We start from the raw sequence: 112768 nt of genomic DNA on the forward strand, positions 1-112768 counted from the left end.
GAGACCGCCGCGTGAAAGATGCTCTCGAAGAAGGCTTTCTGCTTGTCTTCCATCCAAAGTCCCCTTCAGATATTCCGGCCTTTTCCGCGATGAGCAGCTTTCCAGGCGGTTTCAACTTTCCGCTGTTTTCAAGGGCAGGTCTAGTCTAGACGGGCGGAAGCGCGCTCTTCATCCGTTTGCCCGCGACAAAGGTCTCCACGACGGCGCGGTCATCACCCAGGGTCTGTAGAACGAACAGCTCTTCCTGCAGGCTCTCCGCCCGCTCCATCCGCAGGCGCATTGCGGGCGTGGCGGAGGAGTTAAGCACCACGAGGTCGGCATCGGTACCCGGCTCCAGCGTGCCGATGCGGCCGGAAAGGGACAGCGCCTCTGCATTGCCACGCGTGATCTGCCAGAATGAAAGGAGGGGATTCAGCTTCTCGCCCTGGAGGGCTACGACCTTGTAGCCCTCGTCCATTGTGCGCAGCATGGAGTAATTCGTCCCCCCGCCGATATCGGTCGCCGTGGCAATACGCAGCGGCTTGTCCCTGCGGCGGAAACGTTGGTAGCCGAACAGGCCCGAGCCGAGGAACAGGTTGGAAGTGGGGCAGAAGACGGCCACCGAACCGGAATCCGCCAACGCGTCCGTCTCCCTTTCGGAAAGATGGATGCAGTGGCCGAAGAGGCTCTTGTTCCCGAGGAGGCCGTAACGTTCGTAGATGCCTGCATAGTCGGCGCGGTCCGGAAAAAGCTCGCGCGCAAGCGCGACCTCCGCACGGTTTTCCGAAAGATGGGTCTGCATGTGCAGGCCGGGATGCTCCGCCATCAGGGAGCCTGCGGCTTCCATCTGCTCCAGGCTAGACGTAATGGCGAAGCGGGGGGTTACGGCATAGCGAAGCCTTCCCTTGGCGTGCCACTTGGCAATTAGCCTCTTGGTCTCGTCATAGCCGGTTCTTGCCGTATCCGTGAGCGCGGCCGGAGCGTTCCGGTCCATCATCATCTTGCCAGCGATCATGCACATATTGCGTTTTGCGGCCTCGGCGAAGAAGGCGTCGGCGGAGGCCGGGTGCACCGTGCAATAGACAGCCGCCGACGTGGTGCCGTGGCGGACGAGCTCATCGAGAAAACATCCAGCGATGCGGGCTGCATGGACCGCGTCGCCGAACTCGCTTTCTGCGGGAAATGTGTATGTGTTGAGCCAATCGAGCAGTTCCGCGCCGAAGCTTGCAATCACCTGCATCTGCGGAAAATGCGCATGCGCGTCGATAAAGCCCGGCAGTAGCAGATGCGGCCGGTGGTCGATGGTCTCCATAGAGGAGCCTGCCGTGCCGGCGATATCCGCATACGAGCCGGCAGCCCGGATGGTGCCATTCTCCACAAGTACCGCTCCGTCCTCCTCGTACAGGTAGGATGTGTCGTCCGTTGCGGATTGCGGCTCGGAAAGAAAGGAAAGCAGGCGTGCTCGGATGAGTGTGGATGTCATCAGGTTCTCGCTCGCCGCTCAGCGCGCCTCTTTGAACCAGGTGACGAGCAGACGGCGCTCGTCCTCTGTCATGGCAGTAAGATTGCCGGGTGGCATTGCATGACTCAAGCCCGCCTGAAGGTAAATCTCACGCGCATGCGCCGCGATATCTGCGTCCGTCTCCAATTCCACTCCCTTGGGAGCTGTGCCAATGCCCTCGAAACCGGGCTCTGCCGCATGGCACATCGCGCAGCGGCCAAGTACGGTGTTCCGCACCGCAGGGAAATGGGCGGAGGCGACAAAACGTTCCTCGGCAGCAGAAGCGCGGCGCTCGCCGGTCAAAACTTGAGGCGCGGTAGACAGCCACATGATGACGACGAAAAGGATAGCCGAGACCGCCCAGGTCCAGTGAGGATTGCCCTGACGCGCATGAACCGTATTGAAATAGTGCCGGATCAGCATGCCGATGAGGAACACGAGGGATGCGATCACCCAGTTGAACTGCGTGCCGAAGGCCAGAGGATAGTGGTTCGACAGCATCAGGAAGATCACTGGCAAGGTGAGATAGTTGTTGTGCAGCGAGCGTTGCTTGGCCTGTTGCCCGAGCCTTGGATCGGGTTTGCGGCCGGCCTTCAGATCCGCCACAACGATCTTCTGGTTGGGGATGATAATGAGAAAGACATTCGCCGTCATGATGGTGGCGGTGAACGCACCCATATGCAGAAAGGCGGCCCGGCCCGTGAAAAGCTGTGTATAGCCCCAACTCATCGCCACCAGCACAAGGTAGAGCACCAGCATGAGAGCCGTGTCGCTCTTGCCAAGTGACGATCGGCACAGGGCATCGTAAAGAAGCCATCCAAGGCCAATGGAAGCAATGGAAATTAGAATCGCAGCCGGAGCAGAAACATCGAGCACGTTACGATCGATCAGATAGAGATCGGCGCCAGCATAGTAGACGATGGCAAGCAATGCGAAGCCTGACAGCCAGGTGGAATAGGACTCCCACTTGAACCAGGTGAGATGCTCGGGAAGCGATGCGGGCGCCACCAAATATTTCTGGATATGGTAGAATCCTCCGCCGTGGACCTGCCACTCCTCGCCGTGTGCCCCTTTAGGCAGGCCAGGCCGCTGCACAAGGCCTAAGTCGAGCGCGATGAAATAGAAGGATGAACCGATCCAGGCAATGGCTGTTACGACGTGGACCCACCTTACGGCAAAGCTCAGCCACTCCCAAATAAGGGCGAAATCATTCATCCCCGCTCCCCGCTTTTATCCGGTTCGTTCAATCGCTGCCCGCGTCGCGGGCCTCATCTAGCTATCGGCAAAGTGCCGGCCCGCATTTGCACCCTTAGCCGACGTCCCATGCCGAAGTGATGGTATTACGGTTTCCACTTCAAACAAAAAGGAATAGAAGCGCGATGACTTTCAAAAAAATATGGAAAATTACGGCCGCTTTAGGCTTCAGGAAGCATGGCATATCTCGATAATATTGCCGTCTTTGTGCGGGTGGTGGAACTGGGAAGCTTTTCGGCGGCGGGCCGTGACATGCGTATTTCGCCGGCGGTCGCTTCGAGCCGCATCAAGGAGCTGGAGAAGCGGCTTGGCGTGCGGCTGCTAAACCGCACCACACGGCAGTTGGCGCCAACCGAGCATGGCCGCGTCTTCTACAAGGGCGCAAAAAAGGTGCTGGAGGCGCTGGAGGAGGCGGAAGCCGCAGTGGCCTCGCTTTCCGGCCAGCCGCGCGGCACGATCCGTGTCACTGCGCCTCTCGGCTTTGGCCGGCGCTTCATTGCCAGCGGAATTCCGGATTTTCGAGCACAGTATCCTGATATCGAGGTCCGTCTCAGACTTTCAGATCACGACGTGGACATGATGCGCGAGAGCATCGATGTCGCCTTCAAGCTCGGCGTACTGGAGAATTCCAGCTTGCGAATGCGCGGGATCATGGATTGCGAACGTGTGCTTGCAGCCTCGCCAGAATATCTTGCCCGCCGCGGTGAACCCCAGCGCCCGGAAGACCTTGTGAATGACGGCCATGACTGCCTGATGCTGCGGTTCCCCGGCGTGCGGGAGCACTTCTGGGTGCTGGTCACAGAAGCCGGGCCGCAGAAATTCGAAGTGCGCGGACCCTTTGATACTGATGATGGGGACGTCATTACCGGCTGGGCGTTGGACGGTCACGGCATCATCAACAAACCACGCTTCGAGATTGAGCCTTACCTGCGCGATGGTCGCTTGAAGATCATTCTTCCAGATACTCCACCCCTGCCGGTGAAGCTCGCCGCGATTTATCCGCACCGGAATCTGCAGGATCCCAAGTTGCGCCTCATTGTGGACTTTATGGCCAAGCGCTGCCAGCGCATGATTAACGACATCCTGACCGGGAATTGATCAGGTCGGCATTTATCATACAGCCGCCAGGGCGCGCTCTATATCGGCCAGAAGGTCGGCGGCATCCTCCAGCCCCAGCGAGAGGCGCAACGTTCCGGGGTTGATGCCCGCCTCCGCACGTGCTTCTTCGGAAAGGTTCTTGTGGGTGGTGGTACCCGGATGCGTGATCAGACTCTTGGCGTCGCCCAGATTGTTGGAGATCCGGATGATCTTCAAGGCATTGGAGAAGTCAAAAGCCGCCTGCTTGCCGCCCTTTAGGTCCAGGCAGACGAGCGTAGAGCCACCCTTCATTTGCCTTGCCACGATGTCGGCCTGCGGATGATCAGCCCGGCCCGGATAGATGACGCGCGCGATCTTCGGATGATCGGCAAGATAGTCAGCGACGCGCGCGGCGCTTTCCGTCTGCTGGCGTACGCGCAGCGGCAGCGTTTCCAGCCCTTTGAGCAGAGTCCACGCATTGAAGGGAGAAAGGCTTGGCCCTGTATGGCGGAAATAATCGTGCAGGTGCTCGTCGATCCATGCCTTATCCGAGAGGATGATGCCGCCTAAGCATCTTCCTTGGCCGTCAATATGTTTGGTGGCTGAATAGACGACAACATGCGCGCCCAGCTCCAGCGGCTTCTGAAGGAGCGGCGTAGCGAAGACATTGTCCACGACAAGGCGCGCGCCGATACCGTCGGCAAGCTTGGCTATCGCGCTGATGTCGCAGACCTGTAGTGTAGGGTTTGTAGGGCTTTCCAGGAAAAAGAGCTTGGTGTTGCTGCGGATCGCGCTCTCCCAGGCTTCTAGGTTCGAGCCGTCGACCAGTGTGGATTCGATACCATAGCGAGGCATAAGCGTTTCGACGATCCAGCGGCAGGACCCGAAAAGCGCACGGGCGGCCACCACATGATCACCCGCCTTGAGTGAGCAGAGGAGTGCTGTGGCGACTGCCGCCATGCCGGAGGCCGTTGCCCGCGCATCTTCGGCCCCTTCCAGCGCACACATGCGCTGCTCGAACATGTCGATTGTGGGATTTGCGTAGCGTGAATAGATAAAGCCGGGCTCCTCGCCCTTGAAGCGCGCTTCCGCAGCTTCTGAGCTTTCATAGACAAAGCCCTGTGTAAGATAAAGTGCCTCGGACGTCTCGCCGAAGGAGGAGCGCAAGGTTCCTCCGTGCACGAGGCGCGTTTTAAGCTGCCATTCGTCATCGAATCTTTGTGTCATCGCTGTGCCCAACAAAAAACCGGCCGCGTAAGCCGGATCGAGCATCGAGCGCGGCCTTTTAGCGAGTTCTTTAACGTGGCTGCAAGCCGACCGGCCAAATCACCACGGGATAAGATTTTTTAGCCCTCGGTTTTGCTTGCGTCAATCGCCACGCACGTTAAACGTCCGTGGAAAGCAGGAAAAGAGGAAAATCTTGGCGAATAAAGGTATCCTGCCTGATAGCGAGATTGCCGCCTTGTTCGGGAGCGGCGCGCTCACGGCCGAGCGCGCGCCCGATAAGGACCAGATCCAGCCGGCTAGCCTCGATCTGAGGCTGGGGAAGGTGGCCTACCGCGTGCGTGCCAGTTTCCTTCCAGGTCCCCGGCATCGGGTCGCCGATAAGCTGGACCGGCTGAAGCTGCATGAGATCCGGCTTGAAGAAGGAGCAGTGCTGGAGACGGGATGCGTCTACATCGTGCCATTGATGGAAAGCCTGGCGCTCCCCGAAGAGATTTCCGCTTCTGCCAACCCGAAAAGCTCGACAGGCCGGCTCGACATCTTCACGCGGGTCATGACCGATTACGGGCAGGAGTTCGACAAGATCGCAGCCGGATATTCCGGTCCCATCTATCTGGAAGTAAGCCCGCGCACCTTTCCCATAGTCGTTCGCCCGGGATCCCGGCTTTCACAGATCCGCTTTCGCAGCGGCGATACGCTGTTATCTGAGAGCGAACTTGCCGAGTTGCACGAGCGGGATACCCTGGTTGCGACGGAAATGCCGAGTATCTCCGATGGCGGCATCGCGCTTTCCATCGATCTGGAGGGCGGCCCGAAAGGGCTTATCGGTTATCGTGCAAAGCACCACACGGGACTCATCGATGTCGACCGCAAGGCCGCTTATGATGTGAACGATTTCTGGGATCCGCTCTACAACCACGGATCACGGGACCTGGTCCTCGATCCGGATGAGTTCTACATCCTCGTCTCGCGCGAAGCGGTGCACGTGCCGCCGGCCTATGCCGCGGAGATGACGCCCTTCGATCCGCTGGTAGGCGAATTCCGCGTGCACTATGCCGGGTTCTTCGATCCGGGTTTCGGTCATTCGGCCGCCGGGGGCATGGGAAGCCGCGCTGTTCTGGAGGTGCGCAGCCACGAAGTGCCCTTCATCCTGGAGCACGGGCAGATTGTCGGGCGCCTGTTGTACGAGCGCATGAGCACGCTGCCGCGCATGCTTTATGGCGCAGACCTCAAGTCCCATTATCAGGGACAGTCGCTGAAACTCTCCAAGCATTTCCGCCAGGGCTGACCCCACCTGAATGCGATTGGTCGTCTCGACCGCCGTGTCACTTCCTTGGAAATAACGGCCCGCATGCCCGACAATCACGAACTGCATATCACCAACGTAGAGAAGCCAGGCGTCCGATGCTGCGACAGCCATGCGAGCCGTAGATGAGGTCTTGAACGCCTTAGCCGCTAACATGAAGGTGACGAGGGAAATATTGCAGCGGATCGAGGCGGCGCAGAGTGGGCGAAGGCCACCATAGTGAGCCCCGTCCCATTTCCTCGCGGAGCCTACTCAGGCATCAGTACGTAACGTGCTCCCCGATGATGTGAGTGGAGCCGAACACTGCTGCAGCAATTTCAACTCTACCGCAATTTCTTCGATCTGCGCCTGTATCTGCCGATTACTTTTGTGCAGGGCGTCCGCCAAAGCTTCCAAGCCAATTGATACGGCGCAAAGCAGTTCATCGGCATCGCCTTCAGCGATGTGCTTTCGTCGCATATCAGAAAGTTTTTTCTTTGCATTCAGGAACATGAAGCCCTCCGTTGAATAACGGCGGCATGTTCCCCCGACGTGGTTAACCATGAATTAAAAAACAACGGTGGGTACTTCCGTCATCACAATTTCGACTTATTGTTTAGTCGGGGGCTGCGGGGCTCCGAGCTTGTTCAGACTTAATTAGCCTGTCGTTCGATCCGAACGCATTTTGGGTTAATTCCTCGTTTCGGAAAGGGGGGAGAGATGGGAGAACACTCATCGGTAAGTTTTGCTGAATCTAATCTTGTTTATCAGAGCGCAGATCCAAATCTATTATTTCTAAGCTCTACTTTGCTTTTTACCGGGCGACGTCTGGTGCGTGAATCTACTAGCTATTTTCCCGTCAGGGGCTGGAGGAAGGAGTTGAAGCCCCTCCAAATTGCCGCTGTTCGCAACATCAAAGTAAATCCGACTGAGGCAGCCTTAAGCACGATAGCGAAAGAAATAGCGGATTACGCGGCTACTGTCACGAATGGCTCGCCATACGACTTTGTGTGCGGTGTGCCGCCGGGTACTTCGCGGTCGAAGGAAAATTTTGCGATGCTCATTGCTCGCGCAGTGGCGGATCGGATGAATATCGATTTTTCCGCTGCTTTGCGAACAACTTCCACCGGCAAAGGAAGATCGAGTCACCCGCAGGAGAGCGTTCGGTTTCGAGTTCGCCTCGAAGACGATGTGCCAGATGGGAAAATTGCGCTTCTCGTTGATGATGTTACGACCACAGGGAGTCATTTTCGTCGGTGCGTCGATCAATTCCGCCGGAAGGGAATGTCTGTAGTGTGTGTGTCATGGATAGGGTAATGGGGGCAGCCTAGATCGTCGCCCCGGTTGACCCGTCATCAACCTTAGAGAACCCCTCTGGCTCCGGCTGGCGGGGCTTTTCGCTTTTGTGAAACAGTGAACATTAACGGAACATCACGTGGGAAATGCGTGGGACTTTTTACTACGCCTCCTGCCTCCGTGCGCCGTTCGTTCCAATTTGGCAATCTTGGATTACAAGACCACTTGCACGAAAAATGGTGTTTCGCTAAGGGTTTGAAGCTCGGACGCGGGCGTAGTTCAGTGGTAGAACGCAAGCTTCCCAAGCTTGATGTCGTGGGTTCGATCCCCATCGCCCGCTCCAATCGTTTCCGGCAAATGGCCTGCATCCGTGAGTTTCCCTAGAAAGCCGCCGACGTTTTGCGAAGTCACGCAATCAAGACTCATTAGGCAAGCAATTGACACTTTGCCGCAGGTGGCAGTGGCGGGGAAACATACTCGTTCTTGTTTGCTTAATCACAAAGATGATCTTGCGGATTCCTTTATTGGTCGGTCATCAACAACCGGTCAAAAGGACGATGTCATGACCATCCGCAATCACTTGATGACGACAACCGCAGCGGCAGTTATGGCGTTCGGCTGTCTTGCCACACAGCCGGGCTATGCGGATGAGGCAACCGGCACGGGTTTGGCACCAGTCGACATCGTCCGTTCCGCGACAGATCTGCCCGGAGCGCTTGGCGAACGGGGGCCCCAGACCGTTCGGGTCAATCTGGAGACCGTCGAGGTCGTCGGTGCGCTGGCAGATGGCACCACCTACAATTACTGGACTTTCAACGGAAAGGTGCCTGGCCCCTTTGTCAGGGTGCGCGTCGGGGACACGGTAGAGGTGCTGCTGGAGAACCATGAGCACAGCATGGCCATGCACAACGTGGATTTTCACGCAGTGACAGGTCTTCATGGCGGCGGGCAAGCAACTCTCGCAGCCCCCGGAGAGGAGAAGGGGTTCACCTTCAAGGCGCTCCAGCCCGGCCTCTACGTCTATCACTGCGCCGTCGGCCCCGCCGCCCAGCATATCACCAATGGCATGTATGGCATGATCCTGGTCGAACCGGAGGGCGGTCTGCCGCCGGTGGACCGCGAGTTCTATGTCATGCAGGGGGAACTCTACACCGAGGAGGCTTTCGGCACGAGCGGCATGCTGACGGAAAGCTATGACAAGTTGATGAATGAGCAGCCGGAATATTACGTTTTCAACGGTGCTGCCGAGGCGTTGACCGGTGACAATGCGCTCAAGGCAAAGGTGGGCGAGACCATCCGCATCTATTTCGGCGTGGGCGGGCCCAACAAGACCTCCAGCTTCCATATGATTGGCGAAATCTTTGATACCGTCTACAATCTCGGCTCGCTCACTGGCGACCCGCTGCCCGATGTGCAGACCATCACCGTACCGCCGGGAGGTGCTGCCGCCGTAGACATCAAGCTCGACGTGCCGGGTGAATATCTGCTGGTCGACCACGCCCTGTCGCGCGTCATGCGCGGACTCGTCGGGACGCTGATCGTCGAGGGCGAGGAACAGCCCGAGATTTTCCGCGAAGGGGTTGAGGAGAGACTTGGGCAAGCGGTCTACTGACCTTTCGCAGATATCTGACAGGCCCGCCCTTGCCGGCGGGCCTCAAGCTTTTGGAGATATCCATGGACCCTGTCGTCTCGCCCGAAGATCGTTCGGTTCCCAGGCGCCGGATTCGGGAGGGTGATCATTCCCGTGACGGCCGCGGCCGCATTCGCAACGGGCTGCCCGTTCTGCATTACGGCTTCCGCCCGTTTTTCCTGCTCGCCGGTCTTCATGCCGGCACCATGATCGGTCTGTGGCTGTGGCTGTACTTGACTGGTGCGGCGCTGCCCGGTCCGTTCTCACCGCTTGCCTGGCATGTGCATGAGATGCTCTTCGGCTATCTCGCAGCGACGATTGCGGGGTTTATCCTCACCGCCGTGCCGAACTGGACTGGGCGCCTGCCACTCAGCGGCCTGCCGCTTGCGAGCCTCGTCCTTTTATGGCTTGCCGGCCGAGCCGCAACGAGCCTCGTTCCGAGCCCGCTTCTAGCTGCAATCATCGATCTGGCCTTTCCTGTCGTGCTGGCTGCCGCGATCTGGCAGGAGATCGTTGCTGGACGAAACTGGCGCAACGCGCCGGTCGCGGTGATGCTTACCCTGTTCGGGGTCGCAAACGGCCTGCATCATGCAGAGGCCGCAGGGCTGGTGCCGGATGGATGGGCGACGCGTCTGGCGCTTGCTGTCTCGGCAATGCTGATTGCGCTCATCGGCGGACGCATCGTGCCAAGCTTCACGCGAAACTGGATGGTCAAGCGCCGCGAGACGGCTCTTCCGGCCTCATTCGGGCTCCTCGACAAAGCGGCGCTCGTGGCAAGTGCGCTCGCCCTCACCGCCTGGCTCTTCGCCCCCGCTCAGCTTCTGACCGGCGGCGGTCTCATTGTCGCTGGAACGCTCCTGTTCCTGCGGCTGATCCGGTGGCGTGGCTGGCGAACCCGCAGGGAAGCGATCCTCTTCGTTCTCCACGTCGGATATGCGTGGCTGGCCATCTCCCTGATCATGTTGGGCGTGAGCATCTTCTTGCCCGAAGCCGTGCCTCCAAGCGCCGCAATACACGCACTGACCGCCGGCGCGATTGCAACGATGACTCTGGCCGTCATGACCCGCGCAAGCCTCGGCCATACGGGCCGCACAATCCAGGCCGATGGCTGGATCGTGTCCATCTATCTGCTGGTCAATTTTGGTGCGGCACTGCGTGTTCTTGCACCATTCAGTGCGGAGGACTACGTCATGCTGCTCGCCGCCGGGGGCGTGTTATGGAGTGGCGCGTTTGTGCTGTTTGTGCTGCGCTTCTGGCGCGTCTTGACAGGTCCGCGCGTTTGAAAGGCTTATGCGCCACTGGACGGAAAATGCAGTGGCGCCTCGTTATCGAGGTTTATTCCCCAAGGTGCCGGCGCGCGGCGGCCAACCAGTCTTCCATTAGCCGCCTGTCCTCCTTTGAGAAGGATGCCCGGCGGGCAAGGTCGGCAAAACTGTCATCCGGGTGGGTACGATTGTAGTGCTTTTCTGCCCACTCCCGCAGGGCATCGTCACGGACGGCCCTTTCTCCAGGGCGCTCCTCGATCTGCCCGCCAGCGTAGGTTTCCAGAAACATGCCTGCCTCCGACAAACGTTAGCGCGCCGTACGTCTTTCCGGACGCACAGGGGCGCGCCATCTCATTCAATCTACGCATCGTGCTATCCGGAAATCGATTCAGATTTTCGGGGCCGATGCTGTCGAGCGGCCAGAGATCAGCCGCCCTGTTGCTCGCGTCCGATATATCTAGTTGGCCGCGACGGCGTGCCCAATGAGCTCTTCAAAAACGCCCTTCGCCTTGCCAGGATGTTTTACGGCTTGCGCCGCAGCGGCATTGACGGGCGCGCCAACGCTGATGACCGCTACCATACCCATTCCGTAATGTGGCGCACATTTGATGCCGTAAACGCCTTCCATCTCAACGGTATAGGCAATCTCCTCGTTGATCTTGCCCTTGAATGCTTCCGCACCGTCGGGAAGCATGCCCTTGATCGTTTCGGCATTGTGGCCCTTGTCGGCGGCGATGAAGCGGATCGTGTCGCCCGGCTGAGCTGCGATGAAGGCCGGCTCGAACACCATCATCCCCTTCTCGCCCTTGTTGAGCATCCGAATCTCGTGATCGGCTGCCTGTGCGGCACCGGCGGTCCCGGCCGCCATTAGGGCGGCGATGGCCATTCTTGCAAAGATCAGTTTCATTCATCCAGTCCTTTTCTGCGTGCGGCGTCGAATGCCGCTGCAGATGAACTAGAATCAAAAGGACCTGCGCTCTTTGCGCCAACTCAAACAACAGATAGAACGTTTCAGATCGTGCCGACAGGAAGACAGGAGCATAGCGTGCCTGAACTTGATGGTTCCTTGATTGCTGGTCTGCCCCTCTTTTCCGGCATGAGCAAAAAGGAACTCGATTTCCTACTCTGCCGTGCCCGCTCTGCGCGCTATCCGAAAGATCTGGCGATATTCGAACAGGACGGCAATGCTGATGCTTTCTTTCTCCTGCTGGACGGCCATATCCGGGTCGTCCGCCTCAACGAGGATGGGGAGCAGGTGATTGCGCGTTATATCAACCCGGGGGAGTTGTTCGGCATTGCGGTTGCGATGGGACGTGCCACCTATCCGGCAAGCGCAATCGCCGCTGTGGACTGTGTCGCACTTGCCTGGCCCAACGAAGCATGGCCCGATCTGACAGCCCGCGTTCCACAATTTGCCTCCGGCGCCTATCGGACTATCGGCGAAAGGCTGCAGGAGACGCAGGACCAGGTCATGCAAATGTCCACCGAACAGGTGGAACAGCGCGTTGCACACACGCTGTTGCGGCTCGTCCAGCAATCAGGGCGCAAGACGGCGGAAGGCATCGAGATCGACTTTCCGATTACGCGCCAGGACATCGCCGAGATGACCGGTACCACGCTTCACACGGTCAGCCGACTTCTCAGCGCATGGGAGGATATGGGGTTGGTGCGTGGGGGACGGCAAAGGGTGATCGTGACCGATGCGCACAATCTGATGCTGATAGCGGAGCACCGTCGCAAACGATAATTACGGATCTCCCGATACCTTCTCGACGAGGTCCCGCAACACCTCTTCTTCGCATATTTCGTGGGCCTGACAGGCTTCGCGCAAGGTGTGAAACCTTCCGATCGGGCAGCCGACGCACAGCATACCGTGGCCGATCACGACAGGGATCGTGGACGGCCATCGGCGCATGATTGCGTCGATCGTCATGTCCGGTTCCAGCTTGGCATGCATCGTCTTTATCTCCGGCGGCAATGACAAACTGTCGCACCCTCCCGGGGAACTTTCCTTGCTGCTGCGCAAACAGGTCGCACCTTTTCGTACCAGGTGCGACATCTCTTCCATTGCCGCTTCAAAACGGCAAATCTAAAGTGGCATATAGTTTACCACTTTGGGATCGCTATGAGCAATTTCCGCATCGAAGCGGCGCGGCCAAAGCCTGAGAAGCCTCTTGCCGATAAGAACGTCGACCGGGCTTTCATCGGGGGAATCGTGCGTGATTTCTATGGCCGTGTGCGAAAAGACGAGCGGCTTGGCCCGATCTTCGCCCGTCACATTGCCGGGGACTGGGAGCCGCATCTGGAAAAGATGACCGACTTTTGGTGTTCAGTGATTCTGAAGACCGGAGAATATCGGGGACGCCCCGTACCGGCGCATATGAAACTCAAGGAGGTGCGGGAAGAGGATTTTGCCATCTGGCTCGGCCTTTTCCGTCAGACGGTGGAAGAGCGCTGTTCGCCGGAGACAGCTGCGGTCTTTGTCGAGCGCTCCGAGCGCATTGCAAAGAGCTTGCAGCTGGCGATGTTTTTCACGCTCGGCACGGCGGCAAAGGAGAATCCCGATCATGGTCGGAAATAAGCGTTTCCTTTATACCGCGACCGCTTTCGTTGCCATTTTCTGGCTCGGCATGCTTGTCGGCGTTTCCTTCCTCGCCACGCCGGTGAAGTTTCAGGCGCCGTCCCTCGACCTGCCCGTGGCGCTTGATGTCGGCCGCGTCACCTTTGCACTTTTCTCGCACATCGAATGGATTCCGGCGGTGCTTCTGCTCGCGCTCGTCGTGCCGCTGCGTCTGGACACCTGGATTGTCGCGGCGGCGGCGGCCGCTTCCGTATTGCTTGCAGCCGAGTTTTTCTGGCTGCTGCCGGTGCTCGATGTGCGTGTGGCGGCGATCATCGCCGGTGAGGCGGTGCAGCCCAGCCCGCATCATTTCCTCTACGCCCTGGCCGAAGTGGCGAAGGCCGTGCTCCTCCTGGTTATAGGGTTTGCCTGCCTTCTGCGGCTGGCAAGCTCCTCCGCCCCTGCGGCAGCAGCGGAGTAGGCCGGTGCGGATGACGCTCCACACCGATTATGCGATGCGCATGCTGATCATGCTCGGCGCACATAACCGTGAGCCGGTGACGGTGCAGCAGGTGGCCGATACCTATGGGCTCTCGCGCAATCACCTTCTGAAGGTGGCTCGCAAGCTGCGACAGATGGGAATTATTGACACGACACGCGGTCGCGCCGGCGGCATTCAACTCGCCAAAGAGCCCGCCGACATCAATATCGGTACGATCGTGCGCGCGACGGAAGATGACCTGGCGCTCGTGGAATGCATGAAGACGGGCGGCAGGTGCCTGCTTTCTCCATCGTGCCGTCTCAAGGGCATCGTGCGGGAGGCGCTGGACGCCTATCTTGCTGTTTTCGATAAGTATTCGCTGGCAGACCTGATCCAGAACAAGGACATGCTCGGCCTGCTGCTTCATAAGGAAGGGGTATGAGATTGATCGCGGGGTTGACCACTACAGAACGGCAGACAGGCCTTTTGCTTGCCGGCATCGTCACCTTGATGGGCGCGGCACTCGGCATCGCCGGTCGCAACGACCTGTTGGGCTATCACGGATTGCTCATCGTCGTTTTCGGCGCGGTCGTCATGATCGCGCTGCTGCGCAATCTGGATGCACCCGAGCCAGAGGAAAGCCGGCTCTCCGAATATTATGACGATCCAATCCGCTTTGGCATCGTGCTGACAATGGTCTGGGCCGTCTTCGCCATGTTCATCGGTGTGTGGGTGTCGGCGCTCCTGGCTAGGCCTGAACTAACCTTCGATGCGGGCTGGGCAAGTTTCGGCCGTTTACGTCCTGTCCACACCACCGGCGTCATTTTCGGCTTCGGCGGCAATGCCTTGATTGCCACATCGCTGCATGTCGTCCAGCGCACCTCGCGCGCGCGCCTTCCCGATCAGGTGAGCCCCTGGTTCGTCCTGCTCGGTTACAATCTCTTCTGCCTGTTGGCCGTCACCGGCTACTTCCTCGGCATCACCCAGTCGAAGGAATATGCCGAGCCGGAATGGTATGCCGATATCTGGCTGGTCATCATCTGGGTCACTTATTTCGTGCTCTATATCCGAACGCTGGCGCGCCGGAAGGAGCCGCACATTTACGTAGCAAACTGGTATTTTATGGCATTTATCCTCGTAGTGGCGGTGCTGCACATCATCAATAATCTTGCAGTGCCGGTCTCCCTCGGCAGCGCCAAGGCCTATTCCGCTTTCTCGGGCGTGCAGGATGCGATGACGCAATGGTGGTACGGCCACAATGCTGTCGCCTTCTTTCTCACGGCCGGATTCCTCGGCATGATGTACTACTATCTGCCAAAGCGGGCAGAACGGCCCATCTATTCCTACCGGCTGTCGATCATCAGCTTCTGGGGCATTACTTTCCTGTATCTCTGGGCGGGCTCGCACCATCTTCACTACACCGCCCTGCCTCACTGGGTGCAGACACTGGGCATGACCTTCTCCATCGTGCTGCTGGTGCCCTCCTGGGCGTCGGCCGGCAATGCGTTGCTGACCCTCAATGGCGCCTGGCACAAGGTGCGTGACGACGCGACGCTCCGCTTCATGATGGTGGCGGCCGTCTTCTATGGCCTGACGACGTTCGAAGGTTCCTTCCTGGCGATCCGCGCCGTCAACTCCCTGTCCCATTATACGGACTGGACCGTCGGTCACGTCCATGCCGGCGCGCTTGGCTGGGTGGCGATGATCACCTTCGGCGCGCTCTACACGCTGACCCCTTCCATGTGGAAGCGCGAGCGCATGTACTCCAACACGCTGGTGGAGGTGCATTTCTGGTGCGCAGTGATCGGGACGTTCATTTACGTCTTCGCCATGTGGAACTCCGGCATCATCCAGGGACTGATGTGGCGCACCTATAATGACAGCGGCACGTTGACCTACTCCTTCATCGAGTCGCTCGTCGCGATGCACCCCTACTACATTGCGCGTACCGTCGGCGGCCTCTTCTTCCTCACTGGCGCAGTGGTCGGCACCTACAACATCTTGATGACGATCCGGCATGAGCCGCAGCCCTTGCGCGAGCGCGCGGAAACGCTCGGCGCAGACCAGCCGCTCGTGCCGGGGGAGTAAAAAATGCCCGAATTTCACAGGAAACTTGAACGCACCGCCATCGGGTTCGCACTGGCCATCATCGTCGTATCGAGCATCGGCGGCCTGGTCGAGATCGCACCCCTTTTCACCATCGACGAGACCGTCGAGAAGGTGGAGGACATGCGGGTATACACCCCGCTAGAGCTGGCCGGCCGCAACATATACATGCGTGAGGGGTGCTACGCCTGCCATAGCCAGATGATCCGTACCCTCCGCGACGAGGTTGAGCGTTACGGACCGTACTCGCTGGCGGTGGAGTCGCAATACGACCACCCGATGCTATGGGGCTCGAAACGCACTGGGCCCGACCTTGCGCGCGTGGGCGGCAAATATTCGGACGAATGGCACGCCGCTCACCTTGTCGACCCGCGCGCCGTCGTGCCCGAATCCAAGATGCCGGCCTATGCATGGCTTCAGCGCAATACGCTGCGGATAGACGATCTGCCGGGGCATCTGAAGGCGCTGCGGCGCGTCGGCGTCCCGTACACGGACGAGATGGTGGCGAACGCCGCGCGCGACGCCTTCGCCCAGGCCTTTCCGGACAGCCCGCTGACCGAAGGCGTCGTCGAGCGCTACGGCGAGGATACGAATATCCGTGCCTTTGACGGCGAGCCAGGCCGGCTTACCGAGATGGATGCGCTGATCGCCTATCTGCAGATTCTCGGCAAGCTGACCGATGCTCCCCATAAGCAGGGCAGCGGGGAACAGGTTGTCCAGGCAGAGGAGACGGAATGATGGAAATCAGCCACGAAACCCTCGTCGGAATCGCCAAAAGCTGGGGGCTCTTCTACTTCATCGCAATGTCCATCGGGGTGCTTATCTACACTTTCTGGCCGCGCAACCGTGAGCGTTTCGCCCGTGCCAAGCTGATCGTGCTCGACAAGGAGGACCGGCCATGCAGATAGGGGAACGCGATCCGGTCACCGGCCAATACACGACCGGGCATGACTGGAACGGCATCAAGGAACTGGACAACCGCGTCCCCCGTGTCGTCAAGTTCTTCCTCTACGCTACGATCCTGTGGTCGATCGTCTATTGGATACTGATGCCAGCTTGGCCGTTGGGCGTCAGCTATACAAAGGGCCTGCTGGGCATCGACCAGCGTCAGACGGTGGGGAAAGCCGTCGCCCGCGGCGCGGCCCAGCGGTCGGTCTGGGTAGACCAGATTGCACAACTTGATTTTGAAGCGATCAGGCAGGATCCTGCACTGATGGCGATCGTGCGGGAGACCGGCAGCACGCTGTTCGGCGATAATTGCGCCGTCTGTCATGGCACAGACGCGAGGGGCAACCCGGGTTATCCGAGCCTTGCAAGCAATGCCTGGTTGTGGGGCGGCGATGCGGAAACAATTGCGGAAACGCTGCGCGTCGGAATCAATTCGAGCCACCCGGAAAGCCGCTATGGGCAAATGCCCGCTTTCGGACGTGACGGCATTCTTGACCAGGCTGCCATTTCCTCGATCGTCTCGTTCATCCGCAACAATGCCGAGGGTATCGATGATCTCGGCCCGCTGGACACGAAGGGCGTGGAGGAAGGCCGGGAACTGTTCGTCGAGAATTGCGCCGCCTGCCATGGGGAAAGCGGACGCGGCGATCCGAGCATGGGCGTTCCCGATCTGATGGACGATGTGTGGATCACCGGCAGTAACCGACAGACGCTGTTCCGTACCATATGGCGGGGCCGGCAGGGGCACATGCCCCACTGGGAAGGGCGGCTCAGCGAGATAGACCGCAAGATCTTGACGCTTTACGTCACCAACATCGCCAGCGGGCAGACGGAGGGCGTCGATGAGCGCTAGCGCAGGCCGCCGCCGGACCAGACTGTGGGTCTTCGCAGGAGTTACCGGCGGGCTTCTCCTCTTCTTCGGCGCGAATGCGCATCTTCTTTATGTCGCGCTCGACGCGCAGCCTGAATGCGTCGAACATATCAAGATGCCGAATGAGGGGCAGCCCGCGCAATTCAGGGCGGCAAAGTCCGCGTGCTGAGGGGATCAGAGCAAGACCATGGCGAATGACATTCACGCAAACGATATCGAACCCTTCGTGCCGGCCATCCGCGACCATGGACTGCCGCCTGCTGAAGCTTTCCGCTGGCTTGGAGCAGGGTGGCGGGATTTCTGCACCCGCCCCGGCTTGAGCCTTTTTCACGGGGTGGGTGTGCTTGCCCTTTCAATGCTCACGGTAGCGGTCATGTTCGCGGCAGGCTGGGACCACATCCTGTTTCCCGCCCTGTCGGGCTTTATGATCATCGGGCCGCTTATCGCCCTCGGGACCTATGAAAAAAGCCGCAGGCTGGCGGAAGGCGAGCCCTTGAGCCTTCGCCACGTCATCTTCGTTCCCATTCGCTCCGGGAGCCAGATCTTCTTTGTCGGGCTTATTCTCGCGCTGCTGATGATCTTTTGGATGCGGTCGGCTGTGCTGGTCTATGCTCTCTTCTTCGGCCTGCGGCCGTTTCCTGGCCTTGACCAGATCGTGCCCATGCTCTTCACCGCGCCCATCGGCTGGGCGATGCTTGTTACGGGCACGATCATTGGCGGCATATTTGCGGCATTTTCCTTTTCGATCAGTGTTTTTGCCATCCCCATGCTCATCGACAGGCGCACCGATGCGATGTCGGCCATGGGCGCGAGCATGGCACTGGTCTGGAACAATTTGCCGGTGATGCTGACATGGGGCGGCATTCTGCTCGCGTGGTTCGTATTTGCTGTTGCCACGGGGCTTCTGGGCCTCGTCCTCATTTTCCCGCTATTGGGCCATGCCACATGGCACGCGTATGCGACGGTCGCACGGAGTTGAGATCATGGCGGGCTGTTGCGCCCCCGGCGCGGACATGATCATGAATGAACAGGGTGGTGCCTGGCCGGTCGACGATGAAATACGCGTCGCAAGCCGCGACCTTTCGCCAACCCTAATGCAAACGGATCTGTCGGTGCCCGGCGCGCATTGCGCGGCCTGTATCAAGGCCATCGAGAAAGCGCTCGTGACGCTCCCGGGCGTAGAAGCAGCAAGACTCAACCTCTCGACCCGCCGCGTCTCGGTTCAGTGGCGCAAGGATGGCCCGGTGCCGCCCTTCTTCAAGGCGCTTTCCAAGGCCGGCTACGAGTCGACGCTCTTTTCCGAGGATCCCGAACGGGAGGATCCGGAATTTACACGCCTGATACGCGCGACGGCCGTGGCGGGTTTTGCTTCCATGAACATCATGCTCCTGTCTGTCTCCGTCTGGTCGGGGGCGGACGCCGGAGTTCGCCATGCGTTCCATCTGATCTCGGCACTGCTTGCCGTACCCGCAATCGCCTATTCGGGCCGCGTCTTCTTCGCCTCTGCCTGGTCGGCGTTGAAAGCGCGCAGGACCAATATGGATGTGCCGATTTCCGTCGGGATCCTGCTGACGCTGGGGCTCAGCCTTCATGACACCCTCTTGAACGAACCGCACGCCTATTTCGATGCGGTAACGTCGCTTACCTTCTTCCTGCTCATCGGCCGCACGCTGGACCACATGATGCGCCGCAGGGCCAGGGTAGCCGTGATGGGGCTGGCGCGCATGATGCCGCGCGGAGCGGTGACGGTGGCGGCGGACGGAACCCGCGACTACAAGGATGTGCGCACCATCGAGCCCGGGGAGATGCTGCTCGTCTCGCCGGGAGAACGCATTCCGCTCGATGGCACGGTGGTGGAGGGCAGCGGCGAGATCGATGCCCACGTCGTTACCGGCGAGTCGCAGCCCGTCGAGGCCGAAGCAGGCAGCAAGGTCAGCGCGGGCATGCTGAACCTGACCGGCGCCCTGAAGGTCCAGGTCGAGAAAAGGGCCGACGACTCCTTCCTTTCCGAAATGATTCGGATGATGGAGGCGGCGGAAGCCGGCCGCTCGCGCTACCGCCGCATTGCCGACCGTGCAGCAAGCCTTTACTCGCCCGTCATCCACACCCTGGCGCTTGCCGCCTTTACCGGCTGGATGCTGGCGACGGGAGACTGGCACCGCGCGCTTACAATCGCCGTTTCGGTACTGATCATAACCTGCCCGTGCGCGCTCGGCCTCGCCGTTCCGATGGTCCAGGTGATGGCAGCGCGCCGGCTGTTCGAAGGTGGGATCGCGCTCAAGGATGGAAGCGCGCTGGAACGCCTCGTTCAGGTCGGTGCGGTTGTGTTCGACAAGACCGGAACGCTGACATTGGGGCGTCTGCGCGTCAGCGGCTCGACGGCCGCAGGGGATGATCTTGAAGCTGCTGCTACCCTGGCGTCCCGTTCGCTCCATCCTGCGGCAAGGGCCGTAGCAGCGATCCATCCCGGCGCGGCAGATCATCCGGTTGAAAACTTCGCGGAGCATCCCGGCTTTGGCATCGAGGGGGAAATCGGCGGCGCCCAATATCGGCTCGGGCGCCCGTCATGGGCGCATGACACCGGGGCATCGGAAAGCGCGCAGACCGTCAGCGTGCTTTCCCGCGATGGCGCTCCGGTGGGGACTTTTGCATTTACCGACACATTGCGCGGCGAAGCAAAAAACGCAGTCCGCGCGCTTCAGGAGAACGGCTTGGCGGTTGAGATCATTTCCGGCGACACGGAACAGGCCGTGGCTGCCGTGGCAGAGGAGCTTGGCGTAAAAAACTACCAGGCGGCCATGCTGCCTGCGGACAAGGTCGCGCGGCTTGCCAAACTGCGCAGCGAAGGCACGAAGGTGCTGATGGTGGGAGACGGGCTGAATGACGCACCCGCCTTGGCGGCCGCCGACGTATCCATGGCCCCCGGCAGCGCGGCGGAGGTGGGACGCAACGCCGCTGACCTCGTCTTCTTCAGCGGCACACTCGACTCGGTACCGGCGGCCCTGTCGATCGCCCGGCGCGCGGCAGCGCTTGTGCGCCAGAATCTGGGGCTTGCCGTTATCTACAATATACTGGTGCTGCCGCTGGCACTCGCCGGCTATGTCACGCCCCTCGTCGCTGCCATCGCCATGTCGCTGTCTTCGATCCTTGTCGTGGCCAATGCGCTCAGATTACGAGGTGCGGAAAAATTGGCGATACGCGAGGCCCGTATAGCTAAACCGGCGGAGGCTCCCGCATGAGCTATCTCGTCTGGCTCGTTCCCATCGGACTTGTCATGGGCGCTTCCGCCCTTTTCATCTTCTTGTGGTCGCTGCGCCAGGGGCAGTACGAGGATCTGGACGGAGCGGCAGCGCGCATCCTCGTCGATGAAGACGACAGGCCCATTGTGGACTGCGCGGCAAAGCCCGTTTCTGTCCACCTTCGGGAGTTCGATTCTGCATCCGTGAAATAACGGCCTGAAACAGCACGCCGGATCAAGCACGCGCCGCATCAGCGGGTAGCAGGACGCTCCTTTGAAGCGCATTCCCTCGGCGTATTGCCATGTTTATTTCCCGAGTTCGTTTGCATAGCGGCGCGTATTCGTACCCTGCCGCTCCTCCCCACGCGAATAGCGGACTGCACAAAATTCCGCCTAAGCAAATCTGCGATTGACGTTGATAACAGGATTCCGCACCCTAGTTCCTGTCGGAGCTACTGAAATGCATACGGGTGCCCAAGCCCATTTGGGGGGAGTAACCATGAGCCATTTCCTCGACCGGCTGACATTTTTCCGGAGGGACCGGGAAACCTTCGCGGACGGCCACGGCATCACGACAAGAGAAAGCCGCAAGTGGGAAGACGCTTATCGAAAGCGTTGGGCATCCGACAAGATCGTCCGCTCCACTCACGGCGTGAACTGCACCGGATCGTGCTCGTGGAAGATCTATGTCAAGGGCGGGATCGTCACCTGGGAGACGCAGCAGACCGACTATCCAAGAACACGGCCCGACCTGCCAAACCACGAGCCTCGGGGCTGCCCGAGGGGAGCAAGCTACTCCTGGTATTTGTATTCCGGCACCCGCATCAAATATCCTCTGGTACGCGCACGTCTGATCAGGCATTGGCGTGAAGCCAGGAAGACCATGAGTCCGGTCGCTGCATGGCGGGCAATCGTCCAGGACAAGAAAAAGCGCCGCGACTGGGTTTCCAGGCGGGGCCGGGGCGGCTTCGTCCGCGCCGGCTGGGACGAGATCATGGAACTGATTGCCGCGGCCAACGCCTATACGATCCGTGAATACGGGCCGGACCGGGTCGCCGGCTTCTCACCCATTCCGGCCATGTCCATGATCTCCTATGCAGCCGGCTCGCGATATTTGTCGCTGCTTGGGGGCACGGTTCTTTCCTTTTACGACTGGTATTGCGATTTGCCGCCATCCTCGCCCCAGGTCTGGGGTGAGCAGACCGACGTACCCGAGAGCGCCGACTGGTACAATGCGGGTTTCCTCCTTGTCTGGGGCTCGAATGTGCCGATGACACGGGCGCCCGATGCCCATTTCTACGCGGAGGTGCGCTATCGGGGCGCCAAGAGCGTCGTCATCGCTCCCGACTATAACGAGGCGGCAAAGTTCTCCGATATGTGGCTGCATCCGAAACAGGGCACGGATGCAGCGCTTGCATTGGCGCTCGGCCATGTCGTTTTGCGTGAATTCTACCTCGACAGGCAGACGGAATATTTCCTGGACTATACGCGGCGGTTCTCCGACTTTCCTCTTCTTGTCACGCTGAGCGAGCGCGACGGGCATATCGTTCCCGACCGTATGCTGCGGGCGGCAGACCTCGCTGACAACCTTGGCGAAACCAATAATCCGGACTGGAAGACGGTCGGTATCGATGAATCGACCAACGAACTGGTGGCTCCCCAAGGCGCAAGCGGCTTCCGCTGGGGCGACCAGGGCAAGTGGAATCTTGAGGAAAAGGATGGCAAGGGGCGCGACATCCGGCTGCGCATGAGTCTGGCCGACGCGCATGACGAGATTGCTCCCGTCGCTTTCCCGTATTTTGGCGGCAGTGCGGCGCATGACTGGGTGGCGACCGGACATGAAAACATCCTGGTGCGCAATGTCCCTGTGCGCCTCATTGAACGTGCCGATGGAGGCAGGGTCCGTGTTGCGACCGTGTTCGACCTGTACTGCGCCAGTTACGGTCTCGACCGCGGTTTCGGGGGCGACAATGTAGCCAAGAGCTTCGACGAAGATATCCCCTTCACCCCCGCCTGGGCGGAGAAAGTGACGGGTGTTCCGCGACAGGCCATCATCCAGGTAGCGCGCGAGTTCGCGGCCAATGCGGAGATTACCGAGGGCCGCTCCATGGTGATCCTCGGGGCGGGGCTCAATCACTGGTATCACATGGACATGAGCTATCGCGGCATCATTCAGCTTCTGGTGATGTGCGGCTGCATAGGAAAGTCCGGAGGCGGATGGGCGCATTATGTGGGCCAGGAAAAGCTCCGCCCGCAAACCGGCTGGCTGCCGCTCGCTTTTGCGCTCGACTGGAGCCGCCCGCCCCGGCAGATGAACGGTACCAGCTTCTTCTACGCCCATAGCGACCAGTGGCGCTACGAGACCATGAAAGTCTCCGAACTCCTGTCGCCGCTGGCGCCGGAGGGTGACTGGTCGGGCGCGATGATCGATTACAACATCCGAGCCGAGCGGATGGGATGGCTGCCGTCCGCGCCGCAGTTGGAGACGAATCCGCTTGAGCTTGGGCGCAGCATTGCCGCTTCCGGCCGCGCACCTGGCGAAGTGGTGGCGGAAGGGCTCCAGTCAGGCGAGATCAAGTTTGCGAATACGGACCCGGATAATCCGCGCAACTGGCCGCGAAACATGTTCTTCTGGCGGTCCAACGTGCTGGGCGCCAGTGGCAAGGGCCACGAATATTTCCTGAAGCATTTCGTCGGCTCCTTGCACGGTGTGGTAGGGACCGACGACCGCGAAGAAATCCAGCGGCCCAAGGAGGTCATCTGGCGGGAGGAAGCGCCTGTCGGAAAGCTCGACCTGATGGTCACCATCGATTTCCGGATGTCCACCACCAGCGTCTATTCGGATGTCGTCCTGCCGACCGCGACCTGGTATGAAAAGCATGATCTGAACACCACCGACATGCACCCCTTCATCCATCCACTGACGGCGGCGGTGGACCCCTCATGGGAAACGCGTAGCGACTGGGCAATCTTTCGCGGCCTGGCACAGAAATTCTCCGAGGTCGCGCCCGAAGTGCTCGGGATCGAGAAGGACGTGGTGCTGTCGCCCATCCAGCACGACACGCCGGGAGAACTTGCTCAACCCTATGAACCGAAGGACTGGAAACGCGGTGAATGCGATCCTGTCCCCGGCAAGACGATGCCGAACGTGCATCTGGTCGAGCGCAACTACCCGGAGACTTTCGCCCGCTTTACCTCTTTTGGTCCCGACCTCGAGAACTATGGAAACGGCTCGAAGGGCCTGACATGGAAGGCGGACCGCGAAATCGAGCTTCTGGGAAAACTGAACGGAATTGTCCGCGAGGGTCCGGCCGCAGGCCGGCCGAAGGTGGATGCCGACATCGATGCCTGCGAGACGATCCTGATGCTTGCGCCAGAGACGAACGGCGAGGTAGCCATCAAGGCATGGGAGGTCCTCTCGAAAGCAACCGGACGCCCGCATGTGCATCTTGCGGAGGGGAAGGAAGAAGAGAAGATCCGCTTTCGCGACATTGTCAGCCAGCCGCGCAAGATCATTTCCTCGCCGACATGGTCAGGCATCGAGAGCGAAAGCGTCTGCTACAATGCCGGCTATACCAATGTCCATGAGCTGATCCCCTGGCGGACCCTTTCCGGTCGCCAGCAGCTTTACCAGGACCATCATTGGATGCGCGCCTTCGGCGAGGCGTTCGTGACCTGGAAGCCGCCGATCGACACGCGCAGCGTGGCCCGCGCTCTGGGCAAGCTGCCGAACGGCAACCGCGAGATTCTGCTGAACTTCCTGACCCCGCACCAGAAATGGGGAATCCATTCCACCTATACCGAAAACCTCATCATGCTCAGCCTCAATCGTGGCGGGCCGGCGGTTTGGATCAGCGAGAAGGACGCGGCGGAGGCCGGAATCGTCGACAATGACTGGATCGAGGCGTTCAACGTCAACGGGGCGCTGACCGCCCGGGCCATTGTAAGTCAGCGTATCATGCCCGGCTCCTGCATCATGTATCACGCTCAGGAAAAGGTGGTTAACACCGTCGGCTCGGAGATCACCGGCCAGCGCGGAGGCATTCACAACTCGGTCACGCGCATAAACATGAAGCCGACGCATATGATCGGCGGCTATGCGCAGCTCGCCTACGGCTTCAATTACTACGGGACGGTCGGCGCCAATCGCGACGAGATCGTGATTGTGCGCAAGATGAGCGAGGTGAACTGGTTCGATAAGGTCGTCGAGGACGAGGCGAATGTGGAGGGGGGCACCGCCGATTGGGGGACCGGAAACAAGCAGCGCAGGGAGACCGCGGAATGAGAATCCGAGCGCAGATCTCGATGGTATTGAATCTCGATAAGTGCATCGGCTGTCACACCTGTTCCATCACCTGCAAGAATGTGTGGACCAACCGGGAAGGTGTGGAATATGTCTGGTTCAACAATGTCGAGACCAAGCCAGGTATCGGCTATCCCAAGGACTGGGAGAACCAGAAGCGCTGGCACGGCGGCTGGGTCCGCACCAAGCGCGGTAAGCTCGTTCCCCGGCAGGGATCGAAATGGCGCATTCTATCGAAGATCTTCGCCAATCCGCACCTTCCCGAAATCGACGATTTCTACGAACCCTACACCTACGAATATGAGTGGCTTCAAAAGGCGCCGGAACTGCAGGCGCAGCCGTCAGCCAAGCCCCGCTCGCTCCTGACCGGCGCCGTCATCAACAAGATCGAATGGTCCGGCAATTGGGAGGACATGCTGGGCGGCGAGTTCGAGAAGCGCAGCCATGACTACAATTTCGAAGGCGTCGAGAAGGAAATTTACGGCGAGTTCGAAAAGACCTTCATGATGTATCTGCCGAGGCTGTGCGAACACTGCCTCAACCCCTCCTGCCTCGCCTCGTGTCCGTCGGGGGCGATCTACAAGCGCGAGGAGGACGGAATCGTCCTAATCGATCAGGAGAAGTGCCGCGGATGGCGCATGTGCGTCTCCGGCTGCCCCTACAAGAAGATCTATTACAACTGGTCCACGGGCAAATCGGAAAAATGCATCTTCTGCTATCCGCGTATCGAGACGGGCCAGCCGACCGTTTGCTCAGAAACCTGCGTCGGACGCATCCGCTATCTTGGCGTGGTGCTCTATGACGCCGACAAGATCGAGGCCGCCGCCTCTGTCGCGAACGAAAAGGACCTTTATCCGGCGCAACTCGACGTCTTCCTGGATCCGCACGATCCGCAGATACAGGCAGAAGCCCGGGCACAGGGCATTCCCGACCACTGGATCGAGGCGGCAATCCGTTCACCGATCTATAAGATGGCCGTGCAATGGAAAGTCGCCTTCCCGCTTCATCCCGAATACCGCACGCTGCCAATGGTCTGGTATGTGCCGCCGCTCTCGCCGATCCAGTCGGCCCATGAGGCCGGGAAGATCAGCGCTAAAGATGGGATGCCGGATGTGCGCAGCCTTCGCATTCCTCTGCGTTACCTCGCTAATCTTTTGACCGCCGGCGACGAGGCACCCGTGGCGACGGCGCTGGAACGCATGCTGGCCATGCGCGCCTACATGCGCGCCAAGAGCGTTGAAGGCCGGATCGATCCATCTATTCCCGAGCGGGTGGGCCTCACACAGGCGACCATCGAGGAAATGTACAGGATCATGGCCCTGGCCAATTACGAGGACCGGTATGTGATCCCGACAACACATCGGGAGAGGGACGAGGATGCCTATGTTCTGCGCGGCTCGGCGGGGTTCGGTTTCCAGGAGAGCACGAATGGCGCGACCAGGCTGAACCTTTTCGGAGGCGCGAAGCGGACGCCTCGCAAGCCCTATATGGACATCCCGACATGAGACTGACGATACGCGCCCAGGCTGCCCTGCTCGGCTACCCCTCAGCCGAATTGCAGGCGCATATCGGCGAAATCCGCGATGCGCTCCAGTCTGAGAAGGCTTTGCCGCGAGGGCCGCTGCGCCGTCTGGAAGCTTTGCTTTCACGCCTGGAGACCCAGGATCTTCTCGACGCACAGGCCGACTATAGCGAGCTTTTCGACCGTTCGCGCGCCCTCTCGCTCCATCTTTTCGAGCACGTTCACGGGGACAGCCGGGAGCGCGGACAAGCGATGATCGATCTCGGCCAGCAATATGTCGACCGGGGCTATCTGCTGGAGAGCAACGAATTACCGGACTTCGTACCCGTTTTTCTGGAATTTGTCTCCTGTCTTCCGCCCGCGGAAGCGCGGGTGATGCTGGGCGAGCCCGCCCATATCTTCGCCGCTCTTGAGCAGCGGCTGCGCGAGCGAGGATCGGACTACTCCGCAGTTTTCGGCGCGCTCGTCGAACTTGCAGGCGTGCGGCCGGATTCTGTCGCGCTGGAGGAATTGCAGAAGAACGCGCCCTCGGACGACCCGGCGAAGATCGACGAGGAGTGGGAAGAAAAGCCGGTGACGTTTACCGAACCGCACGAAATGGGCGGCCCTACCGGAATCGTCGCCAAGATACGCGCGGCAAGAAAAGCGATGGGGGGCGCGCGAACGGGGCTCAAGGGTTGAGGAGAGCAAGATGAACGACTTTCTCAATCAGTTGGCGTTCGGCTGGTATCCATATCTGGCGCTGACGGTTCTTTTCGTCGGTTCGATCCTGCGCTTCGATGCTTCCCAATATAGCTGGCGAGCCCAGTCGAGCCAGTTCCTGCGCCGCAGGCAGATGATGATCGGTTCGAACCTTTTCCACCTTGGCGTGCTGGTGCTCTTCGTCGGCCACCTCTTCGGTCTACTGACTCCCATCGGAGTTCTCGACACGTTGGGCATAAGCCACGGTTTCAAACAGCTTCTGGCCCTCGTCGTCGGCGGGCTTGCAGGCATCTGCGCGCTTGCCGGAGCGACAATCCTGCTCCATCGCCGGCTTTTCGATCCGCGCGTCCGGCAAACCTCCTCCTTTGGGGATATTGCCGTGCTCGTGCTCATCTGGCTGCAGCTCGTGCTTGGTGTCGGCACGATCTACTGGACCATGCAGCACATGGATGGCAGCGCGATGGTGCAGTTCATGGGCTGGGCGAGCGGCATCCTGACGCTCAATCCGGAAGCCCCGGACCTGATCGCCGACGTGGCGCTGGTCTACAAGCTGCACATCATTCTTGGACTGACGCTGTTCCTGATTACGCCGTTCACACGGCTGGTGCACATCTGGAGCGCACCCATCTGGTACCTGTTCCGTCCAGGCTATCAGATCGTGCGCTCGCGCGGACCGATCAGGCAGGGGGTGGCCGAGCCCGGGGTGTTGGGCGGATATGGAGGCCAGATAATCGCACGGCAGCAATCGGAAAGTGGGGAGAGCGGAGCATGAGCAACATCACGCCTGGCCGAGACCCCAATAGGGCAAAACGGCCTCAGCCCGTCATGATGAGCGCGTGCCAAAGCGGTGGCTGCGGCGGTGGCGCACTGGCGCGGCGCGCGCCTCCGCCAAGCTTTTCGCAGGTCCGGGTGAACGGTACCGAGATCACGCCCGAGGCGATTGCACGCGAAATCCAGCACCACCCCGCGCCGGAACCGGAGACTGCCTGGAAGGAGGCTGCGCGCGCCCTCGCGATACGCGAACTGCTCCTGCAGGAAGCGCGCCGCTGCGAAATCGAAGCCGAGCCGCAGGCGGACGAGGCCGGCCGGATCGAAACGGATGATGACGCGGTCATCACTGCTTTGCTTGAGGAAAAGATCGCCGCGGCCGTTCCCAGCGATGAGGAATGCCGCCGCTTCTATGACGTGCAACCGGAGCGGTTCCGCACGCCGGATCTCTTCGAGGCAGCGCATATCCTCATAGAGCCCGAAGGGGAAAAGGAGGGCGCATGGGCCGAGGCTGAAGCGCAGGCGCGCGCTATCATTGCCGAGATCGGCGACGATGCGGCAGCTTTCGCAGAGGTCGCAAGGCAGATGTCGGCATGCCCGTCGGCGCATCAGGACGGGTCTCTGGGCCAGGTTCGGCGCGGTGATCTGCTGCCCGAAGTGCAGGATGCGATCGAGGCGCTGAGGGAGGAGAGGACAGGCCGCGAGCCGGTGCGCTCGCGCTATGGCTGGCATGTACTACGCCTGGCGCGGAAGATCGAGGGACGACAGCTTCCCTACGACTTGGTGAAGGGAAAGATCGCAGAGATGCTCGAGGCCCGTAGCTGGTCAGTGAGTGCCGCGCGCTACGTTGCGCAGCTTGCCGCAGGCGCGGAGATCGAAGGGATTGTCATCGAAGCCGCAGTGGAGCCGGGGGCAGCCTGATGGCGATGCTTGGCGACATCCTGGCCGAAGCCCGACGCTCCTCGGATGAATTCGAGAGCTGGCTGGGCGAATGCATGCCTGACCTACTGGCGCGGATCGGCAAAGCCGCTGAGCGGTCGGGCGAAAGTGCAGCCGAATATGTACGTGGCGCTTTGGCGGATTTTTCGCAGTTCGCATCAGAGGAAGAATGGGCCGGCCTGACTTCGCGGATGCGTGACAGCGCTGATCCAGGCACGGCATGCCTTTTGACGATGGTGCGGTGGCGTCTGGCGACCGAATCTGCTGGTGGAGGAGCGGAGCATGATCGACGAACCTGATGGGGGCAAGCGCGACAGAGGGCTGAACCCGGCGCTTAAAAGCCGCCGCGAGACCAGCCACAACACATCGGAGTCAAGCCAGGCGCCTTTCGCGACGGCCTCGGTCCAGCGCGAAGAGGGACGCGCCTGGCCCATGATCTGGCTTGTCATTGCGATCATCGGCCTCCTGATCCTGCTCTATTTGGCCTTCGGCTGAGAAGAGCCATCATTGCGGGCTTCGGCCGAAACCGCCTGCGATCTGCGCGAGGGGAGCATGTCGAATACTCGAAGCATCGTCGTCTTGCTGGTCACCACATGGGCATTCATTGTCTGCTTTGCGGTGTGGATGATGTTCGGCGTGACGGGCATCCCAATTCGGGACGAGCTGGGCCTGGATGCGTTTCAGTTCGGCCTTCTGACGGCTACCCCGGTATTGACCGGGTCTCTGTTCCGCCTGCCTTTCGGAATATGGACCGACCGACTCGGGGGGCGGATCGTCATGTTTGTCTTGCTTCTGGCGTGCGCGATCCCGCTCTGGCTGTCCTCTTACGCGACTGCATTGTGGCAGTTTCTTCTGCTAGGCCTCGCGCTTGGGCTGGTCGGGGCTTCATTTTCAGTCGGCACGCCCTATGTCGCGCGCTTCTTCCCAAAGGAGCGGCGCGGTTTTGCTATGGGCGTATTCGGAGCCGGGACGGTCGGCGCCGCCCTTAACATGTTCGTCGCTCCGGCCTTAATAAACGCCTATGGCTGGCAGGCCGTCCCGCGTGTTTATGCCGTTACTCTCGTCATCACCGCGGTGCTCTTCTGGCTTCTGTCAGCGCCCGATCCGGGTGCAGGACGCACAGCGACCGTTTCCGTCCGCCAGCAACTTGCGGTTCTCAAGGACCCGCGTGTGTGGAAATATTGCCAGTACTATTCAATCCTGTTTGGCGGCTTCACGGCGCTGTCGGTCTGGATGCCCAGTTATTTCCGCAGCGAGTACGGTTTCTCGATTACGCAGGCTGCGCTGTTAGCAAGCTTTTTTTCGCTTCCGGGCGGCGCCTTCCGGGCGCTGGGCGGCTGGTTGGCCGACCGTTTCGGCGCGCACTCAGTGACCTGGTGGGTACTTTGGGTTGCCTGGGTCTGCCTGTTCCTGTTGTCCTATCCGAAGCATGAACTGATCATTCACACTGTCGATGGCGAGTCGCTACACTTTTCCATTGCGCTGCCTTTCTGGTTCTTTGCGGGGCTTCTTGCCATACTGGGCATCGCCTTTGCCTTCGGCATGGCATCGACTTTCAAATATGTTGGCGATGAATTTCCCGAATCCATCGGCACCATCTCCGGTATTGTCGGACTGGTTGGCGGCCTTGGCGGCTTTCTGCTGCCGATCATGTTTGGCGCGATGCTGGAGTTCTTCCGCTTCAACTCAAGCATCTTCATGCTGCTTTACGGAATCGTCGCCGTGTCGCTGGTACTCAATTATGTCACGGAAGTTCGTAAGCTGCCGGTGATGGGTGAACGGACGTAGTCGCGCGTGAATGGGCGATGGCAGCAATTTGTTGCTATCGCGCAGTCAACTCATCGTCCGTTCGGTGCGGCCGCACCGCTCAGGATACGCGGCGGCCGCTCCATTCATGCACGGCAATCGCAATTGCCTTGGTGCATGCCACCAGATCCTCGATGGAGACGCGCTCGTTCGGCTGGTGGGCCTGGGACGGGTCCCCCGGACCAAAATTCACCGTCGGCGTCTGCCCGAGCGTTGTCGGCAGCCCGATATCGCTGTGCGCGCCAAATCCGGAAAGTTCGGGGGATAGGGAAGCCGTCGACACGGCGTGCTGGAACGCGCCGATGAACGGGTGGTCGGCAGGCACCTCCGCGCAATCGGCATCGAGTATCCACTCAACGCGAGCGGGATGCTTGCGCAGATAGGGGTCTGCCTGGCAAATATGCGCAACGTGCTCTTCAATCTCGCGTTTGACGTGACCGCCCAACCCGAATTCATCTTTTTCGCCAGGCAGATACTGGGCGTCGATGATTATCTCCGCACGTCCTGCCATCGATGAGGGATGCTCGCCTGCATTGATCTGGGTGACGATGATCTGGTTCGGAAGATCCATGAGAGGGTGATTCTTCCTGGGATCGAACTGCCAGCGGCGGTTGAGGATATCGATGCCGTCAAGCATTTGCCGGCATAGCTGGATCGCGTCAACCGGGCCTCCCGCATACCAGGCATTGGGCGTCAGCTCGGCATGCCCGCCGATGCCATCGATGATGATCCTGCCCCAAAGGATGCCATGGCAAAGCGGGGCGATGCGGTTTGCCGTCGGTTCGGTCATGATGCCGGCATCGGCGCGGAAGCCGCGATCGACCATGGCAAGCGAGCCCATGCCGCCGATCTCCTCGTCTACGACAGTCGTAAAAACAACGTCGCCCGCAAGCGAAACACCAAGCTCTTTCAATAGTTCTACCGCCATCAGCATGCAGGCGACTCCGCCCTTCATGTCGACCGCGCCGCGGCCGTGCACGAAGCCATCGATGATCTCCGGCTTGAATGGATCGGTGCGCCAGTGCTCCATCGGTCCAGGAGGGACGACGTCGATATGGCCCGTCAGCATGATCGACCGGCCCCCGCCTGTGCCCCTGAGCACCCCACCGAGATTGGGGCGCCCCTCAAAAGTCCTGCCCTTGTGAGCTCCCGGCCGACCGGCATATTTCTCATAAAGAGCAGGGCCATCCGGCTCCCACAGATCGGTTTCCATGCCGATCTTCCTGAGGCGTTCCTCAAGGTAAAGGTGGCAATCGCGCTCGCCCGGACCAGCCTTGCTCGGGTCGCTCATCACGATCGATGGGAAAGCAATGAGATCGCACAGCGTCTCGACGATCCGTTGTGCATTATCCTCAACGTAGTGCGCAATTTTCTGTGGGTTCGGCATTTCTATCCCCGATGTTGAGACAAGCGATCAGCGAGCAGAACCAGGATGAGGAGCAGGCCCACGACCCCGACCTGGAGTACCGTGTTGAAGCCCATTTGCAGCATGGCGGTCTTCAGCGTCACAAGCAGAATGACCGCAGCGAAAACGCCAAAAACATGACCCCGCCCGCCGAAAATCGCGATGCCGCCCAGCATTGCAGCCGTCAGTGATTCCAGTTCGAGATTGACGCCGATGTTAGGCCGGGCGCTACCCAGCCAGGCAAGCGAAACGAGTGCAGCGAGCCCGCTGAGGGCGCCGCCGAGCGTGTAGAGCAGTATGCGTACGCGATCGACGGGGATGCCGACCAGACGCGCCGAGCGCTCATTGTAGCCCATTGCATAGATCCAGCGTCCCCACGACGTTAGGGAGAGGATAATGGCTGCCATTATGAAGGCGGGAAGGACCAGCGTCAGGAAGGGCAGCGGGATCACTCCCCAGGAGCCGCGCCCCCAGGTCAGCGACCAGGTTGGAACGCCAGATATGGCGCTGCCGCCTGTGAGCGCCAGCGCGACGCCGGAATAGATATAGAAGGTGCCGAGAGTCACAATCAGCGGATAAAAGCCAAGCCTGGTGACGAGGATTCCGTTCGTGAGCCCGAGCCCTGCACCGATCGCGACACAAAGTAGCGGCATCCAGCCTGCGTCCAAGCCTGCAACCAGCGCCATCATCGTCAGAACGGCCGTAAGGGAGACGTTTCCACCGACCGAAAGGTCGATTCCGGCCCCACCGGCGAGAATGACCAGCGACTGGCCGAGAGACACCAGAGCCAGGATTGAGGCGAATTGCAGAATGCCGGTGAAGGTATAGACGTTCAGGATATGCGGCTGAAAAAGGGCAATCGCGGAAATCAGCCCCACCCATAAGAGGGCAAGGACGAGAAGGACGGGCTGGTTGCGCCATGCGCCGAGCAACGCGCTCATGCGGGCCTCCTTCGCCAGATCGAAACAGGCATGCGTCCGGAAAGAGCATCGAGGCACAGGACGGCAATGAGCAGGCCGCCCGTCACGACAGTCTGCCAGAGCGACGGGACACCAACCAGCAGCAAGCCGTTCTGCAGGATGCGTATAAGAAGGACGCCGAGAACAGTACCCACAAGGCTGCACCGACCGCCAAGGATGCTCGTTCCGCCAAGCACCACTGCAGCAATTGCTTCAAGGGCGAGAGTGCTGCCGATCGACATTTCGACATTCCGGTAGGTGGCGACATAGAAGGTCGCCGCGAGGCCGCAAAGGGCACCATTGATCACGAAAGCAGAAAATTGCACTTTCCTGACCGACACCCCGGAAAGCCGCGCCTTGGTTTCAGAGTTGCCGACCGCCAGCAGATGGGGGCCAAAGGGTGTGCGCCGCAGTGCTACCCAGATGACGAGATAGGCGGCGGCGATGGTCCACGCCATTAGCGGCACGCCCATGAAACTGGATGACACAATTGCCGTCAGGTCCGTCGGCAGACCGGAAAGCCATTGGCCGCCCAGCCATAGAAAGATTGCCGTACGGAATACGCCAAAAAGCCCAAGGGTTGCCACGATGGGCGGTATACGCCCCAGAACGACCACCGATGCGGTAACGATGCCGAGGGCGGCACCGACCAAAGGGCCGACCAGCGCCGCCGCAAGCGCGCCGAAACCTGCGGCCAGCACCTTGCCAACGCCAATAGCGGCAAGCCCCATGGCAACGCCCACCGAAACATCGATGCCTCCCATGGCCAGCAGCAGTGTCATGCCAAGCCCGATCAGGAGAAGCTCGACGCTGTTGCGCAGGATCGTGGTCAGGTTGGTGGCGGTTCCAAAATGGTCGGACACCATGGAAAATGCGATGATCGCCACCAGGCATGCAGCCGCAAGGGTGAGCTCACGGCTGCTCAGAGTGAGAATTCGGCGCAGGTTCATCTAGAGCGCTTCAGAAGTCAAAGTCGTCGACGTTCTCCGCCGTGAAAACAGCCGGTGCGCCAAGCAGAAGCACGCCTGTCGCTTCATCATAGGCGATCGGCTCATCGAAGCCCGTCACTTCGTTCTCTGCCTGGAACTCATTGCCGTCAATGAGCTGCTTTCCGGCCCAGACCGTCAGGTAGCCAAGCTTCGCAGGATCCCACAGTACGGAGAAGCCGAACGCGCCGCTCTTGATGTAGGAGCGGGCTGTGTTGGGGCTGCAATAGCCGGTGCCAACAACCTCGCCGATCCTATTCGCCGTCTCGATAGCTTGGCCGACGCCAGGACAGGTGGTCGAGGCGACGGCGATGATGCCCTTAAGGTCCGGGTTGGAGGCCATCATATCGGTCGCAATCTGTGCCGCGCGCTGGGCAGTGCCCCCGGCGAACTGCGGTTCGAGCAGCGTTACATTCGGATAGCGCTCGGCAACACGCTCCTGCATGAAGCCGATCCAGGCATTGAGGTTGGAAGCGGTTGCCTCGCCGGAGACGATACCGATCTTGGCATCCTCGCCCACGCGCGCAACCAGTTCGTCGATAATCGTGTAGCCGAGGCCTTCATCCGTAGCTTGCGCCACATATACCGCGCGGCCACTATCCGGTGCATCGCTATCGCTAGTGTACAGGTGAATATCTTGAGCACGCGCCTGCTCCACGACCGGCGCGATGCTCGATGCATCGAGAACGCTGACCGCGATGGCCTCGACGCCCTGGGCAATCAGGTTCTGCACGATCTGCAATTGGTCGATCGGGTTGGTATCGACGGGTCCTGTGTAAATGAACTCGACGCCAAACTCCTCTGCGGCGTCCTTGCCGCCTTGCTCCATGGCGTTGAAATATGGAATACCCACGATCTGCGGCACAAAAGCCACGCGTGGCGTGTCCTGCGCGAAGGCGCCGGCCGAGAGCATTGCAACAGCGGATGCGGATGTCAGGATTTTCAGGTACTTCAACATAGCGTGGTTCTCCTCCGAAGTTTGACGCGCGGATTATAAGTTTGCCTGTTCGAGCGCGCGCACGTCGGGATGCGCGCCCGTTATGAAGGAGACAATCTCTTCCGGATCCGTTGCCCGCCTCTCGCGTTCGGCGATCTTCCGGCCACGCCTGAAAACCACGATGCGGTCGGCTACTTCGAAAACATCTGAGATATTGTGGCTGATCAGCAAGACAGCGCAGCCACGCTCGGCAAGCCGGCGGGTGAGGGCAAGCACCTTGCGGGTTTCCGCTACGGCCAACGCTGCCGTCGGCTCGTCCATGATGACGAGCTTTGCATTGAGATTGAGCGCCCGGCATATCGCCACCGCCTGCCTCTGCCCACCCGAAAGAGAGCCTACCGGAGCTGCGGGGTCGGAAATATGTGCATCAAGCTCTTCGAGCAATTCCGCTACACGCTCGCGCATGGCACGGCTGCGAAGGAATGGTACGCCGAGCACGCGCCGGGTTATCTCGCGACCAAGAAAAACATTCTCCGCAATAGAGAGGTTCTCCGAAAGTGCGAGTTCCTGGTAGATCGTGGCGACACCGGCTTCCGCGGCATCCCTTGGCGATGAGAACGAGACCGGCCGGCCCTCGATGCGCAACTCCCCTTCTGACTGCGAGTGCGCCCCGGCGAGAATCTTGATGAAGGTCGACTTCCCGGCGCCATTGTCACCAAGAAGGGCAAGGACTTCACCCTTCCTGATATCGAGATCCACGCCCTGAAGCGCAGTCAGCGCGCCAAAGCGTTTCGTGACGTTGCGTGCGGTGACGAGGGCCACGGAAGCCTCCTTGCCATCAGGGCATATCTTGGGAGGAAGCTGTCAGCCAGGAAAGGCAGTTCTTCCAGAAGGTCCCGTAGCCATCCCATTTTGTGAATTGCTGCGGCAGCCAGTGGTGTCCAATATCGGACATCCAGGCGATCGTCCGCCCCTTTCCGAACCGGCCGGTAACGAGCAGCGGGTGCCCGCCCTCTTCCTCAGGCAAAGTAGCCAGCACCTCGATGCCTGGTGCCTGTTTCACCACCACTTCGTTTGCGCCCAAAAGAAGCGGCCACTCTCCGCCAAGCCCTGCCAGGATCGGGTGGTCCGCTTTCATGACCCTGGCACGGTATCCCTCCGGCACCTCAATCCGATCGTCGTAGGGCAGGCATTCCACCGGCAGTGCTTCCTCCACCGGGGTCCGGCGCCACCGGGCCTTGCCGTCGATGCCCTGATAGCTGAAATAGCCGCCGATCATCATCAAGCCGCCGCCATTGCGGGTCCATTCCCGCAGCAGCTTGAGGCGGTTCGGTACCGGCTTGCCGTGAAGCCAGACGTCCGGGTGCAGAAGCAGCGTGTTGGATCCCACGTCTGAAAGCATGATTGCATCGTAAACTTCCAGATCGCTCATCTGGAAAGGCAGTTGCTCGGCCGCCTCGTGAGCCGGCATGTAGGTGAGGTCGAACTCGCTACCTTCGAGCGACTTGACGAAATCCTCAGCACCCAGATGAAAGGTCACGCTGCCGAACTGGTCAAAGCCCTTGTAATGTGTCGAAGAAGACACCCAGCTCTCGCCGACCAGCAGCACCTTCTTTGTCATGTCGAACCTCCCTGTTTCGCATTGTGCCTGACTTAAGCCCTTCCCCCTATCAGGCCCGCCCCTTGCGCGGCGCGGTCACCGAAGCACGCTCGACCAGCCGAACCGGCAGTCGCTCCGTGGAAGCCTCCCCGTGTTCACCTGTGATTGCGGCTGCCATCAGCTCGAATGCGCGCCGCCCGATCTCGGCCGTCGGCTGCCTGATGGCAGTCACGGGAGGGTCCAGAAGATGGAGCAGGCCGACATCGTCGAATGTGACGATGGAAATGTCAGCGCCAACGCGCAATCCTTGCTCCCGCAACATTTCAAGCACGCCTAGCGTGATCTCGTCACTGCCGGCAAAAATCGCTGTTACGTCGGGATGACGCGCCATGATTTCGGCCATCGCGGCCCGCCCGTGCTCACGCGTGTAGTCATTCTCCAGGCAGCATGCCAGGCGGGCATCGCTGGAAGAAGAAATCGCGTTAACCAGACCTTGACGCCGTTCCACCGTGCTCATGAGATTTGGCGGGCCACCAATGTAAGCAACCTCCTTGTGCCCAGCCGCAAGCAGGTGCCGGCCGGCGAGGAAGCCGCCTTGTTCATTGTCGGAAAAGACCTTTGCCACCTGAGCGCCCGGCACATCTTCATCGACCAGGACGATGTTGCTGTCAGCTCGGTTGATGGCTTCGGCCAAGGCACCGTCATCGACATGATTGGTGGCAAGCAGCAAGCCGTCGAAAAAGCCCCGTTGTAGCCGCTCAATATAGTCGCGCTCCCTTGCTGGCTTGTTGGAGGTGGAGCAAAGCAGCAGACTCAGCTTGGCATCCTCGGCGCACCGGTCGACCGCGGATGCCAGCCGCGAGAAGAACGGATTCTGTATATCGGGGATGGCAAGGGCGAGGACGTCCGTCCGCCCCCGGCTCAGGCTGCGGGCATATGGATTGGGGCGGTAGCCGAGTTCGGCTATCGCTGCGCGAATGCGCGCTGACGTTGCTGGCGGCAGATCGATACTGCCATTGAGAAAGCGAGAAACCGTCGCCGGCGCAAGGCGCGCGGCCTTCGCAACATCTCCCAGCTTTGGCGTCCTCTCATTACCGGCCATATAAGCATTCTGTCTTAGTAAAGCGATTTAGTAAAGCGCTTTACTAGAGAGCGGCTAGTCCTATTTTTAATGGCTGCTACCGGAGGCCTGTCTTTCCGCCGTGGTTTATCCACCCCGAGCCTGTGAACGAAGCAGGAGTGAATCCGGTATGACCGGTCTGCCTGCTCTGCTCGACGAAACAGCTATGCGCTGATGCGAACGGGCTTCCGGCCTGCCCGAGACCACATAGCTTAGGTAAGGCAGTTTGAAGAGCAGCACATGATCTGTGCGGTTTTTTCCCCGCTGTGATCATGATTGAGGCGGAAAGGACGCTTCAACTGCATTGAAGCCAACCCAAGACAGGCAATGCACAGGAGTTCGGACAATGAACAAGAATCACCATCGAAAAGCCAGGCATAGATAGCCCGATACTCTTGGCGCAGTTGCGGTGTATCTTCGACTGCGAAGAGCGCTTCTCACACGTTTGCCGCGCTGCACTTTAAGAGGCGTGCCCCAGGGTTGGAGGTAGCTGTATTTCCACGCTTAAGGTGCAAGCAACCATCATCATCGCTCTCGACGATGCACCGCGGCCTGGAAATGGCGCTATGCGTGGCTGACCGTTGTCGCCAATCACTCGGAACACCTTTCACGAACAGCCAGCCACGATTTCCCGCTCGGCTTGTCTCAGCCGCTCTGCAAGTGTGCAATTTTCCGCCATACAAACACCGGCATACAAACAAATGTTTGATTGTTTCCGTTCTGCTCATATGATATCCGCCTGCATGGAGAGCATGGCCTGCTGGAAGCGGGCGAATGCGCAATGGAAATTGCCTAAGGAGTGCGAGAATGAAGATCGATGGAACTGCTGTTGTGGTAACTGGAGGGGGCTCCGGTTTGGGGGCTGCGACAGCACGCCTACTGGCGGCAAAGGGGGCAAAAGTCGCGATCTTCGACGTTAACCTTGATGCTGCGAAAGCCCTTGCCGAGGAAATCGGCGGCGTGGCGATGCAGTGCGACGTTTCGGATGAAGCTGCAGCCGACGCAGTTGATGCGGCCGCTGAAGCGCATGGGCCGGCTCGGGTGCTGGTCAATTGCGCTGGAATTGGAGACGCGGGAAAGACAGTAAGCAAGGACGGGCCATTGTCGCTGGCTGAGTTCAGCCGTGTTGTCAAAGTGAACTTGATCGGCTCCTTTAACATGCTGAGGCTTGTCGCGGCGCGGATGGTTAACCTTGAGCCGATCGGCGAGGAGCGCGGAGTTATCATCAATACCGCTAGCGTTGCTGCGTTTGAAGGGCAAATCGGGCAGGTTGCCTACGCGTCCTCGAAAGGCGGCGTGGTCGGCATGACGTTGCCTGCCGCGCGGGACCTGGCGCGTTCGGCAATCCGTGTAAACACCATCGCTCCGGGGCTCTTCTTGACGCCGCTTTTGATGACGGTTTCTGAAGAATACCGTCAAAGCCTAGCAGCGCAGGTTCCTTTCCCGCCGCGGCTGGGAGACCCCAGCGAATACGCCACCTTGGTCGCGCACATCGTTGAAAACACCATGATCAATGGTGAGACGATAAGGCTAGACGGGGCGATCAGGATGGGGCCCAAGTAACCATCGGTTAAAGTCAAGGCTTCGGACGTATCCCCACATGCGCGGGGGAACCGTCTCTTTGCGCTGGCAATCGTGCTTTGTACGGGGCGTATCCCCACACGCGTGGGGGAACCCCTTGGCATCATTCTTGATCTGAAATCATCCGCCGGCGTATCCCCACACGCGTGGGGGAACCCCGCCTCGAAGGTGCGGCCATCGCCCTCAAGCGGGCGTATCCCCACACGCGTGGGGGAACCTAGCCGCGCCCGTACCACGGGTAATACCGCAGGGGCGTATCCCCACACGCGTGGGGGAACCCTCTCGCCGCTGCCGGCCTCGCTTGTCGACAAGGGCGTATCCCCACACGCGTGGGGGAACCGCCGAATATGTGACACCGGCTTGGCTGACATCGGGCGTATCCCCACACGCGTGGGGGAACCTCTGTCCCTCAGTAAGTTGATTTATAACCACAATGTCAAAGAACAATGCGCCATTAGGTAGCAACCGCCACCAGACGTTTAACGCCTGATCTGGTATCCCCTGCGGCCTGGTTCCAGGGGATCGGCGGGATGAGCGTTTCTGACGAGTTGAAGGCGAAGCGAGGCGAACTGGCGGAGCGTATCCGCGACCTGACGGCGGAACTGGCAGATGTGCAGGCGCAGATGGCGGCCGTCGACACGGTGATCGCCATCTACGAGCCCGAATGGAAGCCTGAGCAGCCTCAGAAACGTCGCAGCCGCCCGCCAAAGGCCGAGAGCATCAAGGAACTCGACAAGATCATCGGCGGGACGAACAAGCGCCAGATGACGTTAGATATCCTTCGGACCGCCACCCGCCCCATGTCGACAGCCGAATGCGCGGCCGAATTCGCCACGAGGCACGGACTGTCGGAGAACGATCCGCGTGTCACAGTCATCGGCAACCGCCTGTCCTCTATCCTGGATGCTCTTCAGAAGGCCGGACGGGTCCGCCATGCCGGAATGCTCGACGGGCATCGCAAGCAATGGGAGATCGCCGCCTGAGCCTTAGATCGGCTCGAACGGTCTGTCGAAGTCCTCAAAGGCCGGATCGGGCGGACTGTTGCCCTGCCAGTAGCCGCAGAAGTTCCTCGAGGTCGGGTTCAGCATCACCGCGAACAGCACCAGCGCGGTGAGCTGGCCGTTGCTCTTCCGGCGATGGTCCTCCCGCCAGGCGAGGTCGGCGACGTACCAGTCAAAATACTTCAGCGAGAAGCGATGGTGGATGCCGACATAGGCCCGCTGGATGCGCGAGAAGAAGCTCTCGACATGGTTGGTGTCCGTGCCGTCCTCGGCCTGGTACATCTCCGAATGGTTGACGTGCTTGTGCTCGTTGAGGCCCGTGATGTCCGCGTAGCTCGTGTGCTCGTCGGTGACGATCGTAGCGTCCCGGCTGACGTGGTCGCGGACGGTCGCCCAGGCAGCGTCGCCCTGCTCCTCGCGCACAATGCGCGTGAAGGTCCGCTCGAAGCCGCTGCCGTTCTTTTCGCGCAAGGCAAGCACGCACAGCCGCTTCATGTTCTGGTACTTCTTCAGCCTGCGGTCGATGCGGTCCTCGGCCTTGTTCTTCTGCTTGATGTGGCCGCCCGCGTATTTGCCGTCCATCTGGACTTGGCCGTCGAGCTTCATGCCGACGCGACGGAGCCCCAGCGCCTCCTTGATCTTCAGGGACAGAACCCAGGCGGTCTTGTACTGGACCCCCAACTCGCGGGAGAGGTGGAGTGCGGCCTTGCCCTTGACCGCGTTCACGGACATCCAGATCGCCGCCAGCATCTTCCAGAAGCTCAGCTTGTGGAAGGCGAATACCGTGCCGGAGGTGACGGAGAACTCACGGCGGCAGCCGGAGCACTTGAAGGCGCGCCTGCGGAGCGCGTAGCAGTCGAGAATCCCGCAATGCGGGCAAACCGGCTTCCCTTGCGTCTTGGGCCAGCGGAACTGGCAAAAGATCGCGAAGGCTTCCCCCTCGTCAATTCTGACGAGCTGGTTGATGGTGAGGTCGCGGCATTCCGGCGACAGGAGGAAGTGCTGGCCCTGCTGGTATTTCAGACCTCCGTGCCTCGGCAACGGGGTCGAAGTAGACAGAATCCGAAGATGAGACCTCAAGGACCTTTGGGGTCAGGCGGGGCGTGCGGATAGGCTGGGAATGGATGTTCATGTTCAGGCTCCTGAGGACAGCGGGTCGTCGATACGCATGGCGATACGGCGGCCTCGGGAGGCCGTCGGGATCAGCGCCGTATGCGTATCCGCCTGAACATGAGCGGGGCCCTTAGTGGATCTGGCCGCAGGAGTCGATCGGCTTCTTAACCTGGAGTTAACGGGAGGTAAACGCACCAACTTCATGATGGTTAATTCCAGACGAGTTGACGGAGGCTGTGTTTGCTGGGGAGGCCACGTCGGCTGGGTGGCGATGCGGTTCCAGATGTGAGAACGTCATCAGACCAGGTAGCCCCGAGCATCAAATATGAGTTCACGATGAAGAATATCCTGCCCATGTTGTTTGTAGCGCTGTCGGCTTTGGTTGCACCACAGGCTGAGGCGATCGAGATCTCAATGGAGAGGGGGAACGCGACCTCGATTATCCGAGTCACCGGACCAATCGAAAATGGCGATGCGGAGCGCTTCAAGGCCTACTGGAATGAGAATGCCTACGACTCGTGGAATTTCATTGTCTCTCTGGATAGTCCGGGCGGGAGCCTCATAGACGGCATCGAGATTGGGCGCTTTCTCAGAAAGGTCGGGGCCGATACCGTAGTGAAGCGCTATTCTCCAACCGTTCCGGGCCGCTTTTCGGACGAATTGCCCGGCGCTGAATGCTACTCAGCTTGCGCGCTCGCATTCATGGGCGGTGTGGAACGCGATGTTCCGGATACTGGTAGGATAGGGTTCCATCAGTTCTATGGCGGCGGAGCATCAACAACCGCCGAGGCGATGGAGCGAACCCAGTACATCGCCGCTATGGTGGCAAATTACCTTCGCGACATGGGAGCGAAGGTCGAATTGTTTGAAATCATGTCGTTGAAATCACCTGAAGATATGTTCGTCCCGACCCGCGACGAGATTGCTGCCTTGGGCATCGTTCCGTCCACCAGCTTCCACGGTTTCCGACTTATGCCTAAAGACGGCTTGATAGTCGCTACCGCGACGAACGAACGAAATCCCAATATGCTTGAAAAGGTCTACGAAATAGAAACGTTCTGCTGGAAGACGATCCCTATTATCAATCTTTATGCTTCTAGCCCGGAGCAAGGGCTGAGCCAAGATCAAACGACATGGGTCGCTGAAGGCGGCGGATTCCAAATTGAGACTGAGCTTGGCACCTTTGACCACGGCATCGAGCGCATTAGGCTTTACTCATCAACAAGGCTCTTAGCATCTCTGATCCTTGATGCCCGAGTAGCCCGTGCCCTCGGGAGCGGGAACGCTTGGGTAAGGGTGAAAGGCGGCTCTACAGCTTCCGGGGTATTCATGACAGGTGAGATTACCGCACCACCAGGGGGCGATCCTGCCATCATGGCGAGCTTTCGTGAATGCATTTAGTGCATAAGTGATCAATTGCGGCGATACAGAAGATATTGTATCGCTTCTTATTGAGGATGTTCGGATGGACTGGAAAGATAAATTTGAAAGTACCTTTGGATGTAAAGCCATCCTTTGGAGTTTAATTTATCCGCGTGCGATGCTGTTGATTAATTCCGAGGGGATACCTCCTCTATCAGAGGTCGGGGCGTTCTTTACGCGCGAGGTTCCAGAAGTGTCGAGCGTGCGAATAGTCACCCGGAATAACAAGTTCGTTCACTTTTTCAAACCGTCGCACCACGAAGATTGGCGTGTTTCGAAATCCAGCGACGACTAGAGCCGACTGGCACCTGCGCAGGCTCCTATTTCCGTTGGTGGCGGTTGCTACCTAATGGCGGAACAATGAAAGCCTGAGCCGGGCTTAATTCATATTTGGCAGTGCGCGTCTCACCAGCAACATCGCGTCGTGTGAGACGATTTCTTTTGGCGGTTCGCCGAGCAAGGCAAGGCCAAGACCACCGTTGGCGCTACTGTCGGCCCAAGTCATCACAATGCTGCCGCGATGCAACTGGCCATGCCAGCCACTGAGCACCTGCCAGATTTGCTCTCTCACCCGCGCGTTCATGCGCGGGTGCGCATAGACGCCTGGCGCGAGCTCCAGCATCGCCGAGCCCAAAAAGCCGCGGTAGCGGTGCTCCACATCGCGCGTGATGACCACTACCATGGGCATCTCAGATTTCCCTATCCGGTCCGATCAGGCTCTTGATCCTGTCAATCATCGAAGGGATGACATTGCGCTGACGGAACAGCCGGGCGGCACGCCGGCGGGTCAGGCGCTCCACCGATTCGCCAGACTTCAGACACTCCGCGGCGGCACCAAAAGCAATATCCAGGGTCACGTCATGCCGATAAAGATCGGCAATATCGAGCACGAAAGATTGACCGGAATCCTCATGCACAAATCCTAGTTGCGGAATGGCTCCTACAGCTGCCACTGCAACGCAGCCAGCGGCGCGCATGGCACTGGCTGCATGGTTGAGGGCCTGGTTCGGAATGTCTCCCTTATTCGGATTGTCCCGGTCGTAACGGCGCCCTTTCCAAGGGAGTCCGTGCCGTTCGGCGGCAAGTTGATAACTCCGCTTGATGCGGGCACCCTCCTGTCCGCGCAGTACCTCGATATCGCGCGTGCGCACAATCTCTCCGAAACGAATGGCATACATGGCGCGCGCCACCTCCATGCGTGTTGCGGGATCCGCCCATAGACGAACCTGCTCACGCGCTATGGCCGAGCTATCGGGCATCAGCGGAGGGGCGGTGTAGAAGCGGACCGCCCCTTCGCCGATAGCTGCAAGGGCACAGCCATGGCGGGCCAAAAGACGCAATGCATCATGGGTGACGCTCGTTCCGGGCCCAAGCAAGATGACGGACAGGGATTGATGCGGGATCTGGTAATCTCCGGCTTGCAGCTCGCCTCCGCCCGCCGTCAGGAAACGCAAGCATCCGTCCTCAACCTCCAGACGCCCGCGGTCAAGCCAGACCAGGCCATGACGGTCGCTGTGGGGAATTCTGGCTTTCTCCAGCCCGAGGCGGCCGAGCAGCATCTCATCCTCCTTATGCGGGGCGCAGCAGCAGCATGCCGTAGCCGTAGGGTGTGTGCCGTCCCACTCCCCGGCGTAGTTTCTCGGCAAATGCCACTCCATCCGTAATGGACAACTCTCCCAGAAAGGTGACGTCTGGCCCGCTGGAGGATCTGCCGTTACGCAGGGCAGCGCTTCGCTCCATGCCCGTCATGCGTGCGTTTTCGAGCTTTGCGGCGCCTTCCAGACGTTCCGCCAGCCATTGGGCATATACCTGATCGCGCCGTACTTTCTGACTGGCATCTTCCGGAGGGCCGTCGGGGAATCGGTGCAGCGCCTCAAGAAGCCATGCGTCCACTTCCGCTCCCTTGCGGGCGAATGTCCCGACAGGCTTGTGCAGCCGCCGGACGGGCCGGATGCGAACGTCAAAGGCAAGTCGACGGCCCGCGCTCCAGCTCTCCGGCATGGATTTTATGGAAAGATGCTCAAGGCCGAACACTTTCGCGCTCTCCGGCGGCGCGGTTTCGGCGAGAGCACGGTACATGTTCTCAGCGGTCCGGCCCGTATAGCCGTAAAGGGTTGCTGTCCGGGAACCGTTACGCCCAGGCATCAGGCGGAAAGGCTGCACGGCGCTCTTGCCAAAGGCTTCGCAAAGGAAGTGGTGCAGCGCTCGTCCCTCGTCAGCGCCAAGGCCATGTAATGCCGCCAGCCGGCGCAGCTCACGCAGGTCCACGGGAAGGCTGATCATATGGAGCGGATTCATGCGGCAAGCCCTTCCGGCACCACCCGGCCCTCGACGACTTTGCGCGCGCCTCCATGCAGGCCCGTACGCCAGTTGCGAATGTCGGGAAGGTCGACGATGCGATCCACCTTGCTGCCTGTTTCCGGCCCTTCTCCGAGCGGCCAGAAAGCGCGCGCCTTTGCCCCCGCAATCTTGCGCAACGCATCATGGGCGGTCGCGGCGTGGACGAAGGGTTCTTCGCGCAGCAGCGGCCCTGCCGGCAGGCAGGGCTTACGGCCGATGAACAGCGGGCGGGCGGGTTTCGCCAGCGCCTCGGCGAGCGTATCGAGATCGGGGGCAGGACCACCCCGCAGCCGCAGCACCACGACCACATGCGCATCCGTGTGGTAGTCCCGCAACCGCCGGTGCGGTGCTTTGTAAGTCCCGTCGCCGCCGCCACGCTTCTCGAATTCACCCCAGGTTGTCCAGCCCCTGTCGTTTTTCTCAAGCCGCGCATTCTGGGTGTCGGTGAGAAGCCCCGCAGGATTTTCCCGGTCCCGCCTCGCGGCAAAAACGAGCCGCTCCTGCAACTCCTGATGCTTCTTCCAATCCGTGCGGCGGTAGCCCAGCGCATTGGCCAGAAGGCCAGTCATCATGGAAAGCGCGGGAAAATCGCGCGTGATGCCGATATGGTCGATCCTCACGCCCCCGAAGGCGATGAGCGGCGCCTCGAGGTGCAGGGTGAGCCAGCGATGGTCCTCAGGCATCCGGCGCGTCCTTCACCTTTTCCGCCGCCCATCCGGCAAGCGCGGCGAGTGAGCACTTTTCGATTCCGTCGATGTGGCCGTCCACGCACATATGCCGGCGATCCTCGCCGGTAGCATAGGCTTCATCGAACGCCTTGAGCTTCTCCTTCATCTTGTCCAGAGCTACGCCGATATCGTGCGGGATCGCCTCGCGATAGCTCGTGGCCAGCGAACGGGGCTGGCGGTCGCCCGCCTCAATCAGCATCAGATCGGCACGGCCATAGGGCGCGGTGGAGCCGAGCTTTGCGCCGGGTGAGACTTCGGCGATCAAATGGATGAGATTGTGCGTCACGCTGGAGGCCAGATCGCTGTCGCCGCCGCAGTTGGCGATCAGGCCGGGCAAATCAATGACCACATAGCCGTAGAACAGGCCGCAAGTGATCTCGGTTTCCTGGATTGTATCGGCTCCGCCATCATCATCGTCGCGCTTCAGATCATCGACGGCCGTGAAGTAGTCGTCCTCGGATTCAGCGGCATGCACGGTGAAGGCATGGGCAACATGCACCGGAGCGTCGATATTGGCCGCAGGATCGGATGTGACCATTCGCCCGAAAAGTGCGGCGGTCAGACCACCCGGCAGGGCGGTATTTTCGCTCATCGCCTTGAAATTCTTTGTTTTTGCCCACTCCGCGACGGCCATTTCAGCCACTTTGGGGTCGCTAGCGCTTGCGGCAATTTCCTCCGCACGAGCCGCCAGCCATTCCAGTTCGGGTTGGCCAAGAAGCAAGGTTTGCCGGCTTTTCTTGCCCTTGTCAGCCTTTTCACCATAAACCAGCTTTTGGAAGGATGGCTCAAGGACTGCCACCACCGCATCGGGATACCGGCCCTTCAGGGGCGCGATTACCTTTTCGGTGACCAGTTCCCGTGATCGGAAAGAATCCACATAGCCCGCAATGCGTTGTAGCGCATGGGGATCGTTTTCCGCTGTCCTCCAATGCCGCTTGAGGCATTGCGAGGAAATGCGCGTCCGGCTGGTGCCGCCATAGACGAGCCGCTTAGCCTGGCCGCTGTCATCCCGGTTGAGAAGTGCTGCCGTATAGGAGTGGAGAGTATGGATCTGCAGGAAACGCGGGCTGGTCATGCGGCTTCATCCTCCTTGGAATCCGGTTTGGTTTGCGCCCCGTCGTGTGCGCGGTAATAGCTTTCCGCCAAACGGCGGGCATCGCGGACGTCATCGGCAAACAGTAGGCGTGCAATGTCGACGCAGTTGACGCCGTCATGCCCCTTGGCCGCGAGCCAACGGGCCATGCGCTCTAACGATTCCCCGCGTTTGGCGACAGGCAGTGCGAGAAAGTTCAGCAGACGCGTTTCGGGATAACCTGCCTCGAAAAGGACAGCTCCAAGCGGCCTGTCCCTCTGATGCAGCTTCTTGTTCGCGCCCGGCTCACCTTTTGGTGTGAGCAATGCCATAAGGCGAACGAGCAGGAGACCTTTATTGTCGGTGCGCAGGTCATGCTGGACCGCAAGCCGCCAGAAGTCGCCTTCACCCGGGCCACTAGGGTCCATGCGCCGGAGGCGCGCAAGCTGCCCGGGATCGAGTTTCACCATGCTCTGGGCGAGACGAAAGACCATCTCGCCGAGTGTTTGTCCGTTGTCCTCAGGCGGCATCCGTAATGGCCTCCACTTGCTGCGTTTCGAAAAGCTCCGGATGGCGCGCCCTCGCCATGCGGAGCAGGGCCCGTGCCCGCGCCTCGGCGCGCGCGCCTCGGCGCGCGGCCGGAACAGCGAGGCGCAGGGCATCGCAGGCAGGGCTTGATCGAAGATTGCCTCAGTGCGCTACCAGAGCTTCGCCGCGAACGCCTTTTCCGCTTTCCGTAACGCGTCAGTCCCCGCCTCTTGCGCTTCAAAGCGCGCCCAGAGGTGCTCGAAGAAAATCTCGTCCGCGTAACGATCGAGATGCGCGCGGGCTGGTTCGGAATGCTTGTAAAGGTCCCTCTGGACCCTATCCTGCTCACCTCCGGCAGCGGCGAGCACAAGGGCGTTCCTCAATGCTCTGTCGAACTCCGCAATGATTTCTACCTGCGCCTGCGCAAGCTGGTGCAGTTCCGCTCGCCTGGGGCCGAGAGCGCGGGAAACCCTGCCGGAAAGCGGCACGATGCGTGAATAGAAGCCGATTGAACCAGTTTTGACGCCTGGGTTGCCGGCAACACCCTGAGCGACGATAAGTAGTGTACGGGTTTCTGTGTCAGACTTCCCAAGCTCTAGTAGAGGTGGCAATACCCAGTCGTGTACATCCTCTCCCTTTCGCCTCTCGCCGAAAAGGAGTCTCACGATGACTTTGTAATGGAACCCCTTCGAGGATAGTGCGAAAAGTCGACCTTGGGTTTTGTGCGTTGGCGTCCAAGGATCAAACGACTGTCCCTTCAGCGGCTGCGTGTCAATCAGCCCACTCTTATCTGATCTCGACAGCGCATGTAATTTTTCAGTATTGCTAAGCCGTGCTCGGCGGCAAATTTCGATAAACCAAATATCTAATTCTTTTGTTTGAATTGGCTTGTCCTTTGGCCATTCTGATAGCCATGTCAGCCCTAGGCCTCCAACCTCGCAAAACGCTTCGTTGTCTTTTCGCGATTCGATCAGGCGAACGACGCTACGTGAGAACCATGAGCCAAGACGTGGGAATTGAGCGTACTCGCATCTAGCGGAATACGGTGCAAGGCTCATACAAATGCGGGGCGCATTGCTATTGCCCGTCCTGACCGTGCTTGAGTTCTGCACGTCACGTGTTCCACCTGTCTGCTGCGTCACGAGCGCAAACAGCCAGTCCTCCGGCTCCGCCCTGCGCGCGACGGCCTGTTTGAGATCATGGTTCTTCGCAGTGATGAGAAGATCGAGGGCATCAGGAGAAGGGATAGGCTTGTCCAGCTTCACCCCATCAGGCACTGCCGCCTGCATGAAAGCAGGCTTCGACCAGTCGTCCACCACCAGACACCAAGGCTCATCGTCGGGAAAATCCGCTGTCAGGCCGCGCAGCAGGCGGCGCCAACTGTCTTCATCCTCGGGAATTTCCGTTTCGCTCGCACGATGGAGCGCCAGCGCGGCAAGCTGGACCAGAAACATGTGCCAGAACATACCCTGATGCGCGCGCAGGGCCGGGAAGTCATCCACTGCATCGCGGGCGAGCGCCGCGAGGGTTCCCGGCAGTGTGAGAGGCCCGAGTGGGGCGGCGGTGATGATGGCCTCTTCCAGGAGATTAAACATCCGGTCGCTCATGATCTCACCCTCTCCAACCCGTCGCGGTCATAGGAAAATTCTGTGTCTCCGACGCCAAAGCACAGCTTCCCGCCTACGCGCTCGGGCGTGATCAGTTCTTCCGGCGGCAGGATGTGTTTCGACCAATGCGCGGGCAGCGTCACGCCGCTGATCACCCGTCCGAACGGACCCACGACTCCTTCCGTGAAATGGACCCGTGCGCCTTCGGCTCCGAGACGCGTTCGAATGGCCTGCTCGTCGCTCACGAACAGCAGCGGGTTGCCGCTCTCATTGATAAAGGCCTTGTCCGTGGGCAGCGCGACATTCCGCGCACTTCCGGCAGCAGCGATTTCTGCTCCGTAGACGTCGTTCCAATAGTCTGCCCAGGCGGAACCCAATTCTTCGTTCAATGCCCCGATTTTTTCCGGATGGGTGGCGCTTTCCACCAGCAAACGGTTCATCCGCGGGATGACCCATTCGGGATGGTCGATGATGAGCCGCCGGGTCAGTTCGCAGGCATGAAGGTTCTGGTAGACCCCGCCGCCGCTCTTGAACATACCGAGTCCGTTCTCGAACTTCGGTGCGGTGAAGTAATCGAGCCCACCTTCCGGCGCCAGAACCACGCAACACGGCGCCTCGAAGCCCTGCAGGCGTGGAACGGCGTGGCGGTGCAGCCTTCCGATGCGCTGCAGGAGAACGTCGGCGGGACAAAGGTCGGTGATGAGCATGTCTGCATCGATGTCCAGGCTCTGTTCGAGCGTCTGCGTGCCGATGACGATCAGCCCACCAGAAGGACGTTTCTCCCGCTTAGGTGAAAGCGCCTCTTCTACGGCCTCATCCAGTAATCTGCGATCTTCTGGCGCGAAGCGGGAATGGTGGAGGGCCGGTCCGTCATTCACCTTCCAGAGCTTTTCTGTTCCTCCTGCCACCTGCACGGCCTGAAATGTCGCCAGGGCGGCCGCCACCGTATTGCGGATGACGAGAACCTTCGCCCCGGCGTTGGCCGCCTCAACGGCATGGCGGGCCGCTTCTTCCGCCGACCAGGAAGGAGCAAGGCTTATCGCCACATGCTTCTCCCGCCCGTCGACCGGAGGCGCATCCGGTTCATGGCTGCGCATGCCCCAGATGGCCGGATAGGGCGTGCTCACTGCCATTTCGAAGGATGGCTCGGTCGCCCGCCGCCGCTGCGTCAGCCATTGCACGCGGGCGACCGAGCCGAGCGTCGCAGACATGAGCATGGCGAAGCCGCCGCGCTGCAGATGCATCTTCAAAAGATGCGATTGGACCTCGCTCATGTACCGATCGGAGGCGTGGATTTCGTCGATGACCAGAAGTGAGCGGGCCAATGCTGCCCCGCGCAAATGGGCATGCTTGACCTGCAGCCCCGCCAGCATGGCCTGATCGACGGTCCCCACAGCCACCGTGGCGGCAAGGTACCGCTTGGTACTTTCTGCCGCCCATCGGGAAAGGAGCAAGCGTTCGTCAACGCCGCCGTCATCATCCCAGAGCACTCTCCAGTTGGGCAACGCCTGTCCTTCATGCTCGCCTGCCTTGAAATAGCCGGGCACGGCTAGAACCGGTTCCGGCGCGCCGTCGCCAAACAGGCGCTGCATGGCCTCGTGCACGCGACCATGAATTTGCTTGGCTGCTGCACGGGTTGGAAGGGCGAAATAGAGGCTTCCCACCCGGCCAGCTTCGAACAGGCGAGTAAAATGCCAGAGGGCCGCCTCCGTCTTGCCCGATCCGGTCTCCGCTTCGAGGATGACGAGTTGTTCATCGAGCGAAACCGTCCCCATTGCCTCTTGCGCAGGGCGAGGCGAGTAGCCGCCAGTCAGCGTCGAGAAATCGGCTCGCCCGTCGAGGGTCGCGCGCAGTTGTTCCGTGTCGAGCCCGACACGCCGTATCGCTTCGCGCGCCTTGTTCCTCGCCTTTTCCCAATAGTCAGAATCAAAATCTGGGACATAGGAGAAGATCCTTTCCGTCGAGCCCAGCCAGTCGGCAAGGATGACGAGGCCGCAGAGGAGATGCTGAAAATCCGGCCGAGCCGGCAAAGGTTCGCCGCCGTTCGAGAATGCCAGTTCGAACCAGAGCCGCATTGCTCGGCCCAACTCTTCTGCGGAGGCCAGCGGATCGTAGCCTATAGCCTCTACTTTGCGCCAACCGTTTCTGGCCGCCGCATCCATTTTGAACGGCCGGCCATGATGGGCCAGGACCGCATAAAGTAAATTGTGATCTACGCCCCAGGCACCCAGTGCCTCGATATTGAGTGCGCGCGCGATCTCTTTGGTTTCACGGGCCGCAAACGAAAAAATGGCAGCCCCGGCTTCCAGATGTCCCATCCAGCAATCGTGCCAAATGCCCTGTGGCCAGAACTTGGCCTGGAAACCGGGATGCAGCTTGCCGCAATCATGCAGGAAGACGAGCGCGGAAAGGCGCGCTATATCCAACGACTTAAGATTCTTGCACGCCACACGTTCCAGCCGCGCGCGCACTACCGGCAGCGCGCAGATCGCCTCGAAACATGCCGCTACATCAGCGCAATGATGCGCCAGATGGTGTTTACCCGCCGCGGCTGCTTTTCCCCATGGCGCAGCCCCGTCCCCCCGTACGGTCACGCCCCCTCCTCAAGACGAGAAATATCTCCTCCAAGTCAGAATGTTATCACAAATTACGATTTACAACAAGAAAACAATTACTGGTTGCAGGGCTAGAGGCTTATTGGCGGCGCTTATGCATTTCTTCGCTGGAGAAAGGCTATTGTTTACGTATGCGGCACAGATGTTCCGGTTGCTCTCCTGAGGTCATTGAAAGTTCTGGCTGCGGCGGCCGCGGTGTCTTGAGCTTGGCGAAGGCATTTTGATGGGGTTGAGGCGCGCACTGTCGGGCGGCAGGAACAGGAACATGCCGCCCTCCTTCAGGTGCGGCGCTCCTTCATGCTCTTATGGACGGCGAGGTTTGCCGAGAATGACGACATCGCCTTCCACAGGGTTAGGGCGAGCTGGTTGGCGCCGGGTGCCGAAAGGCACGGTTGATGGCCTTCGCGATCATGCAGGCGGGTCAAGCCGTGACAGCACAAGTCGGCGATGAAGGCCGCGTTTCCGGTGAACAAAGGGCGTTGGCAAGGAGCCTTACACTGCCACAAGTGTTGACCGATATCCACTGCGCGTGCCCATTCGAGCTCGACGGACTCGTCATCCCCGAGCGCACCGCCGCCGTCACCCTCCAGCCGGCTTTCGCATACCGCCGGACGCCGCACACGAAACTCGTGGGTGAGCATTTCCGGCAGACGTCGTTCATGCCACTCCGCTGAGGGTCATGCCCAAAGGGCAGAATGCGCTCGATGCTGCCATCGCGGACCTCGGCGCAAAAAGCACCCCAATGGGATGCCCGCAGGGGCAGCTTCATGGTTCATCACCCCGCCTGCAAAACCGGACTTTCCCCACCATACGGTCCTTCATCTGCCGATGGATAGTCGACGACGAAATTCCCCGCCAAATGTCTGCTGTTTCCTGGCGGCCGGCTCTTCCAGCCGCCTGAAACCGGATCACCGGGCCGAGCTTCTTCCAGCGCGGGCACACCGTTTATATGTCTGCCATTGTATGAAATAGCGATGATGGCTGCTTTGCCGATATGCAGTCATGACTGTGAATCGGAAGTGAGCACGCCGCGAAGAAGCACGTCGCAAAAGACGTCCGCGATCTGCTCGGGGGAAAGATCGCCGTCCGGCTCGATCCAGCGATAGGCGATGACATGCATGCCCCAGAGACCTTTCATGACGACGGGCGCGATGGGCCGGAACTTGCCCTCCCGCATGCCGTCATCGAGCAAACGCTGCCATGCGGCCTCCACTCGGCGGCGTTGCTTGCCGAGCGCCGAAGCCCGGTCCGTAGACAGGGCGCGCGCATCACGGAAGGTTACGGTGGCTTCGGGCCGGCTGTCGGCGATCATTCTCAGAAGCAATCTGCTTAGTTGGCGCAGCTTTTCATCCGGCGGCAGATCGAGTGCAATGAGCTCTTCGCTGCGATCGGCCATTGCCGACATGTGGCGCATGCTGATCTCGAAAAGCAGGGACTCCTTGCTCTCGATATGGTGATAGAGCGCACCGCGTCCCAGGTCGACGGCATTGCACAGTTCGGCAATGCCGGTAGCATCGTAACCGTTGCGCGCAAACAGCTCCGCTGCAACCTGGAGGATACGTTCCTTCGTGAGGTTCGACTTGGAAGCCGGGCGCGGCTCTTCGAGCGTCGTCATTCAGTTAGTGTCTTTCACCACATCGGTCATGCTCCCGAAGCGCATCCGCCGGAAGCGGCGCGAACAATCGGAACGGTCGGTACTATCCAAACGGAATGCCGCCTTTTCAGCCGGAGCTCAAGAGCATGTTGGTTAATGGTAGGCTTTTTTTGCCCGTTCGCATGCCGACAGACGGAAACCCCTCAAAGAAGCGTACTTCGAGGGGTTTAGAAAGTCTACGCCGAGATCAACTTACTTTGTCGGGCGGGCATAGGTCGTATCAAACCAAAGGTTGATCGCCGCGATACCCTCAACATCGGCTGCGATGATCGGCGAGCTCTGGACGTAAAGCCATATGGAAGGAGCATCCTCGACAAGTATGTTCTGGACCTGGCAGTAGAGATCGGCACGTACCTTCTGGTCAGAATTCGTGAGCGCCTCGCTCATCAGTCTGTCGACCTCCTCATTCTTGTAGAACGACGCGTTGAAGCCGTTGGGCGGAATGTTGCTGCTCTGGAACAGGCTCAGCGCCTGACTGGGATCGTTGTAGCTGGCTCCGAAACCAAGCAGGCCCATGTCATGGTTTGCATTTTCGGGCTGCGCGTAAATAGTCGACATGTAGGTCGCCCAGTCTGTTGGATTGCCGATGGTCGCCGTCACGCCCACTTCGCGCAGATAGCCGGCGACGGCATGTGCGACCAGCGGCCCCTGCATGTATCGGCCGGAGGGCGCGATGATGTCGACCTTGAGGTCGCGTTCTTCAGAGCGGCTGCGTGCCAATCCGCTGGGCATCTACGTCAACGCCATCAACTGGTCGCGGGAGATGAGCCAATGACCGCAACACCGTTCCCAGCCCCGAGACACTTTCGCTTGCCGGCTCTTGTGCTAACGCTCATGGCTGCCACGGCACTTGCGGGCTGCGCCACCAGCCGCACCGCGCAATTTGTCTATGACGACGAAGTGCCGCCGCTTCCCGTCCACCGTGCCGTCGTGTCCGAGGACACGCCGCGTCCCTTGCATGTTCCCCCGGCTTGGACAGTCGCGCGCGGCGGGACGAACGCGACAACACCCACGGGCCAGATCGAGAACGCCAACGCCGCCGCCCGCGTCGAACCGCGACGCGAGGGCTATTACAACGCGATGCAGATCTATCCCTGGTCCGAAGGCGCCCTCTACCAGGTCTATGCAGCCGTGGGGCAGATCACGACCATCGCGCTGGAGCCGGGCGAGAGCCTGACCGGTGCGGGACCGATCGCGGCGGGCGAGACCGCGCGCTGGATTATCGGCGATACCGAGAGCGGTTCCGGGCCGGCGCGGCGCGTCCATGTCTGGTGAAACCGACGCGGCCGGATATCACGACCAATCTGGTCATCACCACCGACAGGCGCACCTATCTGATCGAGCTGCGCGCGGACGAGGAGACGTGGATGCCTGCAATCGCCTGGGCCTACCCGACGCCACCCGCCACCCAGCGCGTGACCGCACCGCCCGCGCCGGTCATTCCGGCCGAGCGCGCACGCAATTATCGCTATGGCCTTGCCGGCGACAGCCCACCCTGGCGTCCGGTCTCGGTCTTCGACGACGGACGCCGCGTCTATGTCGTTTTCCCGCGCGGGATCGTGCAGGGCGAGATGCCACCGCTCTTCGTTCTCGGCTCCGACGGTGAGCCCGAGATCGTCAACAGCCGCACCCATCAGAACGTGTTGATCGTCGATCGCCTGTTCGGCACGGCCGAGCTGCGCCTGGGAAGCGGCGACCGGCAGCAGACCGTGAGGATCGTGCGCATCGCCCCCAAGCCGCAGGCCGCACGTCCCTCGACCGGGGAGACCTCGACATGACCGCCGATGACCGCAAGGACGATGCCGTCCGGGATGACGCGACTCCCCTTACCGGCTCGACGGTCGAGGCCGCCGCCCCTATGCGGCTACGCGGCGAATCCCCCCGCGTCACACGGATCTCGCGCAAGGCACTCGCCGTGCTCGGCCTCGTTTCCGGGCTCGGGATCGGTGGCGCGCTGATCTATGCGCTCCAGACCGCCGACCGGCAGCAAGGCAGCGAGGAGTTGTTCACGACTGACAGACGGCAGACCGCCGACGGGCTGCGCGATCTTCCCAGCTCCTATGGCGACGTACCCGCGCTCGGCCCGCCCTTGCCGGGTGATCTCGGCGGTCCCGTCCTTCGCGCTCGCGAGGAGGGTCAGCCGATGCCGGCGACCCCGATGCCGGTTCCCGCCACCGATCCTGACGAGGAACGACGGCTAGCCGAACTGGAGGCCGCTCGCACCAGCCAACTCTTTTTCCAGACGCAGGGCGCATCTGCAGCCGCAATGCCGTCACTCCCGCCCATGCCAGGCTCGACCATTCCCGGCCTGACCGGGACAGGCACGCAGGACCGGCATCTGGCGTTCCTCAATGCCGAGGTGGACCGGCGGACCGTGGCCGCGGATCGCGTCGTGGCTCCGGCTTCGCCCTACATCCTTCAGGCCGGGTCGGTCATCCCCGCCGCGATGTTGACCGGCATTCGTTCCGATCTGCCTGGCTAGATCACCGCCCAGGTGACGCAGAACGTCTATGACAGTCCCACGGGATCGCTCCTGCTCATTCCACAGGGCACGCGCATCATCGGCGAATACGATGCCGGCGTGACCTTCGGCCAGCGCCGCGTGCTGCTCGTCTGGAACCGGCTGATCCTGCCCAACGGGCGATCCATCGTGCTGGAGCGTCAGCCCGGCGCTGACGCATCCGGCTATGCCGGCCTGGAGGATGGTGTGGACTACCATTGGTGGGACCTGATGAAAGCCGCCGGCCTCTCCACATTGCTTGGTGTCGGCGCAGAACTGGCGGCAAGCGACGAGGACCGGCTGATCCGCGCCATCCGCGACGGGGCGCAGGACACCATAAACCAGGCGGGCCAGCAGATCATCCAGCGCCAGTTGCAGGTCGCGCCCACGCTGACCGTGCGGCCGGGATTCCCGGTCAGGGTCATCGTCACGAGAGATTTGGTGCTGGAGTCTTATGGAGTTGCACAATGACAAGGTTGAAGCTCGGTCGAATCCTCGACGAACGTCCGGTCAAGCTGACCATCGAGGTGTCCGCACCGCTGCACCGAAAACTCCTCGCCTATGGCGAGGCGCTGGCTCGTGAGACCGGACACACCGAGCCGATCCTCCCAGCCAAGATCGCGCCACCGATGATTGCTGGCTACATCGACTCCGACAAGGAGTTCGCCAAGATCTGGCGCAGTGTGGAAACGTCCTGATCCGCGTTATGGCGTCGCTATGCGGCGGGGCCTGTTGGCTGCAAACGCCTGGGCGAAGCTGATGAAGCGCCGAAGGCTGGGATTGTCGTTGGCAGGCGACCACACCGCACTGAATGGCACGACGTCGCCATCCGCGACCAGCGGCACCAGCGTCAGCCCAGGGATCGGCATCTCACGCCACGCTTCGGCAACGAGCGTGATCTCCCCGCCGAGCGCAACCATATGCATGAGCGTCTCCTGGCCAGCTTCGTAATAAGCGACCGCCGGATACCCGTTGCGACCTGCGCAACGCCGCACGACGTAATCGTACACGTCGGGGCCCGACGCATGGCGTGAGATAATCACCACCTCATTGCGCAGGTCCGGCCAGTCCAGGGCATCTTCGCGTGCAAGTGCGTGCGTCGATGACATCGCCACATAAACCCGTTCACTCCAGAGTTCGGATACATCGCAACCAGCGGCGTCCTCGACGGCGGTAAGGAAGGCGAGATCGATTTGGCGCGAACGAATGGCGCGAAGATGATCCCGACGTGCGCCATCGTGGATCTCGATCGCTACGCCAGGGTGTTCGCGCCGGTAGCTATGCACCAGTTGGCGCATGAAGCCGCCGGCAAGAGTCGAGATGATTCCGATCCGCACCGTTCCGGTCTCGACCCGACCGGCTGCCGCCGCGAACCGGATAGCATAGTCGATCTGCGTGAGGGCAGGGACGATCTCATCCACAAGACGCGCGCCCGCATCCGTCAGCCGGACGCCATAGCTCCCCCGCTCGAAAAGCCCGACTCCAATCCGGTCCTCGAAATCCCGAACCGCCTTGCTGACGGTGGTTCTATCCAGATCGAGCGCGTCGGCGGCCCCCTGAAGGCTCATATACTCTGCAGCCGCCATGACGTAGCGCAACGGTCTGAGGTCGAACGGCAGACCGCTCCAGACATCCGGCGTCGTGGTGCCGGGCTCCGGGCCGATATGCTCATCCTTAGCCGTCATGCAGCCGCCATGTCAGATCGCGCCGAGTTGCGCGATCCTGTTCAATGCCGTGGTGAACCCCGTCAGCGATATCGAGAAGCTGACCTCCTGGCCAGTGTCGTTCGCTGCTGCCGTGAGCGCGAGCGCGCTTCCGGCTCTGAGCGCCGAGACTGTGCCGGCATCGAAGGCCAGCGGCACCAGGCATCCGGCGGGAAGACAGGTTGAGAAACGCTGCGTGGGGAGGGCAGCACTCTCATCGATCGCGAGTGTCACCCCGTCATCGAGCCGCAGCCCAAAGGGGAGGATCAGAACGCCGTTGATCGCTTCCCAGCCCTCCGCTGCACGTAACTCGATGGTCAGCACGCGTTGACCGTTCTGCCCACTCACCTGCGACTGCGAGATCGCGCATTGCACCGATCCTCCCCGTGCCGCACAGGCGACCGACCAATCGCCATGTGCCTCGTTGAGCGACGATGCACCACCCGGCAGGCCCTGGGCGGCGGCTGCGATGGTTCCGCCCCCCAGGAGGGCTAAGCAGGAGATCATCGCGAAAACGATATGAACATGCTGCACGTCAGAACCTGATGTTGAGACCCAGGGATGCCGTATGGCTGTCATAACTGCCCGCGAAGACACCTTCGTAGTTGGCGCGCAAGGTCATGTCGGGTGCGATGTCCCAGCCGAGGCCGGCGCCCAGGCGCAGGCGGTCACGGTTGGCCGCAGCACCGTTGACGGTGAAGCTGGTCGGGCTGCCCGCAAAGGAGAGCGACTGACTGGGCAGCACATCGGCAAAGGCGTGTTCCCATACCGCCCGGCCTTCCAGTATCAGACGTCCGGTCTCGGTCATCACGACATGACTGACGCCAAGACCGATGCCGGTGTCGAGGCGGGTCCAGTTTTCCGGCGCGCCCGTCAGGTTGAGCGCGTCGGCTCCCGTCTCGGTGAACCCTCCATGGCCCGACCACCCGGCATCAAGGGTAAAGAGCGGCAGAAGCATTGTGCCGCCGCCCATGTCGATACCGTAGGCCGCTTCACCGGAGAAGCCGATGGTGTGGTTCCAGTAGTCGGCCTCGGCCGTGCGGTGGAGCCCTCCAAAGACAATGCGGCGCCCCGTCGAGATGCGGTTGGCCGCATAGGCGAGCGAACCGGCGAGTTTCCACGGCCCATCTTCCCATGCACCATAGGTACCGATATGGAAGCCATCGGCATCGAAGCTGGAGAGCCGCGCATCGATCGAGCCGTGGCTGCGGATATAGCCCAGTCCGAAGCCGGCGAAGGCATTGCCCGTGCCCATATCGATCTGGCCTTCATAGCCACCGGCGATACCGGCGCTCCACCAATCGAGCGTGGCGGCATTGCCGTCACCGGCGATACTGCCGCGTCCGCCGAGCGGCGCGAGCCAGGCATTGGCCACTCGGCTATCGGGATAGCTGGCGGTTGCATCGTCGATGGCGCCGACGCCGGCGGGCCGCGATACCGTGCCATAGGCCAGTGGTGCGGTCATCACGCTGGTGCTGCCGAGCGCGCCGACCCCGGCCGAACCTTGCTGTCGCAGCGTGCGGGTGAACAACCCGAAGGTCTGGTCGATCACGTGCTGGCCGGAGGCGTGGATCTCGCCGGAGGTGAGATCGAAGGCCTGGCGGGCTTCTTCCTCGGAAAGCATCAGTATCTGGTTGTACACCGCCAGCGCGTCCGAGCCAGAGGTCTGGTCGAGCCCATCAAGTCCCGTCGCCGCCTGAAACTGGTTGTGGGTTTGCGCCACGGTAGTGAACAATCCGGTAGTCGGATCACCGGGGTCGCCTGGGTCACTCGGACCACCTGGGTCGCCGGGATCGCCCGGATCGCCCGGATCACCCGGATCGCCTGGATCACCCGGATCACCTAACACAATGGTCAACACCACGTTGTCGGCATTGTGAGCAAGAGTTGGTGTAATAAACGCCGACGTGGTGACCACATCATCGAACTCGCCTGAAACGCTTCCGGCAGTCAGGATCGTATAGTCCTGCCCGTCCTGGTAGCTCGTTTCGGCGTCGAGCGCGATGACATTGACCGTACCGCCATCAAGTGTTGCGGTCCCCGTGACAGCGATCAGGTCATTATGGATGCCAGCCGTATTACCGCCGCCGATTATTTCTACATCGTAGATCGAACCAGGATGAAAGAGGATACTGCCGACATGCAGTGTGCCGATCGAATTACCGGGTGCGATAGTGCCGCCAGAGTTGATCGTCACATCGCCTAATGTGCCGATGCCGCCGAGAACGCCGCCGTTGACATCGACGAGGCCGCCCAGAGCATTGTTCACGTAAAGCGTGCCGGCGGAAAGCGTGGTCGTGCCGGTGAAATCCGAGCCGTCTCCCGTGTAGTTCGTGATGCCTGCCAGATGCTCGATGGCATGGTTGCCCGATGCGGTGGACTCCAGAGTCGTATCGAAAGTGTAGCCATCCGCTTCCGTGCCGGTGTGATTGAAAACGAGCGTGCCGTCTCCATCGACGAAGATGATGCTATCGGCAGTGAGGAACCCTGCAACTTGCTCAACCTCGCCTGCCGCCGCGCCGATATTGAGCATGCCTTCGCTGCCATTGTCATGGGCAAGGTGTATGACGTTACCACCTGCTAGAACCTCTGCTCCGTTGGAGATCGTCAGCGTTCCTTCGCCCTGGTTGCCGACAACGACATCCCCATTGGCCGTCCAGGTGGAATCTGGCCCAGTAATCGTCAGTCGTCCTTGGACACCGAAATCGCCGAGAACCGTCTCTCCGGTTTCGAGCGTGCCACCATCGACAACCGAAACATCTGCCGAACTTTGCCAACCGACTTCGAACCTTCCCGCGGTCGTCCATTCACTGCTGGAGATTGTGAGTTCGGTATGCCGTCCCCCACCATTGCCGAGCCTCGCGAATCCGTCATTGGTCACGATGGCACCGTTGCGCACCTCGATCGTGGCGAGGCCGGCGTAGAGACTGCTCATGTCCCAGGTTGCGCCATTAACGGTTACTTGGCTCCTGTCCGGCGCAGGTAGGCCGCCAACCACGGCATCGCCGCTCTCGACGCGCCCGCCATCCTCGATGGCCAAGCTGCCCGTTCCCTCGCGGCCGATCCACACGACACCGTCATTCGTCCATGACGAGCCGTTACCCGAAACAAGGACCGTGCCGGATGATCCGTCGAGATTTCCGATGCTGGATTCACCAACGCTCGTTACGGTACCCCCGTTTAGGACCTCGAGCCTGCCTTGCGCGGCGTGCCCGACCGCCAGCCAAGAGGTGTTCTCCCATTCGCCCCCATCGACAATAACAAGGCCGGATGACGCTGAGCCGACAAAGCCGATACGTGCATTAGTATTTTTTACATAGCCGTCTTCTTCGATACGGAGTTCACCTTGGCCAAATCCGCCGACCACGATGCCTGACGTAAGCTCTATCGTGCCGTTCTGAACCTGGGCTAGGCTTTCGCTGTTGCTCCCATTGCCGATATTGATGCTATCGGCATGGACGGCACCGCCCCCAGTGATGATGAGAGTGCCATTACCTTGTGGCCCTAGCATGATGTCAGCACCAACGACGAGTTCGGCATCGTCAGCGACGGCCACAGCGCCAGACGAATTGAGGGCAGAACCGAGCAGCAACCGTTCTGCTATTTCGAGCTTTCCTCCATCTAGGAGGCCAATATAGCCTGCGTTATTGTTACCAACCGTCAGGGTGTCCGCTTCTCCGACTTCGCCATTTATCACGGTAACGAAAAGCCCAACCGGTACTGGAGCATCGATGATGACCTCATCGGCATCCGTCGGCACGCTACCGCTGCTCCAGTTGCCACTCTCAGTCCAGCGACCGTCAACGTCGCCCTCCCACTCGACCTGGCCGAGAGCGGGCGAACCCATCAGAAATAGGGCTGTACTCGCAAGCAGAGCGTGGCGCAGTCCAAGGCGCTTGGTATTCTGCTGGCATGATTTTTCGTTCTTGCCCATACGATTCCCCAAAACGGTTTGATCCAGTTGATGAACTGGTAGGCCGCCCTTGCCGGGGAAGTCGTGGGGAATCCGGTTGGGGAAAGAGCCGGATGGCGCCTTCAAGGTCAACGATGGGATAATTTCATCCACCAGCCTTCAGAACATATCGAGAAGTTCCTTCAGATGCACATTGCGCTCCTTGGTCAAGGCGACACGGCAGCCATTCTCGATCAGCGGCTGCGCGCTGCCCCCTTCCATCACGGAACCGCGAAACGCACATTCCGCATCCCGAAAGGAAACCCACGCACGCTGTGACTGGCGCAGCCGGATTTCAAATCCGACCTCGGCGTCGTCTGCCCGGTCCCAATGCCTCACCTTGCCGAGAAGCGCGCCATAAAGCGCGTTCAATTGGTCATCGGCAACGCTCAGATCCCTGTTGATGCAGGCCAGCATCGTTGCCGTGTCCGTGGCCTCCTCACAAGCATCGGAAGCGTAGGACGGCGTTGCGTGAGCCAGGGCTGTTACAGCAAATATGAATATCCACCTCATTGGGATGCTCACGATTCTCTGAGACAGGGGCGAGAAGACATGGCTAATGTTGCCTCCAGCCTGCCCAGCCCAGTGTCACGTCCGGTCCGTGATAGGCGACGACCGACGCAAGTAAGACAATGACGCTCATGCCGAGCCATGTTGCACCGGGTCGCATGGCCGTGAACAGCGTCGTGTCTCCTCCGCCTCTCCCCTCGCCAGTCTTGCGCCGGAACAGGTTGGGGAAGGCCGTCAGAACATCACTCACCAAGCGTCGGCCGCCGCAGATGAACAGGACGAGAAACACAATGAAGCCAGAAAAGCTGAGGACATAAGGGATGCGCCTGTGCTCGGGCAACGAAGGCAGGATGGGCAGAATTTCCTCGAACACCATGGAAAAGGCGACGGCGAAGAAAAGTAGCGCAAGCCCTGCCCACATCATCACCTTTTCCTTCGGGCTTCGTGCAATGCCGAACATCAGCACGACAATACTGCTCAGCCCGGCCATGACTGCAATTGCGTTGAAGGCGTCCCAGTGCGGCGTATATAGAAAGCGTTCGGCAAGATCGCGCATGCCATGCCCGTTCGTCGGAGCGGACACCGGCAAGGAGAGGCACGACATTGCCCCTCCGGCCGGCGCCAGGTTAGGTTAGTTGCGAATTTGCAATCTGTCGTTGCGACCCTCGATAGCCATCGCGGCCTCGATCCCGGCCTCGGTTATCTGGCTGTCACGCGCGTTGATATTGCGCAGCGTTGGAATCGCGGCCAGCACCAGCAGGCCGGCATCAGAAATGCTGGTCTTGTTGAGGAAGACCGCTTCGAGGGGCAGATCCACCAGCACTTCGAGTCCCGCGTCGGTGACGCCGGTATCGGAGAGCCACAAAGTGCGTAGCGTTGCGTGACCTGCAAGGGCCGCAAGGCCGGCATCGGAAATATCGTTCTCATCCAAATAAAGCACGTCCAGATTGGGTAGGCTGGCGAGATCGGGCATTGCCGCATCCGTTACGTTCGTGCTCCAGATGAACAACCGCTTCAGCGACGGAATACCGGACAGGGTCGCAACGCTGTCATCGTTGATCCCTGTTCGGCGCGCCGAAATCTCTTCGAGATTGGAAAGGCCCGTCAGGTGCGTGAAGCCGCTGCCGGTCACGGCGGTATTCGACAAGGCCAGTGTCTTGAGCGTTGCGATGGTGCCCAGCGGCTCGAAGGCGGCATCAGTTATCCCGGTTTGAATGAGGCTGAGTTGCTCCAGTGCGGGGTGTCCCGCCACGACGGCAATGCCATCATCGGTTATCGCTGTACTATCGAGCGTGAGCGATCTGAGGGTTTCGTGAGTCGCGATATCTACAAGGGCGTCGTCGCCTATGTTTCTGTTGAGCGCGAGGTCGAGCCGTCGTAGCCCTTCAATACCAGATAGAGCGGCAATATGGGCCTCGGTCAAATTGGCGTTGCGAAAATTCAGGCTCCAGAGGTTCTCGATTTCCGCCAACACCTCAAACCCTTCCGGCGTAAGCGCATTGCTGCTGGAGATTTCCAGGTGCCCGAGACGGGGCATCCTCGTCAAATGCCGCAGGTCATCATCGGTGAAATCCTCCAGGGCCTCTCGCGGTATTCGCAATGACTGTATCTGCGCGAGCGCCTCCGCATCGAACGGTGCGTTGCGGAACTCCATCCCGAGTTCGTTCAGCCTCGCAATGGCTTCCTCATCGGTCTGGGCGAACACCGGCGCGGCAAATGACAGAGCGAATAGTCCCGCGGCAAGGATGAGCTTTTTCATAATAGGTTTCCTCCTGTCTCGTTACGTCGCCGCCGCGTCCTCGACGGGCGACTGCTTCATGCGCCTGGCCAGCATCCTGATGGCCACGATCAATGCGGCCCCGGTGGCGAAAATCAGCACGGCGGTCAACGGCCGGTAGAACAGCCAGGCCGAACCGATGGTCAGCGTGCCGAGCGCAATGCCCGCGACGGCGGCGACCAGCCCGGTGCCCATGCCAACGATGCTGCCCAGAAAGGGAATGACGCTCGCTACGACCGAGATCGGCCCCAGCATCAGGGAGAATCCGGCAATGAGGAGAACAATGCCACCGGCGCGCAAAACCCAGGTGAGGACGCTGTTGCTGCTGGCGGCCGAATCGAACATCTCCTGTGCGGAGCGGTTACCTGCCTCCACGATCAACAAGGAATCCCCGGCCTGTGTGCCATAGGCTGCCAATCCATCACCCCGCTGCTGCCCGATGACACTGATCGTGCCGAGCGGGACGAGTTCATAGCGGATGCGATAATCCCCGACCTGCGGCCGGATGGGATTTGGGCCCAAATAGATCGCACCATCGACCACGCGGACATCACTGTCGTCACCCAACGCATCGCGCAGTGTCTCGATTTGCTCGGCGGCGATCGGGAAGGGCTGGGCACCGCCAACCCGATCAAGGACGGTGCGGCCAAGCGAAAAAGCGCCGAGTTCAGCGCTATCCAGGCTGAAGCTCCTGCGCTCATAGATCATTGCAGGATTCGTCCGATGTTCCGCCGCGTCCTCGAACCGAGACGAGTCGTGGTGGCGGTCGGACCAGTCCAGCCCGTAGCTATAGGTGGTCACGCGCGTTTCGCTTCCACCAAGATTCTGCTGGGTCTCGGTCTTTGACGTTTCAATCCATTGGAACATCTCCACGGACCGCACCAGCCTTACGCCCTCGACGGTCACTCCGAACTGGTCATCCGATACCGGCTGATCGGCGGTGATCGGACCCGTCACATGAATGAGTTGACCTTCATAGGCCGGATCGAGGGCGTCAGGCGCCAGGGATACGACGAGACCCGCGCCCTCGTCGAGCGAACGCTGCGTTTGTACCGCGCGGCCCTCGTTCCAGAACAAGCCGATCGTTATCCCTATGACTAGGACGATGCCGACGCCTATTCCAGCGATCGAGCTTTTCAGCCGGTCGAACCACGAGACTGTCGTTGTTTTTTGCGTTGCCATGATCTCTCCCCGCAAAAGCAGCAAAGGCTTTGTGGCTATGATGCGGTAACAGGCTAACGCCACCTTGACGGGCGGTCGTGGGGGAGGCGGTTGGGGAATAAGCCGAAAGAGGAAAAGTGCCGCTCGGCGCGGCACCCTCAGTTCGATGTGATACGGCTGTGCGGGCCGAGCGCCGTCACTCAGTTGCCATGGTAGCGGCCTCACCTGCTTGCGCTGGCTTGTTGGAAAAGATCACAACAGCGAATAGCAGGACGCCGGCGAACACGACGAGAGAGGAGATCGCCACCAACGGTTCGAGCGCAGGATTACCCTTGAGCAGAAAATAGAGCGAAGGCATCATGACCGCGACGCCGAGCGTGTAGACGCCATACTGGATTCGCGCGAGGCGGGAACGCGCCTTTTCCGGCGCAAATGCCAGATAGGCGCCGAACAGCGCCATCGTCACCCAGCCGAGTAAATTGATGTGTGCGTGCGCGCCGGTGACGCTGTGATCGCCCGAAATCGACATATGAATCCCTGCCGCGATACCGATGACAAGAAAAACGATTGCCGTCTTGAAATAAAGCTGTGCCAGTGTAGGCATTGATATTCCCCCTTTATAGATTCATGATTTGCATCCATCGCCACGCGCTCGCGGCGCGATGATCCTCGACTATTCGTCTTCCAGCGGTGGCCCGGTAAATTCGAGCGCGTGACGGCGAGCGCTTTCGACAATCCGCTCCATGTCGTGAGGCAGTCCCAGCCCCTGTCGGCCCATTTCCTCGAAAAAGGCATCGAGGCCGCCAGGTGTGGCCGTAACGAAGTGGCGCGACCATTCCTCGCCCGCGATGCGAAACGTATGTTCGCGCCCCTTGGGGATATATGCTGTCTCGCCCGGACCGCGCATGAAGCGCGCACCCTCGAGCCAGAACTCGATCCGGCCCGTCAGGATGACAAAGGTTTCATCCTGGCTATGATGAATATGACGCGGCGGCCCGAAGCCCGGCGGCGACACGCAATCGACGACCGAAATATCTCCTTCGGTGTCCTCGCTCGAGAGAATGGTCTTGTACCACGCGCCGATCCACTCGAACGCGCCTTCGCCCAGAACTCGATACGGCATTTTCGTTCCTCCGGCTATCGAGGCCGGCGGTTCACGCCGCCAGCGACCGGGGCAGTAGAGCCGAGTGCAATGCAAATATCTTGGGGAGAGCGGTTGGGGCCAGAGCCCAAAGCAAACCGTTCTTCGATCCTGGTGGCAGGCAGGCGATGCCCGGCCGGACTCATGCTTCAGACAAGCAGGCCCAGTTCCCGATCCGAGGCGGATACGTCGTATTTCGCTTTCGGCGGCCAGGGCCGGCTTTGCCAGTGAGGATCGAAAACAAAGCTCGATACCTCCCGATTGGGAACGAGCGCGCCGTTTCCGGCCCCGAGCGCATAGTCGTAATAGAGCTTGACGATCTCCTCACGGGAAACCTGCTGCGCGGCCGGATGGGCGAGACACGCATCGCGCCACTTGCGCACCCGCGCATAGCGACCGTCGTCAGGCAGGTCGAACCCTTCATAATAGTCGAGGAACCAGAAACGCATGAACAGCGGCGTGAACACGGTCTCTGCCCACCCGAAATGATCGAACAGGAATGTGCCGGACGGGCTGTGCTGCACCAGAAAGTCGTTCAGCTTCTGATAGTGTCCGAGCATGTCCGCCTCGAACTGCTCGCAGCGGTCCGGGTCGCGGTTCATGACAAAGGTGTAGCCGGTAACGGTGAACGATCCTTCCATGGCGGTCATCATGCTTTCGACCGCCCGTTCGTAAGGATCGCTGCGGGCGACGGGCGTGTCGGCGAATATCTGTTCGAGATATTGCAGGATAACGAGGCTTTCCTTGATGACCTGCCCCTCGGGGGTGAGAAGGATGGGCAGCGCCGTTGTGCCGCGCGTCAGGTCCAGCAACCATTGGGGGCGCGGTTGGGTGATGTCGACCTTGTGAAACTCAACCTCGTCCGTCAGCCCCTTGAGTGCGAGCAGGATTTCGAGCCGCTGCGAAAACGGACAGACGGGGATATGATAGACTATTGGTTTTCCGCTCATCGTTCGGTGTCCTTGCCCTGCCTGCGCATATCGGTGGGCGTTTTGTGAAAACGTCGGCGGAAGGCGTGATGGAACCATGAAATATCTCCAAAACCGCAATCGAGCGCGATGGTGGCGACATTGACATGCGCAAGAGCGGCATCGGTCAGCATGTCCCGCGCACAGTCGAGCCTTGCATTGAGAAGATAATCGGTGAAGTTCGTGTTCTCCGCATAGAAGAGATCGCGGATACGGCGCGGGGTCATACCGTGGCGTCCGGCCAGCCAGGCAAGCGAGATGCCGCAATCATCGAGATTGGCGGTAATATCCGCGGTGATTGCAGCGAACAGTTCCGCACGCGTTCGGCCGTTACCCGGCGAGGGCATAGGGACTGCATCCGTCCTTGTTTGAGTCGTCGCCACTGCCTCAATGGTTTCGGCCTGCCGGTCATGGAAGAGCAGGATCGCTGCCGGGCGCGTGGCAGCGAAGTCAAGCGCGGGGATTTCGGATGCCCAAGGCAGTACTTCAATCGATAGCGGGCGGAATCTGCCACCTCTGTTCCATTCAATGCCGCGGATGGCTGGCAGATCGTGGCGATTGCCAGCACATGCGGCAACAGCGCGTTGCAACAATCCGTCGGCCCTGCGGTTGCCGAGGCTGAAGACAAAATTGCGGATACGCAGGCCAGTGCTACGCGCCAAAAGAGCCTCACCGGCTTCATCAGCAAACAGAACACGCATGGCGGAATCGACGACGATCAATCCCTTCCGCAGCTTGCCCCTGAATGTCGCGAACACCGTGTTTTCCATCGCCAGCCGGTGCAGCCGTCCGTGAATGGCTACGGCACGAACAAGATGGGGCGTCAGATGCGAAAACCGTTTCCGGCCTTCTACACCGACTTCGTCCCGTGCGACGGAGGTCTGCAACACGCAACTGGCGAAACGCTCTCGGCCGAGGCTGAGATTGACTGCCAGCCGCTCCGCGCCAAGACCTGAATACCGCCAGAATTCGTTATGGAATGTACTCTTGTGAAAGAGGTCACGGCCGGTATCGTCAAGGCTCGTGATCCGGCCGACCGGCGCGGTGGCTGTCGCCATGGAAGTCGGGTCCTCGGCCCACCACTGCTCATTATAGGCGGCGATGATGGAGGGGTCTGCGCGCGGGGCCAGCACGGAAGAATGCCTGACAAGCTGGTCGGCACGAACCAGCGCGGCGTTTTCCGCGCCACAGAAATCCGCCAGCCGGCAAAGAAAATCGTTCCAGCCTTCCTCGCCGGTTGCGGCTGCATAGAGGCTGCCCACAACCTCAAGCGCCTCGCTGTCCAACGCCCATCCCCTTTCAGTACAATACCGGGAAGCGTAACCGATAATATCTCCATCTTGAAATCAAATGAATATATGGCAACTATCCACGGCATGAATTTCAATGCTCTGGATCTCAACCTCATGCGCGTCTTCGACGCACTGCTCAAGGAACGCAGCGTGACTGCGGCGGGACAGCGGATCGGTCTTAGCCAACCAGCGGTGAGTTCCGCTCTGGCGCGGCTGAGAACGCTATTGGACGATCCGCTGTTCTTGCGCCACGGGAGGCAGATGCAGCCGACGGCAAAGGCGCTCCAGATCGGCACCTATGTGCAGTCGGCCATGGCGACCCTCGAACAGGGATTGATCCCGCGTCTTCCCTTCGAGCCCTCCGCAATGAACCGACGATTCCGCATGCTCGGCGCGGATTTTTTCTCGGTGCTGTTCATGCCGTCATTGTCGGCGCGGCTCGCCAGGATAACACCCGGTGTCGAATTGGGCTTCCTCGACAACGCAAGGGGCGACACTCTGGAGCTATTGCAGAGCGGATTTGCAGACCTGGCGTTTGAGGAGGAGGCTTACGCTCCTTCCGACCTTTCCAGCCAGCCCCTGTTCCGCTCTGTCTTCGTCATCGCCATGCGCAAGGGACACCCGGCGCTTGAGAGGACATCGTTGTCCTCGGGAGATACACTGCCCCGCGACGTGTTCGATGCGCTGAGCTTTTCCGTCTACTCCCAGGATGGCGGGGAAAGCGGTTGCGTACTGGAAGGAATGGGCAGGCGGGGGCAGAATTTGCGCGTCTCGCTGACGCTTCCCCATTTTCATGCTGTGGCGATTGCCGCACATACCGGAGATATAGCAGCGCTCATACCTTGCCAGTTTGCCGAAGCGGTCGCGGCTCGGCTTGATCTCATCGTGCTGAAACCGCCGATCGACCTTGGGGTACAGGAAATCGGAATGCACTGGCACCCGCGTCTCGACAGCCACCCCGAGCATATCTGGCTGCGCACCCAGATTGCCGAGGTGATCGCGGAATTGAAGTTTGATCAGAGCTGTGACCGTTATCGTGACTGATGAGCCGGTTCAGGCCGCCCACCACCATGTGCCGAGCGCGGCCGACACCGCCATTCCGCCACCAAAGATCGGCCAAACGAACTGTTCCTTGCGCGGCAGCCGGATCACTACCCATGCCATGAGCCCGAGCATTGCGAGCCCCCCGACACTAAGAAGATATGGCAGACGTAAGTCATAGGCCGATGCCCGTGCTGGAGTTTCATTTCCGGTGGTGTCAAGTAGTCGGCCGAGCGCCGGAAAATCACCAAGATCGACCAGCGGACGTTCCGTGATTTCGAGTTCCACCGGCTTGCCGAAGAGAACCGAACGGCGGATGTTCACCGACATTCCCTCCATCATCAGGCCCGGCATGGCCCGATCATGGAGCGCCTTCGGTGCATCGATGGTAAACGGGATTCCATCGTCGCCGGCGAGGATGATCCGGTGGACCGTAGCAAATGTGCGTGTTCGTGTCGCCAGATCTGGCAAAATGGTCTGATGCGTATCGCGGCCAAGGATGGTAGCTTGCTCCGCATGGGCCGGCAGCAAGCGGGCTGCGAGATCGCAAAGGATGCCTGTTCCAAGGACAACAAAGACACCGACCAGCGCTGTGACGGCAACTGTACGTGAGGGTTCTTTCATGGCCTCCACTCACCCGGTCGGCTGCGCAGGCAGGAAGGGCATGCTCCTGCGCAGCCCGTGCATCGTAGTTTTGCTGGATGCCGGCCTACCTATCAGTGCTGATCGAGCACTTGCGTGCCCGCAAAGTAGATATGAAGCTGATAAAGTGGTACCGGGTTCGGCTCGATGCCCTCAGGCATGAACTCAACATCGATGTGGCTGATGGGCGGGGTCTCGATACCAGGGGTCAATGATGTCCAATCGGTCCCGGCTTCGAAGTCCTCCATCGTGAACATATACTCTACACAAACGACGTGGCCTTCAATTTCGCAATAGATTGGCCCCGTGGGTAGATCGTCGGTGCGTGCCCAGTGCGCTCCCATATTCGGCACATGCGGGCTGATCTGGACGGCATCAGGGGCGACATCTGCCAGTAGCGGCAAGCCTTCAAGTGAGGTCGGGGCCTCATGAGCCGACGCCGGTAGAGCAACAAGCGCAAAGGCCAAGCCTGCGCCTGCGATTATACTTCCTAACAGTTTCACGGTACTTTCCTCCATGACAGTGACGGCCCATCCGTAGGCGGACGGATACGATCAGTCGTGGGGAATGGGGTTGGGGAATGAGCCGCTGTCGTGCTTTTGTACGGAAAACGCTGCACTCAACCCATCGCGTCACAGATGTTGGGGAGAGCGCCGATCTACACCGCAGAGAGCTCCCTGGCGAACGGCATGCGTCTTGAGAACGCATGGTTAGCTCGAAGACTCAACAGCGATGAATTTCAGCATCGTACGCCATGCTGCGCAGCCGCTCGCCAGTGTATCCGATTATCCAAAACCGTTGCAAAAACCGTTGCAGAAGCAAATTTTGCAACGGTGCGTGTCGTCTAAGCTATTGAAATTTATGGCGCGCCCGAAAGGATTCGAACCTCTGACCCCCAGATTCGTAGTCTGGTGCTCTATCCAGCTGAGCTACGGGCGCGGATGCCGTGACCGGCATGGTCGTGGAAATCAACCCATGACCGAACGTGGCTTAACTAGCGACTGAAAAAGGCAAAAGCAAGCGCCGATATGAGATTTCTCATCGGTGCGTTGCCGAGGCGTCGCCCGGTCGCGCTTCGCGACTCCGCCTTGGGTTATTTTGCTGCTTGAGGGTTATTTTGCTGCTTGAGCCCTCGGCCCGGCCTTGGCGACTTGCCGGTCCCGCCCCGCCTTGTCCGGTATGGTGATCCTGAAGACCGTATGGCCGCTGCCGCTTTCTTCCAGATGAAGCGTGCCGCCATGTGCGCGCACGAGTTCGTGGGCGATGGCAAGGCCAAGGCCGGTGCCGCCGCTTCTGGCGGAGCCTCGGAAAGCGGTAAAAAGATTGTGCCGGGCCCGTTCGGGCAAGCCAGGACCGGTGTCTATCACAAGAATATGCACTTTCGCGCCCTCGCGATGAGCCGACACGGTGAGCCTACGCACTAGCGCCGCGCCGGTTTCGCTGGTCATGGCCTGGACGGAGTTGCGGCACAGATTGGAAAGGACGCGGAAGAGCTGCTCGGCATCCGCGCTGATTTCCAGCAGCGGGTCCACCTCATTGACGAACTCGATCCGGCTCGCAGGATCGATGGCAAGTGTCGCCTGAACCTCGCTGACAAGCTGGGCCAGAAGAAGCCGCCGGCGCTGGGGTGGCGCTTCCTGGGCGCGGCCATAGGCAAGAACACCTTGTGTGTAGAAGACGGCGCGATCCAGCGTACGTACGAGCTTCGGCGCTAGCGACTGGACGGTTGGGTCCTCGCTGCGCACCAGCCGGTCCGAGATGAGCTGGGCGGAAGAGAGCATGTTGCGCATGTCGTGGTTGATCTTGGAAACTGCAAGACCGAGATCCGCCAAACGCTTGCGCTCCCCAAGCGTGCGGTAAAGCGTCCGCTGCATCTCTGCAAGCTCACGCTCGGCGATGCCGATCTCATCGTCCCGCGCCTCGGGGACAATGATTCGCTCGGGATCATCCGGTGCTTCCCCAAAGGCGAGCATGGACCGGGTCATGGCCCGGATGGGGCGGATCATGATGCGGTTGATGGCATAGAAGACGAGGGTCGCGGTGAAGAGCGAGATGATGAGGGAAAGGAATGCCACATTGCGGGCATAGGACAGTAGAGCCGAGCGCAAACCTTGGTCAGGCAAAATGATCTCGTACTGGTTCGTGCTTTCTCCCACGCTGCCGAAAATGCGCAGCATCCTCTCGCCGCCGAAAAAGAGCGTGTCGAACGCCTGAACCACCGCCTCCAGCGGGCCGATATTGTCGAGGTCGGTGTGCATGTCCACCGACGGCGGAACCCAGGAGACTACAAGCAGGCGCGAGGTCCCGCCGTCCCGCACCGCAATGGCGCTCACGCCTGTTGTAATGAGGATGTCGTTGCTTGCTTCGCGGCTGAGGCTGTCGGGATCTCCTGACAGCAGGACAGTGCTGACCACAGCCGACGTGCGCAGACGCTGCTCCATCCATTGCAGGCTGAAATTGGCTACGGAGGGGATGAAGATCAGAATTTCCGCAGCCATCACGAACAGTATGGTCAGAAGCAGGAGCTTCGTCGAAAGGCCCCGCGTCAGGGGCACCGCGCGCTCGATGCCCCGCGCTTCAGCCTCAGTGTTCTGCTGCCGGTCCTCAGACATTACCCGTCCCTGCCGGTCGATCTGCGCTCGTACCGCTTTCCGGTTGTTTATCCGAATAGACGCAGAAAGCCGATCAGTCTACGCAGCGTCGGATTCTTGGCCGCTGGCGCGAGGCTTGCAAGTGCCGCCCGTTTGCCGATCTCGCCAAAGGTGGGGTAGGGGGCCACATAGCCGGCGACGTCACGGATCGACATCCGCTTGTAAAGAACGAGCGACCAGAAATGCATCATTTCGGCTGCTCCGCGGCCCGCAATGGAAACGCCCAGAATCCGTCCGCGCCTGCCAAGAACCAGTTTGATCAGTCCTGCCGTCTCACGCTCGGTCTGCGCGCGGTCGTTTTCGGAAAAGGCAGAGCGGACGATCGTGACATGCCTTTCCGAACTGCGAGCTTCGGCCTCCGAAAGCCCGATCTCGGCGATTTCAGGATCGGTATAAACGACGCGTGGCACATGCCGGCTCATCATCCTGAATGGCAGCCGGAAGAGGATCGCGCGCAGGACGAGAGCCGCATGGTGGCTGGCAACATGGGTGAACTGCAATCCGCCCGCCACATCGCCGATGGCATAGACCCGGCGGTTGGTGGTGCGCAGCATGGGGGATACCCGAATGCCAGCGGGATCGCAGGCAATGCCCGCCTTGTCCAACCCCAGCGCCTCGACGTTCGGCTTGCGCCCGGCTGCAAGCAGCAGGTGAGTGCCTTCAAGAACGTGCGCGGAATCCTCGGTTCTGAAATGCACCCGGATGCCTGACTCCATGCATCGTTCCACACGCTGCACTGTGGCATGCTCGATGATCTTTATCCCTTCCGCGCGCAGCCTCTCCAGAGCGAGGGCGACAAGTTCCCTATCATGACCACCGAGCGCGCTGGCAGCCTCCACAACGGTGACGCGTGCACCCAGCCTGCAATGCGCCTGCGCAAGCTCAAGGCCAACCGGCCCAGCGCCAATGACGATCAGATGACCGGGGCGCTCCTTGAGCGCAAAAACGGTCTTGTTTGTGAGGTAGGGCACCTCTTCAAGCCCTGCGATCGGCGGAATGGCGGGAGACGAGCCCGTCGCGATGACATATCGGCGCGCGCGGATCTGGTGATCCCCCGCCACCACAGTGCTCGCGTCCTTGAAGCGAGCTTCGCATTTCAGCACAGTAACCCCGAGAGCGGAAAAGCGCCCAACGGAGTCTTTGGGAGCGATGGCAGCAATCACGCCCTCGACATGCTCTATCGCCTGCGAAAAATCGATTCTTGCATTATCTGGGCTGTGAATTCCGAACTGGAAGCCTTGTGCTAGCCGGTGCGCCGTGCCTGCTGATGCGAGCAGGGATTTTGATGGTATGCATCCATAGTTCAGGCAGTCGCCACCCATCTTCGCGCGTTCAATCAGCACGACGGGGACGCCGAATGCCGCCGCCGCGGCGGCTATGGTCAGCCCGCCCGACCCGCCGCCAATAACGCAAATGTCCGGCCGGAGGGTAATCACGGCCCACCGCCCCGCATCGGTCCTGTCCTGTCAGCTCGCCCCACGCACTCTCCTTAATGCGAGCGCGAGGACGGCTACCAGCGCTAGCGCGGCAAAGGCCAGCTTGACCTCGGACGTCACGAGGTCGCGCAGCCTAAGGCTCTGATCCGCGGCTTCGGCCGCAACCAGGGCGCTCTCCAGCCCACAGCCGAGATAGGCATAGGCGAAGGTGCCGGGAATGATGCCGAGAGCAGTGGCGGCGATGAATGTCCCGATCCGCACATTGACGAGTGCGGCGACAATGTTGACCATCCAGAAGGGTACGACTGGAGCGAGCCGAAGCACCAGGAGGTAGCCGAACGCGCCGTCTCGGAAGCCACTTGCCAGGCTTGCTGTCCGTCCGCCTAAACGCCTTTGCAGCAAGTCTCCACAGGCTGTCCGCGCCGCAAGAAACAGCACGGTCGAGCCTGCCGTTGCAGCGATCAGCACAAGAGCTCCGCCGAATATCCAGCCGAACAGGAAACCACCAAAGACCGTCAGAAGGGACGCTGCAGGAAAGCTCGCGGCCACTGCAATAGCGTAGAAAAGGAGGAATGCCACGGGCGCAAGAACCGGATGCGCCTCTACAAGGGAGTCAAGCGCCGACTTGCTTTCGGTCAGCGCCGAGAAGGTAAGATGCTTATGCAGGCCCGCCGTATAGATCGCCGCAACAAAAAGAAGGAGTAGTGCCAGCGGCGTGAAGCGCCGCGCAATGTATTTCCAGTCTCTCTCACTGCCCATCATCGCCGGCATCGTGCCCGATCAGGATCATCAGCAGTTTGCCCTGAACGTGGCCAGCTTACATGAAATTCGCCCCGAACGGGGGGCAAGGAGAAGCTTGATGCCCCATCTCACAGCGTTTTGAGACCTTTCAACGTTGCCGTCACCCTTTCGTGAAGGGCGGGTGCCGGAATGCATCTAGCCTTTGCGCGAGCGGAGCGTCAGCGGGAAGCGGTATTTCCGGTCCCCCGATGCAAACGCCAGCCTAGCTTGGTGCAATCATGTTTTCCGGTCGCACCAAACGGTCGTATTCTTCCTCGGTAATGAGCCCGCTTCTCAGCGCTTCCTGCCGCAATGTGGTGCCATTACGATGAGCGTTCTTGGCAATCATGGCAGCATTGTCATAACCTATGGCAGGCGCAAGCGCGGTGACGAGCATCAGCGAGCGCTGCATGAGATCGGCAATCCTTACTTCATCCGCCTCAATTCCCTTCACGCAATTATCGGCGAAGGAGCGCATAGAATCGGTAAGCAGGCGCAAGGACTGAAGCACGGCATTGGCAATGACGGGCTTGAAGACGTTGAGCTCGAAATGGCCCTGGCTGGCCGCCACGGTTACAGTCGTCTGATTGCCCATGATCTGCGTGGCCACCATGGTAAGCGCCTCCGCCTGGGTCGGGTTGACCTTACCCGGCATGATCGAGGAGCCCGGTTCGTTTTCCGGCAGCTTCAGTTCGCCAAGCCCGGAGCGTGGGCCGGAGCCCAGAAAGCGTATGTCGTTGGCAATCTTGAAAAGATCCGAAGCAAGGGAGTTGAGCGTGCCGTGGAATGTGGCGAGCGCGCCATGGCTGGCCAGCGCTTCGAACTTGTTGTCCGCCGTGCGAAAGGGAAGGCCGGTTGTTGCGGCCACGCGCTCTGCAAAGGCTTTGTCGAAACCCTTGGGAGCGTTAAGGCCGGTGCCCACAGCGGTGCCGCCCTGCGCCAGCGCAAAGACATCTCCGAGCGCCGTTTCAATGCGGGCGCGGCCAAGCTTCAACGCCGCAACATATCCGGAAAACTCCTGTCCGAGCGTGAGCGGAGTGGCGTCCTGCGTGTGGGTGCGGCCGATCTTGATGATGCCGCCGAAGGCACGTTCCTTTTCCTCCAGCGCTGCAGTCAGATGATCCAGCGCCGGCAATAGTTCGGCATGGGTCTCGCGCGCGGTGGCGACGTGCATTGCGGTTGGGAAGGAGTCGTTGGATGACTGCCCCATATTGACGTGATCGTTGGGGTGAACCGGCTTCTTCGAGCCCATCGCCCCGCCCAGCATCTCGATGGCGCGGTTGGAGATCACTTCATTGGTGTTCATGTTTGTCTGTGTACCAGATCCGGTCTGCCACACCGAGAGCGGGAAGTGTTCGTCAAGCTTGCCGTCCACCACTTCGCGCGCGGCTGCCACGATAGCCTCGCCAAGACCTTCATCAAGCTTCCCAAGCTTCATGTTCACTTCGGCGGCTGCCAGCTTCACAATACCGAATGCACGGATCAGCGGCACCGGCATTTTCTCAGTCCCGATCTTGAAATTGCCGAGCGAGCGTTGTGTCTGTGCGCCCCAGTAGCGGTCAGCCGGTACTTCGATCGGTCCAAATGTATCGGTTTCGGTGCGGGTGTTCGTCATGCGATATTGCTCCCCATCAGTCCTGAAGCCATATGCGCCAGCGGTTTCTCTTTTGCAAACCCCTTAGGGACCTCTCGGCTCTATTGGATCGATTAAAGTCGAAAGGACGCAGAAGCCTTACGCCAGTCCGAGGATCTGGACCGTCTGCCATGTGGCCAAAAGAACGATAAGACAGCCGATCGCACGCAGCAGCAGACGCTCCTTGACCGATTTGATGATCCAGCCGGCAAAGGGTGCGGCAATGACTCCGCCAGACACCAGTCCGGCGACCGCAGCAGCGTGGTCCATGTAGGAGCCTCCGGCCTGCCAATGTCCAGTCACCAGTGCGACCAGAAAACTCAAGGATACTGCGGTGGCCACCAGGAATTCGCTGGCGTTCACGGTACCGATGACATAGCGCGGCGGGGCTCCCGCTCCCAACAAACCCGTGGTTACTATTGAGCCCCATCCGCCGCCGCCGGCCGCATCCAGAAAGCCCCCCACCGCTCCTAGGGGCGCGACCACCTTGGTAGGTACTGGATTGGACGGGATTTTGCGGAACGAACGGAAGATGAGCCAGCAGCCGATGAGCGCCAGATAGGTGGTCACGAAAGGTTTTATCACATCGCCCTCAAAGGAAGTAAGCACATACGCACCGAAGCAGCCGCCGATGATCCCGAATGGAGCAAGTCTTGCGAAGAGGTGCCAGTCGATGTTGCGATGATAAAGATGCGCCGAGCCGGACGCCGCGGTTGTGAAAAGTTCAGCCGCGTGAACGGAGGCCGAGGCATGAGCCGGCGGAACGCCAAAACTCAGAAGAACCGTTGCGCTCACCACCCCGTAGGCCATACCCAATGCGCCGTCGATGATCTGGGCCGCGAAGCCGACGGCTCCGAACAAAAGAAAATCCTGCACAGGCGCTACCTTCTCCGAAGACGCCATACACTAATCGGATAAAGGATCAGGCGTTAAGGCCTTGATTTTCCCGCGCGGAACTCGATCGCGCAAACATTTTTCGTTTCCGCCAAAAAAGACGAACGTCGCGAAGGCGTACGTCTCAGGAGAGAAACAAAAAGGGCGGCATTTCTGCCGCCCCTTCGCGTATCGTAAAAGCGGTGGACTTGTTAGAAGTCCATGCCACCCATGCCACCACCCGGCATTGCAGGCATCGGAGCTTCCTTCTTCGGGAGCTCGGCGATCATGGCCTCGGTGGTGATCAGCAGGCCGGCAACCGAAGCCGCATCCTGAAGGGCCGTGCGGACGACCTTCATCGGGTCGACGACGCCCATGGCGATCATGTCGCCAAACTCATCGGTCTGAGCGTTGTAACCGAAGGTCGGCGAATCGTTTTCGAGAATCTTGCCCGCAACGATGGATGCTTCCGCACCGGCGTTTTCGGCGATCTGACGGCAAGGGGCCTGGATGGCGCGGCGAATGATATTGATGCCGGAATCCTGGTCCGGATTCTCGCCCTTGGCGGTGATCGCCTTGGAAGCGCGCAGCAGAGCTGTGCCGCCGCCCGGAACGATTCCTTCCTCGACCGCAGCGCGGGTGGCGTTCAGCGCATCATCGACCCGATCTTTGCGCTCCTTCACCTCAACCTCGGTCGCACCGCCGACGCGGATCACTGCGACACCGCCCGCCAACTTGGCAAGACGCTCCTGCAGCTTCTCACGATCGTAATCGGAGGTGGTCTCCTCGATCTGCTGCTTGATCTGGGCAACACGGCCTTCGATCTCCGCCTTCTCGCCCGCACCGTCAACGATGGTCGTGGTCTCCTTGGCGATGGAAACGCGCTTGGCGCGGCCCAGCATATCGAGGGTGACATTCTCGAGCTTGATGCCGAGGTCCTCGGAGATCACCTGGCCACCGGTCAGGATTGCAATGTCTTCCAGCATGGCCTTGCGACGGTCGCCGAAGCCCGGAGCCTTTACGGCAGCGATCTTGAGGCCGCCGCGCAGCTTGTTGACGACGAGCGTTGCTAGCGCCTCGCCCTCGACATCCTCAGCAATGATGAGAAGCGGACGGCTCGACTGAACGACGGCTTCCAGCACAGGCAGCATGGCCTGAAGGTTGGAAAGCTTCTTCTCGTGGAGAAGGATGTAGGCGTCCTCAAGCTCGGCAACCATCTTCTCCGGATTGGTGATGAAGTAGGGGGAGAGATAGCCGCGGTCGAACTGCATGCCCTCGACCACCTCGAGCTCGGTCTCTGCAGTCTTGGCTTCCTCGACGGTGATCACGCCCTCATTGCCCACCTTCTGCATGGCGCCGGCGATCATCTCGCCGATTTCCTTTTCGCCATTGGCGGAAATGGTGCCAACCTGGGCAACCTCTTCGGACGTCTTGATTTTCGTCGTAGCCTTGTTGAGGTACTCGACCACGTCGGCAACCGCGAGATCGACGCCGCGCTTCAGATCCATCGGGTTCATGCCGGCGGCAACAGCCTTGGTGCCTTCCTGCACAATGGCTTGGGCAAGAACGGTGGCAGTGGTGGTGCCGTCACCGGCAGTGTCGTTGGTCTTTGACGCCACTTCGCGCACAAGCTGGGCGCCCATGTTCTCGAACTTGTCCTCAAGCTCGATCTCCTTGGCGACTGTCACACCGTCCTTGGTGATGCGGGGGGCGCCGAAGGACTTGTCGAGGACGACGTTGCGGCCTTTCGGGCCGAGAGTCACCTTCACTGCGTTGGCAAGGATGTCGACGCCCTTAAGCATGCGCTCACGCGCGTCACGGGAAAATTTTACATCTTTTGCAGCCATGTTCACTTGTCTCCTGGGCTCGACAAGGAGCCCGCTTCAGATTGAAAGGAAAGGGCGCCTGTTCAGCCAATCACGCCCATGATGTCGGACTCCTTCATGATGAGGAGGTCTTCGCCATCGAGCTTGACTTCCGTGCCTGACCACTTGCCAAACAATACACGGTCGCCCGGCTTCACATCGAGCGGAACGAGCTTGCCGCTTTCGTCGCGTGCGCCGTTGCCAACTGCAATGATCTCGCCTTCCTGCGGCTTCTCTTTTGCGGTATCGGGAATGATAATGCCCCCGGCCGTTTTCTCCTCGGATTCGACCCGGCGGACGACCACGCGGTCATGAAGCGGGCGAAAATTCGTATTTGCCATGTCCTGAACCCTTGATTCGGCTGATGAAATGGTCTTCTTCTCCACCTGGCAGGTGGAGCGTGGCTGGCACTCGACCGATGAGAGTGCTAACAAAATTTAGATAGTCAGGACACCCAGCAGAGTCAAGCAGTGGGGGACCTGTTGACTGATCGACCATTGGCCGCTTCCGACCAGCCCTTGCTTGGCGTGTTGCTTATGCTCGGCTTCTGCGCGGTCATTCCGCTGAGCGATGCCATCGCCAAAGTTCTGGGACAGACAATCCCTCTTCTTCAACTGCTCCTTGTGCGGTTTGGCACGCAGGCGGTGCTTCTGGTGCCCGGTCTGTCGCGAGGAGGGGGCTGGGCTGGTTTCACTCCGCGCGTCGCATGGCTGACAGTGGCGCGCACCGCCTTTCAGGTGATCGCAGTCGGCGGCATGTTCGCCTCGCTGCGGTTCCTGCCGCTGGCGGAGGCGATCGCCATAGCCTTCGTGATGCCGTTCATCCTGCTCATGCTCGGCCGCATAGTTCTGAACGAGGAGGTTGGGCCGCGCAGGATTGCTGCCTGCGCGGTAGGTTTCGCAGGAACGCTGCTCGTCATCCAGCCGAGCTTTGCAGAGGTGGGCGCGCCCGCACTGCTGCCGGTCCTAGTCGCATTTTTCATCGCACTTTACATGCTGGTGACGAGGCAGATCGCGCAGGAGGTGGACGCGCTCGTCTTGCAGGGCACGAGCGGTTTTCTTGCCACAGTGGGACTTCTTCTCTTGCTCATGCTCGCTCCCAAAGCAGATTACCCGGACCTGACCCTCGTGATGCCGGATCGCAAGGAGGCGCTTCTTCTTGCCGGGATCGGCCTTCTGGGCACATTCGCGCATCTGCTTATGACGTGGTCATTGCGTTTTGCGCCCTCGGCAACGGTGGCTCCAATCCAGTATCTGGAAATTCCGTTCGCAACGCTCCTGGGCTGGATCGTCTTCAGCGAGCTGCCAAACGCATTTGCCGCGACCGGAATTTTCATCATCATGGCAGCAGGCCTCTATATCGTCTTCCGCGAAAGGAAGCTTGCCATGCCGGTGCCACCGGAAGGATAGTTTCGCAAGCGTCACGAGGGGCGCTTGAAGCGCTGCCGTTCCTCCTCCACCTCCTGCCGGATCACGCAGCCTTCGATGTGATCGTTCACAAGCCCCATAGCCTGCATGAATGCATAAACGGTAGTCGGGCCGACAAAGGTCCAGCCGCGCTTTTTCAGATCCCTGGAGAGCCGGGTCGAGAATTCGGTATGGCCCAATCGGGAGAGGGTCTCATAGTCGATTGTGGTTGGTCGTTCCTGCGGACCCGGCTCGCGCCGCCAGAAATAGGCTGCGAGAGAACCTTCCGTTTCCGCCAGTTCGATGGCTCTGCGTGCATTGTTGATGGTGGAGCGGATCTTTCCGGCGTGGCGGATGATGCCGGCATTGCCGAGGAGACGCTCGACGTCCTGTTCCGTGAAGCGGGCCACGCGCTCGAAATCGAAATCTTCAAAGGCCTCGCGGAAATTATCCCTCTTGCGCAGGATCGTGAGCCAGGACAGCCCAGACTGGAAGCCTTCCAGGCATAGCTTTTCAAACAGGCGCCGGTCGCAGGCAACGGGGCGGCCCCACTCATGATCGTGATAGGCCTGATAATCGGGGAAGTTGCCATGCCAGTGGCAGCGCTTCTTGCCGTCGACCCCCTCGATAAGGCCAGAATTCTGCTCGCTCATTCCACCACCCGCTTCTTTTGTTGGCGTTAAGAAGCCGTTCACCAGTCTTCTGCACCGGACGGTAACCACATTCGCCGGTTTACCGAAAGTATCGCATTCTACGAGGACGGATTCACCATTCGGTTGCGGCCTTGATGCAGCATCCTGTCTCGATGCGTCAGTAGGCGTATCTGGTGGGAAGGCAACTGCGATGAAGATAATACCAGTCGTTTCGGGCGCGATAGCAACTCTCATCCTTTCCGGTGCGGCGCAGGCGCAGAACCGCGTTGTGGAGCCGCCGCCCGTCTTGGTGAGTCCTGACCTTGCAGCCCCGTGGGTACTGCAGCTGCGGCAGGCGCCCGCGGGCGTTGCGCCCCGTGCATCCAGGGGACAAGCGCAAGCGATGCCCCGCCATGATCGGCCGGTGCAGCGGCAGCAGGCCGCCCCCGGAAGGCATGACTTACGTCGTGCGCAGGACCCGCGGCACATACGCACCGTTTCGACCGTGCCGCGTGCAGCGGCGCCATCCGGCCACTATTCGATCGACCCTAAATTCCTACCACAGGAAGTGAGCTATGACGGATCTCATGCTCCGGGCACGATCGTCGTCGATAGCAATTCGCGCTTTCTCTACCTGGTAATGCCGGGCGGCAAGGCGAGGCGCTACGGCGTGGGCGTGGGCAAGGAAGGCTTTAGCTGGAAGGGCACGCAAACGATCTCCCAAAAGCGCGAATGGCCGGACTGGCGTCCGCCGGCCGAGATGATCGAGCGCGAGAGGAAGAAGGGTCGCATTCTTCCTCTCCACATGAAGGGAGGGCCGGCAAACCCGCTTGGCGCCCGTGCCCTTTACCTTGGCTCGACGCTCTACCGTATCCACGGCACCAATGCGCCATGGACCATTGGGCAGGCGGTGTCGTCGGGGTGTATCCGGATGCGCAACGAAGATGTTATAGACCTTTACGAACGGGTTCCCGTCGGTGCCAAGGTCGTGGTAATCTGATTCTATTCGCGGGGGATGGGTCGGCGGAGGGGTCTGCCGGCACGCCTGCGGAAAGGCAGCATCTTAGGGGAGGTGCTGCCTTTCTTTATTGTTCCGCGGCTGCAGCCAATCGCGCTTTAAGCGCAGGCTCGGGAACGCCTGCCGGTTTTGGACCTCCATAGGCCCAATCGATGAGTTCCACCGTGTGGACGATCGGCAGCTTCGAGCCCGAAGCGATCTGCGTAATGCAGCCGATGTTTCCGGTGGCGACCGCTGCCGCTCCGGTAGCCTCGATGTTCTTCACCTTCCGGTCGCGAAGTCGCGTTGCGATCTCAGGCTGGAGGATGTTGTAGGTGCCGGCAGAGCCGCAGCAAAGATGGCCCTCGCGCGGCTCTCGCACAATGAAGCCGGCGCGCGCCAGTAGCGCCTTCGGCTCGCGCATGATTTTCTGTCCATGCTGCATCGAGCAGGGGGAATGATAGGCGATCTCGATGCCCGGACGGATTACGGGCTCAGGTAAATCAAGCGCCGCCAGATACTCCGTGATGTCCCTGGCAAGCTTTGAAACCCGCGCCGCCTTTTCCGCATAGGCGGGATCGAGCCGCAGCATGTGGCCATAATCCTTGATGGTTGTGCCGCAGCCCGATGCGGTGATGATAATCGCGTCGATTCCATGTTTGGAAATGACACGGCTCCATGCGTCCACATTCTTCCGCGCGAAGGCGAGTGCTTCCTTCTCGCGCCCCATGTGATGAACCAGCGCGCCGCAGCAGCCTTCGCCTTCTGTCGGGACAACCTCGATGCCAAGTCGCGCCAGTAGCCGCTGGGTTGCGGTATTGATGCCAGGATCAAGCACGGATTGTGCGCAGCCAGCAAGAACCGCGACGCGCCCGTGGGGTCTGTCAATGGATCCGTTAGCCGCTGCTTGTTCTTTCCCGGCGATAGGCAAGTGGCTGGGCGCCAGAGCCAGCATGGCGGCTAGAGGTTTCAGCGCCCGGATCTTTCCAAGGATCGGTCCCATAGGGCGCCCTAGCATTGCAAGCCGAAGGGCAAGGCGAAAGCGGCCAGGATAAGGCAGTACGCGGGCGATCATGGCGCGCGTAAGCCGATCGATTAGAGGGCGGCGATAGGTTTTCTCGATATGGGCCCGCGCATGATCGACAAGATGCATGTAGTTCACGCCTGATGGGCAGGTTGTCATGCAGGAGAGGCAGGAAAGACAGCGATCTATATGCTTCACTGTTTTGCGGTCGGCCGCACGCCCCTTTTCCAGCATGTCCTTGATGAGGTAGATGCGCCCGCGCGGGGAGTCGAGCTCGTTGCCGAGCTCGACATAGGTCGGGCAAGTGGCCATGCAGAAGCCGCAATGAACACATTTGCGCAGGATCGATTCCGACTCCGCGATTTGCGGATCGGCAAGCTGCTCGGGCGTGAAGTTTGTCTGCATGTTTCTCCTAGAGCACCCAGCTTAGCGGGTTGCTGATGGGTTCGTTGCGGCTTACGCGCTGCAAGCCGATGACCACCCGCACCACCAGCCAGACAGCCACAAGGAGCATGAGCAGGAAGCCGATGCCCACCACCATCAGCACGGTGGAGATGACGGCATAAAGAACGCCGATCCAGAAGGTGCGAATGGCCCAGGTGTAATGGGTCTCAAGCCACTCCGCAGATTGCCCGCGATTGAGGTAGGCCATGACGATGCCCACCAGTGCAGAAATGCCAATGACGAAGCCGAGGAGATACAGGACATAGATGACCTGGATGTTGGCCGGTCCGGGTTCCAGCCATCCCGTTTTAGGTGCGGGCGGTTGTGCGTCGGTTTCACTCATGTCGGTCTCCATGATTGTGGCTGCTCGACTTTATCACGCCCTCAGCCTGCCGCCATCCGCTCCGGATTGAGGATGTTTCTTGGGTCGAACTGCTCCTTCAGCCGCAGGGAAAGAGCGGCGAGGGCAGGCGGCTGGGGATGAAAAACGGGAATCGTTTCTCTCAGGGAAGCGGTAGCGCGCACAAGGGTGGCGTGGCCGCCGCCGAAATGTGCAATCAGCTTCCGCAGGATATCGGCTTCCGGATCCGCTTCCATCCGCAGCCAGACAAGCCCGCCTTGCCAATCATAAAAAGCGTTGGCGCCGGCAGCCCGACGGAAAGCGTCCACCATCCGGTACCCTTGCGTCGGTGCGATAGACACGCGCCATACGGGCGCTTGCGTGCCGTCTGCGAAAGGCCGGCAATCTCGGATTTCCCGCCAAAGCTTACGTGATTCCCCGCTCTCCAGGCTATCAACAGGTCCATGAGGCTTTACGAGGGCGGCAAGGCGGTTGAAGCGGTATTCGACCGAAGGGCCAAAACCCTCGATGCGCAAAACGGTTCTTGCGCCGCCGGAGAGGGCGCGGTCCAGAAAGCGCCCGACAACACCCTCCGGCAGATGGGCGGCACCCGAGACCTCACAGGTCGAACTCATCGCCTCCGCCATTGCGGCCGCTGCGTGTGCGTCATCAAGTCCGGTGATTACGAGCGTCCTTTCTGTCTCTGCGGTTGGCAGAACCTTGAAGGTTACGTCAGTGACAACAGCGAGCGTTCCCCAGGACCCAGCCAGCCCCTTGGAAAGATCGTAGCCCGTCACGTTCTTGACGACCCGTCCGCCGGATTTGAAGGCTTCGCCCCGGCCGGAAACCGCATGAATGCCAAGCACATGATCGCGCGCAGCCCCCGCCTTGATGCGGCGCGGTCCGGAAAGATTTGATGCAAGCGCGCCGCCGATCGTACCGTGCCCAGCTTCGATGCCCAGCAAAGGGCCGTAATCCATGGGCTCAAACGCAAATTGCTGATTATGCCGGGCGACCAGTTGCTCAAGCTCGGCAATCGGCGTTCCTGCCCGCGCGGAAAGGACCAGCTCCTCCGGCTCGTAAAGCGTAACCCCCGCAAGGCCGGACAGGTCCAGAACATCTTCCGTCTGCAAGGGGCGGCCGATCCCGCGCTTGGAGCCATGGCCGAGCACTTCCAGCGGCGTCTCCTCCGACACCGCCCAGCGGACGATGTCGAGTATCTCCGCGGAAGTTTTCGGGGTGAAGGTGGTCATGCGTCCGGCTTTCCGGTTAAAGCAGACGCTATCCCGTGGTTTAAGGATCGCTGTGGCAATGCTAGAACCTCGGAATGTCCGGGAACGGTATCCGCCCCCGATGAATGTGCATGCGCCCTAGTTCCGCGCACCGGTGAAGCTGCGGGAACATTTTTCCCGGATTGAGCAGATGATTCGGGTCGAAGGCGCATTTTACGCGGATCTGCTGATTGAGATCCTCTTCGGAGAACATCTCGGGCATCAGGTCACGCTTTTCCACGCCCACGCCGTGCTCCCCTGTGAGAACTCCGCCAACCTGGACGCACAGCCGTAATATGTCCGCACCGAAAGCTTCCGCGTTCTCCAACTCGCCCGGCTCGTTGGCGTCATAGAGGATGAGAGGGTGGAGATTGCCATCGCCTGCATGAAAGACGTTGGCAACGCGCAGCCCATACTTCCGTGAAAGTGCGCGCATACCCGCAAGAACCCGCGGCAGTTCCTTGCGCGGGATTGTGCCGTCCATGCAATAATAATCGGGCGAGATGCGGCCAACGGCAGGGAAGGCCGCCTTGCGGCCCGCCCAGAAGGAAAGCCGCTCCTCGTCGGAATTTGAGGCCCGGCTTGTGGTGCAGCCATTGGCGGCGGCGATGTCTTCCACCCGTCTGATGAGATGGTCCACTTCTGCCTGAGGCCCGTCCAGTTCCACGATAAGCAGCGCCTCGACATCCAGCGGATAGCCAGCACGCACGAAGTCTTCCGCCGCATGGATCGCCGGTCGGTCCATCATCTCCATGCCGCCTGGGATGATCCCCGCACCGATGATGTCTGCCACGCACTGGCCTGCCTGCTCGCTCGAAGGGAAGCCGATGAGAAGCGCGCGCGCTGTTTCCGGCTTCTTCAGGATACGTACCGTCACTTCGGTGACAACGCCCAGCAACCCCTCAGACCCAGTCATGAGGCCAAGCAGATCATAACCCTCCGCATCAAGGTGCTTGCCCCCGAGGCGGATCACCTCGCCATTCATAAGCACCATTTCTATGCCGAGGATGTTGTTGGCGGTAAGCCCGTATTTCAGGCAGTGCACGCCGCCGGAATTCTCCGCAACATTGCCGCCGATAGAGCAGGCGATCTGCGAGGAAGGGTCCGGTGCATAATAGTACCCTTCATGCTCGACTGCCTGCGTGATTCCCAGATTGGTCACGCCCGGCTGTGCAACTACCGCGCGGTTGGCGAAGTCGATTTCCAGAATGCGGTTGAAGCGGCTCATGACGAGCAGCACCGCATCCTGAAGCGGCAAGGCCCCGCCGGAAAGGGAGGTGCCGGAGCCGCGCGGCACAACACGGATGTTCCGTTCGTGGCAGTATTTCAGGATTCGAGAGACCTGTGCCACCGTCTCCGGAAGGACGACGACTAGCGGCATTTGCCGATAGGCGGTCAAACCGTCGCTCTCAAAGACGCGCATGCCGTTCTCGTCGGAAACAACGCCTTCACCCGGCACGATATGCGCCATATCGGCGACGATCTCCTCCCGCTTTCTCAGCGTTTCGGGATCGGCTTTCGGCATAAGCGGTCCGGACATGGCAACCTTCCGGCGAAAGGACAAGGTGAACGGGCAATGCCGCTGAATGTACTGGTTAAAACATTTGACCAATTTACGTCAATGCCGTTACAGTCGCGCTCTCCGGCTTAGGAACGACGCCCTGTGAGCACCATCTATCGAAGGATCGAGCACGGACGGACGGCCGACGCAGTGGTGCGCCAGATCGAGGAGCTTATCCTTGAGGGTGTCCTGCGCGATGGTGATCGACTGCCCGGGGAGCGCGAACTTGCGGCGGAAATGAACATTTCGCGCCCTATCCTGCGCGAAGCGTTGAAGTCGCTGGAGGCGCGGGGTCTTCTTTTTACGCGTCAGGGTGGCGGCACCTTTGTGGCCAATGTGGTTGGGGAAGTTTTCGCGCCACCCATGCGGGAGTTGATCGCCACACACCCGAAAGCTACCGCCCATTATCTGGAATACCGTCGCGAGGTGGAGGCAGTCGCTGCGGAAATGGCGGCGCACCGAGTCACAGAGGCCGATAAGGCGTTTCTTCAGGACATTATAAGGCGTATGGAGCAGGCACATGCAAGCGGGGATTTCGACGCCGAAGCCGAAATCGATGTCGAATTTCACAATGCGGTGGGCGAATGTGCGCATAATTTCGTGCTTCTCCATACGTTGCGCTCCTGCTACCGGCTTCTGGCGGAGGGCGTCTTCTTCAGCCGGGCCCGGATCTACGACCTGCCGGGGGCCCGGGAGGAACTGCTGGAGCAGCATCGGGCGATCTTCCTCGCCATCTGCGAAGGGGATGCCGAGCGCGCGCGGGCGGCTTCCATCGCGCATATTGATTTCGTGGCGAAGACGAATGCAGAGGTGGAGCGGACCGGCGAGTGGGAGCGCGTGGCAAGGCTGCGCCTGCAGCAGCGTGCTGGGCCGAGGAACGCAGAACAGGTCCGCAGGAGCGTTCGCGACAGATCGCGCGCGGCAGGAGAATAAATGAACGAGCCTTGGAAAAGAAAATGCAAGAATCGCGTCGAGTCGGCCTCTTCGTCACCTGCCTGGTCGATCTGTTCCGGCCCAGCGTAGGCTTTGCCTCCGTCAAGCTTCTGGAGGATGCCGGCTATGAGGTCGAGGTGCCAATGGCGCAGACCTGCTGCGGGCAGCCTGCCTATAATTCGGGCGACCGGGCGGACACGGCCGACATTGCACGTGTTACAATCGAAACCTTCGAGGAGTATGATTTTATCGTCGCGCCTTCAGGTTCCTGTGCGGGCATGCTGAAAAAGCACTATCCGAGCCTCTTCAAGGGCGATCCGCAGTGGGAAACGCGCGCTGCCGCGTTCTCAGAAAAAGTCTATGAACTGGTGAGCTTCCTCGTGGACGTGGCCGGCGTCGAATCGGTGGCTGCGACGCATCGGGGCACCGTCACCTACCATGATTCGTGTTCGGGACTGCGGGAATTGGGAATAGCGCGGCAGCCCCGCAAGCTCCTTGGTACAGTGGCCGGCCTGAAGCTGGAAGAAATGAAGGACCCTGACGTCTGCTGCGGCTTCGGCGGCACTTTTTGTGTCAAATACCCGGAGATCTCGAACAAGATGGTGGAGGAGAAGACGGCAAATATCCGCGCCAGCAGCGCTGGAACCTTGCTTGCGGGCGATCTGGGCTGCTTGATGAACATGGCTGGCAAGCTTCGAAGAGAGGAGGCGGATATCAAGGTTCGCCACGTTGCCGAAGTTCTGGCCGGCATGGACGAGGGGCCGGCGATCGGCAGGGAGCGCGGCTGATGCAGATCACCTCACCGGCCTTTAAGGAGAACGCGCGCGGAGCGCTCGCCGACCCGCAGCTTCAAAGGGCGCTCGGCCATGTGCGCTCCGGCTTCATAGATAAGCGCAAGGTGGCGGTCGATGCCCTGCCGGAATTCGATGCGCTGCGGGAGTCGGCCCGTGCGATCAAGGATCATACGCTCACGCATCTCGATCTTTATCTGGAAGCCTATGAGCGGAAGGTGGAAGAGGCCGGTGGCCGGGTCCACTGGGCCGAGACGGCTGAAGATGCCCGTGCCATTATCCTCGATATATGCCGCGCGTCGGGCGCGCGCACGGTGACCAAGGGCAAATCCATGATCACCGAGGAGATTGGCCTCAATGCCTTTCTTGAGAAGGAAGGCATCCGCCCGGTCGAAACCGATTTGGGCGAATACATCATCCAGCTTCGCAACGAGCATCCAAGCCATATCATTGCGCCCGCCGTGCATCTGAACAGGGATCAGGTGGAGACTGATTTCCGCCATGCCCACACCCATCTGCCGGAAGAGCGCGACCTTTCCGAACCGGTGGCGCTGCTGGGCGAAGCGCGCGAGGTGCTGCGTTCGCAGTTCCTTGCGGCCGATGTCGGTATCACGGGCGCAAATTTTCTTGTCGCGGAGACGGGCAGTTCGGTCATCGTCACGAATGAGGGCAATGGCGATCTGACCCAGACCCTTCCGAAGGTGCATGTCGTGGTGGCATCCATCGAGAAGGTGGTGCCGACGCTGGAAGACCTGAGCCAGATATTGCGGCTCCTCGCGCGTTCGGCAACAGGGCAGGAAATGAGCGTCTATACGACCCTCTCCACCGGGTCGCGCAGGCCGAATGACCCGGACGGACCGGAAGAATATCACGTGGTGCTCATCGACAATGGCCGCTCTGCCATGCTCGGCACGGAGTTTCAGGAGATGCTGCGCTGCATACGTTGCGGCGCCTGTATGAACCACTGCCCGGTTTATCACGCGGTAGGCGGCCATGCCTATGGCTGGGTCTATCCCGGCCCCATGGGAGCCGTGTTGACACCCGCGCTTGCAGGCCTGGACAAGGCAGGCCACCTGCCAAACGCTTCTACCTTCTGCGGGCGCTGCGAGGCGGTCTGCCCGATGAAAATTCCGCTGCCGAAGATGATGCGGCATTGGCGCGAACGCGAGTTCGAGCGTGCGCTTAATCCGGCTGTCGACAGATACGGCATCAAGGTGTGGGCAATGTTTGCGCGCCGGCCGAGGCTCTACCGCCTCGCCACCTCGCTGGCCATGCCGGCGCTGGCGCTTGTTGGCCGCAGAAAAGGCGCCTTCCGCCGCTTGCCGCTTGCCAGCGGCTGGACGCAGTACCGCGACCTGCCGGCTCCTGAAGGACGTACTTTCATGCAGCAATGGCGCGATCGCAGCGTTTCGGGGGGTGCGGAAATATGAACGGCCGCACTGCGGTGCTGAACAAGCTTCGGGCGGCGCTGGGCGTTGCGCGGGATGACGAGGCGCGAACACAGGCGGTTGCCTGGCGGCTTGCAGAGACGCCGACCGGCGTCGTGCCTGCACGCGGACGGTTGCCGGAGAAGGACCGGGTCGCGCTCTTCTGCGAGAAGGCCCGCCAGGTCTCGGCGTCGGTCGAGCGGGTGGCCAGCATTGACGATGTACCGGGTGCGGTCTCAGCCTATCTACGGGCGCGGAACCTGCCGGCTTCAGTTCGCATGGGAACGGATGCGCGGCTGAAGGCGATGCCCTGGCAGACAGCCGGATCCCTCAAGGTAGAGCCCGGTCCGGCCGGGCCGCAGGACGAGGCGGGTGTCAGCTTTGCTTTTGCGGGCATTGCCGAGACGGGAACCGTGCTTCTTTATTCAGGTGAAGCGAATCCTACCACTGTCAACTTTTTGCCCGAACACCATATCGTAGCGGTAGATGCTAGCGATATTGCAGGAGATCTGGAAGCGGCGCTTTCAGCGATCCGGCAGGCATTTGGAAAGGGCACGATGCCGCGCACGCTGAACCTGATCACTGGTCCTTCCCGCTCGGCCGACATCGAACAGACGCTGTTGCTTGGAGCCCATGGGCCGCGCGCACTGCATCTGATCGTGATCGATGGAAGCTGAACGAGGCATATCCTTCACCGAGGCCGCGACTCCGCCTGGCATGCGCATTTACGCGGTCGGCGACGTACACGGCTGCTACGACCTGCTAACGGAAATGCATCGGCAGATCATGGGCGAAATCCTTCGCGACCGTCACGAAGACTGGCGCATCATCTATCTTGGCGACTATGTCGACCGCGGCCCAGCTACAAGGCAGGTGCTGGAGTTTCTTTCCGGCGTAACGGAAATGGATCAACGCGTGATCGCTATCGCCGGCAACCATGATCTCGACCTTCTGGCCTTTCTTGCGGACCCTCGCGCCGAAGGCCTCTTCGCGAATAATGGCGGGGAGGCGACCGCGCGCTCCTATGGTGTCGAGATTGCCTTCAGCCCGTACGAAGCACTTGTGACGGGCCATGCGGCGCTTCAGGAGGCGATCCCGGAAGAGCATATTCGTTTTCTGCGCGGCTTGAAGCGATGGGCAACATTCGGTGACCTGTTCTTCGTCCATGCCGGCATCCGGCCAGGCGTTCCGCTGGAGGAGCAGGCAGAGGATGACCTGGTCTGGATTCGCGAGCGCTTCCGCTACCATGAGGCCCTCCACCCAAAGCTCGTGGTGCACGGCCATACTCCTCAGCCCACGGCCGAGATCAGACCCAACCGGGTGAACCTGGACACAGGGGCCTTCTTTACGGGCCGGCTGACAGGAATGATGTTCGAAGGCAGGCACAAACGCCTGATGGAAGTGGCCTCGTAGTCTGTTGCAATAGCCTATTGCGCGACCTGCGATATGCCATAACCGTCATCCGCAGCAGGATAGGCACCCGAAGCCGTAGCTGCGTAAATTCCGGCGCCGCTTATCATTATGGCAGTAAGAAGCATCAGCGAAAAAATTGCAGTGCGCATCGTGTTCATGTCTCTGTTCGATATGGTCTCAACCATACAAAGGGTATGGTTACCATTTGGTTCCGTGCCGATACCCTTGCAGAGCCCGTCCCCAGCGGCGAAATGGCTTGTTTCCGTGCCTAACGCAAGTACCGGATTATGTTGTTCGGACCTTTTACTTAGATGCTGTGATTTTTCTGCCGCGCCAGTCAGCAGCCAACGGCCGGACCGTCACCGAGGGACCTTGACCCGGCGGGCGCAAGGACGCATCAAGCCTTGATGCGTGCGAACTACAAAATGCAACGGCTATACCTACCGGGCAGCATGACCGCGGGCGTCGAGATCGACACCTCCCCTGAGCAGGCGCACTACCTGGCGAATGTGCTGCGCATGCGAGAGGGAGCCGAACTCCTTGTCTTCAATGGACGTGACGGTGAATGGCTGGCGCGAATCACTGACATTTCGAAGAAGGCGACACGGCTGTTGCTCGTGGAGCGAACGCGCCCCCAACCGCAACAGCCTGATCTGCTTTATTGTTTTGCACCGCTGAAACAGGGCAGGCTCGACTATATGGTCCAAAAGGCGGTGGAGATGGGTGCAGGCGTACTCCAACCGGTCATTACCCAGCACACGCAGGTGCCGAAGATCGGCCTGCACCGCCTTCAGGCAAATGTGATCGAGGCGGCGGAGCAATGTGGCATTCTTTCCGTTCCCATCCTGAGCGAGCCGATCAAGCTCTCCCGGCTGCTTGAAACGTGGGAGGAGGAGCGGGTGCTTGTCTTTTGCGACGAGGATGCTTCGGGAAGCGATCCCCTGCCTGCGCTCGGCAAACTGGCAGGCCGCAAACTCGGGCTGCTTGTCGGGCCGGAGGGTGGATTCTCCGATGCGGAGCGGCGCCAGCTTCGGGGGCTTTCCTTCGTGGTGCCCATTCCCCTTGGGCCGCGCATCTTGCGTGCTGACACGGCAGCAGTAGCAGCGCTTGCCGTCCTGCAGGCCAGTGCCGGCGACTGGCGCAATGAGGGCTAAAGGTCATTGTTCAAAACTTTTTGCTTGATTGCGCCTCCCGCTTGGCCAATCAAGCGTTGCTTGCGCGCCGCTCGCTCTTTCAGAAGCAAAGGCGCTTCAATGATCAACCGCCGCAGTGCAGCCGATGCGTTGTCAGGCCGGAGAAGGGTGATATGGCACGGGATACGACGGACGACCGGCCGATTGAAGGTATGGATGAGTTGGTCTCCTATTTGGCCGGCGGCTGCAAGCCGGTCAAAGATTGGCGCATTGGCACCGAGCATGAGAAGTTCCCCTTCTACGTGGATGGAAACCATCCAGTGCCTTATGAGGGCAGCCGTGGCATCCGCGCGCTGCTTGAAGGCATGCAGGAGATGCTCGGCTGGAACCCGATCCTTGACGAGGGCCACATCATCGGGCTTGTCGAACCCACCGGCCAGGGCGCCATTTCGCTGGAGCCAGGTGGACAATTCGAGCTTTCCGGGGCTCCTCTGGAGACGCTGCACCAGACTTGCCGGGAGAGCAATGCACATCTGGCGCAATTGCGGGAAATCGCAGAACCGCTTGGCATCCGCTTTCTCGGGCTGGGCGCAAGCCCCAAATGGCGGCTCTCAGAAACGCCGAAGATGCCGAAATCCCGCTACGAGATTATGACAGCCTATATGCCGAAGGTAGGCAGTCACGGACTCGACATGATGTACCGTACCTGTACGATCCAGGTAAATCTCGACTTCTCCTCCGAAGTGGATATGCGCCGCAAGATGCAGGTGGGCATGCGTCTGCAGCCGCTGGCAACTGCGCTTTTTGCCAATTCTCCTTTCACCGAAGGGAAGGTGAACGGCTACAAGTCATGGCGCGCTGAGATCTGGCGCGATACGGACAATCAGCGCGCCGGACTGCTGCCCTTCGTCTTCTCTGAGAATTTCAGCTTTGCGGATTATGTGGAGTGGGCGCTTGATGTGCCCATGTATTTTGTCATACGTGACGATCGCTATCATGATTGTACTCACGTTACGTTCCGCCAGTTCATGGAGGGGGCGCTACGAGGCGTAGTACCGAATGTCACGCCGACCATCGGTGACTGGGCCAATCACCTCTCGACCCTGTTTCCCGATGTGCGGCTGAAGCGCTTTATCGAGATGCGCGGAGCAGACGGCGGTCCGTGGCGGCGCATATGCGCGCTGCCCGCCTTCTGGGTCGGGCTCCTTTATGACCCCGCAGCGCTCGACGCCGTGGAGGAGATGACCAAGGGCTGGAGCTTCGAAGAGGTGCAGGCGCTGCGCGATGCCGTGCCTAAAGAGGGCTTGTCGGTGCGCTTCCGCAACCATCGTCTGCGCGATACCGCGCGCGAGGTGCTGGCGATCTCCCGCATGGGGCTGGCCAATCGGGGGCGCAAGAATAGCGAGGGTTATGACGAGACGGGCTTCCTCGATCCGCTCGACGAAGTGGTGGCGCGCGGCACCACAAGCGCGGAGGAAATGGTCGCGGCCTTCAACACGCGTTGGGGCGGCTCCATCGAGCCGGCGTTTCTGGAGCACGCGTACTAGTGCGGCCAGCCCAGATTTGTAAGGCTCAAGAGGCAGCATTGAGCCCGCCCACATCCATCTGCTCCCTTGCTGCAGGGTGCTGGATTGCATCGACACTTCGTTGACTTTGCAAGCCTTGCTTTCTATAAGCCCCGCACGTTCGGGCTGACCGCCCGGCACGCGTGGTCGCGCGCCTATGGTGGTCTGAATGCTCCTGTTCGCAAAGACAGAATGAAGAAGGGCCGCACGCCGCGGTATTAAATAAATGAAGCGCACCTATCAGCCCTCCAAGCTTGTCCGCAAGCGCCGTCACGGTTTTCGCGCACGTATGGCCACCAAGGGTGGCCGGCGCGTGCTGGCAGCTCGCCGCGCCCGTGGCCGCAAGCGGCTTTCGGCCTAGATATTCTGGAACGGGGCGGGGCATTGTCAGGCCGTGCACCGGGACTGGAACGGCTGACAAAACGCGCAGAATATCTGGCTGTCCAGCGTGGGGCGAAGCATCGTGGCCGGTTGTTCCTGCTCGAGGTTCTGGATCGCGGGGACGAGGAGCCGCCTCGTCTCGGCATCACGGTGACGCGCAGGGTGGGCAATGCGGTTGAAAGAAATCGTGTCCGCCGGCGGCTGCGCGAGGCAGTGCGTATCCACGCCGCAGATGACATGCGGCCTGGTACCGACTATGTGATCGTAGGACGACGCGAAGTACTGGATGCGCCGTTCTCGGCGCTAAAGGATGAACTTTCCAGGCGCATCCGCGGCAGCAAACCCGATCATCGGGCTAAGGAAACCCATGGAAAATAATCGTAACCTCTTCATCACGATCGTGCTGTCGATCCTGATATTGACCGTGTGGCAGGTGTTCTACATGAACCCGCGGATCGAGGCGGAGCGCGAGGCTGCCCGCATCGAGGCCGAGCGCATCGGCGGTGAGACGGGCGTGCAAGGGGAGGGAAGCGCGGGCAGATCGGATATTCCCTCGCCCACTGGCCAGCAGGACAGTGCTGCCGTGCCGGGCGGTGGTGCCCAGACTGGTCCAGCAAGCCGGGAGGCGGCGGTCGCTTCGGTTGAGCGCGTGCAGATCGAAACGCCGAGCCTTGCCGGCTCGATCAACCTGCAGGGCGCGCGGATCGATGACCTCCTGCTGAAGGAGTACCGCGTCACGGTCGAAGAGAACTCGCCCAATATCCAACTGCTCAACCCCTCTTCCGTACCCGACGGCTATTACGTCGAGGTGGGGTATGTCGGGAACGCACAAACGGGCTCCGTGCCAGGACCCGATACAGTCTGGACCGTAGAGCAAGGTTCCGAACTCACCCCGGCAACGCCGGTAACGCTGAGCTATACGAACGAGCAGGGCCTGACATTCCTGCGTACATTCAGCGTAGATGAGAATTATCTCTTCACAATCTCGGATACGATCCGCAACGAGGCGAGAGGTGCTGTCGCGCTGAGCAACTATGGCCGCGTCACGCGGTTTGGCCTGCCGGAGACACAAGGGTTCTACATCCTGCACGAAGGTTTGATCGGCGTGACAGGCGATGAGGGCCTTCAGGAGATCGACTATTCCGACGTGCAGGAGCGGGAGGTCCGCCCGGGTAAATCGTCCGACGGCTGGCTTGGTATTACGGATAAGTACTGGGCCGTCACGCTCGTGCCGCGTGCGGAAACGCAATTCCAGCCGCGCTTCGCCTATTTCAGCGACGGCCGGGAACGGTTCCAGGCAGATTTCCTCACCGATCAGATTGCCCTTGCTCCCGGTGAAGAAAAGACTGTGGAAACGCTCGTTTTTGCCGGCGCAAAGCAGGTCCATGTCGTGGACGGCTATGAGGAGCAATACGGCATACGCCAGTTCGATCTGCTGATCGACTGGGGCTGGTTCTATTTCATCACCAAGCCGATGTTCTACCTGATCGACTGGCTTTTCCGCCTGTTCGGTAATTTCGGCGTCGCGATCCTCGCCACCACGGTTATCGTGAAGCTCATCTTCTTCCCGCTTGCTAACAAGTCCTACAAGTCCATGGCGAACATGAAGAAGGTGCAACCAAAGCTTCTCGAAATCCGCGAGAAATACGCGGATGACAAGATGAAGCAGCAGCAGGCGATGATGGAGCTCTACAAGACGGAGAAGATCAATCCGCTGGCAGGCTGCTGGCCGATCCTGATCCAGATTCCGGTATTCTTCGCGCTCTACAAGGTGCTGTACGTGACAATCGAGATGCGGCATGCGCCCTTCTTCGGTTGGATACGCGACCTTTCGGCGCCCGATCCGACGTCGATGTTCAACCTGTTCGGGCTGCTTCCCTACGATGTGCCTTCGTTCCTGATGATTGGCATCTGGCCCATCATTATGGGTATCACCATGCTGCTGCAGATGCGCATGAACCCCACGCCGCCAGACCCGACACAGGCCATGATCTTCAACTGGATGCCGGTGATCTTCACCTTCATGCTGGCCAGCTTCCCGGCGGGTCTCGTCATCTACTGGGCGTGGAATAACCTGCTTTCCATCATCCAGCAGGGCGTGATCATGAAACGGCAGGGAGCGAAGATCGAGCTATGGGACAACCTGGTCGGTCTTATCCGAAGGAAAAAACCGGACCCGGCCGAATAGGCTGCGCCGTTCCCAGCCACCGCCCACTCCATCAAAAGAAAGCCCGGCTCAAGCGGGCTTTCTTTTTCCATGATCGGGAGGCGGATTCTTGCCGGGAACCGCCTGCACGCTTACGATGCCAGAATCACAAGGGACCGCTCCATTTTCCGGACGAGAAGGAAAGTCCCCCACCGGGCTATGGCTGCCTTGCCAGACCGCTGTCACGCCGCCGATACCAAGCGCCCCAAGCAAGCGCCCTCGGCACCGCGATCATGGAGACTCCCATGCATGGACCGAAACCCGAGATCAAACATCCAATCCCGCTTCATCCGCGAGTTGTCTTTCTGAAGTCCCTGATCGATCGGCCCAACATCGAGATCGGGGATTACACCTATTATGACGACCCGGAAGGTGCAGAAAACTTTGTAGAAAAATGCGTACTGCATCACTATGAGTTTATTGGCGACAAGCTGATCATCGGTCGCTTTTGCGCCATCGCCGAGCGGACGCGCTTTATCATGAACGGCGCCAACCATGTGCTTGGTGGCTTCTCGACCTATCCCTTCAACATCTTCGGCCAGGGCTGGGAGAAAGGGTTCGACGAGGAGAGTTGGCGCAGCGAAGTTCGTGGCGACACGATGGTGGGAAACGACGTATGGATCGGGTTCGATGCCGTCATCATGCCGGGCGTGAAGATCGGTGACGGCGCCATCATCGGCGGCAAGGCGGTGGTCACGCGTGATGTGCCGCCCTATGCGGTGGTGGCAGGAAACCCTGCACAGGTGGTGAAGATGCGCTTCGACGAGACGACCATCCGGCGTCTTCTGGCCATAGCATGGTGGGATTGGCCTGCCGACAAGATCACCCGCAATCTGGAGGCCATTCGTGGCCGCGACCTGGAGCTACTGGAGGCAGCAGAGTGAAGGCGGAGGCAGGGGCGCAGGAGAACGAGAAGCTGTTTGCGCGACCGTGGACCTTCATCCGCGGCGTGCCCGCGATGAAGTTTCTGCCCCCGGAAGGCCCGCCCGAGGTGGCCTTCGCCGGGCGCTCCAATGTGGGCAAGTCTTCGCTAATCAACGCACTCGTAGGCCAGAGGGGACTTGCACGCACCTCGAATACGCCCGGCCGCACACAGGAGCTCAATTATTTCGTACCAGACGGTTTTTCGGGCAAACCTGGCGAGCTGCCGCCTATAGCACTGGTCGACATGCCGGGTTATGGCTTTGCCAAGGCGCCAAAGAGCCAGGTCGAGGCATGGACGAAGCTCGTTTTCGACTATCTGCGCGGTCGTGTAACGCTGAAGCGCGTCTACCTGCTGATCGATGCGCGTCACGGTATCAAGCAGATCGATAAGGACGTGATGGACCTTCTCGATCAGGCCGCGGTCTCTTACCAGGTGGTCCTGACCAAGACGGACAAGATCAAGCCGACAGCGGTGAACAGCCTGGTGGAAGAGACATTGCAGAAGATTGTCAAGCGTCCGGCTGCCTTCCCCGAGGTGATCGCCACCTCATCCGAACGGGGTACAGGCACCTCAGAACTGCGCGCGGCAATTCTTCGGACCGTACAGGACGACGGCTAGAGAGCAGTTCCAAGACAAGTGAAGAGCCGTCAACCCAGGCGGAGCGCTTCAGGATACCGGGACGCTCCTAGCCAGTGCATGGGTCGACTTCTTATATGTTCAGCCGCGAGCACGTAGCCAGGCGCAGGCGCTCCGGCTGATGGCATCAAACACTCTGCCTCCAGGTGCTCCACCATCTCGTGATGTCCTTGCGCTCCGCATCGAAGCGGGAGGTGCTGTGCCAGCCTTGGCGCTGCCGAACCGCGCCGCCCCCGAGCGGCCAGCAAACACCGCGACGCCTGACAGACCATCGGTCAAATCCGCAACTTGGATATCCTAGGGGAGCGCAAAGGACTTCGCAAATGCCGGATACGTTCAAACCTTAGCCATCTCGCCTGGGAGCAACGCATCTGCGGGAAGTTGTCCCTCCTATAATCCGCATGTCTGGATTTGGGCATCGTAGGAACGGGCCATCTCAGCCACCCTTCGGGCGGCTGTCTGCATTCCCGGATTGCTCTTCCAAACGCCCCGGGCGTAGCCGCCATGCCCGGCATAGTAGGCCAGATACAGGTTGTAGGCATCGTTGAGCGCTATTCCGCTCCGCTCATGGCTCCGGCGGTGGTACCAGCCAACAAAGTCGATGGCATCGGCGAAGTTGCGCCTATTGGCACCCCAGCGGCCAGTTTCGCGCCTGTAGTCAGTCCAGGTTCCATCGAGGGCCTGGGAGTAACCATAAGCGGTAGAGGCGCGCTTCCAGGGGATGAAGCCCAGGAGCTTGGTGCGCGGCGGCCTTGCATTGGCTTTAAAGCCCGATTCGACCCGAACGGTTGCCATCAGGATGGAAACGGGTACGCCATAGGCCCGCTCAGTGCGTTTGGCAGCACGGTGCCAATTGTTGAACCATCCGTTCTTCTGCTGGAAGACCGAGCAGACATTATTGATATTGCCGGGTGTGGTAGCGCAGCCGGCGAGCGCCAGAAGCAGAACCAGGAATACAGCACGCATGGCACAAAACCTCCATGTGCGCCGTCTATCCCCAAAGTTCTAAGAAACCGCTTAGGGGCGGATTAACCCTTTCCGAAATGGAGCCGGCTTCCGCCGGGTGCGAGGGAGCCGGTAGAATCTTTTAGAAGCAGCTTGCAAAATCTTTCTGGATAAGCTGGAGAGCGCCCTCCTGCATACCCGCGGCCAGCACGTCGCTGTAGCTGGCGCTCAAAGCTCCACCGCTGCGGCTTGCCTTTGCTCAATTCAACCCATATGTGCCGGTCAAGGTGGTTCTGACGGGAGTGCGTGCATGTCGGCAATGACACGATTTCTGGGTGACACCCCGCTGCGCGTTATCGTGAAGCTGGTGGTGATCTCGCTGATTGTCGGCTTCGTCATGAGCGCCTTCAACTGGACACCGTGGGATGTTGCTTACGCCCTGCGCGACACGGTCCTTCGCATCTGGAACATGGGCTGGGCAGCGCTCGACAATTTCCTGAGCTATATCTTGCTCGGAGCCGTGATCGTCGTTCCGGCGTTCATGATCATCCGGCTCCTCAATTATCGTCGATAGCTTCCGGCTGCTGGTCAGCCGAGAATACCGGAAACGCCTTGCGGTGATCGTAGTGCGACCAACCGCTGGCCTCGAATTAGCTCATCCGGATCGTTCCGTGGATAAAGCCAGCGTCAAGAACCGTCCTATCCCGTTCGAGGTCACAAACAGGCTTGTTCTGTCGGTGGCGATACCGATGACGCTTGCCTACCTCACAACGCCGCTACTCGGAATTACCGACACGGCGGTGGTGGGGCGGCTGGGCGATCCCGCACTTCTTGGTGGGCTTGCGGCCGGCGCCATCGTCTTCGACGTGGCATTCACCACGTTCAACTCCCTGCGGTCGAGCACGACCGGCCTCGTGGCGCAGGCATATGGCAGGAAGGACTTCGAGGAAGAGCTGGGCGTACTCGTCCGTTCGCTCCTGGTCTCCGTCGCTATCGGTCTCTTACTCATCCTGCTCATTCCGCTGGTTATCAGCGTCGGTGTATGGTTCATCAATCCGGAGCCGAGGGTGGCGGAAGCGATGCGCCAATATATCAGCATCCGCATGCTGGCAGCGCCCTTCACCCTCACCAATTTCTCCATCCTCGGGTATGTGCTCGGGCGTGGCGAGGGAACGCTCGGGCTCCTTCTGCAATTCCTTCTTAACGGAGCGAACATTGTCCTGTCCGTCTTTCTTGGTCTTCATCTCGGCTGGGGTCTGGAGGGGGTGGCATGGGGAACTGTTGCCGGCGAGTTGATAGCGGCCGCCTTCGGAATCGCAATTCTCGCGCGCCGTTTTTCAGGTATGGGTACCCTTTCGTTCGCCCGCATTTTTGACACGAAGGCAATCACGCGCATGCTCGCGTTGAATGGCGACATCATGGTCCGCTCGTTTTCTCTCTTGGCAGCCTTCGCAGTGTTTACTCGGCAGGGAGCGCAATTTGGAACGCTGACGCTTGCAGCAAACGCGGTGCTGCTCAACTTCTTCCTGCTGTCCGGCTATTTTCTCGACGGTATCGCCACTGCCGCCGAACAGCTTGCAGGACGTGCCGTCGGCGCACATTATCTGCCTGCCTTCCGGCGTTCGGTGGGACTGTCCCTTCTCTGGGGGGGTGGCCTGGCAGCAGTCCTAACAACAATTCTGCTCATCTTTGGCGATGCCTTCATTCGGCTGCTGACGACCGCGCCGGAGGTGCGGGAGCTGGCGATTGCCTTCCTGCCTTGGGCGGCCCTTACAGCAGTCACCGGCGTGCTTGCCTTCCAGATGGATGGCGTCTTCATCGGCGCCACATGGTCGCGCGACATGCGCAACATGATGCTCTTGTCCCTTGCCGCATTTATTATATGGCTTTTCACCGTCGGAGGCAGCCTCGGCAATCACGGCTTGTGGGCGGCGCTGCACATTTTTCTCGCGGCGCGCGGCTTCACCCTGCTGGTCATGCTGCCGCGCAGGACACGGGAGACCTTCGGCTAACCCGGAGCCGTTCAATCGAGCGGCCGGTCGGCCCAAGCCTGCATGTTGCTGTCGCGGATTTCGGCGATGGAACGAAGGCCGTTCCTTTCGGCATATGCATCGAGCCCACGGACGATCCGGCTGGCAAGGCCCGGCCCCTCGAAAATCATGCCCGTGTAAAGCTGCACAAGGTCTGCGCCCGCCCGCATTTTCTCCAGCGCAGTTTCCACCGAGTGGACGCCGCCGACGCCGATGATGGGCAATGATGAGCCGGTAAGGCGGCGCAGCTTTGCCAGGACGATCGTCGCTCGTTCGAAGAGCGGCTTGCCGGACAGGCCACCGGCCTCCTCCGCTGCCGTCGCGTTGCTCAGGCCGGAACGTGAGAGCGTCGTGTTGGAGACGATCACCCCATCTATGCCCTTTTCGGCAACCTCTGCGGCGATGTCGCTAAGGCCTTCCTCGGAGAGATCCGGAGCGATCTTGAGGAAGACCGGAACCTTGCGTCCCACTTCCCCTTGTGTTCCGTCGCGCGCCGCCACCACGCGGCGCAGCAGCTCGGAAAGGCTTTCACGCTCCTGCAAGGCTCGCAGACCGCTCGTGTTGGGGGATGAGATGTTGATGGTGAGATAGGAGGCAAGGCCCGCAAAGGCGCGAACGCCTTCTTCGTAATCGGCGATGCGATCCTCACTGTCCCGGTTTGCCCCGATATTCACACCCACAATACCGGTGCGCGAGCGGCGTACAGAAAGCCGGGCAAGCGCCGCCGCATGGCCTTCATTGTTGAAGCCAAGCCTGTTGATCACCGCGCAATCCCGGGCCAGCCGGAAAATTCGGGGCTTCGGATTGCCTTCCTGCGGCCTGGGCGTGAGCGTTCCGCATTCGGTGAAGCCGAAGCCGAGGCGTAGGAGCGCGTCCGGAACTTCCGCGTTCTTGTCATAGCCGGCTGCCATGCCCACCGGATTGGGAAAATGGAGGCCAGCAATTGTTTGAGCCAGCCTGGAGCTTTTGCGCGGCGCCGCGCAGACGGGAATGCCGCTTTTCAGCGCGGCCAGTGAGAGCGCGTGCGCCTGTTCCGGTTCCAGCAGGAACAGCAATTCCCGTGACGTCCTTTCAAGAAGGGGCATCATGATGGCAGAGGCGGAAACTGGTGATGGCCGTCTGGACCGAGCGGCAAGGGGCTTACCCAGCGCACAGCCCTCATCGGAAGCGGAGCATAAAGATGGGGAAAGAGATCGCCGCCGCGCGAGGGTTCGTATTTCAGTGACGAACCGAGTTTGTCTTCATCGACGGCGACAAGGAGCAGATCGTCCTGCCCGGCAAAGTGTTTTTCCGCAGTCTCCTTCACCTGGGACGCGGTGGAGAAATGGATGAAGCCGGAGGCATGGTCGACCGGCGCACCGCCGAACTCGCCTTTTTGCTCCGCCTCGCGCCAAAGTTCGGCCGGAGAAATCTTATAAATCAGCTTGGACATAACTGCGCTATAATGCTCATGGAAGGCGGGTGGAAGTGGTTTGCGCAGGAAAGTACCGCTTTTGAAGCGAGGCGCTACATTTTCCGCCCAAGTCAGGAGTGAAGTCGATGCAGAACGCAGTTGCAGGCGTCATGGTTTTTCTCGCATTGAGTCTGATTGCCGGTGGGTCCTTGGCACAGCAGGAGGAGCGCTACCGGCTGGAGCGGACGGACAACGGCTATGTGCGAATGGATAAGGAGACCGGCGCTATGTCGCTTTGCCGCGAACGTTCCGGCGAACTTATCTGCCGGCCGGCGAACGAGGCAGGTGGCTCTGCGAGCGCCGAGCTGGATACCCTTCGCGAAAGGCTAGCGGCAGTTGAACGCCGTCTCGATGCGCTGGAGGGAGGAGAAGGGGCAAGCCTGCCGACTGAAGAAGAGTTCGAGCAGACGCTGGGCTTGATGGAGCGTTTTTTCCGGCGCTTTGTCGACATAGTGCGAGGGCTGGAAGAGGAGGAACGCGCGCCGCAACCGAATTCAGGCGGCAGCCCCGCGCCTGCCGAGCGCACCTGATAAAGGTTCTATTGATCCGGCCGTAAGGGTTTGCGCATGACATCGCAGACGAGTGAAGCGGCTGGAGGATAGCCTTCAACAGCATGGCTTACAGCTTTCCTGCAGGGCCGAAGCGCGGCGCGTGAAGTCAATCTTGCGGCTTGGCGGCAGGAGTGAAGCATTAATGCGCCGGCTGTGCTTTTTTGTTATTCTGCGCTAGCCGCTCATGAGGCGTTGAGTCGGGTGCGGCGATTGGACAACGGGGGTTCATATGCTGGACGAATTCAAGGAATTCATTGCCCGCGGCAATGTGATGGACTTGGCTGTTGGCGTTATTATCGGCGGTGCTTTCGGCCTTATTGTTAGTTCTCTGACCGATGACATCATCATGCCGATCGTGGGCGCGATCTTCGGGGGTTTCGACTTTTCGAACTACTTTATTCCACTCTCCTCGGATATTACGGCAAACACGCTTGAGGCTGCCCGCGAGCAGGGAGCGGTCCTCGCCTATGGCAATTTCATTACTGTGGTGATCAATTTCCTGATCTTGGCCTGGATCATCTTCCTGATGGTCAAGGGGGTCAACAAGCTGCGCCGGGAAGAGGCTGCAGCTCCGGCCGAACCCGAAGCACCGCCGCAGGACATCCAGCTTTTGGCGGAGATCCGCGACCTGCTTGCCAGCCGCAGCTAGGGCATGCGTTTCACCTATCTTGACGAGACGGCTTGCAGCACTGCGACTCCCTCAGGTCACATTGCGATGCTTCAGCCTTAGAGTAGTGCCCGCGTATCTCGGGCTGCTTTGCTGGAGCAACTTCAGGAAAAATGGGCACCGTCAGGATGCGGAGTAATGAGGGCTTGGATCATGCCGGCTCTAGCCGCCGGATTTCGAGACCACCAGCGGGATGATGCGCTCTGAGCGTGCGGCGGCCGGCTGTTCGGCCTCGCCGAAAGGAATGCCTAGCGCGTCCCAGGTCTCCAGCAGCGCATCCCGCAGCGCGTCTATAAGCGCGTCAGAGTGGAATGGTGTCGGCGTGATACGCAACCGCTCGGTTCCGCGTGGGACGGTAGGGTAATTTATGGGTTGGATATAGACGCGATGCTTCTTTAGAAGCCAGTCGCTTGCGCGCTTGCATAGTTCCGGATCGCCGACGAGTAGCGGGACGATGTGGGTCTGCGACGGCATGACGGGAAGCCCGGCAGCAGCCAGGACATTCTTCGTGCGCTGCGCCTGCCGCTGATGTGCCTCCCGCTCAGTATTGGAGCGTTTCAGATGACGGATCGAGGCTGTCGCGGCACTTGCGATAGCAGGTGGGAGGGCGGTGGTGAAGATGAAGCCCGGAGCGTAGGAACGGATGGCATCGACAACGGCAGCTGAACCGGTGATGTAACCGCCGATCACGCCAAAACCCTTTGCAAGGGTGCCTTCGATGACGTCGATGCGATGGGCAAGGCCCTCGCGCTCGGTAATGCCGCCTCCGCGCGCGCCATACATGCCAACGGCATGGACCTCGTCGATATAGGTCATTGCGTTATATTTGTCGGCGAGGTCCGCAATCTCCTTGATGGGAGCTATATCGCCATCCATGGAATAGACGGATTCGAAGACAATGAGCTTTGCGCGCTCACGCCCTGCGGCGGCAAGCAGGCTTTCCAGATGCGCCAGGTCGTTGTGCTTGAAGATTTTCTTTTCCGCACCGGAGCGGCGCACGCCCTCGATCATGGAGGCGTGGTTCAACTCGTCCGACAGCACCAGCGCATTGGGCAGCAGGCGGGCGATGGTGGAGATCGACGCCTCGTTGGAGACAAATCCAGAAGTGAAGACGAGCGCCGCCTCCTTGCCGTGAAGGTCGGCAAGTTCGGCTTCAAGCTCCACCAGCGGACGGTTCGTCCCGGATATGTTGCGCGTGCCTCCGGCGCCAGCTCCCATGTTGGCAGCGGCTGCCTGCATCGCGGCAATTACCTCGGGATGCTGGCCCATGCCCAAATAATCGTTGGAGCACCAGACGGTTATTTCCGTAGCTTTGCCTTCCGAGCGCCATATAGCACGCGGAAATTCGCCGGCGACCCGCTCCAGATCAGCAAAGACGCGGTAGCGGCGCTCGGCGTGAAGCTGCTCGATCGCCTCGGAAAAGAACCGTTCATATTCCATGATGCACCTTAAGATTTAGTACGGATCATAAACGCGAGCCTTGTCGGCGTCCATGGTTTGAGTGACGGCAAAATGCCACGGAGGAGGGATATTGCTTTGCCGCCAATCAATTTTCCGCGATCTTTGTTCCTCGCCTGAGGGTCGCATAGGAGCCGACAAAGGCGGGCCGGGTTGACCGCGCTGGGCCGGAAGGGGTCAAATTCACGTCATGGAAAATACAAGAAAAGACGATTCGCTGCGCAATGTCGCCGAATACTCGGTAAGCGAGATATCCCTTGCCCTGAAGCGCACCGTTGAGGATGCTTACGGGCATGTACGCGTGCGGGGAGAGATTTCCGGCTTTCGCGGGCAGCATGCCTCCGGCCATTGTTATTTCGCGCTGAAGGACGACCGGGCACGCATTGAAGCGGTGATCTGGAGAGGCGCCTTCTCCCGGCTGAAATTTCCGCCGCAGGAAGGATTGGAAGTGGTGGCGACCGGCAGGCTGACCACCTATCCCGGCTCGTCTAAATATCAGATTGTCATCGAAAGTCTGGAGCCGGCTGGCGCCGGGGCGCTGATGGCGCTTCTGGAACAACGCAAGCGCAAATTGGCCGCCGAGGGCCTGTTTGCCGATGAGCGTAAGAAGCGCCTGCCCTTCATGCCAAAGGTTATCGGCGTGGTTACTTCACCCACAGGCGCCGTGATCCGTGACATCATCCATCGCATCAGCGACCGCTTTCCGGTGCATGTCATCGTCTGGCCGGTGCGCGTCCAGGGCGAGACGGCGGGGTCTGAAGTTGCCGCGGCGGTGACCGGCTTCAACGCCCTTACACCCGAAGGGCCGATCCCCCGTCCGGATATTCTCATCGTTGCGCGGGGCGGCGGCAGCCTTGAGGATCTATGGGGGTTCAATGACGAGGCTGTAGTGCGCGCGGTCGCCTCGTCCGGCATACCTGTCATTTCCGCCGTCGGTCATGAAACGGATTGGACCCTGATCGACCTTGCGGCCGACTGCCGGGCTCCAACGCCGACAGGCGCCGCAGAGATGGCGGTGCCTGTCAAGGCGGAACTGGAAGCCAATCTGGCGCGGCTTTCCGCACGGCTGAAGGCGGCGGTCTCGCGCGATCTGGAGAGGCGGCGCCAGCACACGCGCGCGCTTTCGCGGGCACTGCCTTCCGCCGATCAGCTTTTCGCGCTGCCGCGCCGCCGTTTCGACGAGGCGGGGGGCCGCCTGATGCGCGGCCTGTACATTACCACCCAGCGCAAGCGATTGCGTTTCGATGGCAAGCGCCTGTCCATTGCCACGCTTGACCGGCGCATTGCTGAATTGAAGCGGCGCGCCGGACAGTGCGGCGGCAGGCTCCCGGTCGTCTATCTGGGACTGGTGCATAGGCTGCGCGTGCGTTTCGACCGCGATGCAGCAAGGATCAGCGCGCGCGCTAGGCTCGAGCGGATAAGTCTTTTCAAGGAAAGGCTGGCCGCCACCATCAGCCGCAAGGACCGTGCCATGGATCTTCGTAAGGAGCGGGCGCGCTCGGCCTACGAGCAGTGCATCCGTCTTGTGGAGAGCTTGTCCTACGTCAAGGTGCTGGAGCGCGGCTTCGCCCTTGTGCGCGATGCTGAGGACAGGCCGTTGAAGCGCGCAGCGGACCTTCATCCCGGTCAAGCACTCCGGCTGCAGTTTTCCGATGATAGTGCGGGGGCGATTGCCACCGGAAAGCCGCTCGAAAAACAGGAAAGGAGGAAACGGGGAGCACCGGCCGAATCAGGCAGTCAGGGTTCCCTTTTTTGAGGTTCATGCTTGCCCATCCGCCTTCCGCAAGGCCAACCGCATTGTCTGGGCTCATCCAGGGATGCAGGGCAAGCTATGGGAGTAAAAAGGCCCGTTCGAAGCATCGGGGAAGTGGTACGGTTGGGTGGATTCGAACCACCGACCTCAGGAGCCACAATCCTGCGCTCTAACCAACTGAGCTACAACCGCACGGGCGTTATCCGTCCTGCCGCGTCCCTTACGGATAAATCCACGCATTTTCAAGAGCAATAGGCCGGACGGTCGGCTGATATTGCAGGTTAGGCCACTTGGAGAAAGGACGGAGCAGAGTTCCGGATCTTTTTTCGCCAATCGTCGGAGGAAAATCGGTCTTGTCCTGAAACACACGGGATGTAGTGCCTTCATCACCGCTTTTGCATGTGACGGTTAGCCCCAAGTTCGCGCATGGTCCGGAGGGTTGCGGCCCCAGCCTCCTGCAAAGACCGCCTGGAGCTCACGCGCATGTTAGAAGGCCCGATCCACCTGCTTGCGCGTCAAGCCACCCTGAAGCCCCCGATCTCTGAACGGCTTTAACACGGGAAGGTGCTTCGGACTGGCTGAAATGCGCATCGGCTTCTGCCTGCATGAAAGCCAGAGACTTCTCAAACAGGTTGTTGGCAATTTCCCTGAAGGTCTCCAATAAGGTCCCAAATTCCGGCGAATGACAATGCGGAACTGTTCGGCAGTCCCGGATGTTTTGAAGGCGGAGAACTCGCGGTCAAAGTTTGCTGGCCCTGCTAACCTTGCAGGTTGAAGGAGCAGGCGGGCAGTTCACTGTACACATGTGTGTGTGATGGTGCGAAGTGGTTGTGATTATGCGGTGCAACAGAATGTTTGCCTTGCAACATGGAGTTCCGGCGGAATTCAGTAGCTCTGGACATTGCGAGGCGCGGCCATCACACAAGGGAAGGCAGTCGTATCCGCAGTATCGGTTAACCAAAGTGGCATTTGCACGTGCATGCGGATACATGCTTTGTGGACGTCGACGCGCCGTGCTCTTATTAACAAGTAGTTAATCCTCGTATCCCCTGGGGGCGACAGTTCAGGCGCAATGGTTGCAGCGACCTATTCCTTTCTTGATATCGTCGTGCTCGACCCCGTGCGATCGCGCTTTGCGGCCGGAGACACGCTCTTCGTTCTTTCTCGGGACCTTGCGGAGATTCTCTGGGCGAATGGGGCAGGGGCGGCGTGGCTTGGCTATGACGACATCGAGGCAGCATTAGGTGAGGCTCCGAGCCTGCCCGCGGCGGCTCTCCGCCAGATTGCTGCCACGCCCGGCTTTCCGGCCATTGGCAGAGACTGCCCGATTGCATTGCGGCTGACCAGAGGCCTGAAGAGCAAGATCGTCAATTTGCAGGCGAGCTCGATACGGCTTCCCGATGGCGTGGAGGCAATTCTTCTTGCCTTGCCCGCCCCCAAGGCGGATGGCGCAGTGGAAGGCATCCAGGCTGCGCAAGCAATTGGCGGGTTTCATCAACCGGGTCATTTCGCGGCCCTTATCGAGGCCGATGGCACTATCTCCGCCGCGACGGAAGGATTCGGCTCCGTTGGAATAGACCCGGAAACGCTTCAGCTCCTGGTAAGTGAGGTACGCGAGAAGGACGACCGCTTGGTCAAGAAGCTCATTCGAGCGGCAAAGGGAAAGATCCCCGCCGGGATCGCCCGCCTGACCGACGAGCCTGCACGGCATCTGCTCGTCATCGTCGATGAGGCAGTATCCGAGGAGCCCGCTGCAAGGGAATTCAGGGAAGAAGGGCAGGTAATAACGGCGGAGCCTGAGGCGGACAGCGTTGCGAGCAGGGAGCAAGCACCTTCGGTTCCGGGCGGCGCTGCCCGCACAGTGCGCTTTTCCTGGCGCACCGATGCCGACGGGCGGTTTTCGGCCCTGTCGGAAGAGTTCGCGGCGACTATGGGTGCACCCGCCGCCGACGTCATCGGGCGAACGTTCCGCGAGGTCTCCAATGCCTTCGGGCTAGACCCGGAAGGTACAATCACAAGGCTTCTGGAGCGCCGGGACACATGGTCCGGCCAAAGAGTGATGTGGCCGCTGTCCGGTACCAGCCTCAAGGTTCCGGTCGATCTTGCCGCTCTCCCGATCTATGGGCGTGGTCGCGTCTTCGAGGGCTTCCGCGGCTTTGGCATCATCCGACCAGGCGAGGCGGTGGAGGACACCGAAGCTATTGGAACGGTGCTCGTCCCGGGACAGGCTGAAGATAAGGCACCGGTGGAGGAGGAAGCTGCACCACCTGCCGAAGAGCCGACAGCAGAGGATCCGTTTCAGGGAGAGGCGCCGGCAATCAGCATTTCCGACTCGCATGAGAGCGAGAGCGAGAAGGTCATCAACCTTGCGGAGCATCGCGAGGGTCTGCTTTCCGCGAGCGAACGCATGGCTTTTCGCGAGATCGGCGAACGCTTGCGCCGCGCCAGCGAGGACGTAGGGGAGGGCGGCGAGCGGGAGGAGCCGGAAGACGCTCCTTCACTTCTGTCCAGCCCACGGCAAGGCGAGCGAGCGGTAGCGCCGCATGTTGTCGATGAACTCGCGGCAGGCGTTTTGGAGGACAAGGCGGGTCTTGCAGGGGAAGAAGATGGCTCCCCGCAAGAAGAGCAACTGCCTGATATGGCCACCCGTGCCTTGCCCTCAGGTGAAGAGGATAAAGACGCTTACAGCTTCGCCAAGCCTGACGCGGAGGAAAGCCCGCCGTTTTTCTCGCATGACTCGATCGCGGACGCTTTGCCGGAAAGCGGCCGAAAGCCTGAACGGGCCGAAATCACGCCGAAGCAGGTCGAAAGGGCATGGTCGATGCAGGTGCTGCCACAGAAAGGCCGCCTGCCTTCCGCCTTTTTCCTGCCTGACGACGAGGCCCATGAGCAGGAAGATGCGACTGCATCTCTGCTTACCGCCCTTCCGCTTCCTGTCCTGGTCCATTCCGGCGACAGACTCCACTTTGCAAATCGTGCGTTTCTGAAGATTACCGGCTATGCGGACTTGGCCGCCCTCGGCGATGCCGGCGGCGTAGGTGCTCTTTTCTACGATGCCGAGGATTCCGGCAGCAAGCCGGAAAGCTCTGATGGCGAGCCGGAGGAAAGAATCCGCCTGCGCAGGGCCGATGGGCAGGATATCCCGGTGCGCGCCCACCTCAGCTCGATCTCATGGAAGGAGGGCAAGTCCCTTTTGCTGGCACTGATGCCGCTAGGAGAAGCGGCAGTCGAAGCGGCAAAGCCTACGGAGCTTGAAGCAAGCCTCATCGAGATGCGCGCCATCGTTGACACGGCTACAGACGGGATCGTGCTCATCGCCGAAGACGGTACCATCCGCTCCATCAACAGATCCGCGGAGGCGCTTTTCGGATTCGACGCCGAACATGTTACCGGCAAACCGTTTACCGCGCTTTTTGCCATAGAAAGCCAACGCACCGTGCAGGAGTACCTGGCGGAACTCTCTGGGGATGGAGTTGCAAGCGTCCTCAACGATGGGCGACAGGTGATCGGGAGGGAGGCGCAAGGGCGTTTCATACCGCTCTTCATCACGATAGGAAGACTGCCCAGCGGCAGCGGCTACTGCGCTGTGCTGCGTGACATTACTCACTGGAAACGCACGGAAGAGGAACTTACACAGGCGCGAGCCCAGGCAGAACGCGCCTCCTCGCAGAAGAGCGAGTTCCTCGCACGTGTCAGCCATGAAATCCGCACGCCGCTCAATGCCATCATCGGTTTCTCAGAGCTGATGATCGATGAAAAATTCGGCCCCATCGGGAACGAGCGCTATCGTGACTATCTGCGTGATATCAACCGCTCCGGCAATCACGTTCTGGAACTAGTGAACGACCTGCTCGATATTTCCAAGATCGAGGCGGGCCAACAGGAACTCGAATATGAGGCGGTTGCCCTTAATGAAACCCTCGCACAGGTGGTGGCGATGATGCAGCCACAGGCCAATAGCGAGCGTGTGATCATCCGTTCCAGCTTTGCCTCGCGATTGCCAGAAGTGGTGGCGGATCTGCGAAGCATAAGGCAGATTGCCATCAATCTTTTGTCGAACGCCGTCCGCTTCACCCCCGCAGGCGGGCAGGTGATCGTTTCCACATCCTATGAGAGAGATGGATCGGTTGCATTGCGTGTGCGTGACACTGGCGTTGGCATGAGTTCTGCAGAACTGGACGAGGCCCTGAAGCCCTTCAAGCAGGTTAACGCGTTGCGGCGAAAGCGCGGAGATGGAACAGGCCTGGGCCTGCCCCTGACACGAGCTATGGTCGAGGCGAACCGTGCCCAATTCTCTATCCTCTCCCGGCCCGGCGAAGGAACGCTTGTCGAAGTCATTTTCCCACCTACGCGCGTGCTGGCCGACTGAATGCCGTAAACTTGAGTATCATAGTTTAGAATAGTTCTAAACTACTGATTTTGCTTGGTTTTCTCTTGACCCGCCAGTCTATTTCAACCATTAGGTGGCTGCGGGCGGAGGGCCGTCCGCTGGTGCAATCTCCCCGGGACCTTGCCCCCGATGATCAGGAGAACGATTGATGTCTGCAACTTCCTTCAAGTTTAGATCGGGCCTTGCGGCAATTGCAGTTGCTGCAAGCGCCTCTATCTTGCCCTTGCCAGCCTTTGCCGAAGGCGTGGTGAATATCTATTCCTATCGCCAGCCTTTTCTGGTTCAGCCGCTTCTCGATGCCTTCACGGAACAAACCGGCATCCGGACCGAGGTTCTGTTCCTCGACCAGGGGCTGGAGGACCGCATTGCGGCTGAGGGCATCAATTCGCCCGCTGATGTGGTGCTGACCGTGGATATTGGCAGGCTCGTCAATGTGAAGGAAAAAGGCGTCACCCAGCCGGTCGAGGATGAGAACATCAACGCCAATATTCCAGCAGAGTTTCGCGATCCCGAAGGCCACTGGTTCGGGCTGACCACGCGCGGGCGCGTTGTCTATGCCTCCAAGGACCGGGTGGATCAGGACACGATCACCTATGAGGACCTGGCCGCTTCAAAGTGGAAGGGAAAGATCTGCATGCGCAGCGGGCAGCACATGTACAATATTGCCCTCATCGCTTCCATGATTGCCCACCACGGTGAGACAGAGGCGGAGGAATGGCTGCAGGGCGTCAAGGAGAATCTGGCGCGCAAGCCCAATGGCGGCGACCGTGATCAGGCTCAGGCGATCTATGCCGGCGAGTGCGATATAGGGCTCGGCAACACCTATTATGTCGGCTTGATGATGAACAATGAGAAGGAGCCGGAGCAGAAGGAGTGGGCGAACGCCATCAAGGTGCTGTTCCCCAACTCAGAGGAGCGCGGCACCCACGTCAACATCTCGGGCATGGCTCTGGCCAAGCATGCGCCGAACCGCGAGAATGCCCTCAAGCTGATGCAGTTCCTCTCAAGCGCCGAAGCCCAGGCCATCTATGCCGAGGCAAATCACGAATATCCTGTGATGCCCGGCACAAAGGTTTCGGAGACCGTGA

The 112768-nt window shown here is 60.2% G+C and carries 107 protein-coding genes, 3 tRNA genes, 4 pseudogenes, 1 CRISPR repeat array and 1 riboswitch (2 of these 116 only partly in view); of the genes and pseudogenes, 57 read left to right on the forward strand and 57 right to left on the reverse strand.

Features of this window, described 5'->3' with window-relative positions; all coding sequences use genetic code 11:
* The 3 genes from HUS57_RS16205 to HUS57_RS16215 all read right to left on the reverse strand — a co-directional run.
* Positions 1–53, reverse strand: partial view of a glycerate kinase gene (locus HUS57_RS16205; RefSeq protein ID WP_173934909.1) — the 5' end (the start) only. 1216 nt of this gene lie to the left of the window's left edge; 53 of the gene's 1269 nt are visible here — the first part of the coding sequence; its start codon is at positions 51–53; its stop codon lies beyond the left edge, outside the window.
* 92 nt (positions 54–145) lie between these two features.
* Complete coding sequence (gene guaD, locus HUS57_RS16210; protein ID WP_173934910.1) at positions 146–1462, reverse strand: guanine deaminase; 1317 nt, start codon at positions 1460–1462, stop codon at positions 146–148.
* An 18-nt stretch (positions 1463–1480) separates the two neighbouring features.
* Positions 1481–2695 (reverse strand): urate hydroxylase PuuD, encoded by a 1215-nt coding sequence (locus HUS57_RS16215; protein ID WP_173934911.1) that lies wholly within the window; start codon positions 2693–2695, stop codon positions 1481–1483.
* A gap of 216 nt (positions 2696–2911) precedes the next feature.
* Here HUS57_RS16215 and HUS57_RS16220 point away from each other — a divergent pair, with 216 nt between their 5' ends.
* Positions 2912–3832, forward strand: a complete 921-nt coding sequence (locus tag HUS57_RS16220; protein WP_173934912.1) for a LysR family transcriptional regulator — start codon at positions 2912–2914, stop codon at positions 3830–3832.
* 15 nt (positions 3833–3847) lie between these two features.
* Here HUS57_RS16220 and HUS57_RS16225 read toward each other — a convergent pair whose 3' ends face one another.
* On the reverse strand, positions 3848–5038 hold the full coding sequence (locus HUS57_RS16225; RefSeq protein ID WP_173934913.1) for an O-succinylhomoserine sulfhydrylase: 1191 nt from the start codon (positions 5036–5038) through the stop codon (positions 3848–3850).
* A gap of 38 nt (positions 5039–5076) precedes the next feature.
* A riboswitch (SAM riboswitch) is annotated at positions 5077–5154 on the reverse strand.
* Between the two features lie 77 nt (positions 5155–5231).
* On the opposite strand from HUS57_RS16225, the gene HUS57_RS16230 reads away from it, so the two are divergent.
* Positions 5232–6323, forward strand: a complete 1092-nt coding sequence (locus tag HUS57_RS16230; protein WP_173934914.1) for a 2'-deoxycytidine 5'-triphosphate deaminase — start codon at positions 5232–5234, stop codon at positions 6321–6323.
* 270 nt (positions 6324–6593) lie between these two features.
* On the opposite strand, the gene HUS57_RS16235 is transcribed toward HUS57_RS16230, so the two are convergent.
* Positions 6594–6833 carry a hypothetical protein gene (locus tag HUS57_RS16235; protein WP_173934915.1) on the reverse strand — a complete coding sequence of 80 codons (240 nt, stop codon included), beginning with the start codon at positions 6831–6833 and terminating at the stop codon, positions 6594–6596.
* Between the two features lie 207 nt (positions 6834–7040).
* Here HUS57_RS16235 and HUS57_RS16240 point away from each other — a divergent pair, with 207 nt between their 5' ends.
* The 4 genes from HUS57_RS16240 to HUS57_RS16255 all read left to right on the forward strand — a co-directional run bounded on the left by HUS57_RS16240 (position 7041) and on the right by HUS57_RS16255 (position 10529).
* On the forward strand, positions 7041–7637 hold the full coding sequence (locus HUS57_RS16240; protein WP_173934916.1) for a phosphoribosyltransferase: 597 nt from the start codon (positions 7041–7043) through the stop codon (positions 7635–7637).
* A gap of 247 nt (positions 7638–7884) precedes the next feature.
* Positions 7885–7959: transfer RNA gene (locus HUS57_RS16245), tRNA-Gly, on the forward strand.
* 219 nt (positions 7960–8178) lie between these two features.
* Complete coding sequence (gene nirK / locus HUS57_RS16250) at positions 8179–9228, forward strand: copper-containing nitrite reductase (RefSeq protein WP_173934917.1); 1050 nt, start codon at positions 8179–8181, stop codon at positions 9226–9228.
* 62 nt (positions 9229–9290) lie between these two features.
* Positions 9291–10529 (forward strand): NnrS family protein, encoded by a 1239-nt coding sequence (locus HUS57_RS16255; protein WP_173934918.1) that lies wholly within the window; start codon positions 9291–9293, stop codon positions 10527–10529.
* Between the two features lie 52 nt (positions 10530–10581).
* Here the strand turns inward: HUS57_RS16255 and HUS57_RS16260 are convergent, their stop codons facing one another.
* Both HUS57_RS16260 and HUS57_RS16265 read right to left on the reverse strand, forming a co-directional pair.
* The gene (locus tag HUS57_RS16260; protein ID WP_173933809.1) at positions 10582–10800 is read right to left on the reverse strand and encodes a hypothetical protein; all 219 of its coding nucleotides are present in this window, start codon (positions 10798–10800) and stop codon (positions 10582–10584) included.
* Between the two features lie 168 nt (positions 10801–10968).
* Complete coding sequence (locus HUS57_RS16265) at positions 10969–11418, reverse strand: pseudoazurin (RefSeq protein ID WP_173934919.1); 450 nt, start codon at positions 11416–11418, stop codon at positions 10969–10971.
* Positions 11419–11556: 138 nt separating this feature from the next.
* Between HUS57_RS16265 and HUS57_RS16270 the strand changes: the two genes are divergently transcribed.
* Positions 11557–12258, forward strand: coding sequence for a Crp/Fnr family transcriptional regulator (locus tag HUS57_RS16270; RefSeq protein ID WP_173934920.1), 702 nt, complete (start codon positions 11557–11559; stop codon positions 12256–12258).
* On the opposite strand, the gene HUS57_RS16275 is transcribed toward HUS57_RS16270, so the two are convergent.
* Positions 12259–12579: a DUF1858 domain-containing protein gene (locus HUS57_RS16275; protein WP_246727906.1), complete on the reverse strand. Its 321-nt coding sequence runs from the start codon at positions 12577–12579 to the stop codon at positions 12259–12261. It abuts the gene before it with no gap.
* Positions 12580–12636: 57 nt separating this feature from the next.
* On the opposite strand from HUS57_RS16275, the gene HUS57_RS16280 reads away from it, so the two are divergent.
* The 19 genes and pseudogenes from HUS57_RS16280 to HUS57_RS16370 all read left to right on the forward strand — a co-directional run bounded on the left by HUS57_RS16280 (position 12637) and on the right by HUS57_RS16370 (position 30737).
* The gene (locus HUS57_RS16280; RefSeq protein ID WP_173934922.1) at positions 12637–13092 is read left to right on the forward strand and encodes a group III truncated hemoglobin; all 456 of its coding nucleotides are present in this window, start codon (positions 12637–12639) and stop codon (positions 13090–13092) included.
* Complete coding sequence (locus HUS57_RS16285; protein ID WP_246727907.1) at positions 13079–13552, forward strand: hypothetical protein; 474 nt, start codon at positions 13079–13081, stop codon at positions 13550–13552. Before HUS57_RS16280 ends, HUS57_RS16285 begins: the two co-directional genes overlap by 14 nt.
* Before the next feature lie 10 nt (positions 13553–13562).
* Positions 13563–13994, forward strand: a complete 432-nt coding sequence (locus tag HUS57_RS16290; RefSeq protein ID WP_246727908.1) for an Rrf2 family transcriptional regulator — start codon at positions 13563–13565, stop codon at positions 13992–13994.
* A complete protein-coding gene (ccoN, locus tag HUS57_RS16295; RefSeq protein WP_246727909.1) occupies positions 13991–15640 on the forward strand; it encodes a cytochrome-c oxidase, cbb3-type subunit I in 1650 nt (549 codons plus the stop codon). Before HUS57_RS16290 ends, ccoN begins: the two co-directional genes overlap by 4 nt.
* 3 nt (positions 15641–15643) lie before the next feature.
* Positions 15644–16396 (forward strand): cytochrome-c oxidase, cbb3-type subunit II, encoded by a 753-nt coding sequence (gene ccoO, locus HUS57_RS16300; protein ID WP_173934924.1) that lies wholly within the window; start codon positions 15644–15646, stop codon positions 16394–16396.
* Positions 16396–16566: a cbb3-type cytochrome c oxidase subunit 3 gene (locus tag HUS57_RS16305; RefSeq protein WP_173935241.1), complete on the forward strand. Its 171-nt coding sequence runs from the start codon at positions 16396–16398 to the stop codon at positions 16564–16566. Before ccoO ends, HUS57_RS16305 begins: the two co-directional genes overlap by 1 nt.
* A complete protein-coding gene (gene ccoP, locus HUS57_RS16310) occupies positions 16557–17459 on the forward strand; it encodes a cytochrome-c oxidase, cbb3-type subunit III (protein WP_173934925.1) in 903 nt (300 codons plus the stop codon). The genes HUS57_RS16305 and ccoP overlap by 10 nt, the downstream gene beginning before the upstream one ends.
* Complete coding sequence (locus HUS57_RS16315) at positions 17449–17646, forward strand: hypothetical protein (RefSeq protein WP_173934926.1); 198 nt, start codon at positions 17449–17451, stop codon at positions 17644–17646. Before ccoP ends, HUS57_RS16315 begins: the two co-directional genes overlap by 11 nt.
* Before the next feature lie 18 nt (positions 17647–17664).
* Positions 17665–18456: a DUF2189 domain-containing protein gene (locus HUS57_RS16320; RefSeq protein ID WP_173934927.1), complete on the forward strand. Its 792-nt coding sequence runs from the start codon at positions 17665–17667 to the stop codon at positions 18454–18456.
* 40 nt (positions 18457–18496) lie between these two features.
* Positions 18497–20716 (forward strand): heavy metal translocating P-type ATPase, encoded by a 2220-nt coding sequence (locus tag HUS57_RS16325; protein ID WP_246727910.1) that lies wholly within the window; start codon positions 18497–18499, stop codon positions 20714–20716.
* A pseudogene (ccoS, locus tag HUS57_RS16330) lies at positions 20713–20859 on the forward strand (cbb3-type cytochrome oxidase assembly protein CcoS); the annotation flags it as partial. The gene HUS57_RS16325 and the pseudogene ccoS, both read left to right, overlap by 4 nt.
* A 355-nt stretch (positions 20860–21214) precedes the next feature.
* On the forward strand, positions 21215–25000 hold the full coding sequence (locus tag HUS57_RS16335; protein ID WP_173934930.1) for a nitrate reductase subunit alpha: 3786 nt from the start codon (positions 21215–21217) through the stop codon (positions 24998–25000).
* The gene (gene narH, locus HUS57_RS16340; RefSeq protein WP_173934931.1) at positions 24997–26523 is read left to right on the forward strand and encodes a nitrate reductase subunit beta; all 1527 of its coding nucleotides are present in this window, start codon (positions 24997–24999) and stop codon (positions 26521–26523) included. The genes HUS57_RS16335 and narH overlap by 4 nt, the downstream gene beginning before the upstream one ends.
* On the forward strand, positions 26520–27221 hold the full coding sequence (narJ, locus tag HUS57_RS16345) for a nitrate reductase molybdenum cofactor assembly chaperone (protein ID WP_173934932.1): 702 nt from the start codon (positions 26520–26522) through the stop codon (positions 27219–27221). Before narH ends, narJ begins: the two co-directional genes overlap by 4 nt.
* A gap of 10 nt (positions 27222–27231) precedes the next feature.
* Positions 27232–28014 carry a respiratory nitrate reductase subunit gamma gene (narI, locus tag HUS57_RS16350; RefSeq protein ID WP_173934933.1) on the forward strand — a complete coding sequence of 261 codons (783 nt, stop codon included), beginning with the start codon at positions 27232–27234 and terminating at the stop codon, positions 28012–28014.
* Positions 28011–28931 carry a peptidylprolyl isomerase gene (locus HUS57_RS16355; protein ID WP_173934934.1) on the forward strand — a complete coding sequence of 307 codons (921 nt, stop codon included), beginning with the start codon at positions 28011–28013 and terminating at the stop codon, positions 28929–28931. The genes narI and HUS57_RS16355 overlap by 4 nt, the downstream gene beginning before the upstream one ends.
* Positions 28931–29248 carry a hypothetical protein gene (locus tag HUS57_RS16360; protein ID WP_173934935.1) on the forward strand — a complete coding sequence of 106 codons (318 nt, stop codon included), beginning with the start codon at positions 28931–28933 and terminating at the stop codon, positions 29246–29248. Before HUS57_RS16355 ends, HUS57_RS16360 begins: the two co-directional genes overlap by 1 nt.
* Entirely contained in the window at positions 29232–29444 is a 213-nt protein-coding gene (locus tag HUS57_RS16365) for a hypothetical protein (protein ID WP_173934936.1), read from the forward strand. Before HUS57_RS16360 ends, HUS57_RS16365 begins: the two co-directional genes overlap by 17 nt.
* A 57-nt stretch (positions 29445–29501) precedes the next feature.
* Positions 29502–30737, forward strand: a complete 1236-nt coding sequence (locus tag HUS57_RS16370) for an MFS transporter (protein ID WP_173934937.1) — start codon at positions 29502–29504, stop codon at positions 30735–30737.
* A gap of 79 nt (positions 30738–30816) precedes the next feature.
* Here the strand turns inward: HUS57_RS16370 and HUS57_RS16375 are convergent, their stop codons facing one another.
* From HUS57_RS16375 to HUS57_RS16405, 7 genes are read right to left on the reverse strand one after another with little or no spacing between them, the layout of a single operon-like run.
* Positions 30817–32142, reverse strand: coding sequence for an ArgE/DapE family deacylase (locus tag HUS57_RS16375; protein ID WP_173934938.1), 1326 nt, complete (start codon positions 32140–32142; stop codon positions 30817–30819).
* Between the two features lie 2 nt (positions 32143–32144).
* Positions 32145–33101, reverse strand: a complete 957-nt coding sequence (locus HUS57_RS16380; RefSeq protein WP_173934939.1) for an ABC transporter permease — start codon at positions 33099–33101, stop codon at positions 32145–32147.
* Positions 33098–34069: an ABC transporter permease gene (locus tag HUS57_RS16385; protein WP_173934940.1), complete on the reverse strand. Its 972-nt coding sequence runs from the start codon at positions 34067–34069 to the stop codon at positions 33098–33100. The genes HUS57_RS16380 and HUS57_RS16385 overlap by 4 nt, the downstream gene beginning before the upstream one ends.
* A 10-nt stretch (positions 34070–34079) precedes the next feature.
* Positions 34080–35063 (reverse strand): autoinducer 2 ABC transporter substrate-binding protein, encoded by a 984-nt coding sequence (locus tag HUS57_RS16390; protein WP_173934941.1) that lies wholly within the window; start codon positions 35061–35063, stop codon positions 34080–34082.
* Positions 35064–35096: 33 nt separating this feature from the next.
* Positions 35097–35864 carry an ATP-binding cassette domain-containing protein gene (locus HUS57_RS16395; RefSeq protein WP_173934942.1) on the reverse strand — a complete coding sequence of 256 codons (768 nt, stop codon included), beginning with the start codon at positions 35862–35864 and terminating at the stop codon, positions 35097–35099.
* 16 nt (positions 35865–35880) lie between these two features.
* Positions 35881–36663 (reverse strand): glutamine amidotransferase, encoded by a 783-nt coding sequence (locus tag HUS57_RS16400; protein WP_173934943.1) that lies wholly within the window; start codon positions 36661–36663, stop codon positions 35881–35883.
* 49 nt (positions 36664–36712) lie between these two features.
* Entirely contained in the window at positions 36713–37744 is a 1032-nt protein-coding gene (locus HUS57_RS16405; protein ID WP_173934944.1) for a LacI family DNA-binding transcriptional regulator, read from the reverse strand.
* Positions 37745–38569: 825 nt separating this feature from the next.
* On the opposite strand from HUS57_RS16405, the gene HUS57_RS16410 reads away from it, so the two are divergent.
* Both HUS57_RS16410 and HUS57_RS16415 read left to right on the forward strand, forming a co-directional pair.
* On the forward strand, positions 38570–39325 hold the full coding sequence (locus HUS57_RS16410; RefSeq protein WP_173934945.1) for an SDR family NAD(P)-dependent oxidoreductase: 756 nt from the start codon (positions 38570–38572) through the stop codon (positions 39323–39325).
* Positions 39326–39348: 23 nt separating this feature from the next.
* A CRISPR array of direct repeats spans positions 39349–39744; the repeat unit is 29 nt; unit sequence GGGCGTATCCCCACACGCGTGGGGGAACC.
* A gap of 129 nt (positions 39745–39873) precedes the next feature.
* A complete protein-coding gene (locus HUS57_RS16415; protein ID WP_173934946.1) occupies positions 39874–40326 on the forward strand; it encodes a hypothetical protein in 453 nt (150 codons plus the stop codon).
* 3 nt (positions 40327–40329) lie between these two features.
* On the opposite strand, the gene HUS57_RS16420 is transcribed toward HUS57_RS16415, so the two are convergent.
* The gene (locus HUS57_RS16420) at positions 40330–41385 is read right to left on the reverse strand and encodes an IS1595 family transposase (RefSeq protein WP_173934947.1); all 1056 of its coding nucleotides are present in this window, start codon (positions 41383–41385) and stop codon (positions 40330–40332) included.
* 408 nt (positions 41386–41793) lie between these two features.
* Between HUS57_RS16420 and HUS57_RS16425 the strand changes: the two genes are divergently transcribed.
* On the forward strand, positions 41794–42858 hold the full coding sequence (locus HUS57_RS16425; RefSeq protein WP_173934948.1) for a hypothetical protein: 1065 nt from the start codon (positions 41794–41796) through the stop codon (positions 42856–42858).
* 64 nt (positions 42859–42922) lie between these two features.
* Positions 42923–43174 carry a hypothetical protein gene (locus HUS57_RS16430; RefSeq protein ID WP_173934949.1) on the forward strand — a complete coding sequence of 84 codons (252 nt, stop codon included), beginning with the start codon at positions 42923–42925 and terminating at the stop codon, positions 43172–43174.
* A gap of 84 nt (positions 43175–43258) precedes the next feature.
* Here HUS57_RS16430 and cas2e read toward each other — a convergent pair whose 3' ends face one another.
* The 8 genes from cas2e to cas3 all read right to left on the reverse strand — a co-directional run bounded on the left by cas2e (position 43259) and on the right by cas3 (position 51748).
* Complete coding sequence (gene cas2e, locus HUS57_RS16435; protein ID WP_210256087.1) at positions 43259–43561, reverse strand: type I-E CRISPR-associated endoribonuclease Cas2e; 303 nt, start codon at positions 43559–43561, stop codon at positions 43259–43261.
* Between the two features lie 7 nt (positions 43562–43568).
* Positions 43569–44438, reverse strand: coding sequence for a type I-E CRISPR-associated endonuclease Cas1e (cas1e, locus tag HUS57_RS16440; protein WP_173934951.1), 870 nt, complete (start codon positions 44436–44438; stop codon positions 43569–43571).
* A gap of 10 nt (positions 44439–44448) precedes the next feature.
* The gene (locus tag HUS57_RS16445) at positions 44449–45177 is read right to left on the reverse strand and encodes a type I-E CRISPR-associated protein Cas6/Cse3/CasE (RefSeq protein ID WP_173934952.1); all 729 of its coding nucleotides are present in this window, start codon (positions 45175–45177) and stop codon (positions 44449–44451) included.
* A complete protein-coding gene (gene cas5e / locus HUS57_RS16450; RefSeq protein WP_173934953.1) occupies positions 45174–45902 on the reverse strand; it encodes a type I-E CRISPR-associated protein Cas5/CasD in 729 nt (242 codons plus the stop codon). Before cas5e ends, HUS57_RS16445 begins: the two co-directional genes overlap by 4 nt.
* Positions 45895–47022: a type I-E CRISPR-associated protein Cas7/Cse4/CasC gene (cas7e, locus tag HUS57_RS16455; RefSeq protein WP_173934954.1), complete on the reverse strand. Its 1128-nt coding sequence runs from the start codon at positions 47020–47022 to the stop codon at positions 45895–45897. Before cas7e ends, cas5e begins: the two co-directional genes overlap by 8 nt.
* Positions 47019–47549, reverse strand: a complete 531-nt coding sequence (locus HUS57_RS16460; RefSeq protein ID WP_173934955.1) for a hypothetical protein — start codon at positions 47547–47549, stop codon at positions 47019–47021. The genes cas7e and HUS57_RS16460 overlap by 4 nt, the downstream gene beginning before the upstream one ends.
* A 168-nt stretch (positions 47550–47717) precedes the next feature.
* A complete protein-coding gene (locus HUS57_RS16465) occupies positions 47718–49154 on the reverse strand; it encodes a CRISPR-associated protein Cse1 (RefSeq protein ID WP_173934956.1) in 1437 nt (478 codons plus the stop codon).
* Positions 49151–51748: a CRISPR-associated helicase Cas3' gene (gene cas3, locus HUS57_RS16470; protein WP_173934957.1), complete on the reverse strand. Its 2598-nt coding sequence runs from the start codon at positions 51746–51748 to the stop codon at positions 49151–49153. Before cas3 ends, HUS57_RS16465 begins: the two co-directional genes overlap by 4 nt.
* Before the next feature lie 449 nt (positions 51749–52197).
* On the opposite strand from cas3, the gene HUS57_RS18040 reads away from it, so the two are divergent.
* Entirely contained in the window at positions 52198–52443 is a 246-nt protein-coding gene (locus HUS57_RS18040) for a hypothetical protein (RefSeq protein WP_246727911.1), read from the forward strand.
* A 326-nt stretch (positions 52444–52769) separates the two neighbouring features.
* On the opposite strand, the gene HUS57_RS16480 is transcribed toward HUS57_RS18040, so the two are convergent.
* A complete protein-coding gene (locus tag HUS57_RS16480) occupies positions 52770–53384 on the reverse strand; it encodes a TetR/AcrR family transcriptional regulator (RefSeq protein ID WP_173934959.1) in 615 nt (204 codons plus the stop codon).
* A gap of 231 nt (positions 53385–53615) precedes the next feature.
* Positions 53616–54155: a hypothetical protein gene (locus HUS57_RS16485; protein WP_173933811.1), complete on the reverse strand. Its 540-nt coding sequence runs from the start codon at positions 54153–54155 to the stop codon at positions 53616–53618.
* Here HUS57_RS16485 and HUS57_RS16490 point away from each other — a divergent pair.
* The 4 genes and pseudogenes from HUS57_RS16490 to HUS57_RS16505 form a co-directional block, all read left to right on the forward strand.
* Positions 54118–54198 (forward strand): annotated as a pseudogene (locus tag HUS57_RS16490) (VirB8/TrbF family protein); the annotation flags it as partial. The gene HUS57_RS16485 and the pseudogene HUS57_RS16490 overlap by 38 nt on opposite strands.
* A pseudogene (trbG, locus tag HUS57_RS16495) lies at positions 54195–55201 on the forward strand (P-type conjugative transfer protein TrbG). The pseudogenes HUS57_RS16490 and trbG, both read left to right, overlap by 4 nt.
* A gap of 80 nt (positions 55202–55281) precedes the next feature.
* Positions 55282–56394: pseudogene (locus tag HUS57_RS16500) on the forward strand (TrbI/VirB10 family protein).
* Positions 56391–56621 carry a DUF2274 domain-containing protein gene (locus HUS57_RS16505; protein WP_173934960.1) on the forward strand — a complete coding sequence of 77 codons (231 nt, stop codon included), beginning with the start codon at positions 56391–56393 and terminating at the stop codon, positions 56619–56621. Before HUS57_RS16500 ends, HUS57_RS16505 begins: the two are co-directional and overlap by 4 nt.
* Before the next feature lie 6 nt (positions 56622–56627).
* Here the strand turns inward: HUS57_RS16505 and HUS57_RS16510 are convergent, their stop codons facing one another.
* The 11 genes from HUS57_RS16510 to HUS57_RS16560 all read right to left on the reverse strand — a co-directional run bounded on the left by HUS57_RS16510 (position 56628) and on the right by HUS57_RS16560 (position 68421).
* Entirely contained in the window at positions 56628–57608 is a 981-nt protein-coding gene (locus tag HUS57_RS16510) for a LysR family transcriptional regulator (protein WP_173934961.1), read from the reverse strand.
* Between the two features lie 12 nt (positions 57609–57620).
* On the reverse strand, positions 57621–58160 hold the full coding sequence (locus HUS57_RS16515; protein ID WP_246727912.1) for an invasion associated locus B family protein: 540 nt from the start codon (positions 58158–58160) through the stop codon (positions 57621–57623).
* A 1-nt stretch (position 58161) separates the two neighbouring features.
* Complete coding sequence (locus HUS57_RS16520) at positions 58162–61560, reverse strand: autotransporter domain-containing protein (protein ID WP_173934962.1); 3399 nt, start codon at positions 61558–61560, stop codon at positions 58162–58164.
* Between the two features lie 138 nt (positions 61561–61698).
* Positions 61699–62091 carry a lysozyme inhibitor LprI family protein gene (locus tag HUS57_RS16525; protein WP_173934963.1) on the reverse strand — a complete coding sequence of 131 codons (393 nt, stop codon included), beginning with the start codon at positions 62089–62091 and terminating at the stop codon, positions 61699–61701.
* Between the two features lie 43 nt (positions 62092–62134).
* Positions 62135–62692, reverse strand: coding sequence for a hypothetical protein (locus tag HUS57_RS16530; protein WP_173934964.1), 558 nt, complete (start codon positions 62690–62692; stop codon positions 62135–62137).
* Positions 62693–62719: 27 nt separating this feature from the next.
* A complete protein-coding gene (locus tag HUS57_RS16535; RefSeq protein ID WP_173934965.1) occupies positions 62720–63847 on the reverse strand; it encodes a hypothetical protein in 1128 nt (375 codons plus the stop codon).
* A 21-nt stretch (positions 63848–63868) separates the two neighbouring features.
* A complete protein-coding gene (locus tag HUS57_RS16540) occupies positions 63869–65047 on the reverse strand; it encodes a TMEM43 family protein (RefSeq protein WP_173934966.1) in 1179 nt (392 codons plus the stop codon).
* A 175-nt stretch (positions 65048–65222) separates the two neighbouring features.
* Positions 65223–65630 carry a hypothetical protein gene (locus HUS57_RS16545; protein ID WP_173934967.1) on the reverse strand — a complete coding sequence of 136 codons (408 nt, stop codon included), beginning with the start codon at positions 65628–65630 and terminating at the stop codon, positions 65223–65225.
* Positions 65631–65699: 69 nt separating this feature from the next.
* Positions 65700–66149 carry a cupin domain-containing protein gene (locus tag HUS57_RS16550; RefSeq protein WP_173934968.1) on the reverse strand — a complete coding sequence of 150 codons (450 nt, stop codon included), beginning with the start codon at positions 66147–66149 and terminating at the stop codon, positions 65700–65702.
* 167 nt (positions 66150–66316) lie between these two features.
* Positions 66317–67117 (reverse strand): glutathione S-transferase family protein, encoded by an 801-nt coding sequence (locus HUS57_RS16555; RefSeq protein WP_173934969.1) that lies wholly within the window; start codon positions 67115–67117, stop codon positions 66317–66319.
* Entirely contained in the window at positions 67114–68421 is a 1308-nt protein-coding gene (locus HUS57_RS16560; protein WP_173934970.1) for an AraC family transcriptional regulator, read from the reverse strand. Before HUS57_RS16560 ends, HUS57_RS16555 begins: the two co-directional genes overlap by 4 nt.
* A gap of 90 nt (positions 68422–68511) precedes the next feature.
* Here HUS57_RS16560 and HUS57_RS16565 point away from each other — a divergent pair, with 90 nt between their 5' ends.
* Entirely contained in the window at positions 68512–69471 is a 960-nt protein-coding gene (locus tag HUS57_RS16565) for a LysR family transcriptional regulator (protein WP_173934971.1), read from the forward strand.
* Positions 69472–69480: 9 nt separating this feature from the next.
* Here HUS57_RS16565 and HUS57_RS16570 read toward each other — a convergent pair whose 3' ends face one another.
* The 10 genes from HUS57_RS16570 to groES all read right to left on the reverse strand — a co-directional run bounded on the left by HUS57_RS16570 (position 69481) and on the right by groES (position 79689).
* Entirely contained in the window at positions 69481–70092 is a 612-nt protein-coding gene (locus HUS57_RS16570; protein WP_173934972.1) for a hypothetical protein, read from the reverse strand.
* Between the two features lie 92 nt (positions 70093–70184).
* Entirely contained in the window at positions 70185–70613 is a 429-nt protein-coding gene (locus HUS57_RS16575; protein WP_173934973.1) for a hypothetical protein, read from the reverse strand.
* 359 nt (positions 70614–70972) lie between these two features.
* Positions 70973–71049, reverse strand: a tRNA-Arg gene (locus tag HUS57_RS16580).
* Positions 71050–71222: 173 nt separating this feature from the next.
* The gene (locus HUS57_RS16585; protein WP_173934974.1) at positions 71223–72722 is read right to left on the reverse strand and encodes a HAMP domain-containing sensor histidine kinase; all 1500 of its coding nucleotides are present in this window, start codon (positions 72720–72722) and stop codon (positions 71223–71225) included.
* A gap of 47 nt (positions 72723–72769) precedes the next feature.
* Positions 72770–74197: an FAD-dependent oxidoreductase gene (locus HUS57_RS16590; RefSeq protein WP_173934975.1), complete on the reverse strand. Its 1428-nt coding sequence runs from the start codon at positions 74195–74197 to the stop codon at positions 72770–72772.
* 30 nt (positions 74198–74227) lie between these two features.
* Complete coding sequence (locus HUS57_RS16595; protein WP_246727913.1) at positions 74228–74959, reverse strand: TVP38/TMEM64 family protein; 732 nt, start codon at positions 74957–74959, stop codon at positions 74228–74230.
* Positions 74960–75200: 241 nt separating this feature from the next.
* Positions 75201–76592 carry a class II fumarate hydratase gene (fumC, locus tag HUS57_RS16600; RefSeq protein ID WP_173934977.1) on the reverse strand — a complete coding sequence of 464 codons (1392 nt, stop codon included), beginning with the start codon at positions 76590–76592 and terminating at the stop codon, positions 75201–75203.
* 117 nt (positions 76593–76709) lie between these two features.
* Complete coding sequence (locus HUS57_RS16605; RefSeq protein ID WP_173934978.1) at positions 76710–77486, reverse strand: sulfite exporter TauE/SafE family protein; 777 nt, start codon at positions 77484–77486, stop codon at positions 76710–76712.
* Positions 77487–77695: 209 nt separating this feature from the next.
* Positions 77696–79330, reverse strand: coding sequence for a chaperonin GroEL (gene groL, locus HUS57_RS16610; RefSeq protein ID WP_173934979.1), 1635 nt, complete (start codon positions 79328–79330; stop codon positions 77696–77698).
* Positions 79331–79392: 62 nt separating this feature from the next.
* Positions 79393–79689, reverse strand: coding sequence for a co-chaperone GroES (gene groES, locus HUS57_RS16615; RefSeq protein WP_173934980.1), 297 nt, complete (start codon positions 79687–79689; stop codon positions 79393–79395).
* 141 nt (positions 79690–79830) lie between these two features.
* Here groES and HUS57_RS16620 point away from each other — a divergent pair, with 141 nt between their 5' ends.
* Positions 79831–80757: a DMT family transporter gene (locus HUS57_RS16620; protein ID WP_246727914.1), complete on the forward strand. Its 927-nt coding sequence runs from the start codon at positions 79831–79833 to the stop codon at positions 80755–80757.
* A gap of 11 nt (positions 80758–80768) precedes the next feature.
* Here the strand turns inward: HUS57_RS16620 and HUS57_RS16625 are convergent, their stop codons facing one another.
* Positions 80769–81407 (reverse strand): DNA-3-methyladenine glycosylase I, encoded by a 639-nt coding sequence (locus HUS57_RS16625; protein ID WP_173934981.1) that lies wholly within the window; start codon positions 81405–81407, stop codon positions 80769–80771.
* A 190-nt stretch (positions 81408–81597) separates the two neighbouring features.
* Here HUS57_RS16625 and HUS57_RS16630 point away from each other — a divergent pair, with 190 nt between their 5' ends.
* Complete coding sequence (locus HUS57_RS16630) at positions 81598–82386, forward strand: L,D-transpeptidase (protein WP_173934982.1); 789 nt, start codon at positions 81598–81600, stop codon at positions 82384–82386.
* 85 nt (positions 82387–82471) lie between these two features.
* Here the strand turns inward: HUS57_RS16630 and glcF are convergent, their stop codons facing one another.
* From glcF to HUS57_RS16650, 4 genes are all read right to left on the reverse strand, one after another.
* Positions 82472–83812, reverse strand: coding sequence for a glycolate oxidase subunit GlcF (gene glcF, locus HUS57_RS16635; RefSeq protein WP_173934983.1), 1341 nt, complete (start codon positions 83810–83812; stop codon positions 82472–82474).
* 7 nt (positions 83813–83819) lie between these two features.
* Positions 83820–84194 carry a DUF4870 domain-containing protein gene (locus HUS57_RS16640; RefSeq protein ID WP_173934984.1) on the reverse strand — a complete coding sequence of 125 codons (375 nt, stop codon included), beginning with the start codon at positions 84192–84194 and terminating at the stop codon, positions 83820–83822.
* Positions 84195–84235: 41 nt separating this feature from the next.
* Complete coding sequence (gene glcE / locus HUS57_RS16645; RefSeq protein ID WP_173934985.1) at positions 84236–85444, reverse strand: glycolate oxidase subunit GlcE; 1209 nt, start codon at positions 85442–85444, stop codon at positions 84236–84238.
* Between the two features lie 61 nt (positions 85445–85505).
* Positions 85506–87002, reverse strand: coding sequence for an FAD-linked oxidase C-terminal domain-containing protein (locus HUS57_RS16650; RefSeq protein ID WP_173934986.1), 1497 nt, complete (start codon positions 87000–87002; stop codon positions 85506–85508).
* A gap of 123 nt (positions 87003–87125) precedes the next feature.
* On the opposite strand from HUS57_RS16650, the gene HUS57_RS16655 reads away from it, so the two are divergent.
* From HUS57_RS16655 to yihA, 12 genes are all read left to right on the forward strand, one after another.
* Positions 87126–87956, forward strand: coding sequence for an FCD domain-containing protein (locus HUS57_RS16655; RefSeq protein WP_173934987.1), 831 nt, complete (start codon positions 87126–87128; stop codon positions 87954–87956).
* Between the two features lie 23 nt (positions 87957–87979).
* Entirely contained in the window at positions 87980–88744 is a 765-nt protein-coding gene (locus HUS57_RS16660; protein ID WP_173934988.1) for a (Fe-S)-binding protein, read from the forward strand.
* The gene (locus HUS57_RS16665; protein ID WP_173934989.1) at positions 88744–90177 is read left to right on the forward strand and encodes a LutB/LldF family L-lactate oxidation iron-sulfur protein; all 1434 of its coding nucleotides are present in this window, start codon (positions 88744–88746) and stop codon (positions 90175–90177) included. The genes HUS57_RS16660 and HUS57_RS16665 overlap by 1 nt, the downstream gene beginning before the upstream one ends.
* Positions 90174–90851 (forward strand): LUD domain-containing protein, encoded by a 678-nt coding sequence (locus HUS57_RS16670; RefSeq protein ID WP_173934990.1) that lies wholly within the window; start codon positions 90174–90176, stop codon positions 90849–90851. The genes HUS57_RS16665 and HUS57_RS16670 overlap by 4 nt, the downstream gene beginning before the upstream one ends.
* A complete protein-coding gene (locus tag HUS57_RS16675) occupies positions 90841–91587 on the forward strand; it encodes a metallophosphoesterase family protein (RefSeq protein ID WP_173934991.1) in 747 nt (248 codons plus the stop codon). The genes HUS57_RS16670 and HUS57_RS16675 overlap by 11 nt, the downstream gene beginning before the upstream one ends.
* Before the next feature lie 407 nt (positions 91588–91994).
* The gene (locus tag HUS57_RS16680) at positions 91995–92741 is read left to right on the forward strand and encodes a 16S rRNA (uracil(1498)-N(3))-methyltransferase (RefSeq protein ID WP_173935244.1); all 747 of its coding nucleotides are present in this window, start codon (positions 91995–91997) and stop codon (positions 92739–92741) included.
* Positions 92742–92893: 152 nt separating this feature from the next.
* Positions 92894–94267 (forward strand): glutamate--cysteine ligase, encoded by a 1374-nt coding sequence (locus tag HUS57_RS16685; RefSeq protein ID WP_173934992.1) that lies wholly within the window; start codon positions 92894–92896, stop codon positions 94265–94267.
* Between the two features lie 244 nt (positions 94268–94511).
* Positions 94512–94646: a 50S ribosomal protein L34 gene (rpmH, locus tag HUS57_RS16690; RefSeq protein ID WP_173934993.1), complete on the forward strand. Its 135-nt coding sequence runs from the start codon at positions 94512–94514 to the stop codon at positions 94644–94646.
* Positions 94647–94669: 23 nt separating this feature from the next.
* Positions 94670–95044, forward strand: coding sequence for a ribonuclease P protein component (gene rnpA, locus HUS57_RS16695; RefSeq protein WP_173934994.1), 375 nt, complete (start codon positions 94670–94672; stop codon positions 95042–95044).
* Positions 95034–96854: a membrane protein insertase YidC gene (yidC, locus tag HUS57_RS16700; RefSeq protein ID WP_173934995.1), complete on the forward strand. Its 1821-nt coding sequence runs from the start codon at positions 95034–95036 to the stop codon at positions 96852–96854. The genes rnpA and yidC overlap by 11 nt, the downstream gene beginning before the upstream one ends.
* 263 nt (positions 96855–97117) lie before the next feature.
* Entirely contained in the window at positions 97118–97756 is a 639-nt protein-coding gene (locus HUS57_RS16705; RefSeq protein ID WP_173934996.1) for a CatB-related O-acetyltransferase, read from the forward strand.
* The gene (gene yihA, locus HUS57_RS16710; protein ID WP_246727915.1) at positions 97753–98415 is read left to right on the forward strand and encodes a ribosome biogenesis GTP-binding protein YihA/YsxC; all 663 of its coding nucleotides are present in this window, start codon (positions 97753–97755) and stop codon (positions 98413–98415) included. The genes HUS57_RS16705 and yihA overlap by 4 nt, the downstream gene beginning before the upstream one ends.
* Positions 98416–98823: 408 nt before the next feature.
* Here yihA and HUS57_RS16715 read toward each other — a convergent pair whose 3' ends face one another.
* Positions 98824–99399 (reverse strand): transglycosylase SLT domain-containing protein, encoded by a 576-nt coding sequence (locus HUS57_RS16715; RefSeq protein ID WP_173934998.1) that lies wholly within the window; start codon positions 99397–99399, stop codon positions 98824–98826.
* A 289-nt stretch (positions 99400–99688) separates the two neighbouring features.
* Here HUS57_RS16715 and HUS57_RS16720 point away from each other — a divergent pair, with 289 nt between their 5' ends.
* A complete protein-coding gene (locus HUS57_RS16720; RefSeq protein WP_173934999.1) occupies positions 99689–99952 on the forward strand; it encodes a DUF6460 domain-containing protein in 264 nt (87 codons plus the stop codon).
* 97 nt (positions 99953–100049) lie between these two features.
* On the forward strand, positions 100050–101390 hold the full coding sequence (locus tag HUS57_RS16725; RefSeq protein WP_246727916.1) for an MATE family efflux transporter: 1341 nt from the start codon (positions 100050–100052) through the stop codon (positions 101388–101390).
* An 11-nt stretch (positions 101391–101401) separates the two neighbouring features.
* On the opposite strand, the gene HUS57_RS16730 is transcribed toward HUS57_RS16725, so the two are convergent.
* Positions 101402–102496, reverse strand: coding sequence for a quinone-dependent dihydroorotate dehydrogenase (locus HUS57_RS16730; protein WP_173935000.1), 1095 nt, complete (start codon positions 102494–102496; stop codon positions 101402–101404).
* Positions 102493–102840 (reverse strand): DUF952 domain-containing protein, encoded by a 348-nt coding sequence (locus HUS57_RS16735; RefSeq protein ID WP_173935001.1) that lies wholly within the window; start codon positions 102838–102840, stop codon positions 102493–102495. Before HUS57_RS16735 ends, HUS57_RS16730 begins: the two co-directional genes overlap by 4 nt.
* A gap of 107 nt (positions 102841–102947) precedes the next feature.
* On the opposite strand from HUS57_RS16735, the gene HUS57_RS16740 reads away from it, so the two are divergent.
* Positions 102948–103391: a hypothetical protein gene (locus tag HUS57_RS16740; RefSeq protein WP_173935002.1), complete on the forward strand. Its 444-nt coding sequence runs from the start codon at positions 102948–102950 to the stop codon at positions 103389–103391.
* 250 nt (positions 103392–103641) lie between these two features.
* Positions 103642–104061, forward strand: coding sequence for a large conductance mechanosensitive channel protein MscL (gene mscL, locus HUS57_RS16745; protein ID WP_173935003.1), 420 nt, complete (start codon positions 103642–103644; stop codon positions 104059–104061).
* 180 nt (positions 104062–104241) lie between these two features.
* On the opposite strand, the gene hemA is transcribed toward mscL, so the two are convergent.
* Positions 104242–105519, reverse strand: a complete 1278-nt coding sequence (hemA, locus tag HUS57_RS16750) for a 5-aminolevulinate synthase (RefSeq protein WP_173935004.1) — start codon at positions 105517–105519, stop codon at positions 104242–104244.
* Between the two features lie 208 nt (positions 105520–105727).
* Here hemA and xseA point away from each other — a divergent pair, with 208 nt between their 5' ends.
* A complete protein-coding gene (xseA, locus tag HUS57_RS16755) occupies positions 105728–107293 on the forward strand; it encodes an exodeoxyribonuclease VII large subunit (protein WP_173935005.1) in 1566 nt (521 codons plus the stop codon).
* Positions 107294–107405: 112 nt separating this feature from the next.
* On the opposite strand, the gene HUS57_RS16760 is transcribed toward xseA, so the two are convergent.
* A tRNA-His gene (locus tag HUS57_RS16760) sits at positions 107406–107482 on the reverse strand.
* An 880-nt stretch (positions 107483–108362) separates the two neighbouring features.
* Between HUS57_RS16760 and HUS57_RS16765 the strand changes: the two genes are divergently transcribed.
* Both HUS57_RS16765 and HUS57_RS16770 read left to right on the forward strand, forming a co-directional pair.
* Positions 108363–111659 carry a PAS domain S-box protein gene (locus tag HUS57_RS16765; protein WP_173935006.1) on the forward strand — a complete coding sequence of 1099 codons (3297 nt, stop codon included), beginning with the start codon at positions 108363–108365 and terminating at the stop codon, positions 111657–111659.
* Between the two features lie 169 nt (positions 111660–111828).
* Positions 111829–112768 carry the 5' portion of a Fe(3+) ABC transporter substrate-binding protein gene (locus HUS57_RS16770; protein ID WP_173935007.1) on the forward strand. Its footprint extends 116 nt past the window's final position, so 940 of the gene's 1056 nt are visible here — the first part of the coding sequence; it begins with the start codon at positions 111829–111831; its stop codon lies beyond the right edge, outside the window.

It is taken from the genome of Chelativorans sp. Marseille-P2723 (assembly GCF_902809845.1).
Taxonomy (GTDB): Bacteria; Pseudomonadota; Alphaproteobacteria; order Rhizobiales; family Rhizobiaceae; genus Chelativorans.

Excerpts from the sequence above, each read along its gene's own strand:
- cas1e (WP_173934951.1), bottom strand. The coding sequence starts at position 44,438 with ATGCTGCTCGGCCGCCTCGGGCTGGAGAAAGCCAGAATTCCCCACAGC.
- glcF (WP_173934983.1), bottom strand. The coding sequence starts at position 83,812 with ATGCAGACAAACTTCACGCCCGAGCAGCTTGCCGATCCGCAAATCGCG.
- HUS57_RS16540 (WP_173934966.1), bottom strand. The coding sequence starts at position 65,047 with ATGGCAACGCAAAAAACAACGACAGTCTCGTGGTTCGACCGGCTGAAA.
- HUS57_RS16535 (WP_173934965.1), bottom strand. The coding sequence starts at position 63,847 with ATGAAAAAGCTCATCCTTGCCGCGGGACTATTCGCTCTGTCATTTGCC.
- yidC (WP_173934995.1), top strand. The coding sequence starts at position 95,034 with ATGGAAAATAATCGTAACCTCTTCATCACGATCGTGCTGTCGATCCTG.
- ccoP (WP_173934925.1), top strand. The coding sequence starts at position 16,557 with ATGCAGATAGGGGAACGCGATCCGGTCACCGGCCAATACACGACCGGG.
- HUS57_RS16670 (WP_173934990.1), top strand. The coding sequence starts at position 90,174 with ATGAACGGCCGCACTGCGGTGCTGAACAAGCTTCGGGCGGCGCTGGGC.
- HUS57_RS16390 (WP_173934941.1), bottom strand. The coding sequence starts at position 35,063 with ATGTTGAAGTACCTGAAAATCCTGACATCCGCATCCGCTGTTGCAATG.
- HUS57_RS16585 (WP_173934974.1), bottom strand. The coding sequence starts at position 72,722 with ATGTCTGAGGACCGGCAGCAGAACACTGAGGCTGAAGCGCGGGGCATC.
- groES (WP_173934980.1), bottom strand. The coding sequence starts at position 79,689 with ATGGCAAATACGAATTTTCGCCCGCTTCATGACCGCGTGGTCGTCCGC.
- cas5e (WP_173934953.1), bottom strand. The coding sequence starts at position 45,902 with ATGCCTGAGGACCATCGCTGGCTCACCCTGCACCTCGAGGCGCCGCTC.
- xseA (WP_173935005.1), top strand. The coding sequence starts at position 105,728 with ATGGAAAATACAAGAAAAGACGATTCGCTGCGCAATGTCGCCGAATAC.
- HUS57_RS16730 (WP_173935000.1), bottom strand. The coding sequence starts at position 102,496 with ATGATGCCCCTTCTTGAAAGGACGTCACGGGAATTGCTGTTCCTGCTG.
- HUS57_RS16380 (WP_173934939.1), bottom strand. The coding sequence starts at position 33,101 with ATGAGCGCGTTGCTCGGCGCATGGCGCAACCAGCCCGTCCTTCTCGTC.
- fumC (WP_173934977.1), bottom strand. The coding sequence starts at position 76,592 with ATGACGAACACCCGCACCGAAACCGATACATTTGGACCGATCGAAGTA.
- HUS57_RS16265 (WP_173934919.1), bottom strand. The coding sequence starts at position 11,418 with ATGAAACTGATCTTTGCAAGAATGGCCATCGCCGCCCTAATGGCGGCC.
- HUS57_RS16530 (WP_173934964.1), bottom strand. The coding sequence starts at position 62,692 with ATGTCGTGCCTCTCCTTGCCGGTGTCCGCTCCGACGAACGGGCATGGC.
- HUS57_RS16375 (WP_173934938.1), bottom strand. The coding sequence starts at position 32,142 with ATGCCGAACCCACAGAAAATTGCGCACTACGTTGAGGATAATGCACAA.
- HUS57_RS16335 (WP_173934930.1), top strand. The coding sequence starts at position 21,215 with ATGAGCCATTTCCTCGACCGGCTGACATTTTTCCGGAGGGACCGGGAA.
- HUS57_RS16280 (WP_173934922.1), top strand. The coding sequence starts at position 12,637 with ATGAGCAATTTCCGCATCGAAGCGGCGCGGCCAAAGCCTGAGAAGCCT.
- HUS57_RS16505 (WP_173934960.1), top strand. The coding sequence starts at position 56,391 with ATGACAAGGTTGAAGCTCGGTCGAATCCTCGACGAACGTCCGGTCAAG.
- HUS57_RS16685 (WP_173934992.1), top strand. The coding sequence starts at position 92,894 with ATGGCACGGGATACGACGGACGACCGGCCGATTGAAGGTATGGATGAG.
- cas7e (WP_173934954.1), bottom strand. The coding sequence starts at position 47,022 with ATGACCAGCCCGCGTTTCCTGCAGATCCATACTCTCCACTCCTATACG.
- HUS57_RS16365 (WP_173934936.1), top strand. The coding sequence starts at position 29,232 with ATGATCGACGAACCTGATGGGGGCAAGCGCGACAGAGGGCTGAACCCG.
- HUS57_RS16460 (WP_173934955.1), bottom strand. The coding sequence starts at position 47,549 with ATGCCGCCTGAGGACAACGGACAAACACTCGGCGAGATGGTCTTTCGT.
- HUS57_RS16355 (WP_173934934.1), top strand. The coding sequence starts at position 28,011 with ATGAGCAACATCACGCCTGGCCGAGACCCCAATAGGGCAAAACGGCCT.
- HUS57_RS16235 (WP_173934915.1), bottom strand. The coding sequence starts at position 6,833 with ATGTTCCTGAATGCAAAGAAAAAACTTTCTGATATGCGACGAAAGCAC.
- HUS57_RS16260 (WP_173933809.1), bottom strand. The coding sequence starts at position 10,800 with ATGTTTCTGGAAACCTACGCTGGCGGGCAGATCGAGGAGCGCCCTGGA.
- narJ (WP_173934932.1), top strand. The coding sequence starts at position 26,520 with ATGAGACTGACGATACGCGCCCAGGCTGCCCTGCTCGGCTACCCCTCA.
- rpmH (WP_173934993.1), top strand. The coding sequence starts at position 94,512 with ATGAAGCGCACCTATCAGCCCTCCAAGCTTGTCCGCAAGCGCCGTCAC.
- HUS57_RS16715 (WP_173934998.1), bottom strand. The coding sequence starts at position 99,399 with ATGCGTGCTGTATTCCTGGTTCTGCTTCTGGCGCTCGCCGGCTGCGCT.
- HUS57_RS16305 (WP_173935241.1), top strand. The coding sequence starts at position 16,396 with ATGGAAATCAGCCACGAAACCCTCGTCGGAATCGCCAAAAGCTGGGGG.
- HUS57_RS16525 (WP_173934963.1), bottom strand. The coding sequence starts at position 62,091 with ATGAGGTGGATATTCATATTTGCTGTAACAGCCCTGGCTCACGCAACG.
- HUS57_RS16545 (WP_173934967.1), bottom strand. The coding sequence starts at position 65,630 with ATGCCTACACTGGCACAGCTTTATTTCAAGACGGCAATCGTTTTTCTT.
- HUS57_RS16740 (WP_173935002.1), top strand. The coding sequence starts at position 102,948 with ATGCAGAACGCAGTTGCAGGCGTCATGGTTTTTCTCGCATTGAGTCTG.
- guaD (WP_173934910.1), bottom strand. The coding sequence starts at position 1,462 with ATGACATCCACACTCATCCGAGCACGCCTGCTTTCCTTTCTTTCCGAG.
- HUS57_RS16735 (WP_173935001.1), bottom strand. The coding sequence starts at position 102,840 with ATGTCCAAGCTGATTTATAAGATTTCTCCGGCCGAACTTTGGCGCGAG.
- HUS57_RS16320 (WP_173934927.1), top strand. The coding sequence starts at position 17,665 with ATGGCGAATGACATTCACGCAAACGATATCGAACCCTTCGTGCCGGCC.
- HUS57_RS16510 (WP_173934961.1), bottom strand. The coding sequence starts at position 57,608 with ATGACGGCTAAGGATGAGCATATCGGCCCGGAGCCCGGCACCACGACG.
- HUS57_RS16630 (WP_173934982.1), top strand. The coding sequence starts at position 81,598 with ATGAAGATAATACCAGTCGTTTCGGGCGCGATAGCAACTCTCATCCTT.
- HUS57_RS16675 (WP_173934991.1), top strand. The coding sequence starts at position 90,841 with ATGGAAGCTGAACGAGGCATATCCTTCACCGAGGCCGCGACTCCGCCT.
- HUS57_RS16465 (WP_173934956.1), bottom strand. The coding sequence starts at position 49,154 with ATGAGCGACCGGATGTTTAATCTCCTGGAAGAGGCCATCATCACCGCC.
- HUS57_RS16565 (WP_173934971.1), top strand. The coding sequence starts at position 68,512 with ATGAATTTCAATGCTCTGGATCTCAACCTCATGCGCGTCTTCGACGCA.
- HUS57_RS16570 (WP_173934972.1), bottom strand. The coding sequence starts at position 70,092 with ATGAAAGAACCCTCACGTACAGTTGCCGTCACAGCGCTGGTCGGTGTC.
- glcE (WP_173934985.1), bottom strand. The coding sequence starts at position 85,444 with ATGACCACCTTCACCCCGAAAACTTCCGCGGAGATACTCGACATCGTC.
- ccoN (WP_246727909.1), top strand. The coding sequence starts at position 13,991 with ATGAGATTGATCGCGGGGTTGACCACTACAGAACGGCAGACAGGCCTT.
- HUS57_RS16705 (WP_173934996.1), top strand. The coding sequence starts at position 97,118 with ATGCATGGACCGAAACCCGAGATCAAACATCCAATCCCGCTTCATCCG.
- HUS57_RS16480 (WP_173934959.1), bottom strand. The coding sequence starts at position 53,384 with ATGACGACGCTCGAAGAGCCGCGCCCGGCTTCCAAGTCGAACCTCACG.
- HUS57_RS16215 (WP_173934911.1), bottom strand. The coding sequence starts at position 2,695 with ATGAATGATTTCGCCCTTATTTGGGAGTGGCTGAGCTTTGCCGTAAGG.
- HUS57_RS16555 (WP_173934969.1), bottom strand. The coding sequence starts at position 67,117 with ATGAGCGGAAAACCAATAGTCTATCATATCCCCGTCTGTCCGTTTTCG.
- HUS57_RS16430 (WP_173934949.1), top strand. The coding sequence starts at position 42,923 with ATGGACTGGAAAGATAAATTTGAAAGTACCTTTGGATGTAAAGCCATC.
- HUS57_RS16650 (WP_173934986.1), bottom strand. The coding sequence starts at position 87,002 with ATGTCCGGACCGCTTATGCCGAAAGCCGATCCCGAAACGCTGAGAAAG.
- HUS57_RS16640 (WP_173934984.1), bottom strand. The coding sequence starts at position 84,194 with ATGAGTGAAACCGACGCACAACCGCCCGCACCTAAAACGGGATGGCTG.
- HUS57_RS16370 (WP_173934937.1), top strand. The coding sequence starts at position 29,502 with ATGTCGAATACTCGAAGCATCGTCGTCTTGCTGGTCACCACATGGGCA.
- HUS57_RS16325 (WP_246727910.1), top strand. The coding sequence starts at position 18,497 with ATGAATGAACAGGGTGGTGCCTGGCCGGTCGACGATGAAATACGCGTC.
- nirK (WP_173934917.1), top strand. The coding sequence starts at position 8,179 with ATGACCATCCGCAATCACTTGATGACGACAACCGCAGCGGCAGTTATG.
- hemA (WP_173935004.1), bottom strand. The coding sequence starts at position 105,519 with ATGGAATATGAACGGTTCTTTTCCGAGGCGATCGAGCAGCTTCACGCC.
- HUS57_RS16680 (WP_173935244.1), top strand. The coding sequence starts at position 91,995 with ATGCGTGCGAACTACAAAATGCAACGGCTATACCTACCGGGCAGCATG.
- HUS57_RS16445 (WP_173934952.1), bottom strand. The coding sequence starts at position 45,177 with ATGAATCCGCTCCATATGATCAGCCTTCCCGTGGACCTGCGTGAGCTG.
- HUS57_RS16550 (WP_173934968.1), bottom strand. The coding sequence starts at position 66,149 with ATGCCGTATCGAGTTCTGGGCGAAGGCGCGTTCGAGTGGATCGGCGCG.
- cas2e (WP_210256087.1), bottom strand. The coding sequence starts at position 43,561 with ATGGTAGTGGTCATCACGCGCGATGTGGAGCACCGCTACCGCGGCTTT.
- narH (WP_173934931.1), top strand. The coding sequence starts at position 24,997 with ATGAGAATCCGAGCGCAGATCTCGATGGTATTGAATCTCGATAAGTGC.
- HUS57_RS16285 (WP_246727907.1), top strand. The coding sequence starts at position 13,079 with ATGGTCGGAAATAAGCGTTTCCTTTATACCGCGACCGCTTTCGTTGCC.
- HUS57_RS16720 (WP_173934999.1), top strand. The coding sequence starts at position 99,689 with ATGTCGGCAATGACACGATTTCTGGGTGACACCCCGCTGCGCGTTATC.
- HUS57_RS16425 (WP_173934948.1), top strand. The coding sequence starts at position 41,794 with ATGAAGAATATCCTGCCCATGTTGTTTGTAGCGCTGTCGGCTTTGGTT.
- HUS57_RS16595 (WP_246727913.1), bottom strand. The coding sequence starts at position 74,959 with ATGATGGGCAGTGAGAGAGACTGGAAATACATTGCGCGGCGCTTCACG.
- HUS57_RS16405 (WP_173934944.1), bottom strand. The coding sequence starts at position 37,744 with ATGGCCGGTAATGAGAGGACGCCAAAGCTGGGAGATGTTGCGAAGGCC.
- HUS57_RS16400 (WP_173934943.1), bottom strand. The coding sequence starts at position 36,663 with ATGACAAAGAAGGTGCTGCTGGTCGGCGAGAGCTGGGTGTCTTCTTCG.
- HUS57_RS16520 (WP_173934962.1), bottom strand. The coding sequence starts at position 61,560 with ATGGGCAAGAACGAAAAATCATGCCAGCAGAATACCAAGCGCCTTGGA.
- HUS57_RS16220 (WP_173934912.1), top strand. The coding sequence starts at position 2,912 with ATGGCATATCTCGATAATATTGCCGTCTTTGTGCGGGTGGTGGAACTG.
- groL (WP_173934979.1), bottom strand. The coding sequence starts at position 79,330 with ATGGCTGCAAAAGATGTAAAATTTTCCCGTGACGCGCGTGAGCGCATG.
- HUS57_RS16385 (WP_173934940.1), bottom strand. The coding sequence starts at position 34,069 with ATGAACCTGCGCCGAATTCTCACTCTGAGCAGCCGTGAGCTCACCCTT.
- HUS57_RS16665 (WP_173934989.1), top strand. The coding sequence starts at position 88,744 with ATGCAGATCACCTCACCGGCCTTTAAGGAGAACGCGCGCGGAGCGCTC.
- HUS57_RS16485 (WP_173933811.1), bottom strand. The coding sequence starts at position 54,155 with ATGCCCAGCGGATTGGCACGCAGCCGCTCTGAAGAACGCGACCTCAAG.
- HUS57_RS16315 (WP_173934926.1), top strand. The coding sequence starts at position 17,449 with ATGAGCGCTAGCGCAGGCCGCCGCCGGACCAGACTGTGGGTCTTCGCA.
- ccoO (WP_173934924.1), top strand. The coding sequence starts at position 15,644 with ATGCCCGAATTTCACAGGAAACTTGAACGCACCGCCATCGGGTTCGCA.
- HUS57_RS16765 (WP_173935006.1), top strand. The coding sequence starts at position 108,363 with ATGGTTGCAGCGACCTATTCCTTTCTTGATATCGTCGTGCTCGACCCC.
- HUS57_RS16410 (WP_173934945.1), top strand. The coding sequence starts at position 38,570 with ATGAAGATCGATGGAACTGCTGTTGTGGTAACTGGAGGGGGCTCCGGT.
- HUS57_RS16290 (WP_246727908.1), top strand. The coding sequence starts at position 13,563 with ATGACGCTCCACACCGATTATGCGATGCGCATGCTGATCATGCTCGGC.
- HUS57_RS16275 (WP_246727906.1), bottom strand. The coding sequence starts at position 12,579 with ATGGAAGAGATGTCGCACCTGGTACGAAAAGGTGCGACCTGTTTGCGC.
- HUS57_RS16240 (WP_173934916.1), top strand. The coding sequence starts at position 7,041 with ATGGGAGAACACTCATCGGTAAGTTTTGCTGAATCTAATCTTGTTTAT.
- HUS57_RS16660 (WP_173934988.1), top strand. The coding sequence starts at position 87,980 with ATGCAAGAATCGCGTCGAGTCGGCCTCTTCGTCACCTGCCTGGTCGAT.
- HUS57_RS16360 (WP_173934935.1), top strand. The coding sequence starts at position 28,931 with ATGGCGATGCTTGGCGACATCCTGGCCGAAGCCCGACGCTCCTCGGAT.
- HUS57_RS16225 (WP_173934913.1), bottom strand. The coding sequence starts at position 5,038 with ATGACACAAAGATTCGATGACGAATGGCAGCTTAAAACGCGCCTCGTG.
- HUS57_RS16625 (WP_173934981.1), bottom strand. The coding sequence starts at position 81,407 with ATGAGCGAGCAGAATTCTGGCCTTATCGAGGGGGTCGACGGCAAGAAG.
- narI (WP_173934933.1), top strand. The coding sequence starts at position 27,232 with ATGAACGACTTTCTCAATCAGTTGGCGTTCGGCTGGTATCCATATCTG.
- mscL (WP_173935003.1), top strand. The coding sequence starts at position 103,642 with ATGCTGGACGAATTCAAGGAATTCATTGCCCGCGGCAATGTGATGGAC.
- HUS57_RS16415 (WP_173934946.1), top strand. The coding sequence starts at position 39,874 with ATGAGCGTTTCTGACGAGTTGAAGGCGAAGCGAGGCGAACTGGCGGAG.
- HUS57_RS16255 (WP_173934918.1), top strand. The coding sequence starts at position 9,291 with ATGGACCCTGTCGTCTCGCCCGAAGATCGTTCGGTTCCCAGGCGCCGG.